The 115,343-nt window shown below is 41.5% G+C and carries 88 protein-coding genes and 1 tRNA gene (2 of these 89 running past the window's edge); 49 read left to right on the plus strand and 40 right to left on the minus strand.

Going from position 1 to position 115,343, the window contains the following annotated elements; translation table 11 throughout:
* Positions 1-1,375, plus strand: partial view of a preprotein translocase subunit SecA gene (gene secA / locus U0R10_RS10730; protein WP_377983969.1) — the 3' portion only. It extends 1,985 nt beyond the left edge of the window; the window shows 1,375 of its 3,360 coding nt (coding positions 1,986-3,360); the start codon falls outside the window, past its left edge; its stop codon occupies positions 1,373-1,375.
* Positions 1,376-1,505: 130 nt separating this feature from the next.
* Entirely contained in the window at positions 1,506-1,868 is a 363-nt protein-coding gene (locus U0R10_RS10735; protein WP_377983970.1) for a four helix bundle protein, read from the plus strand.
* Positions 1,869-1,976: 108 nt separating this feature from the next.
* Here the strand turns inward: U0R10_RS10735 and proB are convergent, their stop codons facing one another.
* Together proB and aat are read right to left on the minus strand one after the other, a co-directional pair.
* Entirely contained in the window at positions 1,977-3,005 is a 1,029-nt protein-coding gene (gene proB / locus U0R10_RS10740; protein WP_377983971.1) for a glutamate 5-kinase, read from the minus strand.
* A 58-nt stretch (positions 3,006-3,063) separates the two neighbouring features.
* Entirely contained in the window at positions 3,064-3,666 is a 603-nt protein-coding gene (aat, locus tag U0R10_RS10745; RefSeq protein ID WP_377983972.1) for a leucyl/phenylalanyl-tRNA--protein transferase, read from the minus strand.
* 223 nt (positions 3,667-3,889) lie between these two features.
* On the opposite strand from aat, the gene U0R10_RS10750 reads away from it, so the two are divergent.
* The 8 genes from U0R10_RS10750 (at position 3,890) to U0R10_RS10785 (ending at position 13,582) form a co-directional block, all read left to right on the plus strand.
* Positions 3,890-4,552: a GNAT family N-acetyltransferase gene (locus U0R10_RS10750; RefSeq protein ID WP_377983973.1), complete on the plus strand. Its 663-nt coding sequence runs from the start codon at positions 3,890-3,892 to the stop codon at positions 4,550-4,552.
* Between the two features lie 2 nt (positions 4,553-4,554).
* Entirely contained in the window at positions 4,555-5,751 is a 1,197-nt protein-coding gene (locus U0R10_RS10755; RefSeq protein WP_377983974.1) for an argininosuccinate synthase, read from the plus strand.
* Positions 5,751-6,701, plus strand: coding sequence for an N-acetyl-gamma-glutamyl-phosphate reductase (argC, locus tag U0R10_RS10760; protein WP_377983975.1), 951 nt, complete (start codon positions 5,751-5,753; stop codon positions 6,699-6,701). Before U0R10_RS10755 ends, argC begins: the two co-directional genes overlap by 1 nt.
* Positions 6,702-6,789: 88 nt before the next feature.
* On the plus strand, positions 6,790-7,914 hold the full coding sequence (locus U0R10_RS10765) for an aspartate aminotransferase family protein (protein WP_377983976.1): 1,125 nt from the start codon (positions 6,790-6,792) through the stop codon (positions 7,912-7,914).
* Between the two features lie 116 nt (positions 7,915-8,030).
* On the plus strand, positions 8,031-10,148 hold the full coding sequence (locus U0R10_RS10770; protein ID WP_377983977.1) for a peptidylprolyl isomerase: 2,118 nt from the start codon (positions 8,031-8,033) through the stop codon (positions 10,146-10,148).
* A 66-nt stretch (positions 10,149-10,214) separates the two neighbouring features.
* The gene (gene gldG, locus U0R10_RS10775) at positions 10,215-11,879 is read left to right on the plus strand and encodes a gliding motility-associated ABC transporter substrate-binding protein GldG (RefSeq protein ID WP_377983978.1); all 1,665 of its coding nucleotides are present in this window, start codon (positions 10,215-10,217) and stop codon (positions 11,877-11,879) included.
* A gap of 73 nt (positions 11,880-11,952) precedes the next feature.
* Positions 11,953-13,077 carry a DNA polymerase III subunit beta gene (gene dnaN, locus U0R10_RS10780; protein ID WP_377983979.1) on the plus strand — a complete coding sequence of 375 codons (1,125 nt, stop codon included), beginning with the start codon at positions 11,953-11,955 and terminating at the stop codon, positions 13,075-13,077.
* An 85-nt stretch (positions 13,078-13,162) separates the two neighbouring features.
* Entirely contained in the window at positions 13,163-13,582 is a 420-nt protein-coding gene (locus tag U0R10_RS10785; protein WP_377983980.1) for a thioredoxin family protein, read from the plus strand.
* A 95-nt stretch (positions 13,583-13,677) separates the two neighbouring features.
* On the opposite strand, the gene U0R10_RS10790 is transcribed toward U0R10_RS10785, so the two are convergent.
* Complete coding sequence (locus tag U0R10_RS10790) at positions 13,678-14,454, minus strand: TerC family protein (RefSeq protein ID WP_377983981.1); 777 nt, start codon at positions 14,452-14,454, stop codon at positions 13,678-13,680.
* 148 nt (positions 14,455-14,602) lie between these two features.
* On the opposite strand from U0R10_RS10790, the gene U0R10_RS10795 reads away from it, so the two are divergent.
* Positions 14,603-14,677 (plus strand) — tRNA-Val (locus tag U0R10_RS10795).
* 213 nt (positions 14,678-14,890) lie between these two features.
* Here the strand turns inward: U0R10_RS10795 and U0R10_RS10800 are convergent.
* Positions 14,891-15,268: a hypothetical protein gene (locus U0R10_RS10800; protein ID WP_377983982.1), complete on the minus strand. Its 378-nt coding sequence runs from the start codon at positions 15,266-15,268 to the stop codon at positions 14,891-14,893.
* A gap of 455 nt (positions 15,269-15,723) precedes the next feature.
* Here U0R10_RS10800 and U0R10_RS10805 point away from each other — a divergent pair, with 455 nt between their 5' ends.
* Positions 15,724-17,229, plus strand: a complete 1,506-nt coding sequence (locus tag U0R10_RS10805) for a M20/M25/M40 family metallo-hydrolase (RefSeq protein ID WP_377983983.1) — start codon at positions 15,724-15,726, stop codon at positions 17,227-17,229.
* Here the strand turns inward: U0R10_RS10805 and U0R10_RS10810 are convergent.
* The 4 genes from U0R10_RS10810 to U0R10_RS10825 all read right to left on the minus strand — a co-directional run bounded on the left by U0R10_RS10810 (position 17,226) and on the right by U0R10_RS10825 (position 24,252).
* Positions 17,226-18,479 (minus strand): DUF819 family protein, encoded by a 1,254-nt coding sequence (locus U0R10_RS10810; RefSeq protein WP_377983984.1) that lies wholly within the window; start codon positions 18,477-18,479, stop codon positions 17,226-17,228. The genes U0R10_RS10805 and U0R10_RS10810 overlap by 4 nt on opposite strands.
* 20 nt (positions 18,480-18,499) lie before the next feature.
* Positions 18,500-19,540, minus strand: coding sequence for a hypothetical protein (locus tag U0R10_RS10815; RefSeq protein ID WP_377983985.1), 1,041 nt, complete (start codon positions 19,538-19,540; stop codon positions 18,500-18,502).
* A 75-nt stretch (positions 19,541-19,615) separates the two neighbouring features.
* The gene (locus U0R10_RS10820) at positions 19,616-21,019 is read right to left on the minus strand and encodes a SusD/RagB family nutrient-binding outer membrane lipoprotein (protein ID WP_377983986.1); all 1,404 of its coding nucleotides are present in this window, start codon (positions 21,017-21,019) and stop codon (positions 19,616-19,618) included.
* A 17-nt stretch (positions 21,020-21,036) separates the two neighbouring features.
* On the minus strand, positions 21,037-24,252 hold the full coding sequence (locus U0R10_RS10825) for a SusC/RagA family TonB-linked outer membrane protein (RefSeq protein ID WP_377983987.1): 3,216 nt from the start codon (positions 24,250-24,252) through the stop codon (positions 21,037-21,039).
* 237 nt (positions 24,253-24,489) lie between these two features.
* Here U0R10_RS10825 and U0R10_RS10830 point away from each other — a divergent pair, with 237 nt between their 5' ends.
* Positions 24,490-25,770, plus strand: coding sequence for a M14 family metallopeptidase (locus U0R10_RS10830; RefSeq protein ID WP_377983988.1), 1,281 nt, complete (start codon positions 24,490-24,492; stop codon positions 25,768-25,770).
* Positions 25,771-25,808: 38 nt separating this feature from the next.
* Here U0R10_RS10830 and U0R10_RS10835 read toward each other — a convergent pair whose 3' ends face one another.
* A complete protein-coding gene (locus tag U0R10_RS10835) occupies positions 25,809-27,815 on the minus strand; it encodes a T9SS type A sorting domain-containing protein (protein WP_377983989.1) in 2,007 nt (668 codons plus the stop codon).
* A 251-nt stretch (positions 27,816-28,066) separates the two neighbouring features.
* The gene (locus U0R10_RS10840; RefSeq protein WP_377983990.1) at positions 28,067-28,663 is read right to left on the minus strand and encodes an SOUL family heme-binding protein; all 597 of its coding nucleotides are present in this window, start codon (positions 28,661-28,663) and stop codon (positions 28,067-28,069) included.
* A gap of 126 nt (positions 28,664-28,789) precedes the next feature.
* On the opposite strand from U0R10_RS10840, the gene U0R10_RS10845 reads away from it, so the two are divergent.
* Genes U0R10_RS10845 through U0R10_RS10860 form a run of 4 tightly spaced genes read left to right on the plus strand, consistent with a single transcriptional unit; the run spans position 28,790 to position 32,799 of the window.
* Entirely contained in the window at positions 28,790-29,569 is a 780-nt protein-coding gene (locus U0R10_RS10845) for a 3-keto-disaccharide hydrolase (protein WP_377983991.1), read from the plus strand.
* A gap of 4 nt (positions 29,570-29,573) precedes the next feature.
* Positions 29,574-30,584, plus strand: coding sequence for an FAD:protein FMN transferase (locus U0R10_RS10850; protein WP_377983992.1), 1,011 nt, complete (start codon positions 29,574-29,576; stop codon positions 30,582-30,584).
* Entirely contained in the window at positions 30,562-31,437 is an 876-nt protein-coding gene (locus tag U0R10_RS10855) for a formylglycine-generating enzyme family protein (protein ID WP_377983993.1), read from the plus strand. The genes U0R10_RS10850 and U0R10_RS10855 overlap by 23 nt, the downstream gene beginning before the upstream one ends.
* Before the next feature lie 21 nt (positions 31,438-31,458).
* Positions 31,459-32,799, plus strand: coding sequence for a Gfo/Idh/MocA family protein (locus U0R10_RS10860; protein WP_377983994.1), 1,341 nt, complete (start codon positions 31,459-31,461; stop codon positions 32,797-32,799).
* A 48-nt stretch (positions 32,800-32,847) separates the two neighbouring features.
* Here the strand turns inward: U0R10_RS10860 and U0R10_RS10865 are convergent, their stop codons facing one another.
* Genes U0R10_RS10865 through U0R10_RS10875 form a run of 3 tightly spaced genes read right to left on the minus strand, consistent with a single transcriptional unit; the run spans position 32,848 to position 37,259 of the window.
* Positions 32,848-33,561, minus strand: coding sequence for an alpha/beta hydrolase (locus U0R10_RS10865; RefSeq protein WP_377983995.1), 714 nt, complete (start codon positions 33,559-33,561; stop codon positions 32,848-32,850).
* Entirely contained in the window at positions 33,561-34,868 is a 1,308-nt protein-coding gene (locus U0R10_RS10870; RefSeq protein ID WP_377983996.1) for a flavin-containing monooxygenase, read from the minus strand. The genes U0R10_RS10865 and U0R10_RS10870 overlap by 1 nt, the downstream gene beginning before the upstream one ends.
* Positions 34,869-34,880: 12 nt before the next feature.
* A complete protein-coding gene (locus tag U0R10_RS10875) occupies positions 34,881-37,259 on the minus strand; it encodes a zinc-dependent metalloprotease (RefSeq protein ID WP_377983997.1) in 2,379 nt (792 codons plus the stop codon).
* A 350-nt stretch (positions 37,260-37,609) separates the two neighbouring features.
* On the opposite strand from U0R10_RS10875, the gene U0R10_RS10880 reads away from it, so the two are divergent.
* The 8 genes from U0R10_RS10880 (at position 37,610) to U0R10_RS10915 (ending at position 48,435) form a co-directional block, all read left to right on the plus strand.
* Entirely contained in the window at positions 37,610-38,263 is a 654-nt protein-coding gene (locus U0R10_RS10880) for a glycosyltransferase family 2 protein (protein WP_377983998.1), read from the plus strand.
* On the plus strand, positions 38,263-39,015 hold the full coding sequence (locus tag U0R10_RS10885; RefSeq protein WP_377983999.1) for a hypothetical protein: 753 nt from the start codon (positions 38,263-38,265) through the stop codon (positions 39,013-39,015). Before U0R10_RS10880 ends, U0R10_RS10885 begins: the two co-directional genes overlap by 1 nt.
* 55 nt (positions 39,016-39,070) lie before the next feature.
* A complete protein-coding gene (locus tag U0R10_RS10890) occupies positions 39,071-39,973 on the plus strand; it encodes a histone deacetylase family protein (protein WP_377984000.1) in 903 nt (300 codons plus the stop codon).
* A gap of 83 nt (positions 39,974-40,056) precedes the next feature.
* Positions 40,057-41,373 carry a hypothetical protein gene (locus U0R10_RS10895; protein ID WP_377984001.1) on the plus strand — a complete coding sequence of 439 codons (1,317 nt, stop codon included), beginning with the start codon at positions 40,057-40,059 and terminating at the stop codon, positions 41,371-41,373.
* A 62-nt stretch (positions 41,374-41,435) separates the two neighbouring features.
* Entirely contained in the window at positions 41,436-43,652 is a 2,217-nt protein-coding gene (locus U0R10_RS10900; RefSeq protein ID WP_377984002.1) for a ligand-binding sensor domain-containing protein, read from the plus strand.
* A 148-nt stretch (positions 43,653-43,800) separates the two neighbouring features.
* Positions 43,801-45,627, plus strand: coding sequence for a DUF1800 family protein (locus U0R10_RS10905; protein WP_377984003.1), 1,827 nt, complete (start codon positions 43,801-43,803; stop codon positions 45,625-45,627).
* Positions 45,628-47,715 (plus strand): DUF1501 domain-containing protein, encoded by a 2,088-nt coding sequence (locus U0R10_RS10910; protein ID WP_377984004.1) that lies wholly within the window; start codon positions 45,628-45,630, stop codon positions 47,713-47,715.
* Between the two features lie 3 nt (positions 47,716-47,718).
* Positions 47,719-48,435 carry a hypothetical protein gene (locus U0R10_RS10915; RefSeq protein ID WP_377984005.1) on the plus strand — a complete coding sequence of 239 codons (717 nt, stop codon included), beginning with the start codon at positions 47,719-47,721 and terminating at the stop codon, positions 48,433-48,435.
* Between the two features lie 17 nt (positions 48,436-48,452).
* Here the strand turns inward: U0R10_RS10915 and U0R10_RS10920 are convergent, their stop codons facing one another.
* Complete coding sequence (locus U0R10_RS10920) at positions 48,453-49,004, minus strand: hypothetical protein (protein WP_377984006.1); 552 nt, start codon at positions 49,002-49,004, stop codon at positions 48,453-48,455.
* A 4-nt stretch (positions 49,005-49,008) separates the two neighbouring features.
* Positions 49,009-51,654 carry a M14 family metallopeptidase gene (locus tag U0R10_RS10925; protein ID WP_377984007.1) on the minus strand — a complete coding sequence of 882 codons (2,646 nt, stop codon included), beginning with the start codon at positions 51,652-51,654 and terminating at the stop codon, positions 49,009-49,011.
* Positions 51,655-51,811: 157 nt separating this feature from the next.
* Here U0R10_RS10925 and rhuM point away from each other — a divergent pair, with 157 nt between their 5' ends.
* Positions 51,812-52,786, plus strand: a complete 975-nt coding sequence (gene rhuM, locus U0R10_RS10930; RefSeq protein ID WP_377984008.1) for a RhuM family protein — start codon at positions 51,812-51,814, stop codon at positions 52,784-52,786.
* Between the two features lies 1 nt (position 52,787).
* Here rhuM and U0R10_RS10935 read toward each other — a convergent pair whose 3' ends face one another.
* A complete protein-coding gene (locus tag U0R10_RS10935; RefSeq protein ID WP_377984009.1) occupies positions 52,788-53,687 on the minus strand; it encodes a PIG-L family deacetylase in 900 nt (299 codons plus the stop codon).
* 111 nt (positions 53,688-53,798) lie between these two features.
* Here U0R10_RS10935 and U0R10_RS10940 point away from each other — a divergent pair, with 111 nt between their 5' ends.
* From U0R10_RS10940 to U0R10_RS10955, 4 genes are all read left to right on the plus strand, one after another.
* Positions 53,799-54,809, plus strand: coding sequence for an endo-1,4-beta-xylanase (locus U0R10_RS10940; RefSeq protein ID WP_377984010.1), 1,011 nt, complete (start codon positions 53,799-53,801; stop codon positions 54,807-54,809).
* A complete protein-coding gene (locus U0R10_RS10945; RefSeq protein WP_377984011.1) occupies positions 54,809-55,006 on the plus strand; it encodes a hypothetical protein in 198 nt (65 codons plus the stop codon). Before U0R10_RS10940 ends, U0R10_RS10945 begins: the two co-directional genes overlap by 1 nt.
* Complete coding sequence (locus U0R10_RS10950; RefSeq protein WP_377984012.1) at positions 55,003-56,505, plus strand: glycoside hydrolase; 1,503 nt, start codon at positions 55,003-55,005, stop codon at positions 56,503-56,505. Before U0R10_RS10945 ends, U0R10_RS10950 begins: the two co-directional genes overlap by 4 nt.
* A gap of 90 nt (positions 56,506-56,595) precedes the next feature.
* A complete protein-coding gene (locus tag U0R10_RS10955; protein ID WP_377984013.1) occupies positions 56,596-57,861 on the plus strand; it encodes a prolyl oligopeptidase family serine peptidase in 1,266 nt (421 codons plus the stop codon).
* A gap of 31 nt (positions 57,862-57,892) precedes the next feature.
* Here the strand turns inward: U0R10_RS10955 and U0R10_RS10960 are convergent, their stop codons facing one another.
* From U0R10_RS10960 to U0R10_RS10970, 3 genes are all read right to left on the minus strand, one after another.
* Positions 57,893-59,119, minus strand: a complete 1,227-nt coding sequence (locus U0R10_RS10960; RefSeq protein WP_377984014.1) for an aminotransferase class V-fold PLP-dependent enzyme — start codon at positions 59,117-59,119, stop codon at positions 57,893-57,895.
* A 30-nt stretch (positions 59,120-59,149) separates the two neighbouring features.
* Positions 59,150-61,117: a T9SS type A sorting domain-containing protein gene (locus U0R10_RS10965; RefSeq protein WP_377984015.1), complete on the minus strand. Its 1,968-nt coding sequence runs from the start codon at positions 61,115-61,117 to the stop codon at positions 59,150-59,152.
* A gap of 358 nt (positions 61,118-61,475) precedes the next feature.
* On the minus strand, positions 61,476-65,078 hold the full coding sequence (locus U0R10_RS10970; RefSeq protein WP_377984016.1) for an FG-GAP-like repeat-containing protein: 3,603 nt from the start codon (positions 65,076-65,078) through the stop codon (positions 61,476-61,478).
* Between the two features lie 185 nt (positions 65,079-65,263).
* On the opposite strand from U0R10_RS10970, the gene U0R10_RS10975 reads away from it, so the two are divergent.
* Positions 65,264-65,530 (plus strand): heavy-metal-associated domain-containing protein, encoded by a 267-nt coding sequence (locus U0R10_RS10975; RefSeq protein ID WP_377984017.1) that lies wholly within the window; start codon positions 65,264-65,266, stop codon positions 65,528-65,530.
* A gap of 232 nt (positions 65,531-65,762) precedes the next feature.
* On the plus strand, positions 65,763-67,271 hold the full coding sequence (locus U0R10_RS10980) for a carboxylesterase/lipase family protein (protein ID WP_377984018.1): 1,509 nt from the start codon (positions 65,763-65,765) through the stop codon (positions 67,269-67,271).
* Here U0R10_RS10980 and U0R10_RS10985 read toward each other — a convergent pair.
* From U0R10_RS10985 to U0R10_RS10995, 3 genes are read right to left on the minus strand one after another with little or no spacing between them, the layout of a single operon-like run.
* Positions 67,264-67,974 (minus strand): hypothetical protein, encoded by a 711-nt coding sequence (locus U0R10_RS10985; protein ID WP_377984019.1) that lies wholly within the window; start codon positions 67,972-67,974, stop codon positions 67,264-67,266. The genes U0R10_RS10980 and U0R10_RS10985 overlap by 8 nt on opposite strands.
* Positions 67,971-70,058, minus strand: a complete 2,088-nt coding sequence (locus tag U0R10_RS10990; RefSeq protein WP_377984020.1) for a DUF1501 domain-containing protein — start codon at positions 70,056-70,058, stop codon at positions 67,971-67,973. Before U0R10_RS10990 ends, U0R10_RS10985 begins: the two co-directional genes overlap by 4 nt.
* Before the next feature lie 6 nt (positions 70,059-70,064).
* The gene (locus tag U0R10_RS10995; protein WP_377984021.1) at positions 70,065-71,846 is read right to left on the minus strand and encodes a DUF1800 domain-containing protein; all 1,782 of its coding nucleotides are present in this window, start codon (positions 71,844-71,846) and stop codon (positions 70,065-70,067) included.
* 16 nt (positions 71,847-71,862) lie between these two features.
* On the opposite strand from U0R10_RS10995, the gene U0R10_RS11000 reads away from it, so the two are divergent.
* Both U0R10_RS11000 and U0R10_RS11005 read left to right on the plus strand, forming a co-directional pair.
* Positions 71,863-72,384: a Rieske 2Fe-2S domain-containing protein gene (locus U0R10_RS11000; protein ID WP_377984022.1), complete on the plus strand. Its 522-nt coding sequence runs from the start codon at positions 71,863-71,865 to the stop codon at positions 72,382-72,384.
* Between the two features lie 4 nt (positions 72,385-72,388).
* On the plus strand, positions 72,389-73,609 hold the full coding sequence (locus U0R10_RS11005; RefSeq protein ID WP_377984023.1) for a BaiN/RdsA family NAD(P)/FAD-dependent oxidoreductase: 1,221 nt from the start codon (positions 72,389-72,391) through the stop codon (positions 73,607-73,609).
* On the opposite strand, the gene U0R10_RS11010 is transcribed toward U0R10_RS11005, so the two are convergent.
* From U0R10_RS11010 to serC, 3 genes are read right to left on the minus strand one after another with little or no spacing between them, the layout of a single operon-like run.
* Complete coding sequence (locus U0R10_RS11010) at positions 73,601-73,993, minus strand: DUF3237 domain-containing protein (RefSeq protein ID WP_377984025.1); 393 nt, start codon at positions 73,991-73,993, stop codon at positions 73,601-73,603. The two genes, U0R10_RS11005 and U0R10_RS11010, sit on opposite strands and share 9 nt — an antisense overlap.
* A complete protein-coding gene (locus U0R10_RS11015) occupies positions 73,993-75,234 on the minus strand; it encodes a flavin-dependent oxidoreductase (protein WP_377984026.1) in 1,242 nt (413 codons plus the stop codon). The genes U0R10_RS11010 and U0R10_RS11015 overlap by 1 nt, the downstream gene beginning before the upstream one ends.
* An 8-nt stretch (positions 75,235-75,242) precedes the next feature.
* Entirely contained in the window at positions 75,243-76,304 is a 1,062-nt protein-coding gene (gene serC / locus U0R10_RS11020) for a 3-phosphoserine/phosphohydroxythreonine transaminase (protein ID WP_377984027.1), read from the minus strand.
* A gap of 115 nt (positions 76,305-76,419) precedes the next feature.
* Between serC and U0R10_RS11025 the strand changes: the two genes are divergently transcribed.
* Positions 76,420-77,316, plus strand: coding sequence for a hypothetical protein (locus U0R10_RS11025; RefSeq protein WP_377984028.1), 897 nt, complete (start codon positions 76,420-76,422; stop codon positions 77,314-77,316).
* 5 nt (positions 77,317-77,321) lie between these two features.
* Positions 77,322-79,526, plus strand: a complete 2,205-nt coding sequence (locus U0R10_RS11030) for an Lcl C-terminal domain-containing protein (protein WP_377984029.1) — start codon at positions 77,322-77,324, stop codon at positions 79,524-79,526.
* Between the two features lie 291 nt (positions 79,527-79,817).
* On the opposite strand, the gene U0R10_RS11035 is transcribed toward U0R10_RS11030, so the two are convergent.
* The 3 genes from U0R10_RS11035 to U0R10_RS11045 all read right to left on the minus strand — a co-directional run bounded on the left by U0R10_RS11035 (position 79,818) and on the right by U0R10_RS11045 (position 84,102).
* Positions 79,818-81,407: a carboxylesterase/lipase family protein gene (locus U0R10_RS11035; RefSeq protein WP_377984030.1), complete on the minus strand. Its 1,590-nt coding sequence runs from the start codon at positions 81,405-81,407 to the stop codon at positions 79,818-79,820.
* A 4-nt stretch (positions 81,408-81,411) separates the two neighbouring features.
* On the minus strand, positions 81,412-83,043 hold the full coding sequence (locus tag U0R10_RS11040; RefSeq protein WP_377984031.1) for a carboxylesterase/lipase family protein: 1,632 nt from the start codon (positions 83,041-83,043) through the stop codon (positions 81,412-81,414).
* Positions 83,044-83,130: 87 nt separating this feature from the next.
* Positions 83,131-84,102 carry a Kelch repeat-containing protein gene (locus U0R10_RS11045; protein WP_377984032.1) on the minus strand — a complete coding sequence of 324 codons (972 nt, stop codon included), beginning with the start codon at positions 84,100-84,102 and terminating at the stop codon, positions 83,131-83,133.
* A gap of 98 nt (positions 84,103-84,200) precedes the next feature.
* On the opposite strand from U0R10_RS11045, the gene U0R10_RS11050 reads away from it, so the two are divergent.
* The 5 genes from U0R10_RS11050 (at position 84,201) to U0R10_RS11070 (ending at position 88,709) form a co-directional block, all read left to right on the plus strand.
* A complete protein-coding gene (locus U0R10_RS11050; RefSeq protein ID WP_377984033.1) occupies positions 84,201-85,589 on the plus strand; it encodes a PQQ-dependent sugar dehydrogenase in 1,389 nt (462 codons plus the stop codon).
* A gap of 176 nt (positions 85,590-85,765) precedes the next feature.
* Positions 85,766-86,194: a Rieske 2Fe-2S domain-containing protein gene (locus U0R10_RS11055; RefSeq protein WP_377984034.1), complete on the plus strand. Its 429-nt coding sequence runs from the start codon at positions 85,766-85,768 to the stop codon at positions 86,192-86,194.
* The gene (locus U0R10_RS11060; protein WP_377984035.1) at positions 86,187-87,107 is read left to right on the plus strand and encodes a DUF5777 family beta-barrel protein; all 921 of its coding nucleotides are present in this window, start codon (positions 86,187-86,189) and stop codon (positions 87,105-87,107) included. The genes U0R10_RS11055 and U0R10_RS11060 overlap by 8 nt, the downstream gene beginning before the upstream one ends.
* A complete protein-coding gene (locus U0R10_RS11065; protein WP_377984036.1) occupies positions 87,107-87,643 on the plus strand; it encodes a YceI family protein in 537 nt (178 codons plus the stop codon). Before U0R10_RS11060 ends, U0R10_RS11065 begins: the two co-directional genes overlap by 1 nt.
* A gap of 1 nt (position 87,644) precedes the next feature.
* Positions 87,645-88,709: a hypothetical protein gene (locus U0R10_RS11070; protein WP_377984037.1), complete on the plus strand. Its 1,065-nt coding sequence runs from the start codon at positions 87,645-87,647 to the stop codon at positions 88,707-88,709.
* A 103-nt stretch (positions 88,710-88,812) separates the two neighbouring features.
* Here U0R10_RS11070 and U0R10_RS11075 read toward each other — a convergent pair whose 3' ends face one another.
* Positions 88,813-89,196 (minus strand): Dabb family protein, encoded by a 384-nt coding sequence (locus U0R10_RS11075; protein WP_377984038.1) that lies wholly within the window; start codon positions 89,194-89,196, stop codon positions 88,813-88,815.
* 50 nt (positions 89,197-89,246) lie between these two features.
* On the opposite strand from U0R10_RS11075, the gene U0R10_RS11080 reads away from it, so the two are divergent.
* Complete coding sequence (locus U0R10_RS11080) at positions 89,247-89,789, plus strand: acyl-CoA thioesterase (protein ID WP_377984039.1); 543 nt, start codon at positions 89,247-89,249, stop codon at positions 89,787-89,789.
* Between the two features lie 43 nt (positions 89,790-89,832).
* Positions 89,833-91,230 carry a Gfo/Idh/MocA family oxidoreductase gene (locus tag U0R10_RS11085; RefSeq protein WP_377984040.1) on the plus strand — a complete coding sequence of 466 codons (1,398 nt, stop codon included), beginning with the start codon at positions 89,833-89,835 and terminating at the stop codon, positions 91,228-91,230.
* Here the strand turns inward: U0R10_RS11085 and U0R10_RS11090 are convergent.
* Together U0R10_RS11090 and U0R10_RS11095 are read right to left on the minus strand one after the other, a co-directional pair.
* The gene (locus U0R10_RS11090) at positions 91,227-92,378 is read right to left on the minus strand and encodes a L,D-transpeptidase family protein (protein ID WP_377984041.1); all 1,152 of its coding nucleotides are present in this window, start codon (positions 92,376-92,378) and stop codon (positions 91,227-91,229) included. The two genes, U0R10_RS11085 and U0R10_RS11090, sit on opposite strands and share 4 nt — an antisense overlap.
* A 31-nt stretch (positions 92,379-92,409) precedes the next feature.
* Complete coding sequence (locus U0R10_RS11095; protein ID WP_377984042.1) at positions 92,410-93,258, minus strand: helix-turn-helix domain-containing protein; 849 nt, start codon at positions 93,256-93,258, stop codon at positions 92,410-92,412.
* Between the two features lie 125 nt (positions 93,259-93,383).
* On the opposite strand from U0R10_RS11095, the gene U0R10_RS11100 reads away from it, so the two are divergent.
* From U0R10_RS11100 to U0R10_RS11120, 5 genes are all read left to right on the plus strand, one after another.
* A complete protein-coding gene (locus U0R10_RS11100; RefSeq protein ID WP_377984043.1) occupies positions 93,384-94,334 on the plus strand; it encodes a phytanoyl-CoA dioxygenase family protein in 951 nt (316 codons plus the stop codon).
* Positions 94,335-94,608: 274 nt separating this feature from the next.
* Positions 94,609-95,676, plus strand: a complete 1,068-nt coding sequence (locus U0R10_RS11105; protein ID WP_377984044.1) for a helix-turn-helix domain-containing protein — start codon at positions 94,609-94,611, stop codon at positions 95,674-95,676.
* Between the two features lie 252 nt (positions 95,677-95,928).
* Positions 95,929-96,840, plus strand: a complete 912-nt coding sequence (locus U0R10_RS11110) for a nuclear transport factor 2-like protein (RefSeq protein ID WP_377984045.1) — start codon at positions 95,929-95,931, stop codon at positions 96,838-96,840.
* 55 nt (positions 96,841-96,895) lie between these two features.
* The gene (locus U0R10_RS11115; RefSeq protein ID WP_377984046.1) at positions 96,896-97,687 is read left to right on the plus strand and encodes a hypothetical protein; all 792 of its coding nucleotides are present in this window, start codon (positions 96,896-96,898) and stop codon (positions 97,685-97,687) included.
* 202 nt (positions 97,688-97,889) lie between these two features.
* Entirely contained in the window at positions 97,890-99,065 is a 1,176-nt protein-coding gene (locus U0R10_RS11120) for an MFS transporter (protein ID WP_377984047.1), read from the plus strand.
* Here U0R10_RS11120 and U0R10_RS11125 read toward each other — a convergent pair.
* From U0R10_RS11125 to U0R10_RS11135, 3 genes are read right to left on the minus strand one after another with little or no spacing between them, the layout of a single operon-like run.
* Complete coding sequence (locus tag U0R10_RS11125; RefSeq protein ID WP_377984048.1) at positions 99,062-100,552, minus strand: Gfo/Idh/MocA family protein; 1,491 nt, start codon at positions 100,550-100,552, stop codon at positions 99,062-99,064. The two genes, U0R10_RS11120 and U0R10_RS11125, sit on opposite strands and share 4 nt — an antisense overlap.
* Positions 100,549-101,199: a 3-keto-disaccharide hydrolase gene (locus U0R10_RS11130; protein WP_377984049.1), complete on the minus strand. Its 651-nt coding sequence runs from the start codon at positions 101,197-101,199 to the stop codon at positions 100,549-100,551. Before U0R10_RS11130 ends, U0R10_RS11125 begins: the two co-directional genes overlap by 4 nt.
* 12 nt (positions 101,200-101,211) lie before the next feature.
* Complete coding sequence (locus U0R10_RS11135) at positions 101,212-102,078, minus strand: PIG-L deacetylase family protein (RefSeq protein ID WP_377984050.1); 867 nt, start codon at positions 102,076-102,078, stop codon at positions 101,212-101,214.
* Positions 102,079-102,182: 104 nt separating this feature from the next.
* Here U0R10_RS11135 and U0R10_RS11140 point away from each other — a divergent pair, with 104 nt between their 5' ends.
* The gene (locus U0R10_RS11140) at positions 102,183-104,369 is read left to right on the plus strand and encodes a B12-binding domain-containing radical SAM protein (RefSeq protein WP_377984051.1); all 2,187 of its coding nucleotides are present in this window, start codon (positions 102,183-102,185) and stop codon (positions 104,367-104,369) included.
* A 638-nt stretch (positions 104,370-105,007) separates the two neighbouring features.
* Here U0R10_RS11140 and U0R10_RS11145 read toward each other — a convergent pair.
* The 6 genes from U0R10_RS11145 to U0R10_RS11170 all read right to left on the minus strand — a co-directional run.
* Entirely contained in the window at positions 105,008-106,465 is a 1,458-nt protein-coding gene (locus U0R10_RS11145) for a glycoside hydrolase family 32 protein (RefSeq protein ID WP_377984052.1), read from the minus strand.
* A 100-nt stretch (positions 106,466-106,565) separates the two neighbouring features.
* Entirely contained in the window at positions 106,566-108,272 is a 1,707-nt protein-coding gene (locus U0R10_RS11150) for a RagB/SusD family nutrient uptake outer membrane protein (RefSeq protein WP_377984054.1), read from the minus strand.
* A 60-nt stretch (positions 108,273-108,332) separates the two neighbouring features.
* Positions 108,333-111,470, minus strand: coding sequence for a SusC/RagA family TonB-linked outer membrane protein (locus U0R10_RS11155; RefSeq protein ID WP_377984055.1), 3,138 nt, complete (start codon positions 111,468-111,470; stop codon positions 108,333-108,335).
* Positions 111,471-111,496: 26 nt separating this feature from the next.
* A complete protein-coding gene (locus U0R10_RS11160) occupies positions 111,497-112,417 on the minus strand; it encodes a carbohydrate kinase family protein (protein ID WP_377984056.1) in 921 nt (306 codons plus the stop codon).
* A 4-nt stretch (positions 112,418-112,421) separates the two neighbouring features.
* Positions 112,422-113,738, minus strand: a complete 1,317-nt coding sequence (locus U0R10_RS11165) for a sugar porter family MFS transporter (protein ID WP_252624079.1) — start codon at positions 113,736-113,738, stop codon at positions 112,422-112,424.
* Positions 113,739-113,929: 191 nt separating this feature from the next.
* A protein-coding gene (locus U0R10_RS11170; RefSeq protein ID WP_377984057.1) for a substrate-binding domain-containing protein crosses the window boundary here: on the minus strand, positions 113,930-115,343 show its 3' portion. It continues 1,292 nt past the right edge of the window; only the last 1,414 of its 2,706 coding nucleotides appear in the window; its start codon lies off the right edge, out of view; it ends in the stop codon at positions 113,930-113,932.

Below are 115,343 nucleotides of genomic sequence, written 5' to 3' on the forward strand. Positions count from 1 at the left end.
AAATGCCAAACAGCATGCACGCGAGGCGGATATTGTTGCCGAAGCGGGACAATCGGGTAAAGTAACTATTGCCACCAACATGGCAGGTCGTGGAACGGATATTAAGTTAAGTCCGGAATCGAAGGCTGCGGGTGGTCTAGCGATTATTGGTACGGAGCGTCATGAGTCACGTCGTGTCGATCGCCAGTTGCGTGGTCGTGCGGGACGCCAAGGAGATGTGGGGTCGTCACAATTCTTTGTGTCGTTGGAAGATAATTTAATGCGTTTGTTTGGTTCGGATCGTATAGCGAAAGTGATGGATCGTTTGGGAATGGAAGAGGGAGAAGTGATCCAGCACTCGATGATTACGTCGTCGATTGAGCGTGCGCAGAAAAAAGTGGAGGAGAATAACTTTGGTATTCGTAAGCGTTTATTGGAATACGATGACGTGATGAATTACCAACGAAATGCGATTTACAAGCGTCGTCAAAATGCCCTTTTGGGTGAGCGATTATCCTTAGATATTGTCAATATCTTATTTGATGTCTGCCAAGATTTATCAGCGAATTACACCAACTATGCTGAATTAGAATTGAAGGTAATTGAGATTTTGGGTATGGAGCCACCGTTTACGGCAGAGGAATTTGATCGTTTAGCACCTGATCGCAAGACGGAACAATTGTTCTTGGCGGCTGAGCAACATTATAAATCGAAGAATGAGGTCATCGCAAATCAGGTGATTCAAGTGGCGGAGGAAGCCAAACGTCAGGGATACTCAGGTATTCAGGTACCGATTTCAAATGGCCAAATGGTCACAGGAATTGTAGTTGATGCAGACAAAACAATTGTCACCCAAGGAAAAGAAGTAATCACCGAGATGGAGAAATTCATCACGTTGACCTTAATCGACCAAGAGTGGAAAGAGCATTTACGTGAGATGGACGACTTAAAGCAGTCGGTGCAAAATGCTGTTTTCGAGCAAAAGGATCCATTATTGATCTACAAATTTGAGGCGGTGAATTTATTCCAGCGTTTTGTGGCGCGGGTGAATATGGACACGATCAGCTTTGTGGTGAAGGCGGAGATTCCGGAGGTGCAGTCGACAAATCAATCTGCGGCAAAAGCACCGAAAGAAAAGGCGCCTAAATTGCAGATGAGCAAGGATGAGGCTTTATCGTCACTATTGGGAGGCTTAGCTGGCGCACAAGAAGATCCAGGATATTACGATCCATCCGAAGCGACTCAAGAGCGTGTGGCACCGCGTCAGGCGATCAAAATCGCAGACCGCAACCAGCGTGTGACGGTTCAATACGTCGATGGTAGCATCAAAGAAAATGTGAAATATAAGGCTGTGGAGGCGGATGTGGAGAGCGGCAAGGCAGTTGTGATAAGTTAAGAGGTGAGAAGTAAGAGGTAAGAAGTGAGAGGTAAGAGGTTATCGAGTAAATGATATTAATTCCAATTATCAATTTTTGATGTTTAGTTTCGGATTTATGTGACTATGCTTGTGACATAAATCCGAAAAAATGAAATCAGAAAGCATCATAACTTCCAAATCATTTCAATTTGCGCTCAAAATTGTTCGAGCAAATCAACGAATTATAAAATCCAATAAAGATAATGTGCTGAGTAAGCAATTATTTAGATCTGGAACATCAATTGGTGCCAATATTGTCGAAAGTGGTGGCGCATACTCAAGAAAAGACTTTGAATTTAAATTATCAATTGCCTATAAAGAGGCTCGCGAAACAGCCTATTGGCTAAAACTCATAGAGGCGAATATGTTATTAGAAAAAGAAGAACTCAAAGAATTGCATGAAGGAGTTGAGGAACTTCAGAAGTTAATCGGGTCAGCAATAATCACACTCAGGAAAAATTCAGTAAAATAAAAGTTCACCACACACCTAATACCTCTTACCTCTCACTTCTTACCTCTCACTTCTTACCTCTCACTTCTCACCTCTCACTTCTCACCTCTCACTTCTCACCTCTCACCTCTAATAAAGGACTATATCATCCGCATGCGCAACTTCCATTCCTTGGTTAGCTTGTTGCAATTCTACCTTTGAATATCTGGCACGGGCAACGGCGATTGGATTTCTGCTGGCATCTAATATTTCGATCACCTCACCTTTATCGAATTCGCCGAGGTATTCGATGACACCCACCGACAATAAGCTTTTACGATTTTGGATGGCATTCGTGGCGCCTTTGTCTAAGACTACTTTGCCGGCGATGAGACTGCCGGAGGCTAACCATTTTTGGCGAGCCGAAAGCGAAGCCTCCTCTGCCTCGAAAACAGTGCCTATTTCTTCATGGAGGGCATCTACGATTCCTTGACCCTGATCAAGTCCGAAAATCACGACCTTAATTCCCATCCGATTAGCTAAGCGCGTAAAGGTCAATTTAGAAATCATCCCACCCAAACCAGTACTCGATGTATCCGAATTTACTACATGTAAAATATCAGCATCAATGCGTTCCACATGACGAATAATCTGACCTTGTGCATCTAGTAAACCACCCACCGAAGTAGATATCAATAACTTCTCTGCCCCAAATCCAGTCGCAATCAATGTCGCTAATTCATCATTGTCTGAGAACTTCAACTCCACATTACTCACGACATCATTCTCATTGGCAATGGGAATCACACCGCTTTGCCATAATTCTTGATAGGTTTCCTTCAGCTGCAAAAACGATTCACGTTGCGAAAAATGGTGACGCTCACATAAACTTTGGGCAATGGAAATACCATACTGATGGAAATAATGGCTGTATTTGGCAATCAAAATAGGATTACCTATGGCCGCGGCAGCCTTGCGTTCAGATAGCGTGCCTTTGTAATTTCGAAGTGCGGATTTACCCGCGGCAACCGCACCAGATGAAACCAAAACAATCGAATACTGCGCATGTAAGGTTGCCACCTGCGCAGCAATTTTCGCCAATGTTTGCTCATCCACTTCCCCATTGGCATGGGTAATGGAAGAAGAACCGAACTTGATAACGAGAATTGGCTTTGACATCAGGTAAATTATGAATGTGCAATTTAGGCCTTTCGGCTGAAATTAGGGCTATATAAAGTTAAAAAACAAAATTACAAGATCGATTGATCGCCTTGGCTAAGCGCTTTTCATAAGCAGTGCGCGAAATCTCAATGGCCCCATAACGCTTCACATTATCATTCATAAATTGAGAATCCAACAACTCAAAATTGTTTTTCCGTAAAAGCTCAATCAAATAATGAAAACAAACTTTAGAGGCATTCGAGGCACGCGTAAACATCGATTCACCAAAAAACGCAGCGCCAATATGTACGCCATATAAACCGCCAACTAACTCCCCTTCCACATACGCCTCCACCGAATGCGCAAATCCCATGCGGTGTAATTCCGTATACACATCAATAAGCTCCGTTGAAATCCAAGTCTCCGGTTCATAAGGCCGAGGTTCTGCACAAAACTCCATCACCCGACGGAATTGTTGGTCCACCTTAATCTCAAAAATACCTTTATTTAGAATTGGCTTTAACGATCTACTGGGCTGATATGTATCAATTGGAATAATCGCCCGAGGGTCAGGACGATACCAATTAATCTCCCCCGTTTCTGCATCTGCCATCGGAAAAACACCAGAGGCATATGCGTAGATCAACTGATCTGTGCTCAAGGAATTCGTATTTTCCATGAAATAATTGCGGGTTTATTGGGAATTACCCGTCGAATTAGTGAAATTTGGCCCTTATTGGCAACAAATTAGCGGCTTTATCCGCTGTTTAGCAAGCACATGAAGATAAATAATTCAATGAAATACGTCATTACCTCCGTCCGACGACGAAGGTTCATTTTCAGGGTTTGATACCCTGTACTGCATTTACGTACACATTTTTTTATTTTTCTGATTATCATTCATGAATTCATACACTGTTCAAGTCGCTAGTCAATCTCATTTTGACTTAGCGGAATCCATCTGCCACGAAATGGCAGAATCTGCCAAAGCCAGAGGCACAGGTATCGCCAAAAGAACTCCAGAATACCTTCGAGAGAAGATGTCCGAAGGAAAAGCAATCATCGCTACCGATGATGAAACCGGTGAGTTTGTGGGCTTTTGCTATGTTGAAACGTGGCAACACGGAAAGTTCGTGGCCAACTCAGGCTTAATTGTCAGACCGAGTCATCGCCAATTTGGCGTGGCGAAAGCTGTCAAAGAAAAAGCGTTTCAATTATCGCGCGAACGCTTTCCCGACGCAAAAATCATTGGTATCACGACTTCACTCGCTGTGATGAAAATCAATAGTGATTTGGGCTATGAGCCAACCACCTTTTCCGAATTACCTGTTGATGATAATTTCTGGAAAGGTTGTCAATCCTGCGTGAATTACGATATTTTGACGCGAACAGAACGAAAAATCTGCTTATGTACCGGCATGATTTTTGATCCAAACCAAGCTGCGGTGAAAGTTGAAAAAGATGAAAAGTGGATATTCTTGAAGAATATTGCCGACTTCATGCAGCTGAAAAAAATGAAAGAAAAATTATTAATGCCTTTCCATTCGAAAGGAAAAACGAAGTAAATATGAGCAAGCCGAAAGTAATTTTAGCCTTTAGTGGTGGATTAGATACCTCTTTTTGTGTCAAGTATCTAACAGAAGAGCGTGGCATGGAAGTGCACTCGGCGCTGGTAGACACCGGCGGGTTTTCTCCTGAAGAATTAAAAACGATTGAAGAAAAAGCCTATTCTTTAGGTGTGACCTCCCATGTGACATTGGATGTGGTTGAATCCTATTACCAAGATTGCATCAAATATTTAGTGTTTGGTAACGTACTCAAAAACAACACATATCCACTTTCTGTTTCTGCAGAACGTGTTTTTCAAGCAACAGCTGTCGCAAAATATGCGGCAAAAATAGGCGCGAAAGCGATTGCCCACGGCAGTACGGGTGCCGGAAATGATCAAGTCCGTTTCGACGTTGTCTTTCGTATCCTAGCTCCTGAATGCGAAGTAATCACGCCAATCCGTGACATGCAATTATCACGCGAAGCGGAAATCGAATACTTGAAATCAAAAGGCGTCGTTCAAGAATGGCATAAGTCCACGTACTCCATCAACAAAGGTCTTTGGGGGACGTCGGTAGGTGGAAAAGAAACCTTGACTTCGGATGGTTATTTACCGGAAGAAGCTTGGCCAACGCAGTTGACCGAAACTAAGCCAACAAAAATCTCATTACAATTTGAATATGGCCAATTAGTGGGCATTGACGGAAATACCTTCCCAAGTACAGTAGATGCGATTCGTGAATTGACTACTCGCGCGGGTGCTTATGCGATCGGTCGGGACATTCACGTGGGCGATACGATTATTGGGATCAAAGGCCGGGTGGGTTTTGAGGCCCCTGCCCCATTGATCATCATCAAGGCACACCATTTATTGGAGAAACATGTGTTGACCAAACATCAATTATACTGGAAGCAGAACATTGGTGATATGTATGGAACCTTGTTGCACGAAGGCCAATTCTTGGAGCCCGTAATGCGTAATTTTGAAACATTCCTGGCTGATACCCAAGATAATGTGACGGGAACGGTACATGTGGTGTTGTCGCCATATCAATTCCAGGTAACGGGAATTGAGTCTAAATTTGACTTAATGTCATCCGCATTTGGTGCGTATGGCGAAATGAATAAAGCCTGGACGGGCGATGATGTACGTGGATTCTCGAAAATTGTTTCGAACCAAACCATGATCCACCGGAAAGTTAACGAATCAAACTAATGGCAAAGATCGGAATCGTAGGTGCTGCAGGTTACACAGGAGGTGAATTACTCCGCATTTTGGTGAACCACCCGGATGTAGTTTTGGCGTGTATTATGTCAAATTCGCAGGCTGGAAAATTGGTTTCAGATGTGCACACCGACTTACTGGGCTCGACGCATGCGCGATTCTGTGATCAGCTATGTCCTGTGGATGTATTGTTTTTATGTTCTGGACATGGGGAATCGAAGAAATTCTTAGCGGCCAACGAGGTTCCTTGGCATACCAAAATCATAGATTTAAGCACAGATTTCCGAGATGAATCCGAAGGTTTTGTCTACGGGCTGCCAGAGTTTCAAAAGGAAAAAATCCGTACGGCCAACAAGATCGCCAATCCGGGTTGCTTTGCCACATCGATCGAATTAGCCTTGTTGCCATTAGCCACCGCGGGATTGATCAAATCAGCCGTGCATGTTTCGGCGATTACAGGTTCCACGGGTGCAGGACAGGCATTATCGCCCACGAGTCATTTCTCCTGGAGAAATAACAATGTTAGCATCTATAAAGCCTTCACACATCAGCATTTAACAGAAATAGGCATGGTTTTGGGGTCCGAGTACCCTGCGCCAAAGGTCAATTTCATTCCATATCGCGGTAATTTTACGCGGGGCATCATGGCGAATGTGTACACGGATTATTCAGGTACGCAGGAAGAGGCCATGGAATTATTTGAAAACTACTACCGCGATTCACCCTTTGTTTTTGTCAGCTCCCAAGCGGTGGATGTCAAGCAAGTGGTCAATACGAACAAATGCTTTTTGCACCTAGAAGTTCACGAAGGCCAAATTTTAATAAGCTCCGTGATCGATAACCTGTTAAAAGGCGCCTCAGGTCAAGCCGTTCAAAACATGAACCTAATGCTCGGCTGGGACGAATCGGCGGGGTTGAGACTTAAAGCAGCAAACTTTTAGAGAGGTAAGAAGTAAGAAGTAAGAAGTAAGAGGTGACTACTGATTACTGATTACTGACTACTGATTACTGACTACTGACAACTGACTTATGAAACTATTCGACGTATACCCACTCTACCCGATCGAACTTGTGAAAGCACAAGGAAGCACGGTATGGGCCAAAGATGGGCAGGAATATCTAGATTTATATGGAGGTCATGCCGTGATTTCCATCGGGCATTCGCACCCACATTATGTGGCCAAGATGACCGAGCAACTACATAACATTGGTTTTTATTCGAACTCCATCATCATTTCGGGGCAGGAAGAATTAGCCGAAAAATTAGGTCGCGTTTCAGGCTATCCAAGCTACCAATTATTCTTAACGAATTCCGGTGCTGAATCTAATGAGAACGCCTTAAAATTAGCCTCATTTCATACAGGACGCAAAAAAGTAGTTGCATTTACCAAAGCATTTCACGGCAGAACGGCGGGAGCGGTGGCAGTCACCGACAACCCAAGCATCGTCGCTCCGATCAATGACACGTCGCATGTAAGCTTCCACCCATTCAATCAATTGGAAGGTTTGGAACAGGTCATTACCGAAGAAACGGCAGCGGTAATTGTTGAAGGAATTCAAGGCGTAGGTGGAATTCAAGTAGCCTCTACCCCATTTTTGCAAGCGTTACGAACACGTTGTGATGAAACGGGCGCTCAATTAATTTTAGATTCCGTACAATGTGGTTACGGACGTTCTGGTAAATTCTTTTCACATCAATTTGCCGATATTCATCCGGATATGATGACTACTGCCAAAGGTATGGGAAATGGTTTTCCGATCGGTGGCGTATTAATCGCGCCACATATTCAAGCAAGCTATGGCTTATTGGGGACGACTTTTGGTGGAAATCACTTAGCCTGTACGGCAGCGAATGCCGTATTAGATATCATTCAGGAAGAAAAATTAATGGAAAACGCCACCAAACAAGGGGATTACCTGATGAGGGAATTGGCAGGAATTTCGGGAATAAAAGAAGTACGTGGTCGCGGTTTGATGATCGGGATTGAGCTTGAATCACCCGTAGGACCCGTGCGCGATGCTTTATTGAACACCCATCACATATTTTGCGGTTATGCCGGAAAACATACCTTGCGGCTATTGCCAAGTTTAGGGATGGATCAAGCGATCGCGGATCGTTTCCTAGAAAGTTTGACAAAGACGTTGAAGGCATAGATTAGTTTAGTTCCGACTTGCTTTTTGAATAGAAATGTGATTATTTTGCGTTTCTTTTGTTCAAGAGAAAATCGAAAAACAGAGCGAGAGATTAAATCAATTATTTATTCATACCAATGGCATTAATTACAAAAATTAGAGAGAAATCAGGGATTGCAGCAGCGGCTATCGCGATCAGTTTAGTGTTGTTTCTCATAGGAAGTGATATTTTCCAAGGAAAATCATCCTTATTCGGTGGCAGCTCACAGGAGGTTGGCAATATTGCTGGAGAAAGTATTCTCATTCAAGATTTCCAAAAGAAAGTAGAAGAAGCTACGGCTAATTACACAGCACAAACAGGAAAAGGTCCATCCGAGCAAGAAGCAACGATGATTCGTGACCAAGTTTGGAACCAATACGTATTGGATATCGCCTACAAAAAAGAATTTGATGCCTTAGGATTAAAGGTTTCTGAAGAAGAATTGATTGATATGGTGCAAGGGAATTACATTCACCCGTCTGTGCGCCAACAATTCACTAATCCGCAAACAGGACAGTTTGACAAGACATTCGTGATTCAATTCTTGAAGAATTTGAAGACGATGCCGGTTCAGCAACAACAAGCATGGGCTAATTTTGAGAAATCAATTTCGCAAGATCGTATCCGTACGAAGTATGAAAACTTGATGCGTTTGTCTAACTACGTGACACAAGCAGATGCGGCGAAAGAATACCAAGCGCAAACTGCGAAGTTTAGTGCACGTTTCGTATACGTTCCTTTCTTCTCCGTTTCAGATTCAACGGTTAAAGTAACGGATGCACAATTAGAAGATTATTTAGCGAAGCATAAGGATCAGTACAAAGGAACCAATACGCGTTCTATTCAATACGCAACTTTCCCAGTGATTCCTACGAAGCAAGACACGGCTGAGTTCTACAATCAAATTAAGAAATTAGCCAAAGACTTAGCTGTAGCACCGAATGACTCCGCATTTGCGATGTTGAATTCAGATGTGCGCACACCTTACCTATTGCCTTATGCTGAAATTCCAGCAGCGGTTAAGACTCAATTAGCTACGTTCCAAGTGGGTGGTATCTACGGACCATTTAAAGAAGGTTTAACGTACTCGATCTACAAGTATGGTGGCGTGAAGAAAGATTCATTGTTCACGATGCGTGCAAGTCATATTTTGATTGCACCGGCCAACAAGTCTGATTCGGCGAAGGCGCAAGCTAGACAACGTGCTGAGGCTGTTTTAGCGCAAGTTAAGGGTGGCGGAAGTTTTGAGACATTGGCTCAAATGAATGGCATGGATGGCACAGCACAAAATGGAGGAGACCTAGGTTATTTCAAAAATAATGGATCTATGGTTAAATCATTTGAGAAAGCCTTGTTTGGATTTAATGGTACAGGTTTGATGCCAGGTGTTATTGAAACAGATTACGGTTTCCATGTGGTGAAAGTGACGGATGCCAAAACAAATACAAGCTATAAATTGGCAGCCATCAACAAAACAATCGCTCCATCACAAGCTACGTTAGACAAAGTATTCACGCAAGCAGATGCTTTCGCGAATGCAAACGGAACACAAGGTGCTTTCGAAGTAGCAATGAAGAAAGATAAGAACATCATCATGATGCGTGCCGATCGTTTATTAGAAAATGCCTCTGCAGTAAATAACTTAAGCAATGCGCGCGAAATTGTTCGTTGGGCATTTGACGAAAACACAGCCGTAGGTGATGGTTCAAAGAAAGTGTTTGAACAAGAAAATCAATACATCGTGGCTTACTTAACTGGCAAAACAGATAAAGACAATGTCACAATAAACGACTTCCGTGAGGAGTTGACTGCAATGGTTCGTAACCAATTGAAAGGTGAGCAAATTTCAGCGAAACTTTCAGGCATTAAAGGTTCATTGGAGCAAATCGCTCAGAAATATGGTGCAGGTGCTTTGGTAGAAACTGTACAAGATTTAACTTTATCATCGGGCATGTTAAACACAGCTGGTCCAGACGCGATTGCTTTAGGACGTATCGCTGGTTTGAGAAACGGAAAGCGTAGTGCGGTGTTTGTTGGTGACAATGGAGTTTTCATCGCTGAGAAAACAGGTTCAGTGGTAGCTCCTTCATTAGCGGATTACTCAATTTACAAGAACCAAATTCAATCAATGAATTTGCAACGTACTTCATTCTACATCAATGAAGCGATTAAAGAAAATGCAAAAATTGAAGACAAGCGATACAAATTCTATTAATAGTTCGTTGTAAGAAATAAGGAAAAGCATTCTGCAAGGAATGCTTTTCTTGTTTGAAAGCTAAACATGAAAAGAAACCGTTGGATCTTATGGCTTGGATTGGGAATCGCCCTTCTCGTGGCGAGTCCTTTACTACGTTTTCGCTGGGACATCAGTGAGGACAAAAAGTTCACCCTAAGCGAATCCACACGAACAACGCTGGAGGCTTTGGATGCACCGATTCGCATTGAGGTGTATTTAGGCGGCGATGGACTACCAGGTGGCTTTAAGCGACTCGAAAAAGCTACCTTAAGTATCTTGTCTGATATTAAAAGCCAAAGCCCGCAAACCATTGACATCGAGCAAGTAGATATGTATGCCGCCTATCCAGATGAGAAGGATCGGGAGCGCAAGATATTCCAGTTGGATTCATTGGGATTACCGCCCACGAATATTGTCAATAAGCAAGATGGGAAGCAAGTACAGCAATTGGCCTTTCCGGGTTTAGTGATTACGAAAGGGGAAAGATCAGTGGGGGTATTGTTGCTGAAAGGGGACCAACTAGCCAATTCGCAAGAGGTATTGAATCAGTCCATTGAGGGATTGGAGTATGAGATTATGCAGGGGATTCAAAGCTTGGCGGAAACGGAACGCAAGAAGATTGGGTTCTTGATGGATTACAATCATGTACCGGCCGTGAAGCAGTTGAGTCTGATTGCGGCTTTACGTAAACGTTACGATTTATATCCGGTTGACTTGGGCGCTTCGGCGACATTGGATGGCTTGGATGCGATTTGTTTGATTCAGCCAGACCGAGTTTTCAGTCCATCGGATCAGTATAAGATAGACCAATTTTTGGTCAAAGGAGGAAAGGGAATTTTCTTTATGGAGGGTGTCCGGACGGATACCATTGCGAATCAAGGTTTGGTGAGTACAGCCGTAGATGTGGGCTTACAGGCAATGTTGTATCGCTATGGATTACGTTTAAATAGTAATTGGGTGAAAGATGCACAGCTGTCAGGAGCGATTCCCTTGGCAGTAGGCAATTATGGAAATAAGCCAAGCATCGAGTTAATGCCTTGGCCAGCATTTCCTTTATTGCGTGGAAATCAGGCTTCGTTGATTACCAAGAATTTGGATGCGGTGTACGGTCGGTTTGTATCGAGTATTGATACTGTGGCGGGTGCGATGCATTTAAAAAAGACCCCTTTATTGCAGACGAGTACCTATACGCAAGTCCAACAGGCCCCAGCGACATTGCCATTTTCATCTACCGGAAAGGATTTTGATCCGGCTAAATATAAAGCGGGCGTTCAGGTGGTATCCTATTTAATAGAAGGTCGGTTTAGCTCGATATTCCAAAATAGACCGCTGCCAAACGACAGTTTGCAACAAAAATTTATTGGCCAATCCGACCAAGCAGGTGGCTTAATTCTAGTAGCTGATGGGGACATCGCGCTGAATGATATTGACCCGGAAACGAAGGGGCCCATGGCCTTGGGTTTTGACCCATTTTCGAAGCATACCTTTGCGAATGTGGATTTTATTTTAAATGGATTTCAGTACTTACTGGACGACCAAAAAGCATTATTGGCGCGCAGCAAAAATATCCGTCTACGTCCGCTCGATAAGGGCAAAATTCAGGAAGAAAAGGGTTTTTGGCAGGGCTTAAATATGCTATTACCTATTTTGTTTGGTGGCTTGTTTAGTTTGGCGGTGGTGCTCTATCGCCGGAATAAATACAATCGCTAAAGGGCTTGGCTTTGTAGCTTAATTCTTTTAACTTCGAGGTTTGAAAACGTACGTCATAAATTAACGATAAGCAATGAAATTTCTAGTCGCCTCCAATGTATTATTGAAGCAGATTTCCGCCATTAATGGGGTTGTCGCAAGTAATCCAATCATCCCTATTTTGGAGAACATTTTAGTAGAATTAGAGGGTAATTCCTTGAAGCTAACGGCTTCTGACTTACAGACGGTCATGACGACGACGTTGGACGTGGAGGGATTCGAGAATGGATCGATTGCGTTACCAGCACGTTTATTGTTGGAGACCTTGCGTAGCTTACCGGATCAGCCGGTTACGATTGGCGCGGACCAAGGAACATTTGGAGCGGAGATTTCGACTCAAAATGGTCGGTTTAAATTAAGTGGTGAGAATCCAATTGATTTCCCACGTATCCCAGAGGTTGCTAAAAACCAATCAATTTCATTATCTGCTTTGACGTTGGGCGAAGCGATTGCTAATACCTTACTAGCTGTTTCAAATGATGATATGCGACCGGCGATGACGGGTGTGTTGATTCAAATGATGGGTGATCACACGAATTTTGTGGCGACGGACGGACATCGTTTGGTACGTTACCGTAGAACGGATATTCGTCCAGAGGCGCAAAGCAGCTTAATTTTACCTAAGAAAGCGTTGTCCTTATTGAAGTCGACATTGCCTACGGCGGACACGCAAGTAACGGTTGAATTTAGTTCTTCGAATGCCTTCTTTAGCTTTGATAGTTTCCAGTTGATTTGTCGGATTATCGATGAGCGTTTCCCAGAATATGAGAATGCGATTCCGAAAGAGAACAATGAGATTGTGACGATTAATCGCTTAGAATTCTTGAGTTCGGTGAAGCGTATTTCGATTTACTCGAATAAGACGACGCACCAAATTCGCTTGAAGTTAACAGCAAATAGCTTGACATTATCAGCAGAGGATTTAGATTACTCGAATGAGGCTAATGAATCTTTAGCCTGCGAATATGCTGGCAAGGACATGGAGATTGGCTTCAATGCCAAATTGATCTCTGAGTTACTCGGCAATTTATCGTCAAAATTTGTAGATATTAAATTAAGTGAGCCAAACAAAGCAGGCTTAATTATCCCGTCTGACCAGGATGAGCACGAAGATGTGTTGTTGCTGGTGATGCCAGTCATGTTAAATTCATATAACTAGAGGTAAGAAGTAAGAGGTGAGAGTATTCTCAGTTCTAACATCATACCTCTTACTTCTTAGTTCTTACTTCTTAATTCATTGTGTTATGAAAAAACTATTAAGCATCCTATTCCTTTCCATTTTAACTCTCCCTGCAATAGCGGCAGAGGGTGATGGAGTTAATTTCTTTGAGGGAACATTTCGCCAGGCGAAAGAGAAGGCAAAGAAGGAAAACAAATTAATCATGTTGGACGCCTACACGACCTGGTGTGGCCCGTGTAAAGTATTGAAGAACAAAGTATTCCCTAATAAAGAGTTGGGCGATTACATCAATGCGAATTTCGTGTCGATTGGTGTCGACATGGAGGCTGGTGAAGGTCCGGCCTTAGCCAATATGTATCCGATTGAAGGCTACCCAACAATCTTGTTTATGGATGCCACAGGCAAGGTAAAAAAGAAGGTATTGGGTTTACCACAGGGTGGCGCTAAGGAGTTGTTGGGCGTAGCGAAAGCAGTAAAGAAGTAAGAGGTAAGAACTAAGAGGTAAGAGATATTGAGAGCCTGGGAAATTTTCCTGGGCTTTTTTATTTAAAAAAACATCTACCTCTCACTTCTTACTTCTTACCTCTTTAACTCTACTGGCTTCGACCTTTTCCGCATCTGAATATTGATAAACTCAACGAACAAGGAGAATGCGATTGAGAAGTACAGATAGCCTTTAGGTATTTGACCAATGCTGTTGCCTAGAATGATTAATTCAGAACCATGGCTCGCTTCTGCGATCAGCATAAAACCAATCATTATTAGGAATGAAAGGCCGAGCACTTGTAAGGAAGGGTGATCGTTTACAAAGCGGCCAACGGGACCTGAGAAGGCCATCATAATGACTGCCGATACCACGACGGCAATAATCATGACCATCATGTTGTCGGATAGGCCAATGGCTGTCAAGATGGAATCGATTGAAAATACGAGATTGATCAGTGCGATTTGGGTGACAACTTTGGCAATACTATTCACCGCTTTACCGGTCGCGCCTAGGTGCTCCTCCTCCCCTTCCAGTTTCATAAAAATTTCATTCGTGGCTTTGTAAAGCAGAAATAGGCCACCAATAAACAAGATAATTCCTTGTCCCGTAGGTGCTGCTTTGAAATAGGTCGTATCAATGTGCATGAATGGTTTTTGCAGCGAAATCAAGATAGAGATCCCAAAAAGCAAGATCACCCGAAAGACCATAGCGAGTAATAAACCGATATTACGGGCTTGAGCTTGACTTTCTTTGGGTAGTCGGGAAGCCGTAATCGAAATGAAAATGATATTATCAATCCCCAAAACGATTTCCAAAAAAGTTAATGTCAGTAAACTGACCAGATTATCTAAACTAAATAGTGATTCCATGTACATTTTTTTTCTGGCGTAAAGATGGTGTGTTTCAGGCAGATAATCAAAAAACAGGCCTCAGAGATAAAAAAAATGAAGTATTTTCAAGCGCCAACTTGCATAAAAAAAATAAAAGACAGATATTTGCAAACCAATTCAACGAAATGGTCCTATAGCTCAGCTGGTTCAGAGCACCTGCCTTACAAGCAGGGGGTCCTAGGTTCGAATCCTAGTGGGACCACTTAAACCACCTCAAACGAGGTGGTTTTTTTTATTTTATGGCAGGAGTAGCAGAGTGGGTAGCACGACAGGGGATTTCGATAGAAATGCGAGTTTGTTTAAATCCCAAATATCCATTTTGCATATTAATATTTCAACAAATCAATTGTAAATAAAAAATAAAGCCCAACAAATTTACTGGGCTTCTTAATTTTATGGTTACTTGAGCAAGTAACTAGTCCTCATAAAATTTACGATATAATTGGCCTGAAATAAAAACAGCGTTAATGCCTTTGTTTTTTTCTGCCCACGCTTTGAATTTTGGATGTTCATGTATCGCTTTGTATTCAGCTTCTGAATTCCAATGACCAATGGTACAATGACGAAACGTTTTTGTGGTATCTGAAGCAGCCAATTTAAGATGGCTATAATAATTTTTAGGATAGCCAATCTCAACCATAATTGCATTGATTTCTTTCAAAGTTGCTTTATAGGTTTGCTCAGCTGAAGCATTTTTAACATCGTAAAAATGAACAGAATTGATAGCGTTTTGAGCTGAGGCAGTCCGGCCAATAGCCAAGCCAAGCACTACTAAAAAAAGGATTTTTTTCATGATATTAAATTTGGTTTAGAATTTATGTAAGAACAAACATAAGTATCTTTTTGAATTTAAAAATAAATTTTTATATTTTATTTACAAAGTCAAACTTACATCAAACAGTGATTCATTTTATTCAAAGCAGCAAACAAGAGCGCACAAGAAACTAATTTAAACCCGCTCAAATCATATTGAATAAGTCAACTAAATTGGAATAGTTTTAACTTGGTAAGATCCTGATAAGATTAAAATTTGATTGTAGCCGCATCGACTCGGTTAGTGGGACCACTTAAACCATCTCAAACGAGGTGGTTTTTTTAATTTATGGCAGGAGTAGCAGAGTGGGTAGCACGAGAAGGGTATTTCGAAAAGGAAAGCCAGCCAGCATATTGAATATTTAAGTCTCAAAATAACTATGCTATTTGCTTGATTCTGCCTATTTTCACTCTCCCATTTTACATAAAATCTTCATGCAGATGAGAATTCTTTTTGCCCTTCTTTTGGTTACCTCTTTGTCCGTATATGGCCAAAAATTCACCAAGCTCGAAATAAATGAAATTGAACAGTCAGAGATTAAAGGCTCGCTTTTGACATTCAGAGAATTCCTCCAAATGCCCAACGATGGGAATTATCCCCAACAAATTGAAACCAATCTGAAATGGTGTGAAAAAACATTTCAAAATTTAGGGTTTAAAACCACGCAGCTAGTTTCGTCGAAAATACCTCATTTATATGCTGAATACATAACCGACCCCAAAAAGCCCAATGTGTTATTTTATCTACAAATTGACGGACAACCCGTAGATAAATCCGCTTGGAATCAACCTAATCCTTTTGAGCCGGTAATCAAAAACCAAAAAGGAGAAGAAGTTTCGTGGCAAGAGATTGAGACCAAAATAGATCCTGAATGGAAAATAGTTGCTCGGTCAACATCCGACTCAAAAGGTCCTGCCATGTGTTTAATTTCTGCACTAAACGCGCTACGAAAAAGAAATATAGCTCCTGCTTATAATGTCAAAGTGATCATGGATTTTCAAGAGGAGTTAAGCTCCCCGACTATCGCTGATTTAGTCAAAAAGAATCGCGCACTTTTGGCGGCCGACCGCTTAGTCATAATGGATGGAACACGACACATATCCGATATTCCCACGATCATGTTTGGTGCTAGAGGTATTGCAACGCTGACTTTAACGGTATATGGTGCCAAAGAAAATTTGCACAGCGGCCAATATGGTAACTACGCCCCCAATCCAGCCTTAAAATTAGCCAAGCTGTTAGCTGGCATGAAAGACGATGATGGTCGGGTAACGATTCCAGGATTTTATGATGGGGTCACGATTACAGCGGCCGACAAAAAATCATTTGCTGAAATCCCTGAAAATATGGCGGAAATAAATGCGGAAATTGGCATTGCAGAAGCCGAAAAAGTGGGAGAAAGTTATCAAGAAGCCATGCAGTACCCCAGCTTAAATATCCGTGGCTTACAAGCATCCAACGTAGGAAAACTAGTCACCACGACGATTCCAAGTATGGCCATCGCTGAATTAGATTTACGGTTGGTTCCCGAAACACCCGGTTCGAGACAAATCGGTTTAATCAAAAACTACTTGACACAACAAGGTGTAACGCTAATTGATAGTTTACCTACGGACCAACAAAGAGCCCAATTCAAAACCTTGGCAACGTTGAAACAAAAAGAAGGATCACTACCCTTTAGAACTCCCATGGATTCTGAAATCGGCCTATGGTTATCCAAAGCAACAGAAAGAGCTGTGGGCAAATTTCTAAAGGTGCGTGCCACAGGTGGTTCGCAACCTATGGCTTCTTTCATCGAAACTTTAAACGTGCCAGCGGTATCACTTAGAATTCCTAATCCGTATAATAACATACATGCTGCCAACGAGAACATTAAAATCAAAAACTACGAGGAAGGAATGAAGATGTGTATTGCGCTCTTAACGCAGCAAGCAGATTAGACATCCACCAAGCGCATCAACCAGGCTGAAATAATCCCAGCATACGTACCAATGACATGGCTCAAAACTGCTAATAAAACTCCTACAGGCGCTAAGGAGGGGTGAAAAGCAGCAGCTACAGCGGGTGCAGTCGCCACTCCACCGATATTGGCTTGGCTCCCTACGGCGACAAAAAAGAAAGGGGCTTTGATCATTTTGGCAGCCACAATCATAGAAATAATATGTATCAGCATCCAGATTACCGCTACTGCCAGTAATCCAACGTTGGCACCGATATTAAATAAATCTAGACGCATCCCAATAGTCATAATTAAGAAATAAATAAAGAGCGTAGCAAAATCTGTGCTCCCTAGCTTTTCCATTTTTCGAACGCGGGTAAACGATAAAAGGATACCGATCGTTGTTGACAAAAGTATCAGCCATAAAAATTGGGATGAAAAAGGCTCTAAACCATGCGAAATAAGCCAGTCGCGATGTGGTGCAAACATTTTTGATATTAAGCCACTACAGGCATGTGCAACAGCCGTACCACCAAATCCTATGCCCAATATAAATGTCAGATCTTTTAAGTCGGCAGGTTTATCTTTCGTTTCCTTAAATTTCAAGATATTTTTTTTGACATCCTCAATCAACGTTGCATCTGCCCCGAGCCAGGCGTCAATTTTATGGGTGATTCCTGCGCCATAAAACAAGAGCGCTGTCCATACATTTGCCACTAAGGCATCGATGACCAAAATGATCACAAATAGCTCCTCTGAGCATCCATAAATCTCTTTTAATGCCAATTGGCTACTACTTCCACCGATCCACGAACCCGTGATAGTAACCAATCCTTTCCAATACCCCGCTTCCTGAGCTGCGACATGAAAACTATCAGAAAAGAACGAGACAATATATAAGGCGATAGGGCCACCAATAACGATACCGATTGAACCCGTAAAAAATATGAGTAGTGCTTTATTACCTAAACCAAAAATTGCTTTCAGATTTGCTGTCGATAATAATAAAATCAAGGAGGCAGGAAGTAAGTAAGCCGTCGCAAAACGATATAAACCAGATGCTTCACCACTAATAACATGGTAACTATTCAGAAAACCAGGAATCAAATAACAAAACAATAAGGGAGGAACTACCCCATATAATTTTTTCCAAAAACCATGATTGGAATCAGCACTATAAAAAATTCCAGCTAATAGAATTAAAAATAGTCCTGCGATAATGGCATCGTTCTCGATTTGGAAAAAATTCATTTAATCAAATTTAAATTAAACTACATACCAAAAATATGCCAACGAGCCTCCTTCGAATTAACCATTTTATCTCCGTCATGAGCTACATCTGGTACAACGGCAATTTGGTATATTTTCTTTTTTGGGGAATACAGTTGGACGTAATCATAAAAATATTGCCCCCGCTCTAAACGAAAACGCCCTTGCATATTACCCTCGCATGTCTTATCTAAACTACTATCGTTCATATTGACATCTTTCTCCCCCAGAATAAATCGAATATCTCGATTCAGAAATTGTTTCTTGATGGTTTCAACACCCACTAGGGAAGCATACGGATTTAGCTTATCCATGCCTCGGGGATAATCATTGAAACCAGGACAACCACTAGTATCGGGCTTGATAAACGTTAAACCAGTTTCCGTTTTTACAGGTCTTCGGTCATCTAAGTACATGTACGTAGAAGGATTCATCACGATAAAATTAAACTTGTATTTCGAAGCAATCGAAGGCATGGGCGTCATGCCCACGTAGCGGGAAACAAATTGTCCTCCGGCCGAATGACCAATGATGGTAATTTTTTTCAGACTCGGAAAAAGCTTTTTATTACATGCCCGGGAAATCAACGAATCCACTAAACTAAAGCTGCTGAATGCCTCTGCCATCTTACGTTTTTCACTTGATACCGATTCATCGCCTATGCGCCAATTATTCTTTACCCAAAACAAATGCGTGGCATCATGTTTATGATCTTCTAAATCTTTCTCCGAATTAAATTGAGGAGAAATAAATAAAGTCTCTTCTTTCTTATTGGCTGCATTGACCGCTTTTTCACCCCACTCATAATAGTCAAGTCCATTTCTCCTGGCACCGTGAATGTAGATCACCAGTTGCTTGATTTGATCATTTTTCACTGCGATTGGATGATTACTGGCGTAGCGAAACGAATAGATTTTATCGTTCTTTTTGAAAGAAAAGACATTGGGACAAGCTCTTTCGATTGCTGCTGGCTTTTCATCCTGGGCATTTCCGAACATTGGAATAAAAAGACTGAGGACCAGTAAGTGAAGAAGTGATTTCATGGTTTTAGGAGGCTAAACAAAACCCTCCAAGTAAAGTGCTTGGAGGGTTTTAATATAATTCAATTAAAATATGGACTATTTATTTACTTCTGTAACACTAAATATACCAGCATCTTTAGGCGCATTTTGATTCGCACTTAACTCTGATTGTGCTACAATAAAGCGTTGTGGATATTGCTTGATCGTCGCTGAATTAAATGGAGGTAACACAGCGATATCTTTTTCTTTTGAGCCTAATCTTCTCAAGTCATCAAAAGCCATTGAACTTGTAAAGCCAGAAACATATCTTTCTTCGATAATTTCACGAAGTAAAGCTCTATCGGTAGGGATTCCATCTAGGTTTTCCATGCCACCTTTTTCAAAGTCGGCTAATACATACGCATCATATTTTAATGCATCTGCTGCGTTCAATTTAATAAACGCTCTACCACCAGCTAAATAAGCTCTTAGCTTGTTCAATTGAACAATTCCTTCAGCTGTTTTTCCAGCTCTAACCGCGGTTTCAGCCAAGATTAATAAGTTCTCTTCAAGACCAACTAGTGTCATAGGTGTATTAATAGCGGCGATACCTTTATTGTTGGTTGCTGACGCTCCGTCAAATCGGTAATAGCTCAATCGCGCATTTTCCTGAGTTTTTGCGTTGTTTCGTCCCTTTCCTAATAAATTATCAAGATGAGATCCCGTAAAACCCCAATAGCCACCACGCTGATTAATCATTTTGTAGTTCAGATTTTGACTTCCATTTCCAATAGCTGGAGGAGTGAAAACCAAAGCGTCTGTCGTCACTAACACACCCAATAAAGCTTCTTGATACGCCTTATCATATTCACGTGTGTACATGTACAAACGCGCTTTTAAGGTACGTGCTACTTTAATCCATTTTTGGGTATTTCCGGCGAACATTAAATCTTCTGGAATGGCGGTATTAGGAGCTGCACCCAGATCAGTTATTGCTTCATCTAGCAAAAGTTGCAGCTGAGCAAAAACAAATTTTTGGTTATCAAATTTAGGGTCAGCAACTTCTTCTTTCGCTACTTCGGTATAAGGAATATCGCCAAATAAGCTAGCCATGGTTCCTAAGGTATTAGCTTCCAAAACCTTTGTAATCCCCGAGTATTGTTTTGCTTTCGGGCTTGTGGCGGTTTGTTGTCTCAACATACGCGCTTGTTTCACAACACCTTGATAAGCATTCTGCCAGACATTGTTACTTTCCTCAGCAGAGATGTTGTATTCGGCTAAACTTTTATACAATAAAATCAATCCTCTTGTATGACCAGCCCACATCCCACTAATACGTGTTTGGTGGCCAGCCTGAACTGAAATATTGGCAAGTTCAATTCCTTTTAATAATAAAACTCCCGCTTCAAAGGAATCTGAGGAAATTTCATTTGGATTGTCGTTGATTCCCTCAACAACTTTCTCACACCCTACACTAAATACTAACAATAGTGATAGCGCTGCATATTTTATATTTTTCATCGTTTCTAATTAAGATATTAAAAATTAAACTTCGCAGAAAATACCCACGAACGTGTACTTGGATTCGTGAAGTATTCAATACCAAATCCATTGTCAACACCGGATTGATTTACTTCAGGGTCAATTCCTTTAACCTTCGTCCAGATAAATAGATTTCTTCCTGAAACAGATAAATCTACCGAGTCAAATTTGGTTGCTTTTTTAAACTTCGCACCGCCGAAGTTATACCCCATTGAAACCTCACGTAGACGCGTCCAGCTACCATCTGTGATCGAGAATTCGTTAATGGCTGAACCACCTAGACCACCACCAAGTGAATTGTACCAGCCTTCATCTAATAAAACATCTCCCCCACCATAATTAAAAATGTTACCACGAATAGTTGTTCCGGCTGGGAAAACTCTTCCTGCAGAGTTCTTTAGATCTTTTGTCAACGTAACTTCATTGCCCGTGTCAGCATAGGTTCCGAATGCGTTTAGGACAAAGCGTGAACGTTCTGCAAAATCACCACCTTGGAATGTCTCAAACAATACATTGAAATTCAATTTCTTGTAGAATCCTTTCAGTCCTAAACCACCTCTCCAATCTGGATTTGGATTACCAATAATGCCTTGCTGAGGAGCTAGTCTTGGGAAACCATTAGCATCTAATGCCAAACTACCGTCATCATTTCTAAGTGCTTTACTTGAGAATAAAATACCTAATGGCTGTCCAACGATTGCATTAGAAGTGATGGATTGGTCTGTTAGGGCAACTCGTTGAACACCAGCTAAGTCTAAAACTTTATTTCTGTTATTGTTCCAGTTTCCATACAATTCTAAACCATAATTAGCTTGAGCGATAATCTTGTATCCTAAATCAACCTCCAAACCTCTGTTTTCCATTCTACCGGCATTGGAATATCTAGATAAAAATCCAGATGAAGGGGATAAGTTAACCGCAAGCAAGATGTCTTTAATTTCATTTTTATAGTACGTTAAACCTAAGCTTAAACGGTCTTTAAAGAAGCGCAAATCTGTACCTAACTCCATTTCCGTTTTGATTTCTGGTCTTAGTACATTATTACCTTGATCATCATTTAGACGGAAACCACCTCCAAATTCATTGATATCAAGTGCGTCATCATAGGTACCATAGGTGAAATTTTCATAGGTCGTGCCAAACTTATAGGCCGTAGGCTGTACCCCCACTTGTCCATAAGACATTCTCACTTTACCAAAAGAAAGCACTTTGTTTGTCATATTAGGCAATTGTGAAAACTGCCAAGCTAAATCCATGGAAGGGTAAAAATACCCCCCTTTGATTGTTGATGCAGCTTCTTGCGTTCCAGAAACGCTAAAGAATACTTGCTTGTAAAGATCAAACGCCAAAATAGAGTACAATCTATTTGATCGAATGTGGTTTGTACTATTTTCAACCTCAAAAGGAGCAACACTATTAGTGAATGATTGTATCCGACTATTCACCAAAAAGTTTTGCGACCTTACATACAAGTAATTTCTAGTTCGATCATTAATATTATAGCCGACCGTAGCATTCAATCCAATTTTTCCCGGAACCAAATCAGGAAAGTCTGCACGGGCGATGGCGTCTAAATTGATTTCAGAAACAATAAAGTTCTCATTGTCTAATCTTCCATTGTTAAAACTAGTAGAACCAACTGGAGCGAAGTAAACACGCTTGTCTACATAGGTATCGATACCACCACGTAAGTCGATGTTAAGCCAACTGACCGGGTTGATGTTCAAGTTGGTATTCGCATTAAAACGATTTACGACCGAAGTGGCCTCTTGCTCGTTAATGGTCCATAATGGATTGTTGAAAAATGGATTGATATTGTTACCTAAATACCTTCTATAACTCCGATGTCTTCCTTCCGTCGGAACACCTGTACTTGAAAAATAAGTACCTATGTAAGCCGTTTGATCAAAATCTGCTGGTTGACGAAGAAGGCCTAAATATAGACCCGCCGAATTTGAGTTTTGTTGAATTCGATTACTGTTAGTCCGAATGTAGTTTGCTTTAGTCGTTAAGTTAACGTTATTGTTAAAGAAGGTCTGATTATTAAATCGCATGGTAAATCGATCGTAATCACTGTTTTTGATGATACCCTCTTGTCCCAAATAACCTAAACTAAAAAAGTTTGTTGTTTTTCCACTACCACCCGTAATACTCAGGTTATGCTCTAAGAATGAGCCCTTTTGAAAAACTTGGTCAAAGTTTTTATCCGCAAAGATATCTTTTGAGTTTTTAGTGATGATTGGATAATACTTTTGACCATCATTACCTAAGAAATATTCACCGGTCGTATTAAATACATCTGGGCCACCTGATCTTGAGGATATTTTATCTCCCCATGAATTCGTGGCTGTTGGATTAAACCTTCCACCCGTACCTTGACCAAACGTGGTCTGAAGGGGATGTTTTCTGTTTATTTCATCCATTGAATAGGTAGCCGAATAACTAACCTTCATTTTTTGATTTAATTTACCTTGCTTGGTCGTAATCACCAAAACACCATTGGCTGCTCTTGAACCCCACAAAGCAGCTGCCGAAGCACCCTTCAAAATCTGAGTAGATTCGATATCTTCTGGGTTCAAATCATTCAAACGGGATTGTTGGGAAACTCCCCCAGATCTTGTACTTCCTGAACCATATAAGTTGTCATTGGATAACGGAACACCATCTACAATCACTAAAGGCTGTGAAGAACCACCAATGGTATTTGCTCCACGAATCTGGATATTTGTTCCTGCTCCCGGGTCTCCATTGGCACGTGCAATTTTAACACCCGATGCCTTACCTGCAAGACTATTTAAAATATTGGCTTCACCACTTGACCGAATTGCTTCTGCAGAAACACTGGAGGAAGTAGAACCCGTCCGATCTCTCTTGGTCTTAAATCCTAGCGCGTTGACTACAACTTCTTGTAGATTAACGGCGTCTTCTTGTAAGATTACATTGATAAATGCCTGGGTTCCGATGGCTATAACTTTAGGAGTATACCCAACAGAACTAACGTTTAGGTCTTTGGCATTTTCTGGAACCGTAAGGGAAAAATTCCCATTTGAATCAGTAGAAGTACCTACATTAGTTCCACGAACTAAGATGGAAACTCCTGGAAGTCCCTCTTGGCTTTTGTCATCTTTTACTTGGCCTTTAATTGTTTTTTGGGCGAATCCCGCGAATGTACTAAACAATAAAAGAAGTAAAATTGGTAGTTTTAAATTCATGCGTGTTTTAGGGTTTGATTTAAGTAAATTAAAAACTTTTATAAAAGTCAAACATAAAACTTATATTGCTTTATTAAAACTATTTATTGCTTTATTATCATTTTCAATTGTATAATTATTTATTAGAATGAGATGAATTTAGACTTATTTTGGTTGAAAAATCCATTAAATAAGTGTTTTTGAAACTATAAAAAATTGCCAGCTGAAACTTTACTTCATCCTAGACGCTAACTCAAAATGAATAAACTATTTACTGCTCTCCTATTTTTCTTAACTTTTTCAGGATTTTCACAGAATACCAAACCCAAATTTGAGGGACAATCAGCCTCTAGTACTGGAAAAGTAGACACACGTAACCATGCGATTATTCCACAGTGGCGTGGCCAACAAACCTTAGGGAACATTTCATTTGATAATGATTTTGCCGGAGCGAGACTCAACGGAATCACGCAAGATAATGATACGCTGTATACGGCAATCATTGCCGCCGAAAATTACCCTATCAATCCGAGTCCCTGGTACGCGTTTAAAGTAACAAGTAAGAACCCTAAGACTATTTGGATTCACCTAACCTATTTAAATGCCAAACATCGCTATTTCCCAAAGATCAGTCGGGATGGTAAAACGTGGCAAGTAGTTGATTCAACCGATTGTATCTTAGTCAAAGATCCACAAGCAAAAAATCAAAATTTCCAAGACAATGCGCTGTCGGAGTCTGCCTATGTGCGCGTTCGTGCAGATAGCAAAACCACTTGGGTAGCTGCGCAAGAACTGATGACTTCGTCGATTGTAAATGATTGGTCGAAAGGTATACTGAAAAACAAATTTGTATCCAGTGAAATCATTGGCCAATCACCTCAAAATAGACCATTTCAATGCTTACGTATTGGTGAAGATCAGTCGGACTCAAAGATTATGATTGTGATCGGGCGTTTGCATCCGCCTGAGGTTACGGGTCAATTTGCTTTGCAGGCATTTGTAGAGTCACTTTGTGTGGATTCTGAAACTGCGAAAAAATTCAGAAAAGAATATACCGTCTATGTGGTCCCTATGATGAACCCAGATGGAGTAGATAATGGACATTGGCGACATAACACCGGGGGAATTGACCTCAATCGGGATTGGGAGGACTTTAATCAACCCGAGACTCAAATTGTGCGTGATTTTCTACGCAAAAAACTCACTGGAACGCAGCGTAAACTCTATTTTGGGATTGATTTTCATTCCACTTGGGATGATATATTTTATACGAATATAACGGAAAAGCCCACCCACATGGACGGACTAATTAGCCGTTGGTTCGAGTCGCTAGAAAAAGCAATTCCAGATTATAAAGTAAATGCCAGAGGAAGTAAACCTACCTCTGGGGTAATTTCTAAAGCATTTTTTAATCGGGAGTTTAACGCTGAAGCATTGGTATATGAAGTTGGCGATAACACTTCACGGGAATTTACATCCTTAAAATCGAAGACGGCAGCCGAAAGTTTGATGCGACTTTCTTTGGAGTATTTGAAGTAAAAAATGATTATTTAAACTATTTCAGCCTGAAAAACCCCTTACTGCTTACTGACTTTCACGGATTGGGTATGCGTTTCACTTGAATCTAAAATCTGAAGTAAATAGGTTCCTACAGGTAACGCCTGAACATCAAGTATACAATCTTCTACCAAGTTTTCCCTTTGTAGATAAGGAATGCCATTCAGATTAAAAAGTTTAATTTTTGCATTGGGCAAAAAATTAGATGGGATCTTAACCTGTAGTTTATCATGCACAGGATTTGGATAAACTAGGGGCAAAAATGCTTCTTCCACTTGATTTCCAGTAATTAGTATAGACACGGAGGTAGACAATTTACTTTTACACCCTTGTGAATTAAATGCCATTACAGTGTAAATTCCTGAAGATGTAGCTTTAATTAAGGCTGTCTTTTGGTCAGCTATTGCCTTCCCATTCAAAAACCATGTATAACTAGTGCCATTATTCGCTGAAAGCTCTATAAAATTCTTGATCTCAATAATAGGCGTACTCGGATTAGGAATAGTGGGACAATCATCCACATGATCCATCAGTCCATCTTTATCCGTATCTTTTTGACTATCCGCACACCCATTTGTGTCCACTTTACTACCTACAGGAGTGTTCAAACATAAATCTAAATGATCTAAAACACCATCCACGTCTCGATCAAAATGTGGCGAAGACACAACAAAAATCGAAGTGGAATACACGCTATCCTTGTCTGACTTAATTTTTAGTCGGACAAATTTCTTATCAAAATCATCTGTGATGACCTCCTTTTTATTTTGACCAAATTTCCGGTAGGTAATACGATCATTACTCTGCTCCCACGTATAGACGAGGTTCTTATTTAGATATTCTGCAGAATTAGAAGCCGCATATTCCACTTGTAAATTTTGAGGTAATCGTTGCAAAGGACTCACCTTAATAAATGGTGTTGCCATTCGAGTAGGCACTGTAGTTAAGGTAATGGGTTTACTTTGGCTAGTTCTATTTCCTTGTTGGTCATATACCGAAACTTGATAGTTATTCGTCGCATTTTCCGACAAATATGGTGTTAAAAAAGAGCCAACCACCGTTCGCCCATTCAACACGCGCTCCTCAACAAAATCACCGTTTAATTGCAAGTGAATTGAACTTAACGGATTGGCATTTGAAATTTTATAATCGATTTTCATCATGCCACCTTGTAATTGAAGACTCGAAATTTCAACCGGAGAAATTGACTGATTTAGCGCTTGATTAAAAAAATGACTTCTGTTTATAATCAGCGCATCTGCATATGAAAGACGTGTATAGTTTTGCTCATAGGTATTTGGATAAAAATTACCCCGAATTCCTCTCAAGCCATTCCCCATCATATTTCCATAAAAATTTTCATCATTTCTAAAATCATGAGGCAATCCAAAGGCATGCCCTAATTCATGTGCCAATGCTCCCAAATAAGATGATGTAACCGAACTAAACGTAGTTCCTTCAAACCATGCAAAGGATTTATCTTTGACCAATGGCAATGGGCCCAAATCCGCATTCAATTGACCTGCATATGCCTGATTAGAAGTAAAATTAGATTCACTAAATAAGGCTAAAGCATTTGATCCAATCATCGCAACGCCACCCCCATCTCCCGATCCAAAACCACCACCCAAAGCAGTCCCACCACTGATAGACCCATCTTGACCCATCACATGACACTCCGTAATAACCACCCACGTTTCTCCTCGCTTCCAGATACCGATACCAAGTTTAGAGGCTTCAGTCAATGACCTACCCCACATATCTGACCAGAAATAGGTATCATCAAAAGTTTGTGATTTCACAGTGTGTACTATAGGAGCTCCCTTCGCATCAAGTTCCAAGGTAAAAGTCTTTTTTCCAAAGCCATTTAATTCCATTTGATCCTGATAGAACTTTTGAATTTGCTTCATCGCATACTGCATATTAGCGACTGCATAAGGTTTGGCCACTCGATTTTTTGGGATCAAATAAGCCAATCTGACAACGGGCTTTGTATTCGCATGTTGATTTGTGGATTGACTAGCCACTTCTGAAAGTTGACTTGAACCAACCTCCATTTGACAATTCTCACCCAAAAGCTTAGACTGAGCAAAAGATATTTGTGAAAAAAGTAACCCCAAAAAAATATACAAAATCCTGCAAGCCATGCGTATCTAAATTAAAAGCACGCATCCAAAGGAAGGGCTATGAGTTGCCCCGAAATTAAGAATAAATCAATTTGATTAAAAACTTATCTAATGCAAATTAAGCCACATGGATAGCATGGCAAATGACAAACTTACTCCTTCCATTCAATGGGAATCACCACCTCATTCTTCCTTCCCCAAAACTGAAAAGGAGCATTATAGCCTAAAAACGAATATTCTCCAGCGACCTTAATGCCTTTTTTTTGAATCAATGCCAGTAACTCATCCCGCTTTTCGGTAATTTTTTCATCATCCGCATAGCCACCAAAACGAATGACTGCCACATATTGTGGGCTAGACTTGACAATATGTACGCCCGAATCTTTTGGCTTAGGCAAATCTGACGATGTGTATTTTTCAGGCATCACAAAACTCATCGTCGACCCCTGATTTCCAATCTCCATACGCACCGGCGAAGTCATAGCAATACTCTTACCCTGATCATTTCCACCAAATATGTAACCGGCTAATTTGCGGAAACCACTGCTGGCCACCGACTTGTAATTGGTACCCTGACTGTAAATTTTAGCAAACGTAGCTGCAGGATAAAAACGAATTTCAAATTTAGCCTCCTTGCGCACGAGCCTATATTTCTGATTTTCGGTTTTTAAATTACTGCTCACCAACTGATATGATTGGATCATTAGGAATATAAAACCAATGCTCGCGATGATGTAAAAAGCTTTCATGTCAAGGAATGTTTAGTTCGTACTGACCTTAAACTGAATAACTTACAAAATAGTTTCCCGATCTCTCGAAACAATAATTTTATTTTTACCTGCAATTGCCTTACTTTAAAACAATAAACCTCCCCTATGAAACGATTTCTACTCATTGCGCTGTCTTGCATGGCTTTTTCAGCCCAAGCCAAACCAAAAAAGGAAAAATGGATTCAATTATTTAACGGAAAAAACCTAACTAATTGGACCGTAAAAATCCACCACCATGAGGTGGGCGATAATTTTGGAAACACATTTCGCGCAGAAGACGGCATGATCAAAGTTCGCTACGATCAATATGACCAATTCAACGAGCGATACGGCCACCTGTACTTCAACAAACCTTTTTCTCACTATAAACTTCGATTGCAATATCGCTTCACAGGCGTTTGGCGAAAAGATGCACCTGACTATACAGAGAAAAATTCCGGGGTCATGTTCCACTCCCAAGATCCCAATACCATGCCCAAAGAACAAGATTGGCCTATTTCCGTCGAAATGCAATTCTTAGGAATTTTAGCAGATGGCAAACCAAGACCCACGGGCAACATGTGCTCACCTGGTACCGACGTAGTTTTTCAAGGGAAAATCGACCCGAGACATTGCATCAACTCCACTTCCAAAACATTTGAAAACGAACAATGGATCACCGCTGAGTTAATCGTTCGCGGAGACTCGCTGGTTACCCACATGATAAACGGTGAAACGGTTTTGGAATACACGCAGCCACAAATAGGCGGCGGTGTCGCTAATCGCTACATTCCTGCCCTGAAAATCGACGGAAAATTATTGAAAAGTGGTTTCATTGCCCTGCAAAGCGAAGGTCAAGAAATTGATTTCCGTCACATTGAGCTCCTAGATTTATCGAAAGAATAGACTGATGGTTAAACATATCCTAGGACTACTATTTCTTTTTTTCATTACCGATGCACATGCGCAGTTTCATAAATACACCTACGAAACCCAGCGCATGGGCTCCCCTTTCCAAATAACTATTTCGTGTGCAGACTCAACCGGAATTTCCAAAGCAGTTAAACGCGCATTTCAATTGGCCTCCCAACTGGAAGGAATACTCAGCGATTATCAGCCAAACTCCGAACTTAGCCAAGTAAATCGCTTGGCAGGAACCGGTAAATTCTTTCCCATCCATGAAGCTTTTCGAGCCATTTTAAACGAATCGCTCATCGCCAAAAATCTTAGCCATGGCGCATTAAATGTATTTGCAGGGAAACAGGTGAGTTTGTGGCGACAAGCACGCAGGAATCAAGAAATGCCGGGTGAGGTGGCATTAGTCCAACTAGCCAAAAAGATACAAGGGACGTGTTTGGAATTTTCAAGCGACTCTACTGCGGTTAGGTTGCTGGATTCCGCGTGCCAACTAGACCTTGGATCCTTAGGAAAGGGATTCGTGGCACAACGTGTGTTAGAACAATTAAAACAATCCGGCTTTCCCTACGCCCTCGTGGATGCAGGCGGAAAAATCGTCATGACCAGTCAAGGCCCCTCCGGTTTGGCGTGGGAAGTGGGCATCGAACTGCCCGCATCTAACGCCCTATTACCGAAAACCATTGCCCTTAAAAATGAGTCCATTGCCACCAGCGGCAAAACGTATCAAACTTTACGCTTAGCAGGAAAACAATTTTCACATGTAATCGATCCCAGAACCGGAATGGCCTTAACGCATGCTCGATCCGCGACAGCCATCGCGGTGGACGGGACGCTGGCCGACTGGCTTGCCACCGCCGCCACGGTAATGACCTTGCAAGAAATTGAAAAATTAGTAGTAAAATTGGCAAATGTTCGCCTCCTCATTTTTGAAAATGAATCTGGCGAACCCAAAATCCTATTCAACTATAATCTATTACCCCATGAGGCAGCTGGTCTTCATTAGTTTACTGTTTTCCCATGGGATTATTGCGCAGGGATTGAAATCGTACCAACAAGCCATTCCTCAGACCCATGTTTCTTTTGACATGGTCGCCATTCCCTCAGGAAGCCTACCCGTAACGTCATCAAAAAAAGTACAAATACCGGATTTTTGGATGGCTAAAACGGAGTTAACCTACGATGTATACCAATTATTTTTCGAGGAATCCCGAGACCCAGAACCCAAGCCACCCAAAGACGGCCCTGATGCCATCACTAGACCTAGTCCTCCTTACATAGATTTCACCTTGGGGATGGGAAAAGTAGGCGGATATCCAGCCAATTCCATGCAACAATACGCGGCAATCATGTTTTGCAAATGGTTATACGCTAAAACAGGCATTTTCTATCGCCTACCTACCGAGCAGGAATGGGAATACGCCTGCCGGGCAGGAGCCCAAATACCCAGCGAAAAACTTGGAGACTACGCCTGGTTTCAGGAAAATTCAGGAGACAAATACCATCAAGTGGGCCTAAAGAAACCAAACGCCTGGGGTCTTCACGACATGCTCGGGAATGTATCTGAATGGGTACTGGACCAGTATGATGACGCAAATTACCCCGGCAAAGAGAGCCCCGTTTTTATTGACAAATATGGGGATGCCGTTGTCCGAGGAGGAAATTACCAAGATCCAGCTAATCGGGTTAGTGCAACCCATCGCATTCCGGCTGATCCCATTTGGAACCGACGGGACCCTCAAATTCCGAAAAGTATATGGTGGAATGCAGATGCTCCCTTTGTGGGGTTTCGGATTATGCGTCCCGCAAAACAACCCTCTGCAAAAGAAATTAACTCATTTTTTGAAAAATACTTATAAACTAAACCTCAAATAAAACGAATGAAAAATACAAGACGAGATTTTGTGAAGCAAACCGGCCTAACAGCGAGTGGATTGATTTTAGCTCCTTGGGCATCGAATGCTTTTTCAGGCCAAAGTTTAGTGAATGACACCCTTAAGGTTGCCTTGATTGGCTGTGGAGGACGTGGTACAGGTGCCATTACACAAGCATTGAGCACGAAAGAAAATATTCAATTAGTCGCGATGGCGGATGTTTTTCGTGATCGCCTAGATGATTGCTATGGTAATTTGATGAAATCACGTGAAAAGGACGCCTCTGCCAAAGCCATACCTATCCGACAAAAAGTAGATGTACCCGAGGATAGAAAATTTGTGGGATTCGATGGCTATAAACGCGCCATGGAATTAGCCGATGTCGTGATTTTAACAACGCCTCCGGGTTTCCGTCCCTTGCATTTCGAAGAGGCGGTTGCGCAAGGCAAACAAATTTTCATGGAGAAACCCGTGGCAACTGATCCCGCAGGTATCCAGCGCGTATTAACCGCTGCCAAAATTGCCAAGCAAAAGAAATTAAATGTCGTTGTAGGCTTGCAGCGTCACTATCAAAATTCCTACCGCGAAATCATGAAGCGCATCCAAGATGGCCAAATTGGCGATGTGGTTTCTGCTTCTTGCTGGTGGAACAACGATGGCGTTTGGGTGAAACCGCGTAAAGAAGGACAAACTGAGATGGAATATCAATTGCGCAATTGGTATTACTTTAACTGGATTTGTGGGGATCACATCACAGAACAACACGTTCATAATATCGACGTGATTAATTGGGTGAAAAATGGCTATCCTGTTCGTGCACGCGGTACCGGTGGACGCGAGGTTCGGAAAGGAAAAGATTTCGGTGAAATTTTCGATCACCACATCGTAGAGTTTGAGTACGCAGACGGAACGATTTTAAATAGTCAGTGTCGGCATATTCCTGGTACCTGGGCTAAAGTGGATGAACACGTGGTTGGGACAAAAGGCAAAGTACATTTTGATGCGGCTAAGATCCTTGATCACAAAGGAAATGTTCAATATGCCTTTGATAAGAAAACGAAGGAAAACAATCCATACCAAACCGAACACGATGAACTTTGGGCGACCGTGGCCGCGGGAGATTATAAGTACGCGGATGCAGAAAATGGCGCTTATTCAACGATGACATCGATTTTAGGCCGTATGGCAACCTACTCCGGCCAAGTAATCGAATGGGATAAGGCCATTAATTCAGGCATCAACATTGCCCCATCGCGCTTTGCTTGGGATGCAGATATGCCTTCAAAACCGGATGCCAATGGCCTATACAGTGTCGCAGTTCCCGGAAAGACAAGCTATTTTAAGTAACATAAAACCCCACCTGATTCGAGGTGGGGTTTTTCATTAATTGATTTACTAAGAATTTTCAAGCCACCGATGGATCAAAGCGGCATGTTGATGGGCGTTGGGATCCAACATTAAATCGTGTGAACCTCCCTCGATCAATTCCAACGAAGTTCCATAGTATTCCGCGGTTTGCTTGAACTCATTTACCGAAATCAATGCATCTGCAGAACCACCCATCACGAGCGTCGGCAACTTTTTCTGGACGCGACCAATCGGCATCATTAATTGTAAATAAGCCCAAAAAGATTCGGCACACATCAAGTTTGCGTACTGTTCTGTCTTTTCATTCGAACCAAACATTAAACGCGGATACTTTCTGAATACCCCCAACAAATTTGCTTGAAACAAGAATTTAAATGCACCTGGGTTTTGAAACAACACGCGAAGGCTGGGCATAAGCACCCCGACTGGTGGAACAGAGGACATCAAAATAGCTTGTTTACATCTACCTCCTTTGGCCAAAAACCGTTGCAAGATCATCCCTCCCATGGAATGCCCCATGATGATGGGGTCTAGGGAAAGCTTGCCAACGACTTCTGAAAGTGCATGAACATAATCACTCATTGCATAATGAATCGCTTTTGTGCTCCCAGCTACCTCATGACCGGGAAGGTTTATCGCCACGCACGCATACCCTTGCTGCTCAAAATAAGGAACAAAATATTCCTCCCAGCACCAAGCACCATGACTCATCCCATGGACAAAAACGATGGTTTCTTTCATTAAGCGAGTGATTTACGCACGTAGTTTTGCGGCAAGTGTTTTTTCAACTGCTTTGTAAACAAATGAAAGTCCACCGTTATCGTGTGACGCGGTGTTTTGATTTGATTTAAATGTGGATGCGTCACTTCCCTTTGGCATAATTCAGCCATATTTTCAGGTCGCTTCCACGTTCCTGCAATGGCTCTAGCGGCAATCTTACTCTGCAATTCAGCAGCCGGCCAAATACAACCCAAAGGCTGGAACATGCCTACAAAAAACAAGTTCTCGTATTTCTCATGGAGCATTTTTAAATACAAGGGAACATCCCCTTCACTGTAATTCAAAAAGTCTTGTCGGAAAAATGGATGCGCCAAAATATACCCTGTACAAGCGATAATCGTATCAAATGCCTCCACAGATCCATCTTTAAAGTGTACTTGTTCTCCATCAAATCGCTCGATATCGCCCTTCGGAAAAACCTTACCATGACGTACTTTGTACAACAATTCTTCATTGATCGTGGGATGCGTTCCGGTAATCGCATGTTCCGGTTCAGGCAATCCGTAGTTCTTATTGGACCCCGAAAAAATCTTGACCGTTAATTCCGAAAAGAAAAACTTCAACTTGGTAGGTAAGAATGCCATGCGGGATGCGACTACGTCACTCGGCTTGCCAAAGAGGAATTTAGGAACGATGCGGTAGCCGCGGCGCCAACTGATCGTTGTTTTCGCACTCACCCGACTCGTCTCTACGGCCACATCGCACGCCGAGTTTCCTCCGCCAATAACCAAAATGCGCTGATCCTTAAATGGTGTTGCGTTTTTAAATTCATGGGAGTGCATCAGTTTCCCTGTAAAATTTCCTGGATAGTGCGGCATACGAGGTTTCCAATGATGGCCATTGCAAACCACTAAATGGGTGAATTCCTCCGTTTTTGATACGCCTTCGTGACTCGTTTGAACGATCCATTGATTCGACTCATCTAACACACATGATTCCACAAGCGTATTAAACTGAATGTGGGGGTACAAATTAAATTTTGCAGCGTAAGCCTGAAAATAACGGCGCAGTTGGTCATGCGAAGGATAATCCGGCAAACCCGCCTCGAAATCATCAAAGGTGAAATCCTCATATTGCGAAAGCGTTTTCGAGCTAATGATATGCGTCGTTTCAAAGACACTTGAATGACTCAGCTTTTCATTATAAATCCAGTTACCGCCCACATTCGTGTTGAAGTCGTAACAAACCACATCAAGCCCTTCGTCGCGTAAATTTTTCAACGCCGTGATGCCGGAAGGTCCGGCACCTATCACACATACTTTTTTCATCGTTTTATAGGTTTAATCCAAACAGTCCATCCCGATCGGGGCGCCGTCGGGAATGTTCGGTGTTTGCATCGGTTTCCAATCGCTTGGGTTTGCTTTAAATTGATCAATCGTTTGAACCATGTATTTGGCCATCGTACTAGGATTCTTACCATAAAAGGCACGAATTTTTTGTACCGTTTCCTGCACCTCCGCTGCGGCAAGAGGCGAAATCGATGGTGCGTTTAATACATTTAATAAAGCTGAAAGCACCTTGAAATTAATCGTTTCCTGGGTCGCTTGCAGGTAGGAATCCGCATGCGATTTGAAAATCGTTGCTTGCGTTAGCGACTGTAAGGTTTCTGCGACGCCTAATTGTTTCGCGTCCACGGCCTTGTTACCGGCCAATCGCGATAGTCGATCAGGGTGTAATAGAAAATCTAATGTGAAGTCGGCCGCCGCCTCTACCCCACCGAACGGATCAAACGTGATACCAGTTTTCCCCTTAAACGATTCCCGCGTCCGGTCATAATTGAACGCGCGGGGCGGAAACAAAGCAAGTTTATCTTTGGGGATGGCCAAGGTTTGAGCGTCCAATGTTGTGTTCAGCGTACGAAGTGCGTCGATCTGCAAGGCAAGTGGAGCTGGTGACATTACGAGTTCCTTACCTCCACGAACGGCATAATTATATTCCGAACCACCTATGATCTTGGACACGGCTTCCGTCTGATAGCGATGCAAGAAATACAGGGGAACAAATACATCTTCCAAATGTGAATAGGTTTCATTGGGACGAATGTTATTCACGGAGAAATTGGCAATTGCTTTTTGGCGAACAGTCAAAATGTTTTTCAATTCATCTACAATGGTCGTGCCATTATCCCACAGGTGCGCATAGATGTGGGCTCCACCCGGGTTACGCGCATCCGAATCAGTAATGAACCGAAGTCCTTTTTCATAGGCTTGATCAAGAACCTGATTAAGTTCCGTTTGCGTCTTGTGCGCTCCATAAGCATAATCGACAGATACCTTATCCCAGTCCCCAATTTTGGTGTCGTAGGCATGGCTGAAGTCCATCTGTTTTCCCTTGAATTCAACTTGTGGATGCGGGTAATCCATGACACTGGTATTCGCACGCGCACTTGCCGCATAATTATGGGCAAATCCAAGCGTATGGCCTATTTCATGCGCCGCTAATTGTCGGATTCGTGCCAAAGCCATCGCAAGCATTGGCCCATTATGGGAACCGTCAACCGCAAAAGGTGCATTCATGAGTGCTTGGGCAATTAAGAAGTCTTGGCGAATGCGTAAACTACCTAGGCTTACGTGACCTTTCAAAATTTCACCCGTTCGCGGATCTGCGATGCTGGCGCCGTAGGACCAACCGCGGGTGGAACGATGCACCCACTGGATAACATGGTAACGGACATCCAACGGATCCGCATCTTCAGGCAATAATTTGACTTGAAATGCATCCTTGTAACCTATCGCTTCAAACGCTTGATTCCACCAGCGACCTCCTTCCATCAAGGCAGAGCGAATGGGTTCCGGGGTTCCGTTATCTAAATAATAAATGATTGGTTTTACCGCCTCAGAAACCGCTGCGCTTGGATCCTTCTTTTCTAAGCGATGTCGGGTAATCCATTTCTTTTCAATGACTTCCTGAACGGGAGAGGCATAATCCTGAAAAGTAATGGCATTTGCCCCTGATCGCGGGTCAAATAAACGTGGCTGATATTTGCTATCAGGCAATTCAATAAATGAATGATGTTCCACAACCGTCACATAGTCCGCATTGGGAGCGACCGAGCGAATCTCTGCACCAGTTCCATTACCTGCAAAAGTGAGGCGTGCTTCAAACTCTGAATTTTTTGGGAAAGATTTTGTTCGTTCTAAGGCCAATGAACTTTTGGATTTATCCAAACTATAAGTTCCTTGTTTGGCTTGTGAAAGGCGTTTCAAAACACCGTGCACATCCTGCAGAAGGAAATCCGTAAAATCGATGAAATAGGATCCATTGGATGCATGTTCGATTTTGAATCCAAACAGCACCGACTTCGCAAAGGCTTGTTGGACCGAAAGCTTCTCCAGCGCATTCGTCGTATTTGCCCGATAACGGGTATTGGGTTGAACGAGGAAAAGTTTATTCCCTTGTTTCTCGAAATAGACTACTTGTTCGTTGCCCAATTGGCCACGATCCAAACCCAAATCGTTATTCCCCACCCCCTGCGCAAGTGAGTAGGCATACAAAAACTCCTCGTTGAGTTTATTGACCTCGAGGTAAATCTTGTCATTTGAGTCGTCGTAATAGAAATTGAAATAGCCGGAATAGGCTTTCATCAACTTGAGTTTGTCGGCAATTTGCGCTTGGACTCCTAAACTACATAGGAGAAAAAGTAGGATAATTTTTTTCATAGTATGTGATAAACAGGTAGGTGTCGTAACGCCAAAATATGCGAGCGTCCGACTCATATTTACGGGTCACAAATTGGTAATATATTTGACAAAATCCAACCGATTAATTCACGGGTGAACGGATATGTGCGAACAAAAATGAATTTGCATTAATCACACGCATTACGTTGCAAAGTTTTTTCCATGATATTGCCGATTTTTTGGTCTTCATTTTAATCAATAAACGAAAGCTACCTGACGCTTAAATAATTCATACTTCATTGGGATGAACCTAGCCATTAGATTAGTTTTATACAGATTATCCAGCTAAGTTTGCACCGTTTAATTCCGCCTAAAATCGCTTCTAATTCATGTCTATTCCGGTAAAAATCTCCGTGTTAATGTCGTTGTATAACACGGATTTTGAAGTTAGCCAACGCGCCATTAGGTCCGTTTTAAATCAAGATTTTCAAGAATTCGAATTGATTATCATCGATGATGGCAGTTTAGCGAATGATCGCGATTCCTTATTACGTTTAGTGGAAGCGCATGAAGACAAAATTGTCTACATACGTCATCGCAATCAGGGGCAGGCCGATTCGATTAATCGAGGCGTGTTAAATAGTAAAGGGGATTTCATCACCATCCTAGATAGCGATGATGAATATAAACCCAATCACTTGAGTGCATGTCTACGCGAAATGCATGACGTCGATTTGATTTGTTCGACTACCGAAACCATCGTTGACTCGCCAGAAGACTATTATGTACCCGATAAAAACGATTTGTCCAAGCATATCCATTTAGATGAAGTGATATTATTTGGGACACTATTTGGTCGGAAGCATGTATTTAATGCCATCGATTTTGAGGGTGGATTTGCGGCAGATTCCCATTTTTATGAGAAGGCATTAGCGCAATTTCCTACTAAAAAAGTGGCGCTTAAGACGTATATATACTACCGAAATAATCCCAATAGCACCTGCTCCACGGTTAAGAAAGAGAATTTAATGCTGAATATTTAATGGCAGGCAACCCAACAGATTTTCTACTGATGGCTTGTCACATCACGGGAGTTTACGATGTAAATCGAAATACTACCTTAGAACCTGATGACTACCGTTTAGTCCAAGAATGGGCAGAATCCGTTGCAGCTGCCAAAATCAAGGGAGTCATTTTTCATAATAATTTGAGTCCAAAGACCTGCGAAACCTATACCAATGCGTATGTTTCGTTTGTTGGCATTGACTACAATCCCACATTCAACCCGAATGTTTTCCGGTATTTTGTCTACCGTGACTACCTAGAAAAACATGCGCTAGAAACGCGCGGGGTCTTTGTTACGGATGTCTCGGATGTTGTCCTCGTGAATAACCCATTTGAAGATCAAAGATTTATCAATCAACCCAGCGCCATTTTTTGTGGCGATGAAGATAAACCGCTCCATAATGAATGGATGCGCGATCATGCCGCACATTTACGGGAACAAATAGCTGAATATGCAGCCTACGAAAATCGTTTTGGGCAGGACACTTTGCTCAATTGCGGCATTATGGGTGGGCATACTTCCGTCTTTATGGGCTTCCTAGAAAAATTATGTGCGTTGCATGAACGGTATAATGCCAACAATAAAACAGCTTATACCGGCGATATGGGTGCATTTAATTACTTGGCTCGGACCCAATATACGGATCAAATAATTTCGGGTCCACCGGTAAATACCGTATTTAAGTTATACGAAACGGAGCGAACGGATTGCTGGTTTCGCCATAAGTAATCGAACCTTCCCAGGATTATTTAGTTACTATTGCGAATATCCATCCTTTACTCACATGATTAAGATTGCGTTCGATTCGATTTATGCCCATGAATTGCCAGAAAATCATCGCTTTCCTATGTTGAAATATGAGCTGATTCCGGGCCAACTAATCCATGAGGGGACCTGCAGTCGGGATCAATTTTTTTCACCTACTCGGTGTTCAAAACAGCACGTTTTACTGACTCATTCAGAAGAATATGTGAATAAACTACTAAATCAGGCCCTCAGTCCAGCTGAAATCAGACGTATCGGTTTTCCTCAATCCCCCGAATTAGTCAATCGCGAACTTATTATCACACAAGGTACAATTGATGCCTGTGGATTTGCCTTCGAAAATGGCATTTCGTTAAATGTAGCAGGTGGTACACACCATGCATTTGCAGATCGAGGAGAAGGATTTTGTCTACTCAACGACATGGCCATCGCGGCCAATTACCTGCTGTCGACGAAACAAAGCAAAAAAATATTAATCATTGACCTAGATGTACATCAAGGAAATGGTACCGCAAGTTTGATGCAACAGGAGCCGAGAGTCTTCACATTTAGTATGCATGGTGGGTCCAATTACCCCTTTCATAAAGAGCAATCGGATTTGGATATTCCCTTAGCGGATGGAACAGATGGGCCAACCTATTTAGCGATTTTAAGCGATGTACTACCCAAACTTTTCAAGGAAGTCCAACCTGATTTTGTATTTTATTTGTCGGGCGTAGATATTCTAGCAACCGACAAATTAGGCAAATTAGCCGTGAGTCTAGAAGATTGTAAAATGCGGGATCAGCTTGTATTCCAACAAGCCAAATCGCACGGAATTCCGGTCGTAGTAGCTTTAGGAGGCGGCTATTCGCCCGATATCAAAGTGATCGTTGACGCACATTGCAATACCTTCCGTCTTGCCATGGATATTTTTGGTTAATTGGGTTTAGAAATTTTCTACTTAATTTAGTTTGTAAACTAGCTAGCTTACACCTAGTTATCCTCAACCTATTTTATAACCCCATGATACGACTATCTAGTTTTTCAGGAATGATTCATGCCACCTTCAAAGGTCTAATGCTAATTTTCTTTTTAACTGGAACGCTGGAAGCACAAAACCTCCGTGTGGGGGCAGCGGTCAGAGTTATAACACCAAACCCCTTATTGCCTGTCTCCGGCGGTATAGGAATTCCACATCCTGTAACTGAAAAACGAGGGGATTTATTTGCTCGAGCCATGGTATTTGAACAAGGCACGGAACGTTTTGCCATCGTAAATGTCGATAACTTAGGCTGGACCTCTGTGCTAGGAAATCGTTCACGCGCACGCATCAAAGGCATTCGACCTGAAAATGTTTTGATTGGCGCTACGCATACACACAGTGCGCCGGATGCCTATGGATTTCCAGATGCATCGGGAAAAAGCTATGCAGATTTGGCGTATTTAAATTGGTGTGTTGACCAAATCGCTGAAGCTGTAAATGAGGCGTCGGCCAACTTACAACCTGCTACATTGAAAGTTGCCATGGGCGAAGCGCAAGGTAAAATTGCCTATAATTATTATGCCCCAGCGCTATATGATCCACGTTGTGGAATCATTCAGGCGCTGGCAAGCTCGGGTCCTCGAGCAGGAAAGCCTATTGCAACGTTGGTCAATTATGCTGTGCATCCCGAAGTTTTGGGTAACTCTAGAGGTATTTTAAGCCCAGACTTGATCGGACCGATGTATCAAAAAATCGAGTCAACCATTGGCGGGGTCGCCTTATTTATGAATGGTGCACAGGGAGGTATGGTCACGGCAGATACGCGTTTAACCTATGTAAAAGAAGGCGAACAACAGAAAGAGGCGAACACCTGGGAGGAATGTATTCGAATCGGTGAACTTTTAGCGGTGGAAGCGATGCGCATCGTTGACAAGGCTCCTGTCCTAAAAAATCCAACAATCTATTGTACCTCTAGAAAATTGGAATTTCCCATTGATTCCGAAATCATGCGTTATATCCTGCAAAAATCACCTTTGAAATATGAGGTGACTAAGGAGAATTTCGTAACGACTCAATTGAATCTGTTGAATATTGGACCTGCACAAATTTTAACTGTTCCCGGAGAGGCCTTACCCAATGTGGGCTATTATGTCAAACGAAATATGCACACCAAAATGCCTTTCCTTTTTGGCTTAACAAATGACGCCTTTGGATACATGCTCGCTAAAGTCGACTTTAATTCTTTCAAACGCTATGATTATATCACGCAAACGTCTCTGGGAGAAATGACCGCAGAAATTTACATGGAACAAGCGATTAAACTAGTTAAAGAGAGTCCTAAACCGCAGGACCAGTAGTTTATCAATTGACGTTTACATCACATTCAATCAAGCACATACGTGGTAAAATATCCAGTGAGATGAAAAAAATAATGAGCCTTCTTTTAGTGGTTATCAGCACCTATTGTTTGGGTCAAAAAAATGCAGGCCAACCTGTCTATGTCGATAAACCATTCAACCAAGATTATAGTATTAAATATTATAATCAAGATAAATCACCTCTCAAGTCAGCCTTTGCTGACCGCAATGGGGCCATCAAAATTTTGAGTTCGACGGGATTAATGCTACCCCACGATGGTGCCTTTTTATATCCGGGAAGCTTAAGGCCGGACCAACGAAACCGTACAAGTAGCCACAAAAAAATACAAAGCATAACGGTATATAAAAATCAATTTGTTTTCATGGACGACAAGGCAATTTTTAGTCACGCTTGGGCCGGCACACTGTATGCCAAACATGAGCTGGCAAATGCCAATATCCTCGCCGGAGGAACCGACTTCACCTTTTTAATCAGTGATGGATCGGAATTACATTTGGTCAATAAATCCAAGACAGTATTCAAAACGCGAATAGCCAACGATACCATTCTGTCCATTCGGCATGAACCAAAGGGTGGTTATTTTTGGGTGTTAACGAATCAAGGCTTGTATCGATTTAATCCGGCATTAGGGCAGTTGGCACCATGGATTTCCGGAACGAATTTCACTGCGTTTGACGTACATGCTTCTTTAGGGATTATTGGCACAACGGATGGTTACTTCTCCGTTGATTTAGTGAGCAAAAAACAAGGGGTACTCCAACAGAAAATACCGGTAAAAGCAATAACGGCGGTAAAAATCATTGCGGATAAAGTTTGGTTTGGTTCGACAAATGGTGCGTTTGCCTTACGCAAGGATGGCAAATTCGATTATTATCAAGGAGAGCGATGGCTTCCAGGCAACCACATTGATGCCATCGCTGAAGGTCCTAAAAATTCCGTTTTGATAGTTACCAATGGAGGTTTAGGTCAAATTTGTTTTAAGTCGATGACCTTGCATGAGAAGGCTTTATACTATGAGGCACAAGTTCGGGAGAGACATATCCGACATGGATTTAATGCCTGGTTGAGCGGAATGGATCATGGAAATATTTCTACTGGGTATTTGTCAGATTCAGACAATGATGGTTTATGGACCTCCATGTATTTGGGCGGGGAGATTTTTCGGTATGCTGTGACGAAGGAGCCAGCGGCATTAGAAAACGTGCGCGAAGCGTTTGAGTCGATGGAAAGACTCTATACCGTTAATCCTGTTCCGGGGTTCCCGGCACGTTCATATGAAAGACGCGGATTTATCGAAAAGTTATCAGATCCAGAACGCTGGCAGCATTCACCTGAACCTGAGTGGGATTGGAAATCGACGACCTCCTCGGATGAGGTAATTGGCCATATTTTTGCATTTGGTGCCTTAGCAGAATTGGTACAGGTACCTGATTTACAAAAACGGGCTATCGTCTTGATTGACACCGTGATGTCGCATATTGTTAAAAATGATATGTATCTCATCGACTATGATGGAAAGCCAACGTTGTGGGGAAAATGGAATCCGAAATATGTAAATGGTTTTTCGATTCACATTGGAGATCGCAAGCTCAATTCATCGAATATCATCGCCATGTTACAAACTGCGTATCGGTTCACAAAAAAGCCCATGTACAAGCAGAAGGCATTTGAGCTGATGGCAAAATATGGTTACTATGAAAACTTAATGCGGCCTATGAGTCAAATTGGCCAGGCTCCTACCGATGCGGATCCATTTGCCAAAAACCTTTCGGACGGCTGGAATCATTCCGATGACGAGATGTATTTCGTGGGCTATTGGGGTTTATACCGGTATGCATTTAATGATACCTTGCGGGCAAGTTTCAAGAAATCCATCCTGGATCATTGGGAAATGGAACGACCTGAAAAGGAAGGAGCATGGAATATTTTCACAGCACTTACAGGGGCGAAAGCATTTGATTTGAATGAGGCAGCTTGGTATTTGCGTGAACATCCACTTGATATGGTAGATTGGTCAATTCAAAATAGCCACCGAAATGATATCGAAAAATTAGCCCCCAATTTCAGAAATCAAATGACCAAAGAAGTGCTACCCCCTGATGAAAGACCGATTCAACGCCACAATGCGAATATGTTTACGCTGGACTATACCCGTAGCAACGGGACTTCTGAACATAGTGCAGGTGACATTTGGTTGTTGCCCTATTGGCTTGGACGCTATTTACAGGTGATTAGTGCGCCGGTAGGTGGGAAATAGTTAATGAATTGAATCTACATTACCTTGTTGGCTAAAACACTTGAAGTCCAAAAAATTACTTAAATTCAAATTTATTCTAGAGAATTGGCCATCCTCTTTGTAGAATTAGCTCTTGATTATAGGCTGAAACCGATTCTTGATTATGGATATGAATTCAACTTTAAATAAAAATCCTGCAAAGCTTCCTAGTGCATACGATGCATTTTTGAAAGATAATTTTGATTTAAAACCCCTATTAGAATCTCGAAATAAAACGGTTGATGTTAAAAAAACATTAGCCAAATACACGGGGGAATTTGGGTATAAACAGAAAAGGCATTTACTCAATAGAGTATTGGTAGGCTATGCAGAACGCCACATGAAAGATCTGGATGGATTGAGTTTAGATCAGGCCATTGATTTAATTTTCAAGAAACCAGATTTCGGAGAGCCTGTCAACAATTACTACCATGATTTTCCGCCAGAAGCTTACAAGAAAAAATACTTAGTAGATGATGTAAAGCCTGGGGAACCTTTCATCAGTAAACCTTATTCGAAACAAGAAAGAGAAGGATTTGTCCCTGAATTCGCTGGAGCGGAAAGATTGGGGGCGATTGATTCATGGGTTTATACCAGTATTTATAATCAACCTACCTCTGTAGGATGGAGGCTCTTTTTGTTTTTTCATACACTCGTGCCATTTAAAGATGATGGGGGAAGACAAAAATCTACCTATTATAGCATGAAATTAACGTTTGATGCGGCATGGAGAAGTTATAAAGATTACATAATCGATGTTACGCTTTCTGAACGAATGCTTGAATTGCTGAATCTGAGATACAGCAAAAAAGAAGCTCCAGACGAAAATTTTGCACGTGAAATTCAAGAATTATTCACGGTAGGTAAAAGGCCTTTTTCCAAATTCACTGAATCTGATGTGAAAGCAGCCGCCAGATTATTTGTTGGCTGGGATTCAATGTATTGGGAAAATATAGTTGGCGAAGGTTATGTAACGAAAAACAACTACAATGAATTTAACCATGACACGGGGGACAAACAATTCTCCAAATTCTATGGGAACCGCTTGATTAAGGGTAAAACCGGCCAAGATGGAGGGTTGATTGAAATGAAGGAGTTCTTCGACATGGTATTCCAAACAGAAGAGGTCGCCATTCACCTATGCAGAAGATTAGTACAATTCTTTGTCTACCCGGTTATCAATGTTTACGTAGACGAGAATATCATCAAACCCATGGCCGAGGTTTTGAGGAAGAGTAATTATTCGTTGGCAGAGGCATTAAAAGTATTATTAAAAAGTGAATATTTCTTTGCAGAGGAATTTTACAATTCCATGATTAAATCACCGATGGAATTTTCCATGGGGATGTACAAGGAATTTGAAATATTAAAAGGACATGTAGGCTATGATAAATTCAACACATTTTTTGACGAGGACAAAAAGCAGTTTGATTCCAAATATTTGGATCCAATTTACCTAGCATACCGTATTTTTTCACAAGTAAAATTTCATTCCATTGGCAGGCAAGGATATTCGATTGGAAATCCGCCAAGTGTTTCCGGCTGGCAAGCGTACTACCAAGAACCAGTCTATGACTTGATTTGGATTAATTCTGATTCCATTAAAAGACGTAAAGAATTAGGCGAGGCAATTGCCAAAAATGGACTCGATTTCTTTGATCGACCTAAAGTACGTTTTGACGTGAACTTACTTCTCAAGAAAATCAAAGACCCAAGCAATATCAATTCATTCATTCGGGAATTGGCTTTTCTTATTTTAGGTGTAGAAATCAATGAAAAAGCATTTTTGCGAATTAAAAAATCCATTTTGGGGGACAACTTTCCAGATTACTACTGGTCAGATGCTGTTAATTCATTTCAAAAAAACCCAAATAAAGACAACTTCAACGTTTTATATATACGAGTTGGACAGATATTATCTCAAATATTTGACTTAAATGAAATTCATGTTTTTTAGATGAAAAGAAGAGACTTTATACATAATTTTTCTCATGCACTAGCTGCCAGTACGATGATGCCTCATTTATCGTATCTGGACGCATCTAAGAAATATTCTCTACTTGAAAATACGGTAGAACCTGGCAAAATATTAATTGTATTGCGTTTCGATGGGGGTAATGATGGACTCAACATGATTACGCCGATGGACCAATATGCTAACCTGAATAAGGTCCGCCCCCATGTGATCATACCCGAAAAGAAATTAATTCAACTTGGGAAAAACGATTTAGCCTTTCATCCGGAATTTAAGGATATGAAAATTCTTTTTGATGAAAAAAGAATGAAAATTATTCAGAATGTTGGTTATGCGAGTCCAGACTTGTCACATTTTAGGTCCTCCGATATTTGGCAATCGGCATCCGATTTTAATGAGTTTGTTTCATCAGGTTGGTTAGGTAGATTAGCCGAACATGAGCACCCAAATTTCCCAACCGCCTATCCCAATAATAAATTCCCTGACCCTTTGGCGATTGAATTAGGTTATTCGAATTCATTATTGCTAACTGGCAAAACCACTTTTCCAGGATTTATAGCCGGAGACCCTCAAAATATCAATGAAATTCTGAATGAATTTGACACAAACTACCCAAGTACCTACGCAGGCGATAAACTAAATTACATTCAGACCATTGCCAAACAGTCAAACTTATACAGCACTGTTGTTAAAAAGGCTTATTTAAAAGGAAATCACTCGGTCAAATTCCCGGATACTGAACTTGGAGGTCAGTTTTATCAAATGAGTCGGTTAATCCGCGGAGGATTAAACACCCGAGTATATCATGCAATTCTAGGAGGATTTGATACGCATGATTCGCAAGTACTTCAAGATGATCATACACAAGGCAACCATGCGAAACTCCTCAAAACGGTAAATGATGGCATTATTGCCTTAATGAAATGCTTAGATGAAACAGGGGATTCTGACCGAATTATGTTGGTCACATTCTCCGAGTTTGGTAGAAGAATTGTTTCTAGGTCAACGAATGGGACAGATCATGGAACGGCCTTCCCGATGATGATTTTTGGCAACAACTTAAATGCGAATGTATTAGGCAAAAACCCTAAGATAGATCCTAAAATCACGTGGGAAGATAATTTAGAAGCTGAATTTGACTTTAGACAAATTTATGCCTCCGTCATTGAGCAATGGCTAGGGGGAAATGATGCGACCTTGAAAAATGTATTAACCAAGAGTTATACCCAAGTAGGCCTGACCAAAGCATATGCAGATGACGACATGGATGGGATATTGGATCGGGATGACAAATGCTTAAATACGCCTATCGGTGCGATGGTTGACACCAATGGCTGTGAAGTTTTTTCCTTAGCTCCAGATGCTATTTCAGTTATAGCAAGCTCAACTTCATGTATAGGTCAAAAAAATGGCGCGATCACCATTAGTACTTCCAACAAGAATTTCGACTATACCTTATCGATTGGTGAAACCAGTGCAGGGGTGTTAACCAAGGCAAACAATTATACGCAAAAAATTGAAAATCTGGCCGTTGGAACATATTCCATCACCATTCGAGTAGAAGGTAAGCCTTCCTACGAGCGAAAATATGAAGTTAAAATAAGTGAACCTCAAGCGCTCAATGCGGTCACTTCAGTAGATTCCGTGACAGCAAGTTTGAATCTGAACCTGAAAGGGGCTGAAACGTATTTCATCAATTTGAATGGGATTTCAACGGAAACGGACAATTCAAAAATCAACTTGCCCTTACAAAAAGGGCTCAATACGCTACGAATTACGACCACGAAAGAATGCCAGGGGGCTTACAATCAAGAAATATTTTTGTCGGAAGAGACTAATATCTTCCCGAATCCAACACCAGGTCCAGCCAAAATTTTCATTCCTGGTAACGACTTTGTTGTGGACATCAGTATCCATTCGATGCATGGCACAAGCGCCATGCAAACAAGGCATAATATACCGATGAACCGATTAGTTGATGTAGACCTGAGCGATTTGAGCGCAGGAATGTATTTAGTTAAAATGAGTGGCAATACGGTCAGAACAACGTGTAAATTGATAAAATATTAATAGATGAGAAACCTTATTTACCTTGTATGGATTGGTTTATTTGTCTTAGGATGCTCTAAAGAGGATTCGGCAGATCCTATGCCTGTAACACCTCCTCCGATTTTAGAAATTGGAGAAATGAATTTAGAAATTCCTGAAAACAACAAAGATTGTGAAACTGGCACTATCACACAGGATAAGGCTGAAGTGGAATTTAAATGGAAAGCCGCTCCGAATGCAACTAAGTATGAACTTCAAGTGACCGATATCCAAGAAGCCAAAGCGACCAAATTCCCAGATATCGTAGGTACTAAAAAAACGATCTCATTATCTCGTGGAAAATCGTATTCCTGGACGATAACGGCAGCTAATACGGGCACCAAAACGGTTACATCTGCTCAATGGAAATTCTATTTATCCGGAGAAGGTAAAGCCAATCGAGCTCCCAATGCAGCAAAAGCAATCTCACCTGTTCCGGGTTCTACGATAAGTGCGAATGCTGCTGGCAACGTTAAATTTGACTGGTTGGCTCAGGACCCCGACTCGGATGTTCTCAGTTACACCATCCGCATCGACACACTATCAGCAAGTACTCAAAAGTATGCAGGCAATTCATTTGACACCAAGAATCCATTTTACGAAGTGAAGTTACAGCCCGGCAAAATTTACTACTGGTCGGTGGTTGTAAAAGACCAATCCATCGCTGTCAAATCAGATGTATTCACGTTTAAGCTCAAATAAATTTCGGCAAGCGCATTTTATTTGCGTGCCTGCTGAAACTTCTTAATCTTCATGGATTGTTTGTAAACGATGTAATAAGTAGGATCAAACCGGTATTGACTAACGGCAAGAATGGGTAAGGTGGCTCGATCAATGGAGTCTCGAACCAATTGTTGTTTTTCATGACTCATCCAAAAGGACCAATAATGAGGATTTAGCTTGTTGCCATACACCTTCTCATAAACTGAAGGCCAAACTTTCAATCTATTATTTATTGAAATCAAGCGTTTTAAATTTTCAGCAATAACTGAAGAGTCTTTGGGTAACACAAAGGAATGCTCAAACAACTCGCGTTCTAAAAACAGTTTATTTCTTTTTTCTACAGAAGAAACCTTAACCAAATCATACATTTTCACATAGCCTAATTCACTCGAAATACGACTATTTCGCTCTTCGACGACCCGCTTATATTCCTTTTTGCTAAGTCCCTCAGGTAGCTTAGTATATTCCTGAACAATATATGCAGGCAACGTACAAGAGGCTAAGGACCAGGCCAATACAAAACAAACAAGGTAACTTCTCAATCGCATTGACCTATTTATTTTCAAATAGCTGATTAAACACCATCTTAAATGTATGATGCGTTTGTGCTCTGAACGTAACCTCAGGACCGTAGACGAATAAGTTACCTTTGCCCACTTTCGCTTGAAAAGCAGCAATGCCATCCTTTAAATACGTCTGACCAAAAGCCCATCCGCTTCGCAAGGTTTTATCTGATGCATACCACGCCAATGGAATTAGATTACCATGCGCAATCGCCTCTGCGGATAAATGAAACACCGGACTTGCACTGAAATAAACATCTGCTTTTGGCGTCATACCCCAGTTGGCCTCCACCCCTTCATCCACCGCAACTTGCATCACACTACCCGGGATATAAAATTTCTCACCCGGCAAATCTCGTTCTTTACCGTTAACCACCTCCACTAAGGCATTTTTAACTGGCAAATTCAAGTGGTAAGCTAGGTTCGCACTTGAACCAATCGTGATGATATCTCCCCCCGCTTCTAAGAAAGCACGCAACGATGGAATCGATTTTGCTGCGGTAATTTTACCCAATGTTTCTTGGAATTCAGCAGGAATATCAGCCTCTAAAGGTTCTCTACTCATATACTCATTCGGTGCTTCTGCCTTCACACTTGGAATAGCTCTGCTAACAAAAATGATTGCATCAAATTTAGACTTCAAATTACCTTTATCGATTTCTTTGGCAAAGACCAATTTGAAATCGAAATGATGTTGCTCTAAAATCCAGCGCAACCAACCAGATGGCATCGAACCACCATATACGTCCCAAAGACCAATGCGCTTAGCGCCTACTTTTTTCGAATCTTGTTTAGGAAGACTTGCCAAAGGCGTAATCTTCACTGTGGCCTTCGATAGGATCGATGATGCAGCTGCATTGTGTGTAACATAAAATGCGTCTTTGGTTTTGGTCACTTCAACGCCCGCTTTCAATAAGTCATTCAACAACGTAAATGAGGCATTATCTGAGGTAGGGAATGCATAGAAATTAGCCGCTTCAAACGAAGGTGTGCTTATTTGCAGTTGGCCATACGGAATCGTTTCCAACGGTGCTTGCAAGTCGGTCAATATCCGATCAAACTGAATGCCAATGGTAAAGGCAGGTGTCCAACCCGCCGAATCGTACGGACGTACCGGAGGACCACCAGGATATTGGAAATCATTCGGGTGATCTTGTGGCTCAAACATGTCGATCACGTGCGGTCGAAAAGCTTGATTGGTTTGAACAACAAACGATCCTTGCGGATATTTCTTTCCGTTGAATTCAAATGCTTTTGTTGCTTTTTCAACCCGAATTCCACTTTTCAATAAAATATTTACAAAAGCAAAACGGGTGGTCGATTGATCAGCCGTGATGATGTATGCACGGGCATCACGTGTTTCCGGATTTTTATACACGACACTAAATAAACTGTCGCTTTTCGACCTAAGATTGGTTCCTGCTATGCTGGTCAATTTCTCCACTTTATTCGGTGAAAGGGTCCAATAATCTTTGGATCCAAGCTCAATGGATTTACGACCCATTTTGTAGATATTCATCAATACCTCTTCGCGGTAGCGTGTTGCATAATTCAGCACTGCATAGTTTAGCGAAAGTGAATAGTCGATGGAATTTTTGAAAAACCATTTACGGGGTGTAATCGGGAAGGGAGTTGCCGAATTAGGAATTAATCGATTCGGAACTAAAGGAATGGTTTTGGGCGTTGGATCGCCAATGATCTCGGTCAACAGGCCAATGATATTATGGTAATAGGCGGTTGTACGTAAACCTCCATTCCACCAGGTCGAGTAAACAGAACCTGACTTCATCGTATAACCTGGTTTATCTTCCGCATTTAAACGCGAACTCATCGCAGCTCCTAAGGCATCGATTCCAGTTACTAATAATGGATCGTAGACATAGTTAAACGGATCGCGGTATGGAGGCCCGGCAACTACAGTTCCTTCTGGACCTGTTTGGTGGTGATTATAAAGAATCTGAGGCATCCACTCGATGTATTGTTGGCGCGACATGTTTGCCGACTCGCTCATATTCATCATGTAGAAATCTCGATTATTATCATGCCCGATATACTTTTCGTACAGTCTAGGCAAGAATTCCGTAGATCTTTTCAGCGTATCTTCTTTGCGCATGTACCAATCGGACACCAACTCCTGTCCATCTGGATTCGCGTGCACAAAAAGGATGATGGTATTTTCTAAGATACGCTTCGTTTCCTCATCGGTGCGCGTAGTAAACTGGTAAATGGATTCGATCCATTGGTGTATGCCCACGGTCTCTGTGGCGTGTAAGCCTCCATCGATCCAAACAACGGCTTTACCTTCTTTGGCTAGGGCCTTCGCTTCGGATTCAGAAAGGCCTTCCGCACGTGCGAGGCGTTGGGAAATAGCTTTGTATTTGGCTAAGTTCTTGATGTTTTTGGGATCGGAAACGATGACCATGTACTGGTTTCTTCCTTCTTCAGTCTTCCCGATGGATTGCAATTTTACCCGGGGCGAGGCTTTCGCTACTTTTTGCAAGTAGGCTTCGGTTTGGGTGAAGGTGGCTAGATGGTAATTATCACCGATCGAAAAACCAAAATGAGATTTGGGACTGGGCACTTGGCCAAAAATGATGTGGGATACGAATAGAAATAGTAAAGCTGTTTTTTTCATAGCGTTGATGCAGGTAAGCGCTAAAGATAAAAAAAATGCGTTAAAAACCTGACCGGAAATCTAGAATTCGAATGATCAAGTAGTTGATAATCTGGTTTTCAAAAAGGTTTTTTCATACCAGCAAGAACACGATTTCGTTTTGCCAGAAAAAAGCAAAATGGAAAATCAAATAGAAATATTCGAAAGTAAGGATGGCGTCAAATTAAGTGTAGTAGTTCATAATGATTCTGTTTGGCTAAGTCAAGAACAGCTGTCAATTCTATTTGATCGAGATCAATCCGTAATTTCAAGACACATTAATAATGTCTTCCATGAGGGTGAATTAAATCAATTTAGCAATATGCAAAAAATGCATATTGCTAAATCCGACAAACCAATTTCAAAATTTAGTCTTGATGTCATCATATCCGTAGGATATCGAGTCAAATCAAATCGTGGTACTCAATTCCGCCAATGGGCCACGCAACGCCTTAAAGAGTATTTGATTGAAGGCTTTGCGCTAAATGAGAAACGCCTCAATCAGAAAAACAAAGAAATCGAAGTACTGCACGATGGCATTCGCATACTAAGTAGGGCGATTGAGGAGAAGCTACATGCTTCTGAAGGTTTTGATTGGCTCCATCAATTTAATCAAGGATTACAGTTGCTCGATGACTATGATCACGAGGCACTAGATTCACATGGAATTCATACCGTAACGCCCTCCTATCCTAGCCTATCTGAATATCAAGAGCTTATCAAAGTGATGTGCGCCGAATTCAATTCAAAGGTTTTCGGAAAGGTAAAAGATGGTGGATTTGATAGCGCCATAAATCAAATAAAACAAGGTTGGGGACAAACCGACTTTTATCCTTCCATTGAAGAAAAAGCAGCGATGCTTCTCTACCTCATTGTGAAAAACCATGCATTTGTCGATGGGAACAAACGCATCGCTGCCGCTAGCTTCTTGTTATTTCTAGATAAAAACAAGTTACTTTTCAATGCGGCTAATAAACCTCTGATTAGCAATGATGCATTAGCGGGATTAACACTCTTTGTCGCATCAAGTAATCCCGATGAAATGTTGACAGTCAAAAAACTGGTCATGAGTGTCCTGAATAGAAATGCGCCAATTCTATCCTTATCTACCTAGTTTAATGTCCAGGTGCCGCAAACCCACTTTTCGCTAACGCATCAAATAATTTCTGAACTTTCGCTAAACCCTTCGGATCATTGATATCATAGTAGCGATATACCTCCAAATCAGTTTTATGAATACCATTTTCTTGAATCGCTCCCTGTGATTTGTACTCGCCAATAACCCAGTCGGCAACAATCTTATAACTCACTTTATCATTCTCCTTAAACCGAAATGCCCGATTCAGCGTAACGGTAGGTGTATTGGGATTGATTCTTGTTTCGGGATAGCCTTCCAATTGGGTGAATTCGGTGGGCTTACTCGTTGCCGACATAGGACTTCCGGCGATAATGATAGGTTTGTTTGGACCTTTGAAACGTTGCACCGCGCGCAATGCCATTAGCACCGAAGTCTTATGGTGGCCATGCTGCCCCGCATGCGGCAACATAGTGATGATGAAATCATAATCGCGATCGGCCAACAGCCGATCCATTCGCCGTTCCACATAGGCAATGTCCCAATTTTTACCCGAGATATATGGCTTTACATCCAAGGTATACCAGTCATCCGGTTGCTCCATAAAATAGATATTGCGCACACCCATAATTTTACCAGCATTCAAAATTTCTTGTTTACGCAACATAGGTAAATGCGTACGAGCCACAACAGAGTCCGTCAAATCCAAATTATAGTACATGGCTCCCAATTGCGAATCCGCAAATCCACCTCCGCCATCCGTCATGACAGCCATATCCACAATACCCTTTAACTCATGGGTAATCTTGAACATGGTGACCGAAAAGCCAGTCTCATCATCGGGATGCGCAGTGACTACAAGAACTTTAGGAGATTGAGCGTGTAATGATGCGGAAATCAAACAGGCTAACAGAGCAAGGATTGGAAAAGTTTTTTTCATAGGTTTATTAGCTAAGCTTTAGCGAGTTAACAGAAAAAAAAGACAATAACAAGCCGATAGTCCAATCATGAGATTTGACAATATTAACTATCTTGCAGAAACCTCTTGGATATGAAAACACTAATTTTTTGCCTACTCATCGGCTTGACCCATATTTCTTACGGACAAGCACCTTACCTCAAAGACCGATATAATTTCCCCATCGGCGCATCCATGAACCCCCGATTATTGGCAGAAAATAACGCCTATCGAAACGTGGCAATCACTGAATTTACGAGCGTAACGGCAGAAAATCACATGAAAATGATGCTAGTTCACCCCGAAGCCGATCGCTTCGATTTTAGTAAAGGGGATGAAATTGTCGCTTTTGCCAAAAACCACCAAAAACGCATTCATGGACATACGCTGGTTTGGCATAATCAAGTTCCCAAATGGATGAATGAATTTTCAGGCGATACCCAAGCCTGGGAAGCAATGCTAAAAAATCACATCCAAACCGTTGCCAAACACTATAAAGGCCAAGTGGCTGGCTGGGACGTTGTCAATGAATCATTCTTGGATGATGGGAGTTTACGGCCAACGGTCTGGTCAAAAAACATCCCCGATTACATCGCCAAAAGTTTCCAATGGGCCCATGAAGCCGATCCCAACGCCATCTTATTTTACAACGACTATGGCCAAGACGGTAAGCCTAAAAAAATGCAAGCCATATTGAATCTAGTCAAAGACCTACAAGCCCGAAATATCCCTATCCATGGACTTGGTCTACAAATGCACATCAATATTAACTCCAAAAATGAAGAACTTGTTGATGTGATTAATCAATCCGCAAAGACGGGGCTGACCATCCATTTTTCTGAATTAGACATCGCCGTGAATCCAAAAAATGATTCCACATTTGTCTACCATGAAACGGCAAAAAAGGCCCAACAAGAAAAATTTGAGCTTGTTTTCAAGGCCTATCAAGAGTTGCCTAAACACCAGCAATACGGCATTACGTTCTGGAATGTTAGCGATCGTGACTCCTGGTTACGTGGATACTTTAAAAGACCCAAAGAGTATCCACTTTTGTTTGACGATACCTACACTAGAAAGCCAATCTATTCCAAATTATTAAACTGATGAAAAATAAATCTACGACCCGCTGGGTCCTTCAAGCCACCAGCGGACTACTCCTCACCGGAAGCGGACTTTCCCTCGCCATTGATGCTGGAATGACTAAAATGCAAGGCGGAGAATGGTTCTGGTACGGAACCGGCGCATTAATTGTCTTCCAAGCAGGCCTATGTTTAGTCATCGATTCGACCCGATTTAAATGAAAAAATACGCTTGGATCGGTTTGGTTTTGATTTGTTTACATGCACAGGGCCAACAAATTACCTTCGATACTCACAAGACGTATCAGACAATGCACAGCTTCGGCGCGTCGGACTGTTGGTCCATGGCCATGATCGGGAAATACTATCCCGAAAGCAAAAAAAAGCAAATTGCCGAATGGCTGTTTAGTCTGGAAACAGATACCTCAGGTACCCCCAAAGGAATCGGACTTTCGCTCTGGCGATTCAATATCGGAGCAGGAAGTTTTGAACAAGGACAAGCCAGTAAAATCTCAAACGAATGGCGACGCTCCGAAAGTTTTCTAACTGGCAACACGTATGATTGGGAGAAACAAAAAGGCCAACAATATTTCTTGGACGCTGCAAAGAAAAACGGTGTTCCGTATACGTTGGGATTTTTGAATTCATCTCCCGTTCAAATGACTCAAAATGGATTAGCCATCGGGAGTGGAAAATTAGCTGAGTGGAACTTTAATAAAGAGAAAATAGATGCGTGGACCGATTTCATCACGAACGTTTCAAGCCATTTTCAATTCACCTACCTAAGCCCATTCAATGAACCCCAGTGGGATTGGGGACCTGGAAAGTCGGGCGAGGCTTCGCAAGAAGGGACTCCTATCAACAATCAGGATTTGGCGTGGGCGACCCGTAAACTTGCCCAGAAATTCCAACAAACAAATACCAAAACTAAGATTGTGATTTCGGAGGCGGGCCAATTGAATTACTTGGTGGATACCAAGAGCAATCGACCTGGTCAGGATGGCCAAATAGATGATTTTTTCAGCGCAAATTCCCTGAACAATCTTGGGAATGAACCTACCGTGGAAAAGGTCATCGCTGGGCATAGTTACTTTACCACATCGCCCACAAGTAGACGTGTCGCACTCCGACAGGCCGTTGGCAAAAAAGCACAAGAAGCACAAATCGATTACTGGCAATCTGAATTTTGCATTCTAGGAGATAACGCAGGTGAAATAAAAGGCAACGGAGTGGATTTAGGCATAAAAACAGCGCTCTATGTCGCCAAAGTCATCCATGCAGATATTCATGATGCGAACGCAACATCCTGGAGCTGGTGGCTAGCCGTCAGCGCGAATGACTTTAAAGATGGATTGATTTATACGTTTAATGGATCTAATAAAGGTGAAAATGACGCCAATAAGTATGACGCTGACCTGTATGATTCAAAGACTTTGTGGGCCATGGGTAATTATTCCAGATTTGTAAGACCCGGAATGAAACGTATTGAAGCTAGCATTACTCAACCCGATTGCCTGATCACCGGATTTACGGATCAAAAATCAAATGTATTTGTGCTGGTTAATTCAGGGAACGCATTTGAAATGAATTGGCCGAGCCAACATGTAATCAAAACCTACACCACGGCAGAAAATGAGAATTTGACTTTTCAATCTGTTCGCAATGGAAAAGTTCAAGTTCCTGCTTTCTCCGTCATGACCTTGGTGATGGAGGCGAATTAATAAAAGAACCTCGTATATCTATTCAAAACTAGGGATAGGAATTTTAGATATTTTACGTTTATTTGTTGGCAACCAACCAAACCTATCCCCATGAAAAAATCATTACTCTTGAGCTTCATGCTCTTTTTTTGCCTAAGTGTCCTAGCTAAGCCCACCGGCACCTATTCCTATGTTGTCGAAGGATTCGACTGGGGCGCGGGTGTTAATAAAGTAATCATTCATTTGGCTGACACCACTTCGAAAGTATCGGCATCCGAATATCAGGTTTTTGCCAGTCGGAAATCAGCCGCAGGCCCTATTGCTGATCTTCAAAATACCCGGGACATTGTTACCGCTTATGTCTCCGACGAACAAGGGAATCGCGTAAAAACAGGGAAAAACATCACGCTTGTATTAGCGGTGAGCCCAACTGCTCCGATCACTTCTCCTATTCAATACCTGCGCAGTAAAGGTAATGTCTGGGTCGATTATGCGATGACGGTGATGCATACGAAAAGCCAACAGATTTGGGATACACCTGAGCGCAAAATCATGCCTTTGGTCGATCAATTTGACTTGACAGGAAAGTTTACATTTAATGATAAATTAACCATGTCGTACGCGTCCTATGCACCAAAAACAACTAAAGAGAAGTCGCCACTGGTGATTTGGTTGCATGGTGGCGGTGAGGGCGGCACCGATCCAACGATCCCTTTACTGGGCAACAAGGCAGCTAATTATGCGTCTGAAGGAATTCAAGCGATATTTGATGGGGCCTATGTTTTATCTCCACAATGCCCGGGCGCTTGGATGCACAATGAAAAGGGCGTTGGCACCCAAGGAAAAGACAACGATATCTATAACGAAGGATTAATGGCCTTGATTAAGGATTATGTCAAAGCCAATCCGAAAATTGACGCCAACCGCATTTATGTAGGCGGTTGTTCAAATGGTGGGTATATGGCCTTGAAATTGATTTTGTTGTACCCGGATTATTTTGCGGCGGGATACATCAGTGCGTTGGCATATCGTTCTGAATATATTGCTGACGCGGATATTCAGAAAATCAAGCAAGTACCTATGTGGTTCGTGCACTCCAAAGACGACATGACGACCATTCCCAAGCTGACCGTTGAACCCGTTTTCGATCGCTTGCGTGCGGTGGGTGCGAAGAATGTCCACTTTACCTATTATGATCATGTGAATGACATCACGAATTTTTATGGTGGTAAAGGCTTCCAATACAATGGCCACTGGTCGTGGGTATATTTACATGAGAACTTACCACGAACTGATTTAGATGGCTCAGCAGTTCGCGTCAACGGGAAACCTGTGACGATTATGGAATGGCTGGCAGCCCAGAAAAAAGGTAAATAAAATAGAAGGCAGCTCGCGAGGGCTGCCTTTTTTAGGCTAGTTCCTTTAATGCACGAACTAATTGATCTAAATCCTGGGTGCTTGTAAAAACATTGGGCGTAATCCTGCAACCATGAACACCGTTTCCATCGATGGCTACGGTGTAGATCTTATACTTTTCCAAAAGGGTCTTCGCTAACTCGGCTGGTTTCAGTTGGCTTACTCCCACATTTGCAATCGCACCATGGCGCTTAGAATCCGCAGGCGTATTTACCTGAATTCCGGGTATGCCGCGTACTTGACTGGTCCAATATTGCTGTAAATAACGAAGGCGTGCTTCCTTTCGAGCTGGGCCTAATTGGCGATAAAAATGTACCGCGTCTTGAATCGCCAAATGGGTGTGAACAGGATTTGTCCCGAGGTGATTTAAACGTTCGATACCTTTGGCAGCAGCCTCATTTTCCGCAAAAACAGGCCATATTTTGGATACATGTTCAGGTTTGACATATAGCATCCCCACACCAAGTGGCACAGCTAACCATTTGTGCAAACTGGCGCCATAGTAATCACATTGTAAATCGGGCAGATTAAACTCGAAATGCGCCACAGCATGGGCGCCGTCGACCATCACCTCTACCCCTTTCGCATGAGCCATATCGCAAATTTTACGAATGGGAAGGATTTGTCCCGTCACATTGACCATGTGGCAGACCATCAATAGTTTCGTTTTTTCGGTGATTGCATCTGCGTAAACCTGGACAATTTCCGCATCATTTTTCGGATGTATGGGGACAGATACTTTTTTTAAGATCACACCATGCCTCCGCGCAACTTGGTCAAACATATCCTGCATAGCGCCATAATCCTGAATGGCAAAAACTGCTTCATCCCCTGCTTTCCAAGGATATCCGCCAATAATCATATCCAGGGATTCGGTCGTATTCCGCGTTAAGATCAGGTCATCGGGAGAACAGTTTACTATATCGGCAACGAGTTTACTCATTGCCTTGCGGTCGTCAAACTGCTTGGTGCGCATGTAATATGCCCCATGGTAGTTTACTTCGCGAATATGTTGGAGATGTTTTTCAAGTATTTCCTCAGGTAGGATATTGTAATATCCACTTTCCAGATTGATGTAATCAGGTTTAATGCGATAGGCTTTCCGAACTTGTGCCCAAAATTCCTCATCTTCCGCAGTGGCCGGTTGGCGCAATAGCTCAGCCAACGATGGCATGAGGCTTAAACCAAGGGATGATTTGAGGAATTGGCGTTTGTTCATTCGATGTTTCGAAAATATAATATCAGAAAATCACTCTTTACTTACCTTAATAACTTGGTTCTCTTGATTCGATTTTGAACTTAATAAAAACAGATAATTACCCTTTGGCAAGAAGGACAAATCAACTAATTCATTTTGAATTACATTTGGTTTATGACCCACCTGAGACCCAACCATATTGTAAATTTTTAGATCCGCCGCAATGCCTAGGGTTGATTTAAAATTCAATTTGACAACTTGGGTAAATGGATTTGGGATTACGATTGAGCCTGCCTCTTCTTTTGCGATAGACGTAATTAACCCTAATATAGAACCAGAAAAACCTGAAATACATCCATTTGAATCAATTGCGCGAACAGAATAATTTCCTATATCAGTGGCTTTAATTTTTTGAGTTGTTTCTCCAGGAATCAGTGTATTGTTAACATACCATTGATTTTTTGCAGCAAATGAAGAAATCAATGTATTCCCTTCACGAGAGATCGTTGGCGTTTCAGGCGAAAGCAATTGAGTTAGACTTAGCGTATCAGAGGAAATCTCACATCCTAAACTATCCTTCTTGATGACAAATAGTTTTCCGCCAACCTTAATTGATTTTGTCACCTCTGAACCTGAAATCAATTTTTCTCCTGCAAACCACTTAAATGAATCCCCCTTTTGACTATTTGTGATCAATGCTTTAGTTGAATCTCCGGAACAAAACCTTAATACAGGAACACTTAGCTGAGGCTTTATGGGATTGCAAAAAGTAATGGTTGCCTCATATAAATTAAATCCATTGGAAGGGAAAACATTACACGTTGATTTATTACAATTTTGCTCGAAACCATAAAATTTCAATTTCCCATTTACTAAAAACCCTTTAATATATGAAGGTTTTGGCCCCACGTTAAACCCATTTGTTTGACTAGCCTTATTCATCAATAAGTCTTGATCGAATTGGGTGAATTTACCTCCAGAATTAAGCCAAATCGCATATTTTAGATTTAGATAATTTTCTTTATTCGGTCCTGGCAAGCCTTTCACACTTGTTCCGTTACCCGCATGTAGAATGATATCAACCCACCCATTCCCATCCACATCACCTACCTCAAACTCCCGGAATTGAACCAGATCAGCCTGACCAACAATTGATTGTCCTGGACTTAAATTACCGTCTTTATCATTCCACCAAATCTGTACAATTCCAGCTGGCTTTCCATTTTCCAGTTGGCCTTCTGTCGCAACTGCCAAATCAAGAAAACCATCTTTATTAAAGTCTTGTGCAATAATAGATGTAGCCCCTTGGTATTTATTCGAAAAAACACCCAATTCTTTTGCTGTCTTTACAAATTGATATTTATTGATTTTTGGATTGTACGCAAAAATGGCTAAACTGTATCGCTCACTATCAGCATTAAATCCATAATCCGCCTTGATTAGTTCTGGCCGCGAATCTCCCATAAGATCTGCCATAATAATCGCACCAGCACCATGTAGTCCTGGCCAAGCTCTATCATCTGCAATTATATCTTGATTTTCAGTAAAACTACCATCCTTGTTTTGGGTGTAGGGGATAAAGTTTTCAACTCCCCAATAAAAATTCTTATTTCCATTTCTCATGGATAAAGTTCCCATATGCATCCCAACGACATCAACTAGACCGTCATTATTCATATCGCCAGTGGCCACCGAATGAAAAAATGCTTTGTCAGTGGAGATCTTTTTCTTCACAATTTTGCCTTGCTTTGTTTGTACAACAACTATTTCTCCTAATGGCCATGGTTGGATACTTTCGGTTCCAGTATTCGAGTAAGCAAATGTCCCCATCTTATCCATAAATGAATAGTTTCGGGCGCCATCCATGAGCACATCTGAATTAAATCCTTCAAATACCCAATTACCTTGTTTATTTATGAAATGCATACTAGGACTTGGCTTATCATTCCCTGGAATCGTAACCATATGTTCACTTCCATCCACAGTATAAATAACTGATTGAGTGGAAGTGTTTCCCATTTGCAATTGAGTTGAATCCAACAGACCGACTGGAACTTGAGATGACAGATTAAAATTAAATGTCTTCAATGAGACAACTGCTTTTGTACCTTGTCCGACGAGAAGATTTGGCAAAAACATGACAATCAAAAAAAAACATTTTCTCTTTATAAACATTTAAACACGAGTTTGAATAAATTAATTAATGAAATTTGCCTACGACTATGTTTGATTAGCAGGAAAATGAAATTATCACCAAAAGTACTTGTTGATAAAAATTCAACAAATGATAAAATACTTCATCTCTATACCTTAGTAGTTCTAACAATTTACCGCTAAATAAAAAAGCACACTAAAAAATTTATTAAACGGTAAAGAACTATGGATTAACTTTAACAAGTTTCACACTTTTTGAAACACCCGAAACTTTTTCATCTATGCGCATAAAATAAGTACCAGGAGCCAAATTGCCCAAATCAACCCATTCTCCATCGTTCACTTGCCCTTTCGACCATACCTCTTGACCCATAACATTGATCACTGAAGCTTGCACCGAAGGTCCCCAATCCTTAGGAAATGATACTTGAACTTGGTGAACAAATGGATTAGGGGCCACTGAAAACGGGGTATCATCCTCCGTAATAGCTAATACAATCTCACAACCATTGGCATCCACCTTCGCACCAGCCACGGTATTAGGGCATTTATCCAACACATTTTTTACCCCATCATTATCATCGTCCGGCCGCTTATCGAGCGCCTTATCTTTAATAATTAACATATAGTTCTCGCTCCCTTTAACGGCAGGATCCAAATCCAATTTAATGGAGGGCTGAATAACTTCTATGATTCCATCACCATCTAGATCCACATAATCATAGGCATAACGCCCGAGGTTATTGGCTAAAGGACCATAATTTTTCTCCGCCATGGTAAACAAGGAAATGTAGTTCGGTTTAGTTTTATATTCAAATTTCTTTGTGCCCGAATTAAACGCGAAATACTGAAAATCAGCTGTTCCATTCCACAAATATTTAGGCTCCAACGTGTTCACATAAGGAACCAAATCCAGATTCCCATCAGCATCTAAATCGATGAAATACATCCCACTTTCATTGGTAAACCACTTGCCTAAATTCCGTTGATCAGGAATGAACTTGGACGTCGTATTGCTTAAAACACCTTTGGTATTCGTATAAATTATTACTTGATTGTGAGGTTCAATAAGCGCTAATTTCGCAGGCTGAAAATCTAAATTCCCCAAACCTGAGTACTGATTTGTCAAGTAACAGATGTATTCTGGATTCCCATCCCCATCCAAATCCTGTTTCTTGAATGCACGCAAACTTTGATTCCCAGGGTTAATCGGATTATCCGCTGCATAGACCAATTCAAGCAATTTCGGATTATTGAAATCAAATCTACCCTGACCTAAATTCGTAAATTGAAACATGTAATTCGGCTTCGTGTCGAGCTTTTTACCTAGGCCAACAATATCTAAGAGACCATCTTGATTAAAATCATCCACAATCAATCGGCCCTCAGAAAGGAAATAGTTGGTCGGGTATTTTTTCAACGTAAAGTTCCCTTTACCATCGTTCAACATAATTGAAAAAGTATAGCCATTTGACGACTGGGCCATATTAACTAAATCTACATCACCATCTTGGTCTAAATCACCTGAACCAATTGAGTGAATCGATTCAAATATATTACTTGGATCCTTCGCGCGTTCGGCAGAAATATCGATTTTGTTGACCTCATCAATCAAATAGCTTTGATCTTTGAATGAATAATATCGGTTCAACTTAAATTCAGATTTGCTGTAATCAACCCCAACCCGATGATTATGATTTTTATCTAGCCAAAATTGCAAGTTCTTGTAATTTTCAGGACCCGGATTCTCTCCATGATAATGCTCTCCACCTGGAAATATTTCTAGTTTACCATCCTTGTTGACATCAACGAGCTCATAGTTTTGAATCGCATGAAAGATCGAATAATCTAAATAATTCGGATTGCGATAGACTTCAAAACTCAAATTCCCTTTGTTTTTAAAATAAATAGGAGCGGAAGTATGCCCCATTTCTATGGGAGTATCTATTCCTTGAATAAACGTACTTGAGTGAATTATGTCCATTTTTCCATCCTGATTATAATCAATAGGAATGGTTCCTCGATCAAAAGGTGGATGAAAATCCGCTAATCCGTTCACCATCCGACCGGTCTCATTTTCGAATGCAAATGGATTTTTGATGGCATAAATATCAACCGTCTCTGTACTTTTTAGCTTGATTGGATTTACGAGATAGGAGTTTATCACATCACAAACATCTCCTATTCCGTCTTTGTCGGCATCCACCTGATCCGGATTATAAGACTTGGGACAATTATCTAGCTCATCTGCTATCCCATCCTTATCCACATCTGAAATAACAATTTTCTTAACGATTGTCAAACTATCCCCATGCGTTCGAACAAACTCCACCCGGCCGTCATTATCTAAATCAACGAGATCAAAACTATTTTTTTGGAACATGCCTTGATAGATTCCATTAGTAAAGAATGAGTTGAAGCCATTTAGATTTTTGAATTTAAACTTACTTTGGGATGGGTCCCATTCAAAATAGTTGATGTCATCTTTGGCATTCCAACTTACCGACGTATGCTGCGTGGTATATGGATACAAATCAAGAAAACCATCTTGGTTGATATCCTCAAATTGCATCCCACTGTGGTTAAAATAAATTTTATCAAAGCCACCTAAATCACCAATATATTGCGAGCTGACATTGCTAAGTGCATTTCCCCGATGTGTATATACATAAATCCGATTAAATGGTTCATAAGTTGCACGCTTAATGGGGTCATTGATGATATCATTCCCAATGGTGGCATACATGTTCGTACTGTAAATGATAATTTCCTGATTACCATCATTATTCAAGTCGGCGATTTTAAACGACCTCAAACATTGACTTAAATTGTTGGGCGATGTGATAGTCTCGATGACAATCGGATTAGAAAAATCAAAAACACCCTTTCCTTTATTTGGGTAAAATACGACATCACTCTTCTTGCCGGTTTCTGTTCGATCCCCTATGGCTATAATATCTAAATTTCCATCGCGATTAACATCAAAGCTGATCATTCGACCTTCATTTAAAAAATAAAGTGAAGGCTGTCTGGTCAACTTGAAATTGCCTTTACCATCATTTTGAAGATAATTCATCACGTTGCCCTGACAGTGGGTCGTAGCCATGGTCACATAATCCACATCGCCATCGTTGTCAAAATCCCCAGACCCAATCGATTGGATGGAGTTAAACTGACCTTCACATTCTGTGTTCACAGACGAAATATCAATTTTACCCACTTGATCTTTCATCAAGCCATTTTCATCAAAGGAATAATAACGGTTTAACTTAAATTGATATTTACTGTAATCACGGGATTCGACATGATTAGCATTCGTTGCCAGCCATTGAATGGACTTTTGCTCCATGCCGGGAATAATATTTTCCAAATGATAATGCTCTCCTCCTAATAAAATATCCTGCTTCTTATCTCCATTTACATCTTCAACGATATAGTTTTGAAGCGCGTGAAAAATGGAATAATCTTTAAAATTGGGGTTGACGTAACTCTTAAATTTAAAATTACCTTGATTGATGTAATATAAGGGTAATGACATGTGCCCCAATCCAATCTCCTCCCCGTTTGCAATCGGCCCATAACTGGCGATTAAATCTTGTAACCCATCTTGATTGATATCGAGTGCAACCAAACCACGATCAAACGGCACCGGCAATGCATTTTTTGAAAAACCAAATTCTTTGAAGGGAACGGGTAGTCGGTAGACTTCATATCCATTTTTCGTTAGAATCTTTTTGGCACTCAAATCCAAAACCTTTGGCATGGTGTTTTGGCCAAATAAACTAACAGTCAAGAAAAATAATAAACAGCTAAAAAAGAAGCGCATAGTTTAGATTAGAATTATTCAAACTAAATATACGAAAACCAGTAGGTGAGCTCCAAAAAAAATATGTTATTCGCGTTCGTAAACATATATTTTATGGCAATAATCAGTTGGCATTCCCCAAGTACGTGATGTTAATCACGATTCATTCCCCGCCCTCCCACTACCTTGCAGAAAAAACAAGTAACATGAAAAAGCTCGAATTATTCGTTGAAAACATTAAATGTGGAGGGTGCATGACGAGCATCAAAAAAGGAATTCTCGAATTAGCGGGAGTCACGCATGTAGACATTGCGTTAGAAGATGAAAAAATTACGATTGAAGGAGATCACTTAAACCGGGCTACAATCGCTAAGAAATTAGATGGTATGGGCTATCCGGAAAAAGGCAACAATACATTGTTCAAAGAAGCCAAATCGTATGTGAGTTGTGCGATAGGCAAAGTGAGTGCTTAAAAGAAAGCAGGCCATCTATTGATAGCCTGCTTTCTTTTTTTCTCTTTTTTCTTCTTTTTTCTCCTTTGGAGTCTTCGCGGGTTCCTTCTTCTCCGCCTTCTTGGAATTCATGCCTTTAGCCATGGTGTTGGGGTTTAGGCCAACAAGTACGGAAAATATTCCGAGAATCCCCCTAAATCTAGCTTGCCAAACCTAGAATTTCTTGTATACTTACAGCAGAAACCTCGCACCTATGAAATATATTTTTACCTGCCTCGTCCTTGCATTAACCTATACAAGCATCGCCCAAAGTCCCATCGTTCAGACCAAATCTGGACGCATAGCCGGCCTCTCCAATCCCGAAACAAAAATCAATAAATTTCTAGGGATTCCCTTTGCCAAAACACCTATCGGCGACTTACGCTGGAAAGCACCCCAAGCTCCCGAAGCCTGGACCGGCATCCGCGACACCAAATCATTTAGCGCAAGCCCATTCCAAAATAAACCAGCTCCTTTCATGTATTGGTCTTCCGAATTTCTCATTCCCGAAGCACCCATCAGCGAAGATTGTCTCTACCTAAATGTTTGGGCTCCCCAAAATACCAAACAAAAAAAAGCCGTGCTCGTCTATTTTTATGGAGGCGGATTTAGATCCGGAGGTAGCGCATGCCCCATCTACGACGGCGAAGCCACCGCACAAAAAGATGTCATTTTCGTCAGTATCAATTACCGTGTGGGCGTGTTCGGCTTCCTCGCTCATCCCGAACTCAGCGCCGAAGCTCCCTATAAATCCTCCGGAAATTACGCCCTACTCGACATGATCGCCGGCCTTCAATGGATCCAAGCAAACATCGAAGCATTCGGAGGAGATCCCCAAAAGGTCACCATTGCCGGACAATCCGCCGGGGCCTTTGCCGTCAATTTCCTTTGCGCATCTCCCTTAGCCAAAGGACTTTTTAAAGGTGCCATTGCTGAAAGTGGAGGAAGTATTTTGCCAAGTCCGATTCGACCGGCAATTACGCGCCAACAAGCCGAAGAATTAGGCACTAAATTCGCAACTGACCTGCATGTAACTTCACTGGCCGAACTACGCAAACTTCCAGATGAAACGATACAAAAAGCCGCAGGAGGTCTCAGTGCACCTTATACAGATGGGTATGTTATGCCAATTTCTATCCGAGATACCTACCTGCAAGGAAAACAAAATGACGTAGCCCTCCTCATGGGATGGAATCAAGACGATAAATTAATGGGAAAACCAGCGGCTTTAGATGTCTATAAAGGCCAACTCTCTTCGCGGTATAAATTAAAAGCAGATGAAGTCGAAGCGGCATATCCAGTAACCAAGCAAGGAGATATTAACCGAGATGAAAGCTTTGGTGTTCAAGTTCATTCATGGGCCAAACTGCAAAATAAATCAGGGAAGGCTCCCGTCTTTATGTATAACTTCAACCGAGCAGTACCCGGTTACGATGCCTCCACTACATTTGGTGCATTTCACACGGGCGAGGTGCCTTACGCGTATGGAAACCTAGCTAAAGTCAACCGTCCTTGGGAAGAAACCGACCGAAAATTAAGTAATCAAATGCTTTCCTATTTCACCAATTTTACAAAAACCAACAACCCCAATGGGGCAAGTTTGCCGAATTGGCCACGATTTGAGAATGAAGGCCAACAAACGCAATTGCTTGATATTCAGGTAGAATCGAAGGAATTACCTGCTAGAAAATCACTCGAACTTCTCGAAAGTCTACTTAATTAACCCGAAACCCATACACGGCCGAGTAACTCGTAGAAGTAGCATCAGAGGTTTTAACCATCCAAAAATACGTGCCCCCCGACTTCACCGGAATCGTTAATGTCTCCGATTTAGTCTTTTGCGCAGCAACCTCGCGATTCCTAACTTTGGCGATGTCCGTGTCAACAAATACCTCATACGATAACAACGAATTTCCCGTGTCAGGATCTGATCCCGACCAAGTCAATTTCAACTGTCCCGACGCCGCAGAGACTTGTTGGCCCGAGGCCGGAAACGTCAAACTTGCCGGAAATGGCGCATAAGAAACCTCACCCGCACCCGTCAAATAAAATTTCCATTTAGCCGAACTTGCGGTCATCGCCGTCTTCACCGATTTAGAAACGATCTGCCACTCATACGGCAATCCCGTCGCCAACGTAACCGTAGCTGGGCTCGTTGGAAAACTTTTAGTCTCCGTCGTATTGGTCTTTAAATTCGTAATCTTTAAGTCATAACTCGTAGCCCCCGCTGCAGGAACCCACGTAAACTGAACTTCATCCGCACGCGTGTTCCCTCCCACCAAACAAACGGAATTGTTCGTTGGCTTACTCAACTCCGCCACCTCCGGTGCCTTTTCAGGTACGGCTGGCACAACTTCTACCTCCTTCTTAGCGCTGCAAGACATCAAATAAATCCCAACCAAAATCAATGCGATATACTGCCTCATAGTTTCATCAATTTAACTTGTTGTTGCACCGTTTGACCTGTTACTTCCAACAGATAAGTTCCCGTCACATACGAACTCAAATCTAACGAGACCATTCGCATGGCATCCACCACATGTAGCGCACGCGCAAACATTTTTCCTTGTAAATCATATAGTCCAATCTCCACTTCGCGATCTCGCCCTGCCACATAAACGGTCATCGGACCCATCGTCGGATTCGGGAAACACTGAACCTGTTCTGAACGGAATATCTCCCGACTAAACTCACCCTGACAGCCTTGCGATGTCCACACACGGACTTGATTTTTCCCGGTGACTAAATCTGTCGACCACGTTCCCGCTTTCACTTCAAACTTCGTGTCATTCACCTGAATGAAATAGGCATCCGCCCCCTGTAAATCCAGTTTCAAGGTTTGATTATCTGGACTTAAACTTGCTTGTACGGCCAACGGATCTGGCTGTTTTACCTGAACATCAAACAACTGCACATAGTCCTTTTGCCCCTCAATCGTGATGGAAATCGTATAGGTTCCGATCACCAAATTATCCAAGACTTGCTTCGCACCTGCCACAGCCTTGAGTGTTTTGGCATACGATGAAGGCCCTTTAATATCAACCAAATAGGTATATTTCAAATCTTTAAACGTCATTTGAAGCGCGCCATTGGTGGTGCCTGGACAGGTCGTGGCTGTCAACTGTATCGAATAATTGTCCGTTGGCATTTTAAACACCGGACAACCATTAATATCGACCATCGTCCCGAGCGGCGTATTCGCACATTGATCAAATAAATCGGGAACGCCATCCGAATCTGAATCCGCAAACGTATCCTTAATCAATTGAATCTTCTCGAACTCACGATACAAAATCTGTTTATTCATGGATGCTGGCGACCCCATCCATTGATTCAATAAAGACGAATAAGCTTGTCGGTAATCATATAACACTGGCAAATCTTCATTCATTTTATAATTCGTCGGTATCACAGGATTCTTACCAATCACACCACCTTTCACGGCATTACCGAAAACAAACATCGGCGCAACAGTTCCATGATCCGTTCCCGAACTACCATTCGAATGAATCGTTCTGCCAAATTCCGACAACGTTACGCCTACAACCCGATCGCCCAAATTCTGCGCATCCAAGTTTTTCATAAACGTGACAATCGAATCATTCAACTGCTTCAATAAAACCGCATGCTGACCCTTCGTAAAATCTTGCGTATCCACTTGCTGGCCATGCGTATCAAAACCGCCCAAGCGCAACATGTACACCCGCGTATTCAAGCCTCCCGAAATGAGGCGGTGAATAATCTTAAACTGATTCCCTAAATCATTTTCCTCAAACGGATGAGGCGTCGTACCCGCCCGATAAGCTGCTTGAACCACAGCTCCATATTCTTGGGACTGTCGGCCTATCAATTGTAAATATGCCAATCTTGACCCCTGCAACGTCTCCGGATAGGTGTTGACAAATGGATTCATCAACTTGTAAAAGTTATCTGGGTTGTTGTAGATTAGACTGGTAAATGAATTTTGGCCTTGAAAAAGTAAGCTAGATTGCCAGCTGATTTCAATGGACAAAGGATGTGGGAAATTTGCATTGGGATATGCCTTGGGGTAATTGGGGTGTTGCGATTCAATGTATCGCGCCATCCAGCCGGAAGACACATTGATGTCCGCATCAGAGCCCGACATCCAAATATCGGAGGAGCGGAAATGGGAATAATTCGGTTTGGCGTAGCCAACGGACTGAATGATTGCTAATCGCTTTTCGTCAATTAAATTATTCAAGCCTCCCATCGCTGGGTGTAAACCCGCAGCAGTCCCTTTAATCGGAATGATTTTTGACTCAGGTATAATCACACCGGGGCGGACCTTTTTCAAACTTTCATATTGGTCCATCGGGATGACTGTATTTAAACCATCATTTCCTCCGTCTAACCTAATGATAATCAATATCTTACCTTCTGCCACGGTATTTTGCAGCAACTCATTTTGTTCAAACAAGTCCATTCCCGGAATGAAGGCTGGCATTGCTGCCAAATGAGCCATATTATGTATAAAATTACGTCTATTCATGGCTCGTTAATGTAAATGTGTTTCACCCAATTGGAAAATTAAGCCCATCGCCTGCGCTAACCGATTCTGGATAACTTGTCGGTTATCCGCCGTGGGATTACCCACAAACGTATACCAAGCGCCCGTCCAATAATTCGGATTCGTATTCCCCTGCAGGACCCGATCTTTTATATTTGCCCGTGTAGCTGAATTAATTGGGATATTGATCAGTCGGTCAATCAACTGATCCACCAAGGCATCTAAATTCTCAGGCGTATTAAACTTGCGGACATATTCCGCTAAATCTACACGAACAAGCATACCCGTTTTGGTGACATTATTGTAATACACCCAATTCCCCCAATTGAACATGGAATCGGTATGCTGGGCGCGCTTAACGATTGTTTCTGAATTAATCCAAAACAAATCAAAGGCAGGAGTTTGGTAATATGCCGGCCAACCAGCCACATTGGGCGGATCACCCATATTCATCCCCAAATTATTCATTTGATTATGAATCCCATTGTAGCGTTTATAATCATAATAAATCGCATCCTCACCCATGACAACAGGTACGAATTTGTTGTCCAATAAAGGCATATCAAATTCTTTGGCCAAGCCGATAACAAAGTCGGCAGGCGACTTAATTATCGAATTATAATGAATCGAATCAAAAAAATGTTCACTGGAAAGCAGCGTACGTAACACCGGTAAAATCTCAAACTTATTATCTCTGAAAACTTTAGCTAAGGGTGTGATGATTAAATCTTCCGTCGACGGTTCAATCATGGGGTTGACGAAGAAACTGTAAATGCGCCGACACATATATTTGGCAACTTCATCCGTCGTAAAAATCATATCGATCGCCTCGCGCAATTCACCATCTGCACGATCAGGATTATTAGCTCCTGAAATCTTACGGTTACCATAAAATTCTGAAAACTGCTTATCGCCAATATCGTGATTCCAGTATCCATTGGTCACTTCGGTCCGACCTTCCGTTTTCATGGTTTTATCCCAGTCGAAATTCCAGCCTGTCAACAAGCGCGCCATTTCAGCCACATCTTTTTCGGTAAACTTGGAGTTGGGACCTTTCCCTACCGTAAATAACTCTTGCAGCTCACGCGCATAATTTTCATCGGGTGAAAATTTATTATTTTGATTGCCATTCAAATAAACGAGCATCGAAGGATCCAACGTAATGTGGTAAATCAGATCCTTAAAATTTCCTAAAGAAGATTTAAACAGCGTATCCACATACTGAAATGCATTCTTTACGGGACCCCCATTTTGCAGCGACGCAACTAATAAATTGTGGTAAAACAAGAACATACGCCAATGAATCGAAGTCTTTTGATTCACAAACTGCTTCGAAAGCCATGCTTTTAATGATTGCGTACGACTACCATTCAACGTACCATTATCCTTCACATATTCAGGCGCCGTTACCCAAACTGCACCTTTGGGAACATCAGCCTTCACGACATCCGCATTATCTAAAACGTCTAAATAGTAATCATTGATGGGTAAAGAAAATGGCTTTTCAGGGTTTAGCAATAAATCAATGCTTTGTTTAAGTGAAAAGTCTTTGATCTCTTGGTAACTCTTGTAACTAAAGCCAATCAGCGCTCGATTGAGCAAATGCATTTTTTGTGCTTTACCAAATTCCCCGGTATATAGACTAAGCCCTTTTTTAGAGGTGTATACACGATCCTTTCGAATACCTACGGTCTCCAAGCGAATGTTTTCCTTGGTAAATAAATCCACTAGGTTAGGTGTGTTAACCTTAGGTATTTTTTCGTCTGCCATCTATATTTTCCTAAATATGTTGTTTCTTGCGACCATGAAACGTAGAAACTTCATTCAACATCTTTGTCCTGCGCTCACGATTACACAAATCGCTTTACTAAGTAGTAGCTGCCAAACAGAGGAAGAACCTATGCTTCCTGCTACGACGGAGGAGGAAAAAGAATTCAAACGAATTTCGGCTTTATTTAACGCAGACGGCTTTTTGATAGAAGGCAAAACCGTTTTCGTTAATTTGGCACACAAAAACTTCGTTAAGTTAGGAGATATTTCAGGTTTTAGCAACGTCATCGAAGCCGGAATCCTGCTATTGAAAACAGATGCGAATACCATCAAAGCCTTCGACAACTGCTGTCCGCATCAAGGCGCACGCGGTTCTTGGGTTTTAGCTAATGGTCGTTTCAAATGCGAGAACCATGGAAATTCGTATAATACCACGGAAGTCAATCTAGTCGGTTGCGATTCAAACAGTATCACGGGCGGACTCGTACGTTATCCCGTTACGCTGTATAAAACTTATTTAAAGGTCGTTAAGTCCTAAGGGTATGCTCACAATTGCCATCATCGGTGGGGGTGCCGCCGGATTTTTCGCCGCTTTATCAGCCAAACAACATTTCCCCGACGCACGGGTTTGCGTATACGAAAAAACGTCTAAGTTTCTGGGTAAGGTGAAAATTTCTGGTGGCGGACGGTGCAACGTAACCAACGCAACCTTCAACAAGCGTATCCTTTCCGAAAATTACCCACGTGGTGAAAAATTCTTACGAAAAGCTTTCGAGCAATTTGATGCCAAAGACACGGTGGACTGGTTTGAGTCGCGTGACGTTGCACTGAAAACATATCCGGATCAATGTATTTTCCCACTTTCCAATGACTCGCAATCCATCATCGATTGCTTTTGGTACGAAGCCCGCAAACTAGGCGTCGAACTTTTTACTAGCCAAGGGGTGGACGCTATAAAACGCACCAAAAACAGCTTCCAACTGCATTTTAAGGATTCTGAATTGGAAGTTGACCGCGTGATTGTGACCGTCGGAGGCCAACCGAAATTTTCGGGACTCCAATGGCTCGCGGATATCGGCCATCAAATCGTTTCGCCTGTCCCATCGCTTTTTACATTCAATATGCCGCAAGATCCCATTCGGGAATTGATGGGTATCGTCGTTGAAAAAGCTGTGGTCCGCATCGAAGGCCAAAAGCTAATCGGCCGCGGTCCATTACTCATCACCCATTGGGGAATGAGCGGTCCAGCCATATTACAGTTGTCGGCCTGGGGCGCACGCATCCTTGCCGAAAAAGAATACCATTGTTCAATTCTTGTCAACTGGCTTGAGGATGAAAAAGAGGAAGGGCTTCGCGCGCAAATCAAACAGATTAGTAGGGACCATGGATCCAAAATGATGAGTAATCATAATCCGTTCCCGATGCCCAATCGGCTTTGGGTATTTTTACTTGCGAAAAACGAAATCGACCCTTCGGGCCGTTGGCACGACCTAGCCGGAAAAAGCCTAAATAAACTCGTGAATACCTTGATCAATGACCGTTATGAAGTCAAAGGGAAAACGACCTTTAAAGAGGAATTCGTGACGGCTGGCGGAGTGGATTTGGCTGAAATCCATGTGAATACGATGGAAAGTACAATTTGCCCAGGTTTGTTTTTTGCCGGTGAAGTGATGGACATCGATGGCATAACCGGCGGCTTTAATTTTCAATCGGCCTGGACAACGGGATTTATTGCGGGCAAAAACGTGGGGAATTTAGCTTAATCGGTAAAATTCGTGACTCACCACGTCACCTTCTTTTTTGCCGGTAGCTATATAAATTGATTCAGTTAGCCAGGAGTTTCTAGCATCTTGCACCTCAAACGTGGCAACAGTGCGCATATACGTTCCCAAGCGCATTCCCTTATTTTGCAAGTAAATCAATGATCCTTCAGGAGTTTCTAGCGTATAACGTGTGTCAATTTCCACGCGACCATCGGCATGAATAACCTGCCAATCGCCACCGCCAGCTAGTACCTTGGCTTGAAAATTAGGACCTGAAAATTGGCCACCCACAACCTGCACAATCCGGCGTGTATCACCCACAGTTTGTACCTCACCTAATTGAATGGTAGCTTCGAAAACGGGAATAAGTTCAGGCGTCTGCATCAGTCTTTTGCATTTAATGTTTGTATATCAAAACCGGCCACTTGCTTATAGTGCGCCATAATTTCAGCTAATTCCTCATGTGGAATTTCGCCTTCCGCGAACCCATTCGGGAATCGTTCTTCCATTAAATCCATAATGAAATCGGGACCTTTTTGCCGATTTTGCAAGACAACTTTGGCTGTTGCTGGAACGCGTTCTGCATCGTAAACTTCTAACGCTTTGATCGGGTCTACCTCGTTTAACAAAGCTAATGCCAGCGCATCTGCATCTAAAATTGCTTGCGAAGCGCCATTAGAGCCGATCGGGTACATGGGATGTGCGGCGTCGCCCAACAAAGTTACCCGCCCAAAAGACCAACGAGGCAGTGGATCGCGGTCCGACATGGGAAATTCGAAAATTCCACCATGCGTTTGCGCAATCATATCGGGCACATTGATCCAGTCAAATTGCCAATTTTTATACAAGTCCACTAATTTCTCCTTACCTACTTGTCGGTTCCAATCCCGAACCGTCATCGAAGCTCCAGCTGCTTCTTTGACATTCGCGACCCAGTTGATGTGCTGATTCCCATCCGCATCTACCCCATTTCCAATCGGATAAATGACCATCTTTTGCCGCATCGAACCAATCATCGCCATGGTCGAACCCGTCAAATAGGCCGGCATCATGGCCGTTCCACGGTATAAAATATTACCTGAAAAGACGACAGGCCCCTCTTCTGGATAGAGTGTTTTGCGCACAAATGAATTAATCCCATCCGCCCCGATCAACAAATCACTCGTCTCTTCCGCCACCACTGCACCTGAATCTTTATCCGTAAAACGTGCGATTACCTGACCGTCTAACTCTTCAAAATAACTCAAATGACAATTACTACATACGTTTTCGGATCCCAACACGCGTATCGCTTCTTGCCAAAGCAGCATCTGAAACTTGCCTCGGTGAATGGAGAATTGTGGCCATTTATATCCTGCGTATCGACCGCGTGGTTCAGACCAAAACAATTGGCCTTGTTGGTTCGCATAAATCAACTCCTTCGTCTCCACGGCAATTGACTGGATTTTTTCCTGCAAACCTATGTTCGTCAACACACGAATCGCGTGTGGAAGTAAATTAATCCCAACCCCGAGTGGACTGACATCTTTAACAGATTCGAAAACTTTGACTTGAAATCCAGCTTGATGCAAACGAAGGGCAGTTACTAATCCACCGATTCCACCTCCCGCAATGGTAATTTTCATAGGGTTTATCATTTAAATGAATGCATCAAGTCGACGAGATATTGGACACTTTCCAGCGCAAGGCCGTTGTACATGGAGGCGCGGAAACCACCGACGGTCGGGAAACCTTTAATTCCTACAATCCCGTGCTGGGTTAGGTATGCCAAAAACGCTTCTTCTACCTCGGCATTTATCCCACGAAAACAGGCGTTCATGACCGAGCGATCTTCGACGTGAACATTCCCCGTGAACAAGGGGTGTCGGTCAATTTCTGCATATAAAAGGCTTGATTTTGCGCTACTTTGCGCCTGCATGGCGATAAGGCCACCTTGTGCTTTTATCCAGCGAAGCATCAATAAACTGACGTAAACGGGAAAAGTAGGAATGGTATGGTAAAGTGATTGCTCGCGGATATGCGTTTGATAGTTGTAGATAGTAGGTATTTCTCCCATCATCTTTTCCGAAATTCGATCCTTATTTAGGATCACACAAGTCACACCAGCGATACCAAAATTCTTTTGGGCAGAGGCAAAAATCACCCCAAATTTTTCCATCGGCAATGGCCGCGTTAGGAAGTCGGAGGTCATATCAGCAACTAACGGCACCGCAACGTCTGGATAGGTATGATATTGGGTACCATCTATTGTCTCGTTGGACACGACATGTAAATATTTTATGTCATTGGGTAATGTCCAATCCTTGGGAATATGGTCGTATGTTGACTTGGATGATGATGCAAGCACGTGTATTTGGCAAATTTCAGCGGCGGCATCTATGGCCCTTTGGGCCCAAAAACCGGTATCTACAAAAGCGACACGCTCATCCTTTGAAACCAAATTCATGGGCGCAATGGCCAGTTGGCCCGATGCCCCACCGGGCATCCACAATACTTCGAAACGGTCGTCTAGTTGGTATAATTCCTTCACTAGCGCCGTAGCTTCTTCGATGATAGCTAAAAATATAGGGGAACGATGGCTGATTTCAGCAACGGACAAACCGGTTTGATTATAATTGAGCAGACCTTGGGCAGCTTCTTGCAAAACAGATTCGGGCAGTGCCGCCGGTCCGGGGCTGAAGTTGTGTTGTTTCATTTAGCTAAAATTAAGACAGACAAACCGAAAAATAAAATTCCCTATCCACTTAATAAAAAAGTGGCGGAATTACACTTGAAATGGTTCATTTTGCAGAGTAAATTGATCGAATTCCATGGGATATTGCCAACTGAAGCATTTGATTATTGCGCTCCTTTTGTGCCAAATTTCATTTGGTCAAGAAGTATATCAAGGTGTTTTTAAGCGCTATAATGCTCTTGAACTAGGTGGCGGTTCCGCCAATTACATCGGCGATCTTGTTCCCTGGAAGGCATTTCCCACCATGGGCCCTAAAACAGCAGGTTTTAACGTCCGAGTAGGCTTGAATCGATACTATACGCAAAAATTTTCTGGAAAATTTAGCTATCAGCTATCCCAACTAAACGCTGATGACAATGAATATATCGCGAATGGAAAGTTTGGGGGTAATTTTATTCGAAACTTACATTTTCAAAATTACGTCCATGAGCTGAGTGCACAAGGCGCCTATCATTTCCAGAGAACTCGAAGTAATGTATTAAAAAGGCAGCGTATACGCACCCAAGTACATGTTGGTTTGAGCTTGATTTTCCATACACCTTTCGCTAGGCCCATGGTTTCATTAGCCTCGAATACTCCCCAACAAAAAAAATGGCAAAATCTAGCCGCTGTAAATACAGAAGGAAAAGATTATTCCCGATTTATTGTGGCCATACCATTAGGTTTTAGCCTACAAACAAAACTGAGTGACCAATTTGACCTAGGCCTAACCTCAACGGTTCATTTTACATTTTCAGATTATCTAGATGATGCATCTGATAATCGAAGTAACATGTCCATTTCGCCTAAGAGTGATTTTTTTGATCGGAGTTTGGAGCCTTTTGGTGCAAATACCTTGCGCAATCGAATACCTATTTTACCTAACGAAAATAGCTCATTCACGAATAAAGGAAATGACCTTTTTATCAGTACGCAAATCCAACTTATTTACCACATCAGACAAGGAAATACATTTAACCAATTGAATAACTAGCAGCTATGAAAAAACTAGGGTTATGGATGTTGGTGATCATGTTATCAATCTCAGGTTGCAAGGAGGAGATTTACAAATTTCCTATTCAGGTGCTTACGCAGGATGCAAAAAAAATAAAAGCCACCTCCGTTCAAGCTGAGGCCATTTTTATCAATCCAAGTGAGGAATCCATCACCGAAAAAGGATTCTATTATGCCAAAAATGATACTGCATCTCGGATTTTAGAGAATAAGGTTATTGTTGCTGATACTGGATTTTCCAAGACACTCATGTCCTTACAAGCCAATACCGAATACTCCTATTTTGCGTTTGCCAAAACGGCGTCAAATGATGTACACGGACCTGTAAAACGATTTAAAACCTTAGCTTTTCAAGCACCTACTTTAACCACCTCGGACGTCAAAAACATACTGATTACTACGTGTTTGGCCGGTGGAAACATTTCCTATGATGGGGGCAAACCGGTCGTTGACCGTGGCGTTTGTTTGAGTTTATCCGCCAACCCAACCATCCAAGATATACGCATTCAGATTGGTCAAGGGGAAGGAGATTATGGAATTGTCATTACGAAGTTAAAACCGTTTACAACCTATTTTATTCGCGCGTATGCCATCAATGAAATTGGCATTTCCTATGGAAACGAACTCAGCTTTAAAACGCAGGACTATCAGCCAGTTACCTTGCGTACCTTGGATCCGGAAGCAGTCCAAATTTTTGAAGCAACATTAGGTGGCGAAACCCAAGATGCAGGTGGAGGAGAAATAATCCAACGGGGCATTTGCTTGAGCAGAACACCCAACCCAACAATCGAGGACACCCGATTTACGTCGAGCACGAATGGGTTAGGGATGTATAAAATCTTGGTGAGGTCGTTGGTCGAAAACACAAAATACCATGTGCGCGCCTTTGCCCAAAATGAAAAAGGATATGCCTACGGTGAGGACAAAATATTCCAAACACAAGATATTCGTTTGCCCAAAATAGAAACTACAAGTGTGTCAAATGAAACATTTTCAAGTGCCAATATAAGCGGAAAGCTTTTGGATGATGGTGGTGTTCCCATTATTGAACAAGGATTTTGTTACAGCAAACAACCTAATCCGGATATCAATGATGCAATAGCCCTATCGCCCAATTTGAACCTCTTTCTCAAAAATTTGGAAGATGGAACGACTTATTATATCAGAGCATTTGCAAAAAACAGAAAGGGAATTGGGTACGGTGAGACCATTTCATTTAAGACCATTGGCTATACATTTGCTGAGGTATTTACGCATGAAATCACGACCTATTCAACCAATTCAGCCGAGGTAAATGGAAAGGTAATTTCGGAGGGAAACACTTCTGTAACGGAACGCGGAATCTGTTGGGGCACGAATCGCAACCCAACAATCGAAAATACGAAAATTGCTGTCGGCAGCGGTCCAGGCTCTTTTGGCTATACGTTTCGAAATTTAGTGGAGGGTCAAGTTTACTACGCGCGGGCTTATGCCATCAATCAAAAAGGGGTAGCTTATGGGGAGGAGCGAAGTGTCCGAATTCGAGTAACACCTCCTCCGGTTGTTTCTACTCCAGGTGCGGGTGGTGGTTCTTCAAGTACGCCACCAAGTTCGGGCGGAGGTAGTAGTGGAAGTTCAGGTGGTTCAACCAGTACGCCGCCGAGTCAAACCATATTGAAAATTGGCGACTCACATCAAGGCGGAATTATTTCATACATTTTACGACCTGGAGATCGAGGCTATGATCCACTCATTCAGCATGGAATTATTGCAGCGCCATTTGATCAGGCGACGAGATTAAATAATAGCCAAGAAAATTGGGTGATTTGGGGATGTTACGGGCTGCGTATTAATGGCGCTAATGGGGTTAATATTTTTGACGGTTTACAAAATACGTTGGATATTGTAGCAAATTGTGCCGAACAAAATATTGCAGCGCGTTTATGTTATGATCTGGTTTTAAATGGATATGACGATTGGTATTTACCTAGTAGATCTGAGTTATACACATTATATGAAAACAAGGCCTTAATTGGCGGATTTATAGATGGAAGTGAAATGTTCCCTTCCTATTATTGGAGTTCAACTCAAGACAATAGTACCGGTATTTCCAATGCATTTGGTATGAACTTTTCTGGAATTTACGGCGGTATTTCAGGCGGAAATTCAAAAAGAGATCCTGCTAGTGTTCGTGCAATTAGACAATTCTAAAACAAAAACCCTCCCCGAAAATCAGGGAGGGTTTACTTAATCCTAGTTCTAATTTATTGTCTTATATCAAAGATCTCATTGAGATCGAAATATGCGTATTAGGCCAATTTAAAGAGTACAAAGAAATAGGAGTTTAGCTACTTTTCAAAATTCATGGGTATCGATGCCACTAAAAATCCGATAACCAAAGGTACGCAATTGAAATTCATTACCATTAAATAAACGAATTATTGCGTAAGGCAAAAAAAATCCCAAACCGAAGTTTGGGATTTAAACTGACTGTAATAATAATTACAAAGCAAATAGGTCTTTATCCAATTGCGGCTTCACCACACAGGTATTGTCCAAGTGCATCGTCGCTGTATTCGTCGCATTGTACGTTGGCCATGCAGGCAATCCCTTGTGATTTGGATTGCCCACTTTGGCAAAATTAATCCACGCCTGGCTCATTTTATCTGCCAACACATACGCGTCCTTGCCGCCACCAGTCATCTCTTCGCAACGCGCGATGTTGTTAAAACAGAACGGTAATTCGCCACAGTGGATTGCTTTGTACTTGCCATCTGCCACGGGTGATTGCCAGGTGAATAAGTACATGTACACGGGTGCTCCGCCGATGGCCGACTTAACATTTGCTTGCTCCACGGCGCCTGGACGGAACATACGGTCCACATCCAATAAATCAGATGGGCGGGTGTTATTCGGATATGCTTTCTTCACGGCTGCTTTGTAAGCCTCCGCTTTGGCTCCATAGGTTTTTTGAATAACCGCCTCCACCTCGGCAGCCGTTGCATTAGCCATCGCCATATTCGCAAATGGCGCAAATTCATTTTTCACAGTTCCAATCAGTAAAGGAATATCTTTCGATAGGTCTAGTGCCTCTTTGGACGACATCTGATAAGGTAATACATCTCCATCTAGGCTTGGGCCCCAACTTAAACCAAATCCACCAACCGGCTTACCGGCTGCTTTTAATTGCGCCGCCACAACCTGTAAAGCTTTTTTACCTGCATTCGCTAACACCGGAAATGGAATCTTTTGTAAACTATCTGCCTGATTCGGCGCTAAGTTTAAAGCCTTCATCACCTCAGCCGTAATCGCCTGCGTCGTAGACTTACTTAACATCTCCGAACGGAATGCACCACTTTGATTAATTGCCTTGTGAAATAAACCCTTCGCAGATGGCATGGCCATCAAGGTATTCACTTTGGCCCCACCACCCGACTGGCCAAAAATCGTCACATTAGACGGATCACCCCCAAATGCTTCGATGTTGTTTTTCACCCACTCCAAAGCCGCCTTCATATCCAGCACAGAGTTGTTGGCCGAATATTTATACTTTTCGCCATAGGCCGACAAATCCAAATACCCCAAGATATTCAACCGGTGATTGATCGAAACGACAACTACATCACCTTTTTTAGCCAAATTTTCTCCGTCATACGAAGGTAATTCTTGAGAAGATCCTGATGTAAATCCACCTCCGTGTATCCAAAACATCACCGGACGCTTCTTGCCATCCTTGATGCCTGGCGTCCACACATTCACACGCATACAATCTTCATTCGTAAATCCCCAGGAGTGATTAAACACAAATTCAGATTCATCTTGCACATTGGTCGTTGGGTCCAATAACGGAGCTACCGGTCCATAAGTGTACGAACTACGCACATTTGACCAAGGTTTTGGTTTATGCGGCGCTTCAAAACGAGCGGCCTCCGCATATGGAATTCCTTTATAGGTGTAAATACCTCCGTGAACATATCCACGTACAGAACCTGATTCAGTAGGAACGACACCTACATTAGAACCCGTGGTGATTTGGGCTTGTGCGATCCATCCCGAAAACAGGATGCCGCAGGCTAAAACAATTCTTTTCATCTATTTAGTTTTTATAATAACGATCTAAAAATTCATACCGCGCATCATTCGCAGCAGGTACGGATTTGGATTCGACATCCAATACCATCACAGCCGGGTTTTTATCCTGTGCCTGCGCAACTGGCCAGTTAGGCAAATCCTTTCCATTCGGATTACCTGATTTGATGAAGTTTGCAAAATAGGCAAACATCGTATTGGAAACTTGATAATCTTCCTGTGTCCACGCGTATTCTTTAATCAACCTCAAATTCCCCATGCAATATTCAATTTCGCATGCATGTGGCGCGCCGATCGCCGGACGCGGCTTCGGTGCATTGGGGTCTGCCTTAACGGTTCCACCAGCTAAAGCGGAAGAACGTGTATTGTCAACCAAAGGCGGGCGTAGTTTTGAAAACATATACCGGTAAACCGCTTGCGAAGAATTCTTACGATGTAAGTCAAACCACTTCCATGTACTATAGGAGATAAAACGATCCGAAGCTAAGGCCGTTGCAGAATACTCAACTTCTTGCTCTGTCTTGCCTGGATATAAAGCCATGATAGCGTCTACTTCCGTTGGAAATGCCGCTTTTACTTTCTCTAAATAATTTTCAGGCGTATAGGGTCTCCCTTGCATGAAAGCTAATCCTGACATTTCAGCTGAATTCCAACCAAGTAGCAAGGGAACTTGCGCTTGCTCTTTGGCATTGAAAATAGCTGGTATTGATTTGGGATAAAAATAGCCATCAATAACCGCTGTATTGTAATTTTTACGCGTTTCTGATTGAATCTCAAACAACTCGCGGGTAGTCAATTTACGTAAATCAGCTAAAGACTTTGCATTTGCTTTTACCGCAAATTCAACACCTTCTTTTTCTGCTTGCGCCAACGGCACTGGATACAAGGTTGGGTTAATCCCTGCCCCACTTTCACCAATCGCCCCCGCAATTACATCGCGAGCTAACGGAGAGGACATTTGGGCACTAACTGATACAGATCCAGCAGACTCTCCCGCAATCGTGATCTTCTTCGGATCTCCACCAAAAGCAGCCACATTACGCTTCACCCATTGTAACGCAAAAGCTTGATCCATCAAACCATAATTTCCAGAACCTTTATAGCTCGTTTCTTTGCTTAACTCTGGGTGTGCAAAAAATCCGAAGACACCCAAGCGGTAGTTTACCGTAATCACGACAATTCCTTGTTTGGACATCGCCTCTCCATCATAACGCGGCTCGGAAGCATCCCCTGCAAAAAATCCACCTCCATAGAAATAGACTAAAACAGGTAAATTTTGGGTATTTCGTTTCGCAGGTGTCCATACATTTAAGTACAAACAATCCTCACTTAATCCCTGAGAACGGGAATTCATATCACCGAAAACGATGGCTTGAATCGGTCTTGCTGAAAATTGCTTCGTTTCTTTGACACCTGTCCAAGCTGAAATAGCTTGAGGTGCTTTCCAACGTAAATCACCAACAGGTGGTTTCGCAAAGGGTATACCAAAATAAGTTTGAATGCCCGACTGCGTACTATAATAACCCTCGATTTTTCCAGATTCGATTTGGGTTTGAACAGCCATTTTGTTGTCACTTTGCGCATGAGCAGCAAACGCAAAAATGCCCAATAGGCAAGTGAGATGCCAGATTTTTTTCATTCGTTTGATAGGTTTTTCTATTGTAATAATATGATACAATAATACAAAAATAATGCCAACTAGCAACGAGGCCCTGTAGGGACTTGCTTAATTAAGCTGTAAACATTCGATGGAATTCAATTCAGGGCCTCCTCCCCGATTGGCGCTACCGTTGGCCACATACAATTTGCCCTTATAATTCACCACTCCGGTGCCATGTCGGCCTTGATTCAGTGACGGAAATTTCACCCAATCACCCGACCGAACATCCAGCGCTTCAACTTCCGCATGGGCACTTGTTTGGGCCGTACTTTCGCCCAGCATGACGATTAAATAAGGGAAATGGCCAACTGAAGCACTTCCGGCACGCTGCGTAGGTAATGGATTAGCCAATGTCATCCAGCTGCCTTTTTTAAAATCATATACATCTACTTCCCCAATCGTCTCGTTCAGAACCTTCCCAATGGAGGCATGCGAAGTACGCCCACCGGCTACATATAATTTATCTCCTACTAGGGTAGCTTGGAAGTGATCGCGCGCACGTGGAGCATCGGGCAATTTTTCCCATTGATTGGTTTTCGGATCAAATACATCAAACCATTTGACATGTCCGTCCCAATGTCCATCTTGAATTCCCGACACAAAGTATAATTTATCTTTCCGAACAACTACGCCGGCAGAACCACGTAATCTGTCAGCCGGTATCGCCGCACCTTCCCGCCAAACTTTGGTCCGAGGATTAAAGATCCACATGTTGCTCAAAGGCTTTTCATGCGGATAATTTCCAGTCATCGCACCGATCACATAAATTTCATGTTGAAATGAAACGGCTTGAAAATGATGAAATTCAAAAGGCGCATCAGCCACAAATTCCCAGCGATTTTGTTTCGGATAATAGGCATCCACTGGTCGCTTTCCTCGCCCACCTAGCGCATAAAATACTCCATCGCAATTGACAAATGTACTTTCATGACGCTTAGCGCCACTTGTTTGAACTTCTACGGCGCTCCACGACCCAGCGGGAATTTGACCAAAGAGACTAAATGAGCTAACGAAAACGAAAATCAAAGCTAATTTCATAGGTATAGGTTTTTTCTAAAAGTAACGATTGCCCGTTTAAATCAGGATTTTAAAACTGCTAAATTTTCCTTAGATTCGTAGCTTTAACAATAGGTATTATGCAAAAGAAATTAATTGGACTAAGTGTATTACTCGTTGGCTCTTTGAGCGTCATGTCCTTACGTACGCAACCTGTCGAAGAGGCTCCCGCAGAAAAAACATACACGCAATACTGTGCATCTTGTCACGGTGAAAAGGTAGAAGCGTTCGTTGACCGTCAATGGAAACATGGTAATTCAAAAGCTCAAATTCTCGCTAGTATTACGAATGGGTACCCCGAGTTAGGCATGCCTACTTGGAAAGAGACGATTTCGGCGAAAGAAATTGAAAAATTAGCTGATTTAATCGTTGAGAATTTGGCTGGAGTTGAGCAATACAAATTTGCCAATAAGCCTACATCGAATGTGTTTCAGTCAGAAGGTATGCGCGTGGAATTGGATACGATTGCCACCGGATTTGATAGCCCTTGGGGTTTTGCTCAACTACCAAATCTTGAGTATTTAATTTCGGATCGTTCAGGAAAACTATATTTAGTAGATCAAAAGAAAAATAAAACGCTTGTTGCTGGAACGCCTCAAGTTATGTCCAAAGGTCAAGGTGGATTATTAGATGTTGTTTTACATCCACAATATGCATCGAACGGATGGGTCTACATGTCCTATTCCAAATTCAAAACTGATGGTGGAAAAACCTTAACTTCAACGGCAATCGTCCGTGGAAAAATTAAGAATAATGCGTGGGTGGAATCTCAAGAGATTTTTGAAGCCTTGCCTTATACACAGACATTCCACCATTTTGGATCTCGTTTGGCATTCGATAAAAAGGGAATGTTGTTTTTCAGTGTGGGAGAACGCGGAATGGAAAAAGTATTCCCGCAAGCATTAGATAATGACAATGGTAAAATTCACCGGATGTATGATGATGGTCGTATTCCTGCGGATAACCCATTTGCAAAATCGGCGCATCCAAGTGTTTATTCATACGGTCAGCGTAATCCGCAGGGATTGACATTGAATCCAACAACCGGTGCGATTTGGGAAACAGAACACGGTCCGCGTGGTGGAGATGAAATTAATATCATTCAGGCAGGCAAAAATTACGGTTGGCCTACCATCACCTATGGCATCAACTATGATGGCAAACCAATTTCGGCTATTTCTAAAAAAGAAGGTATGGAGCAACCCATCTCTTACTGGATTCCATCCATTGCACCTTCAGGATTAACCTTTGTTGATAGTGATAAATATCCAGCTTGGAAGGGCAATTTGATGGTTGGCTCTCTACGTTTTAACTACTTGAACCGATGTGTAATTAAGAACAATAAAGTTGTTAAGCAGGAAAAGGTTCTTGTGAATCTTGGTAGAATGCGTAATGTCAAAATGGGTGTTGATGGTTATTTATATGTAGCTACGGAAAACCCAGGGATGGTATTTAGGGTTCGACCATAAGTCTTTACAGAATTAAACGAAAGCGCTGCCGCGAGTCTGAGGATTTCGGCAGCGTTTTTTTTCAACTATGATAGGGCAAACAAAAATTAAGTGGTTTATACTGATGATAATCAGGAATATAGAAAAACAAATGCGTTAAAAATCGGTTAAATTGCGAACATATTAACCAATCATAGATGTCTACTAAAATACAACGCCACGAATTCTTGAGATCTTTGGGATTTAAAGGAGCTTCTTTACTTGCTGTTTATTGCGGTGCCGCCAGCTTAAGCTCATGTCAAAACGAATCTGTAGGTCCTGCATCAGCCATTGACTTTACCCTTGATTTATCAAATGCAGCCTATTCGGCATTAAATACCGTAGGTAAATATGTGATTTACAATCAGGTCGTTGTCGCGCGGGTATCTGCGACAAGCTTTGCCGCGGTGACGCAAATTTGCTCGCATGAAGGCCGAGCGCAAGTTGTTTACAATGGCACTAACTTTTATTGCTCAGCACATGGCGCGACATTTAGTACGACGGGTACGGCATTATCGGTGACCAACAAAGCTATAGCTTCTTATAAAACGGCTCTTTCGGGCACAACTTTACGTGTATATGCATAGGTTACTACTATTATGTGGACTGCTGAGTTCGTTTCAACTAGCCGCGCAAGATGACTTGTTGGCCATGCTCGAGAAAGAAGATGCTAAAAAGCCAACTTACACCTTGGCAACATTTAAAGCTTCCCGGTTGATCAATGGACAATCAGTCGAAACAATCGCTAAGCAGCATGTGAATTTTTGGATCTCACATCGGTTTGGGGCGATTAATTCTGGATTTATAGATAATTTTTTTGGTCTGGATGAGGCGCGTATTCGTTTGGGATTGGAATATGCCATTACGGATAATTTACTGGTGGGTGCTGGTCGGTCTACCATTGAAAAAACGTATGATACCTATGCGAAATACAAGGTGCTCCGACAATCAAATAAGATTCCGGTGACGGTGACGGCTTTTGGTAGTGTAGCTAGCAATACGATGAAAACGGGATATACGATGGAATCAGGAACGGTGATGCGATTTTACAATAATCTGCAACGTCAAAGCTACCTCGGCCAGGTATTGATAGCCCGAAAGTTTTCGGATAAGTTATCCTTACAAGTGATGCCCACGATTTTACACAATAATTTAGCGGAGAGTGTATATATGGAAAATACGCAGGCGGCGATGGGATTTGGAGGACGCTATAAACTGAACAATCGCTTGAGTGTGTCAGCCGAATATTATTATAATCTCGTGGAGAAGGATGAATATGAAGAATCGGCAGGTCAAAAATACCCGTATCATAATTCATTGGCCATTGGCTTTGACATTGAAACGGGTGGTCACGTATTTCAATTGCATGTGAGTAATTCGCGTGGGATGATTGAGAAACATTTTATAGGTCAAACGATAGGCTCCTGGGAAAATGGGGACATATTTTATGGCTTCAATATTGCCCGAACGTTTAGTTTCGAACCAAAAATCAAGAAATAATGAAATACCTGATCACGCTCTTTTTCATTTGCCTAGTTTGGACGGCAAATGCCCAATTATTCACTACGCAGACAGGTGAAATTTCGTTTTTCTCAAAAACTCCGATGGAGGATATTGACGCGGTAAATAAGCAAGTGGGGAGTATCATTAATGCAGCGACGAATGAAGTGGCTGTTCAGATGCGCGTGACTAATTTTATCTTTCCGAATAAGTTGATGCAAGAGCATTTCAACGAAAATTATTTGGAGACGGACAAATACCCCAATGCAACATTTAAAGGTAAAATTAAGGAGTCCATTGATTTAAAAGTCGCTGGAACTTATGCGGTCACGGCGGCGGGTACGGCAACTATCCATGGGGTTTCTCGACCAGTCGAACTTAAGGGGACCTTGGTTTCAACAGGTAAAACGGTAGCATTAACGTGCCTATTTGATATACATTTGGATGAATACAAGATTGATATTCCTAAAATCGTCTTTAAGAAAATAGCTGAGGTCATCAAAGTAAAGGGGAACATCACGTACACCCTACGCTAAGATGAAACACCTGCTTCTTTTGGTTGTTGCATTGTGCTTTTGGGCATGCTTACAAGACAAAAATTTGCCTGTCCAGCCTTCGGGAGGCGGAGTTGTTATTGACACAACCATCAACGAAATTCCTGGCACAAATGCATCGTGTGATACGATGCTTATTTCCTTTGACAAATCGGTTTGGCCAATCTTGCAGGCCAATTGCATCGCATGTCACTCGGCAAACATTGCCAGTGGGGGCGTGGATCTTTCCAGCTATGCCAAAATCACCCCGTATGTGAAGAACGGAAAACTTTATGGTTCCATAACGCATGCGTCGGGGTACAAACCGATGCCTTCGGCAACAATGAAGTTAAACGTATGTGATATTACGATCATCCGAAAATGGATTCGGGGGTCATCGCCATCAGGAAGTATTTTAGTTGACCTAAATCCGATGAATCCAATTGACCCTGTGATTAACATCCCTGCAGTACAGCCACCATCATTGGTGACGTGTAGCCCGGATACCGTTTATTTTAAACAAAAAATTCTACCCTTACTCGTGTCTAATTGCGCGATGAGTGGATGTCATGATGCCATTTCTAAAAAAGATGGCGTCATTCTGACGGATTATACGAACATCATGCGTGAGGTGAGGGTCAGTAACCCTGTTAGCAGTGATTTATACAGGTCTTTAATCGCCACGGGAGAGGATCGCATGCCTCCTGCGGGATCATTGCCAGCGGATCAAATTAATTCTGTGTTAACTTGGATTAAGCAAGGGGCTAAAAATAATTCGTGTGATGCTTCTGCTACGAATTGTGTGACGACTAATATTAGCTTCAAAGCTACGGTCCTACCGATTTTAAAGACTAATTGCATCGGATGTCATAGTGGTACGAAGCCGTCGGGAAATATTGATTTGGCAACCTATACACAGGTACAAAAATATGCGGTCAATGGTAAACTTTATGGATCAATTGCACATCAAACTGGCTTCATACCAATGCCCTCTGCAACTAGTACCTTAAGTACCTGCGAGGTCAGTCAAATCAAGTCCTGGATTAATGCAGGATCGATCAATAATTAAGGGTAATACGTTGTACTACTATAGTCAAATCTAAGCTTAGCGCTTTACACCGAAGACAACTATTCATGCTGCCGGGGTCTACGACCCCAGCAGCGTTTATCCGTTATACGTCTACGGAATCATATACGATAACTTTTTGCCATAAGTGACTGTAGTTTTTGACAAAATCGACGTGGATGGGATGGTCTTGGTAAATTTTTTGTCCAGCTTCATCTTGAAAATACATGAGCTCGGAAACGTCCCAAGATGTGTCAACGACCTCTCTTTTTTCCGTAGAGGCTAGTACGCCAATATGCATTTTTTGTATACTTGGAATACCTGAGAGAGACTTTAATCCTTTAATTAGTTGGGCGCGATCAGCAGCGTTACCCGGATTTTTCAACCAAAAAAATACGTGGTGTAATAATTTAGGTTCAGCAGATGTGTTTTGAGAAGGCAAAGCAACCCCGATCAGCGGAGTAGCAGCCAAAAATGTTCTTCGTTTCATAGGTTCATTTATTTGATTTAAAGTTAGGCAAAAATTGAATAGATTTGGGGATGCAATATAAAGAAGTCAGCGATTCAGAAACAACCTATACCGAACTAATGATCCCTTCGTATGCCAATTTTGGTGGCAAGGTCCATGGGGGAATCATTTTATCACTACTTGACAAAGTAGCTTATATCTGTGCTTCGAAGCATAGTCATCAGTATTGTGTGACGGTAGCGGTGGAAGGTGTCGAATTCAAAAGTCCAGTTGAAGTGGGTGATCTAGTAGAGATTAAAGCATCGGTCAATTATGTGGGTCGGACAACCATGATTGTGGGCATGCGGGTGGAATGTTTCAAGCCCCAAAATGGCATTGTACGCCATACGAATTCATGTTACTTCACCATGGCTGCTAAAGATGATTTGGGGAATTTAGTGGAAGTTCCCGGACTCATTTTATCAAATGACACCGAATTAAGGCGATTTTGTGAAGGCAAGTTCATTCGAAAAATATCACAGGAAAAGCGTGAGATTCTTAAATCAAATTTGACAAATATTACACGGAAGGAAATGGAGGCGGATTGTAAAGAAGAAAGGTGTCAAATTAAGTAAATCAGTTCCATCTACGTCTTTAATACTCAAACACCCCAAACCTATGACAAATCAAAACAATTCCCGCCGGGATTTTCTAAAAAATTCCGCACTCATCACAGCTGCAGCTGCATTCCCCAATATTTTACACGGTAGACATGCCGGCGAGAAAGTTAAACTTGCTTGTATCGGTATCGGTAATCAAGGTGGATCTGATGTAATGTCTTTATTCAACACAGGACTGGCTGAGATTGTCGCACTTTGTGACGTGGATATGGGTGCTCCACAAACACTAAAAGTATTAGAGAAATTTCCAAACGTTCCGCGTTTTCAAGATTTCCGCAAGATGTTTGACCAAATGGGCAATCAGATAGAAGCGGTGGCGATCGGTGTTCCAGATCACTCTCATTTCCCGATTACTATGATGGCTCTTGGATTAGGGAAACACGTTTTCGTTGAAAAACCGATGGCGCGTACCTTCCAGGAAATAGAACTTATGATGGCTGCGGCTAAAAAGCATCCTAAATTAGTTACCCAAATGGGTAACCAGGGTCACTCAGAAGCTAATTTCTTCCAATTTAAAGCATGGAAAGAGGCTGGTATCATCAAAGATGTCACCTCTATGACCGCCCACATGAATTCACCACGCAGATGGCATGGTTGGGATCCAAACATAAAAAACTTCCCTCCTGCGGAACCAATTCCATCTACTTTAGACTGGGATATTTGGCAAGGGGTCGCGCAAACACATGATTATCAAAAGGATTTTGTTAATGGCCAATGGCGCTGCTGGTTCGATTATGGTCTAGGTGCCTTAGGGGATTGGGGTGCACATATTATGGATACCGCACATGAATTTTTAGAATTGGGATTACCTACCGAGATTAATATGCTTCGTGCCGACGGCCACAATGCATTTTTCTATCCGATGTCATCCACTATCCAATTCAAATTCCCGAAACGGAAGGACATGCCCGCCATGGATATTACTTGGTATGACGGCTTAAATAACCTACCTGCAGTTCCTCAAAACTATGGGACAACTGAATTAGATCCGAATATTCCGCCAGCTAGTAATGGTAAAATCCAACCTGCTAAATTGAATCCAGGAAAGATTATTTATGGTAAAGATTTGACTTTCAAAGGTGGGTCACATGGCTCTACGCTCTCCATAATCGGCGATGCGGCGAAAGACATCAAGTTACCAGAGGTAATGAAAAGTCCATCCAACCATTATGCTAATTTCCTTAAAGGGTGCATGGGGCAAGAACAAACTCGTTCTCGTTTTGAAATCGCAGGACCATTGAGTCAAGTGTTTGCATTAGGGGTGTTGGCCCAACGGTTAAATGCGCATTTGGCCTTCGATCGCAACACAAAACAAATCACGAATAACGCTTTGGCAAACAAATTACTTGCCGGTCCTGAGCCAAGAAAAGGCTGGGAGCAATATTATAAAATCTAATTTCGTCCGTAAATATTCGGATAAAATTTGATTTGGCCGTTGGCATCAAAATCAACCAAACTATACCAAATCACCAGTGGAATAGATCGGTTGATTTTGATGTATCTCGGCGTCAAATCTGAATATGCTGCGTTAACATCTAAGGTGTCCACCGCCTTGGAATGGGGCTTGAGCAAAAACCGTCCCAAATCAATTGGCCGCTCCACACGAATACAACTGTGGCTATAAAAACGCTTCTCCTTTTTAAATAATTTTTTCTCAGACGTGTCATGTAGGTACATCCGAAATGGATTGTCAAACTGAAACTTCATGATCCCTAAGGTATTCCATTTGCCCGAACGCTGACGCATTTCATAAGGGAAATAATTAGCGTTTAAGCGTGACCAAGGCACCTTTTCAGGCGCAACCTTTCTCCCCTTCGTATCAAATATTTCTAAATGACTCGCATAAAAATACCGTATATTTTTACGAATCTCCGGGACTAATTCCTCCACACTAATACTTCGTGGTACATGCCAATAGGGTGTAATAATCAGGTTTTTCAAGGGACTAATTAACGTTTTAGATGGCCTTGAAGCTTTACCCAAAACTACCTTCATGTTCGTATATTCATTCTGACCATCAAACGTGCGTAATATGGTAGATGGAATGTTAACTAAAACAACGGATCGATTTTGGCGTAAGGTGCTGAGCCAACGGTATTCATTGATGGCTTTGATGAGTAAATCCTTTTTTTCATCCGAGATGTCCACTGAATCTCGAAGCATGGCCAACAATCGAACCACTTCGGGTGATCGATTAATTAGATGATTAGCTAATGATTTAAAATTTGATGTCAGATTAACATTCTTACGATCAATTTTTAAGCCTTGATAGCGTAAATTAGGTGTTCGATTCCCATCGCGTAAATCTTTAAAAAATGTTTGTGCCAGTGTATGGACAACTAATGAGTCAATGGGCTTTTGGCCTGTTATCATCGAATCCAATGCGCCACGATTGTAATCGGCCATACGCAAGGCTAGCGATGGGGCAGAACGAATCAAGCTATCTAGGGTGAGCAACTCAGCCAGGGACATCGTCTTTTTTTGACCTAGACTCGAAAAACCTATGACCAGGCATAAAACGAAAAAACCTAAAAACTTCCTCATAGGGGCGAATGTAGCCATTATTTAAGGAAATTTAGTTTCCACTTGTCTGTTTCTTGAAAGTTGACGGCGACACCCCAACCCGCTTCTTAAACAATCGGGTAAAGTAGGGCAAATTCTCAAATCCAGCCTCATAACATGTCTCACTAACATGACGCCCTTGGATAAGTAATTTTTTGGCATAATTGACCCTATATTGATTTACAAAGTCAGTATAGGTCAAATGCGTTGCCTGTTTAAAATATCGGCAAAAGGCAGGAACCGACAAACTTACATGTGCTGCAATGAGATGCGTATTGATTGGCTCTAAAAAATGAGCCTCTACATATTGGTACACCTGATGTATGCGCGCTTGCTTTTTCAAAACCAATGCATTCGCAACGGGTCGCGCACCCAATTCCAAGTATTCCGAACTCGCGGCTAAATCCTGAAAGATGCGCATCAATTCCACGAACTGACTAAATCGGTCCAAATGATGAAGCTTTTTTAACCTGGCTCCTGCTATTCGCTTCGTCTCACCCGTAAATGCCAAACCTTGTTTTGCCCGATCAATAAGTTCTACAACCTGACTTAATTCTGGAATTCGTGCCAAACCTTGTTCAAAATAATCCGCCGGAAACTGAATCACCACAGTCTCCACCGTCGCTTTTACTCCGTAATCAAAATTCAAATGTGGAATGTACGAACCAATCAGAGCCAGATCACATCCTTCATAGGTATCTAAATGATCGCCAATGTGGCGAATACCCTTTGCTGCTTCCACGTAAACCAACTCAATCTCCGGATGAAAATGCCAATAAAACACCTCGTTTAAATTCGGTGTCTGCAAAAATCGAAACGAACTATCCGCATCAGGACGGATGGACTCCAAAGCTATTTTCATACCTAAATTTACCAATTTAATGTATATGTCAAATTAAATTATCAATACAGGTCAAAAATTGGCGAATACAAAGAAATTCACGGATCGATAAATAGTCGAAATTTGATTCAACAAAAACAAACTGCATGGAAACGAAAATCCCCAATAATGCTCATTATGAAATTCCTGGAAACCCGTCTACCGCAAAAAGTAGCGCGCTCAAACTGAATGATCGAAGTAACGGTCAGGCACTTCGCGTATTAAGCGAGGAAGATTGGGCGTTTTGGATAACGAATGGCTACGTAGTTATCAAACAGGCAGTTCCGCGCGAACAAGCGTTAAAAACTGCCGATTTTTTATGGGAATTTGAGGAAAAGGATCCACATGATCCAGCTACCTGGTACACTGCCCCACGTGCAGAAATGAAAATGAAAGAGTTAGCAGGTACGGGCATGGTAGAATGCTACAATAACCAATTGTTATGGGATAATCGATCGCAGCAACGCGTATATGACGCCTTTGTTGATATTTGGGGAACAGAAAAATTGTGGGTCACCATTGACCGAGCAAATCTGAACTTTCCAATCCGACCAGGCCATGAATACAAAGCCTTTATTCATTGGGATTATGACCCAGAAACAAAACCAGTTAATGTACAAGGGGTACTCGCTTTAGCGGACCAACTCGACGAAAACATGGGAGGATTTCAGTGCATCCCTGAGTTATTTCGCACTTACGATACTTGGAAATTAACCCAACCCGAAGACCGCGACCGCTTCAAACCAGATATTACCGGTTTTACACCCACCAAAGTCAAGTTGGCAGCCGGCGATTTGTTAATCTTCAACAGCACGCAGCCACATGGTATTCGCGCAAACAATAGCGACAAAGTTCGCTGTGCCCAATATATTTCCATGATGCCAGCTGAAGAGGACAATGCTTCACTGAAAGATTGGCGCATCAATTCTTGGAAAGACCGCATTGCACCTGAAGGGTATGCGTTTCCGGGTGACCCTAGGAAATGGGAACAAACAAAATACACCACTGCGGAACTAAATGAACTAGGCAGAAAAATTCTAGGTCTCGATGCTTATTAAAACATTTTTGACCTGATATCAAGTTCTTGATTTTCAGTTTAGTAGGGGATCAAAATCCCCCTTTTCCCCCTACCTTTGGCAAACCTTGGAGGATTGCCAAAGGTAAGAAGATTAGAAATTTTCCTATATTGTAAGCAAATAGCTTCATTGTTTGGAAATACTTGCCCCTGTTTTTGGGATTTTTACATCGTTTATTCTCTTGTACTATTTAAGTTCATTGAATAAATCGAATATTTTTTTAGCCTTATTCTTCCTATGTTGCAACCTCATAGTGATGGTCTATTTCGGCCTACACTATTCGAAAAATGAATTTTGGGAAGGTTTCTGTTTTGTCCATTTCCTCCCCTTATCTTTTCTCCTCGGACCTAGTCTATTCTTTTACGTCAAAAATACCGTATCCGAACACAAAGGTTTTGAGAAAACCGACTTATTCCATTTACTCCCAGCAGTGTTTGTTGGCATCGCCACGCTCCCTTTCACTACCTTGCCCTTTGACATAAAAACTAAAATGGCGCATGAAATCGTCAATATTACGGAAGATTATAATCTAAATTTCTATTGGGTTACATTCGAACAAATACTCTACGGCCGATCGATCCATGTGGTACTATATGCGCTCATTTCAGTTACTTACTTCTTTTGGAACAAACAGCACCTAATCAAAAAATATGGCTTAACGCCAACTAATCATTTAGTAATTCAACGTTGGTTTTTTACACTTATATCGCTCCAAGTCTTAATCGCAGTGACTAGTTTAGGGCACATGGTTACTTTATACGTTGAGCCTTTTTATATTTTGGGTATATCCAACGAAGAAATATTTAGTGAATCTCACTTTTTTAGAATTTGCGGAGGAGGTTTTTTTATTCAAAATTTCTTCTTGTTTTTGTTTCCCAATATTCTGTATGGCAACGTATCTTATTCTGTCGAATTGAGCAATGCTAGTACATTAGAGAAATTGAAATCTACATTTGCTAAACCAATACAAATAAACGAACATGCTTTCGAGCAGGTAATTAAACCATACCTAGCAAATTATCCATTTATCCACAAAGATTTTACGCTTTCACAAATGTCGTTTGACTTGAAAATTTCAGAGCGAAATTTATCAGCCTATTTCAATAATGACTTGCAAAAAACTTTTGGTGAATGGAAAAACGATTTGCGCATCGCCTATGTCGTAGATCTTATTGAGGCGGGACAGGCAAATAAATTTACCATAGAAGCATTGGCAACCAATGCGGGCTTTATGTCCAGATCGAAATTCATTGACGCATTTAAACGTCGGCACGGTCTCACCCCCTCTGCATTCATTAAATCAAAAAAGCCCCAGACCAACTAGTCAGGAGCTTTTCGTATTACCTACTTCATCAAAAATCTTATTGGTTTACATCTAATCTACAATACTAGATTGCAGTAGCTTGACTTCCCATTGTATATTTCAAAATTACACCGATGGGAGGCTTTTTATGCTAATGTGCAGTTCCCATTTGTTCCCTTTTGCAGGAAAAGGAACAAATGGAAAGTCGTAACGCTACCGCTCAACTAACTAAATCCCGTTCTTGCCCAACAATTAATTCAACCAAAAAAAATTATGAAAAAAATCGTACTACTTAGCGCAATTATTGCGTCTGCATTTATGGCAAATGCTCAAACAGCTGGAAAAATTTTCGTTGGCGATAACCAAGGAAAACCCATGCAATTAGGATCTGACAAAAGCATGAACACCGTATTAGAAGCGACCAAAGCTTATAATGCCGTTGATCACGATGCTGAGGTGGCCTTGTGGTCAGATGAATTTGTGAAAACAGGTGGAGAAAAACATAAAAAAAGCATGGCAACGTTGAAATCGGTCACCAACAAGCCGATGGCCATGTTACCCATCAAAATTCAAGGCTCAAGTGATGAAATTGTGATGGTACAGTCCACAGAAGAGCGTGTTTTCAAGAATGGTTCGAAACAAAACTTGAATTTATTTGAGTTGTTTTTCATTGACAAAGCTGGCAAAATTTCAAATATGCAGCAATACGTTAATATTCCTGCAACAAATGAATATGGTAAAACATCAGGAGGAAAATACATCTCAAGCAAACCCGGTTCTGAAGCAGATGGAAGTTCTTTACAGTTCTCAAACCGTGGTGAAATCGCTGCAATCGAAAATTTAGCGAAGGCATGGAACGCGATGGATGTAAAAGCTTTTGCTGACATCATTGCAGATGAAGTAAGTATTGAAGCTTATAACGGAACTAAATCTAAATTAACAAAAGCAATGCTTCCTGCGGAGTTCGCTCAATACAAATCTTTGGATTGGAAACCAGGCTTAATTCTTCCTTTTAAATTGACAAATACAGACCCTGCGTCTGGCATTTTGGTATACTCATCAGAGAAGCGTGTCTTGAAAGACGGTACTGTTTGGGATAAAGATTTAGTGGAATTATTTGGCTTCAACTTAGCAGGCAAAATTGATTCGATTACCCAATTTGCAAGAGAAAAAACAAAAAAATAATTTGATCTAGTCCGTGTGCATTTCGCATGCGGACTATTTTTTAAACCCCAATACCATGAAAAAACTTACCTTATTATTCCTTGCAATATTTGCAATTTCAACGAGCACATTCGCACAAAACAAAACGATTTATATCAACATCGCTTATCATAAATTAAAGCCGGGCCACACCATCGATGAGGCAATGGCCATCGAAAAGCGCTGGAAAATCATTCAAGAAAAACGCAAATCAGCAGGATTAATTACAGGCTGGGCCGCTTATAAGATTTTAAATCAATACAAATCAGAGTCAGTTGATTATGATTACGTTTCTATGAATGCTTCATACGACTTAAATAAAATCACCCAATATCCCATGGATATGTTTAATGCCTTAGTTAAGGAAGATCCTAGTATGTATACCATTCTAGAAGAAACAGATAAAGTTCAATCTGTTATGCGTAATGTAATAACAAAAGCAATTGAGTACACAGGTAGCTCGAATGATTTGAATTCTGTTGTTTTAATGGAAACCATGAAAACGACAACGTCTAACTACTTCGCTTACATTGATTTCGAAAAGCAAGTTAAATCAATTCATAGTGATCGTATTAAGGCAGGGAATATTCAAGAATGGGCGTTTTGGCAACATTTAGCACCGATGTCGGACGATGGAAAAGGCCAATTTACAACGGTAACCTTCTTTAAAGATTTGTCTAAACTAGATGAAGATTCAAGCCCATCATACATCAATGGTGCGAAGAAATATATGAATTTGACCACGGATCAATACCTCAAAAAGGCTGATTCATTGCGTAAAATTGAACAAGCTGTCTTGTTACAATATGCAGTAGGAACGTTTAACTAGTTCTCAAACTTGATAAAAATATAATTCCCCCTAACCTTTGGCAATCCTTAAAGGTTTGCCAAAGGTACAGGTTCGGAATTTGAAAAATTGAAAATTGAAACGAAATCCAAGAAGCTGGACAAAAAAATCAGTTTTTACATTCCCACTAAATCCTCAAAACACTACCTTTGGCAAACCTTGGAGGATTGCCAAAGGTAAGTAAATGAAAAAAAGCCCATATCTCGTCTTTATCATCTTAGTGACATTTTTTGTCATCTCGTTCATTTCGAACATTATGGGGCCCATCATCCCTGAACTGATTAAGTCATTCCATCTGAGCTTAACCCTAGTATCACTCCTCCCCTTTGCCTTTTTTATCGCATACGGTGTAACCTCTATTCCAGCGGGTATTTTACTAGAAACTTACCGAGAGAAAAAAGTGATGTTGATGGCTTTTGGACTCGCAACATTAGGTTCTTTATTAATCGTTTTATCCCCTCATTACCTAACCGCTCTTCTGTCCTTGTTCCTCATCGGCAGTGGAATGGCCATGTTACAAGTAGTCATAAACCCTTTATTGCGAACTGCAGGAGGCGAGGAAAACTATGCCAATTACTCGGTTTGGGCCCAGTTAATTTTTGGCTTTGCCTCCTTTTTAAGTCCCATGGTGTATCAATATTTCATCGGCATCCACCTTCCTTGGCTCAGTTTGTACATCCTATTCATTGGGATTTCCGCAGTAATGATGTTGGTTACCCTGAGCACTAAATTCCCGACAGTTGAATTAGCCCAAGATGAAAAACCCGGTGCCATCGCCATCCACCTCGAACTCTTCAAAAACAAACAAGTGATCCTGTATTTCATCGCAATGCTATGTTACGTAGGCACTGAACAAGGTATTGCCACCTGGATTTCGCAATTTCTACAAACCTATCACGGCTTAAATCCACAGACTGACGGAGCCGATACCATCGCCTATTATTGGGGACTTATGACCGCCGGAGGCATCTTGGGAATTGTATTACTAAAATTATTGGATAGCCGAATCGTGTTAATTTCATTTACATCGTTGGCCATCATCGCACTCGCCTTCGCGTTATTTGGGAACGCAAAATCTGCGTTAATCGCCTTCCCGTTAATTGGATTTTTTGCTTCTGTTATGTACCCCATCATCTTTTCCCTAGCGCTCAATTCAGTCACTGAACACCATGGCTCCTTTGCAGGCATCATCGTTACCGGAATCGTAGGTGGAGCTATTTTCCCCTTCATAGTCGGTGGAATCGGGGATATTTTTGGCCTAAAAACAGGCATGAGTATCCTTTTTCTGAGTATGGCCTACATCATGAGCATTGGGTTTTGGGCCAAACCGCTGGTGGCCAACAAACGTATATTTGACTAAAGGACCAAATCCCCCCAACCTGATCGATACGTTCTTCGCACAAACTGATTGGCAGGTTCGTAATTCGTGACACGCATATTCGCACCGTCCCATTTTAAAGCTTTGTACCGACCGCTATACGCATAACCCTCCATCGCGCCATAAACGGGATCTATACGTTTGACCTTTTCGCGGATATTGAAACTTCGCAACAAGAGATTACCTAACAAAACCGTTTCCGTTAACGGTCCTCCATAACCCTCAAAAGGAGAACTCACTTCCATATTGCCATAACCTGCAATACTGGCATCGATCCACTGCCACCAGTGACCATCCATGCCACCCTTAACTCGGGCATATTTTTGCGGAATGTGACTCGCCGCTTCTTGTAATTCCTTTGAAAATAAACGTGGATGCGAACCACCCCAGCCACAAGCAATCACACCTTTCGATCCCACAAATAAGGTCGAACCCTCAAAATCATTCTCCCCAGGATAATCTCCCAAGGCATCATTCATATTCACCTCAGGTGCCAAAGCCTGTAAACGCTCCGGCGTGATACCCCCATCCATCCAATACAAATCCAAATCCTTGCCATTATTCATCGTAAACCGATATTTCAAGGAACTCGAAATAGGCCCACTCTCCGGGAAAGCAGACTCTTTAAATACGCCACTGTAGGTCGTAGAAGCACTTCCCGACACCTCATGCGGATAACCTAAATTCAATAACTTAAACGGCGGGCCCATGATGTGGCAACCCATATCGCCTAACGCACCTGTACCAAACTCCCACCAACCCCGCCAATTGAAGGGCACGAGGTTTTCGATGTAATTGGTTTTGGGAGCAGTACCCAACCATAAATCCCAATTCAATTCCTTCGGAATCCGACTAGGTGTTTTCGGCCACGAAATTCCCTGTGGCCACACGGGACGATCGGTCCAACAATAGACTTTGGAAATCTCGCCAATTAAATCTGCCTCAATCCATTCACGCATGGTTTGCATCCCTTCACAGGAAGCGCCTTGATCCCCCATTTGGGTAACGACTTTGTATTTTGAGGCAGCCTGAGTGATAATCCGAGCTTCATGAATGTCATGCGTCAACGGTTTTTGTAAGTACAAATGTTTTTTCATTTGCATAGCACGCAGACCTACCAAAGCATGATTATGATCCGGAATTGCTACGGTCACCGCATCAAAATGCTTGCCTTCTTTGTCAAACAACTCCCGCCAATCTTCGTAAAATTTAGCCTTCGGAAATTGCTTACGCTTCGGAGCCGCTTGTCGCTGATCCACGTCGCATAGAAAACCGATGGTCGAATTATTATTAGGTGTCTTCGCTAAATGTTGGATGTCATTATCCCCCTCGCCTCCACAACCAATCGCCGCAATGACCAATTTGTCACTGGGTGCCACAAAACCTTTCCCACCTAAGACATGGCGAGGCACAATAAAAAATCCAGCCGAGGCCAAAGTACTCTTCTTGATAAATTCGGAACGCTTCATTTTTTTAGGGGTCTAACGGATACTTCTTTGAAATAAACGACATCCTCATCGCCATGATTTTGCAAGCCAAAATACCCGGAATTCGGTCGGCGACCCGGATACGGTTCAAAATCGAATTTTCGAGGAGGAACAGGTTCTCCTTCTCGGTAGTCGGTCACGAGCTGATCATTTAGGTAGACAATCGTCCTAGGCCCATCCAAGGTAATCAACAGCGTATTCCATTCCGGACCTGGTTTTCCAGGTTTGCTTTTCGGCTTTGTAAAGGCATACAGTGTACCGCTAATGTGATATTCGTCTTCGCCTGAAGTTTCCGGATGATTATCAATTTGCACTTCGTAGCCATAAAAGACAGGCATCCATTCCTCTTTGGGTTCAGCCGGAACGCGAATAAATACGCCTGAATTACTATTGAAATTTTGCATTTTGTATACGACGCGGATTTGGCAATTGCCTAATTTTCCGCCCGTCCAATACAAAAGACCCATGCCACCTTTGCTGGCCAACAATCCATTTTCAACGAAGCGGGAGCCTCCTCCAACATGTTGCCAACCGGTTAAATCTTTTCCATTGAAAAGGGGTTTCCACGCTTGGCTAAAAAGCGAAATATGAACAAGTAATAGCGCACAAAGGAGATAGATTTTTTTCATAATTAACATATCTTAATCTGCCTTCAACATGGGGAATAAATTACGAATGTCTGCCTCCGTTGGCTGCGTACCATATTCGCATATTTCAAAAGCTTCAGCATAAAGAACCTTAGTTGCACGCGCGGACCCGTACCATTTTACTAGGCTCTTTTGAACTTCAGGATTAGGCTTCGCCACCCGTTTTTGCAATAACCACTCTTTGTATTTGGAAGGATCCTTAGGTACTTCGGACTCATAATTTCCAATCCAAGGCAACCACTCATAAAACTGCGATTGGTGGGCATCGAGGCCGGCTAATTTTTTAGCAATCACAGGTGTAATGTCCACCGCTATGTCGGGCTGAAAAGGATTTGGTTTCTTGAAATTATCTTGGAAATAAAGAAAAACTGGATTTTTACGAAGGGGCTCTACATCGGGAGCGACGTTTGGCACACCTACCATAAAGGCTGCGTCTTGAACTAAAACACCGGTATAACGATGATCAGGGTGGTAGTCATTTGACCGAGGAGCAATCACCACATCTGCCTTCCACTCCCGAATCTTTCGAATAATTTGTAAGCGAATCTCCAGGGTAGGTAATAATTCACCGTCATGATTATCTAGTACATCGTAGGAAACGCCTAAACGCTTCGCTACTTCCTGGGTTTCTGCAATGCGGCGCTTAGCAAGCATCCCGCCACCTTGTGATTGATGTCCAGCATCACCATTTGTGACAGAGAGAAATTTGACTTGGTGTCCCATTTCAACGAATAGCGCCGCAGTTCCACCGCCTTTGATGTCACAATCATCTGGGTGAGCACCAATAAAAATAATACGCAAAGGCTTCGATTGAGCAACAAACGTACATGCGAATAACAGTAAAAGTAAAATCTTTTTCATAGGTAGAGGTTAAGGACAGCAAGTTAGTGGTTTTGCTGAATTTGCAAAACTGCCCTTAAGGGGGGACTTTTCTTTTAGCCGCTTTTGAAGTACTTTTGACGTCCATGAGCACAAAAAATCCGAAAGTATTTTTTATCACCCCACCATTTACCCAGTTAAATACGCCTTACCCAGCAACGGCTTATTTAAAAGGGTTTTTGAATACGAAAGGATTGGCGTCTGGTCAGGCCGACTTAGGTTTGGAGGTTATCCTACAACTTTTTTCAAAAACAGGACTCCAACAATTATTTGAATACATTGAAGGCTCAGGACAAAAACTAAATGCCAATGGGGCGCGTATGCTCCGACTCAAAAAGTCCTACCTGCGAACCATCGACCCGGTTATCTCCTTTTTGCACGACAAAAATCCAACAATGGCGCACGTCATTGCTGAACAGAATTACCTACCTGAGGCATCCCGTTTTCAGCAAATAACGGATTTAGAATGGGCCTTTGGCAGTATGGGAACACGGGATAAAGCGCGGCATTTGGCAACACTTTACCTAGAAGATATTTCAGATTTAATCATCGAAGCCGTTGATCCACATTTTGGTTTCAGCCGCTATGCTGAAAGACTAGGTAGGTCAGCTTCCACATTTCATGAATTACACCAAGCACTTGATGCGCCACTTACATATATCGATGACTTATTGGTCGCACATTTAGAGGCCAAAATCGAACAAGAAAAACCCGATCTAGTCGCCATAACGGCACCATTTCCTGGTAATTTATACAGTGCATTGCGCTGTGGACAATGGATTAAAAAACACCATCCACACATCAAAGTAGCTTTTGGTGGTGGATATGCAAATACTGAATTGCGCTCCTTACAAGAACCTCGCGTTTTTGAATTTGTCGACTTCATCACGTTGGATGATGGAGAAACGCCTTTGATGAATCTTTTGGAGCATCTACAAGGCAATCGAGCATTGAAAGATTTGAAACGAACTTTTTGCTGCATCGATGGAACCGTCACCTACCTGAATGGATCGAAGGATTCTGACGTGAAGCAAAAAGATGTAGGCACCCCAGATTACACGGGTTTACCATTAGAAAACTATTTATCGGTGATCGAAATTGCCAATCCGATGCACCGTTTGTGGAGTGATGGCCGATGGAATAAATTGACCTTAGCACATGGCTGTTATTGGGGGAAATGTACCTTTTGTGACATCTCATTATCCTATATCAAAGACTACGAATTCACCTCGGCACCCATGTTAGTTGACCGAATTGAGGACATGATTGCCCAAACAGGCAACAACGGTTTTCATTTTGTAGATGAAGCTGCACCGCCGGCATTGATGCGTGATGTGGCATTGGAAATTATCCGAAGGGATTTGACGGTTGTTTGGTGGACAAATATTCGATTTGAGAAGAGTTTTACGAAGGATTTATGCCAACTCCTGGTGAGGTCAGGCTGCATTGCCGTTTCGGGTGGATTGGAAGTTGCCTCTGACCGATTGTTGACATTAATCGACAAAGGTGTTACGGTCGAACAAGTTGCCCAGGTAGCTGATCATTTTACACAAGCAGGCATATTAGTGCATGCTTATTTGATGTATGGCTTTCCAACACAAACTGCACAAGAAACGGTTGATTCGCTGGAAGTGGTTCGTCAATTCATTGAAAATGGGGTGATGCACTCTGGTTTTTGGCATCAGTTTGCCTTAACGGCGCATAGTCCGGTGGGCCTAAATCCGGACGCATATCACATAAAAATACTAAACCCTGAACCAGGTAGCTTTGCTAATAATGATTTGGAACATGCGGATCCTACGGGAACGGATCATGCCCAATTTAGTGAGGGGTTAAAAAAATCGTTGTTTAATTACATGCATGGCATTGGATTAGACATGCCGCTGCAGGAATGGTTCGATTTTAAGATACCCCGTACACAGATTCCTAAGAACTACGTTGCTCGTATTTTAGCGCCAAAACCAGAAGAATTACCCAAACCCAATGCTAAAATTTGTTGGCTCGGACCCATCCCTTCCTTGGAAAAACGCTCTAGAGATAAGTACATATTGCAAATGAGTTTGGGACGGGACGAAGAGGAATTAATTGTTCCTGAGCAATTGGGCATGTGGCTTGTTGACATATTAGCGCGCATCTCACTTGGACCTTCCAAAACATGGACATTTGAGGAATTCCAAAAAGAGTTCAACCCATCAGGCTTGGGAGATTTTAGAAATTTTTGGGAGGGAGAAATCGTAGAGGAATTGCGCGAAATGGGATTGCTAGTGATATAGCAATAAATAAAAAAGCCTCAGATTTATCTAAAGCTTTTACCAAGTTGGCGGTCCGGACGGTGGGAACGAAACAAATCTGACTGAACTCAAATCGGACAAAAACGTCAAAATATAATGGTATAGGTATTATATTGGTTAATCTAATTGTATCAAATCAGTTCGTTCTGCTTCGGTTTTAGCACCACCCTCACCTACTTTTTGGAATCTCCAGATTTATGAATATGAGGTTTAAATGTTGGGTGCTTGGGTTTGCTTTTTGGTTATATCCCACGTCTTTCATTCGGGGTACCATCAATTTTATTTAGCTTAGGACCAAGTTTAATTGCAGCAAATGTTTCCATAATTAAATGCCATAAAATAATAAAATGATCACAAAAATTTCACAACCCATTTAAAATAAATGATAGTTCCAGTAGTCTCAAAAGTGCTGGACCAACCCTTTATATAAATAATGATAAAGGAATCGTTTTCACCATTTCAAAACAACCTCCAGTTTCTTTTTCCGTGGCACGAGCTGGGAATATTACTTCCCAAATATTCTTTTTTATTACTTTTCAATCGAAAACTAATAATTCAGATATTTGAGAACAATTAATGAATAATGAAACCAAATGGAATAAATTAAACTTGGTGCTTTATTAATCTTTTAACAAAGAAAGGATTATTTTGCCTCCATTTTTTTGGGGGAAAACCAAATCAGTCAATACGACTTTACCTTCATTGGCGAATACTTCTACAATTGAATTATCTACAAAAATATCTAGTTTCAGGACACCATTTTGGGGAACCACCTGCATACTTTCTATACTTGAGAAATTTTTGTTAAAGTCAATTTTTCCAGACTTGGTTCTGTCAAAAAACAATTTTTGAGTCATTGCATTATAAGTTAGCACACATTTCTCTTCCTCATTTTTTAGCAATTCCATTGCAAAACCATTGGAATTTCCTAAGTCAATAACTAAGCCTAGTTTGTAGGAATTATTTTTCATTTCCCAAGTTTTCGGTTTTGTCAATTCACTCGCTTTCAGTATTAACTCTTTGGAGTGGATACGATTGGAATAGATTGGCTTTTGAACTAAACGAAATTGCCCATTTTCTTTGACCAAAGATAATTTTCGTGGCATCGAAAACATCCCTCTCCTGCCTTCTGAAGGAATATCTCCTGCATAGCTCCAGTTGCTACCCCAGCCAATAATGATCGGATTTTTGTCTTTTGCAGGAAGGTTTTGAAAGGGGATTGCCGCATAAAAATCTTTCCCTCGATCCAATCTTAAAACCCCTTCTTGTTTGTCTGGCACAAATGATTTTCCATCAAATTCCCCTACGAAATATTGCATCCCAGTAAATTCTGTGGCCTCCGCTGCGCTCGAAATCAGCATTACCCATTTTGAATTATCTGAATTTTCGACAGGAACCTTAAATAGAGATGGACATTCCCAAATCTTTGCTACATCACCCATTTTGCCAAACTCACTCAATAATGTCCACTCTTTCAGATTTGTAGATTCGTAGATCTGCACCATAAATTCCAGTGGTTTTGCAACAATCATTTTCCACTTTCCTTCCTGCATGAACACATTGGGGTCTCTGAAATCCTTCAAACCGATAGCTAAGACAGGGTTCTTGTCATAGAATTTCCATGTTCTTCCTTTGTCAGAACTATAAGCCAAACTTTGACTCTGTGCCATACCTTCTCCATTTTTATTTAAGTGAGAAGTATATATGGCCACCATACCTTTGGTAAAACCTTTCTCAAAAAAGCCCGACGTATTTAGACTATCCACAACGGCCGCTCCAGAAAATACCATGTTAGTTGAACCATCCGCGTTCATCGTTTCAGGTATGGCAAGCGGTAGTTCTTCCCAAGTTTTAAGGTTTTTGCTCACAGCATGCCCCCAACTCATGTGCCCCCATTTATCTCCCGCTGGATTATACTGATAAAAAAGATGGTACTCTCCATCCAAATAGACTAATCCATTGGGGTCGTTCACCCAATTTTTTTCCGGAGTGTAATGGTAAGCGGGACGGTAAGTAGCAGAAGGGATACATGCATTTAGCAGGCATATAACAGCCAAAAAAGTGACTAATTTTTGCATTGATTTTGAGTTTATGATGAATGAATTAAAAAAAATGGTAGTAGTAAAAAACTACTACCATTCGAACCATTTTTAACCATTAATAAAATTGATAGGTATTTTAGAAGCCTGGATTTTGCTTATACAATCCATTCGTGAAAGTGATTTCCGCTTGTGGAATTGGTAGATATTCATCCCGTCCAGCTGTAAATTTCGCTGTCGCTAAATAGGGTCTTCTAACTTTCTCTTTTGAAATGTACCCATTCAGCGTTTGTTCAGCAATACCCCAACGTACTAAGTCAAAAAAACGTGAGCCTTCTGTAGCAAATTCAATTCTACGCTCCCACATTAAAGCTTTCCAAGCAAAATTCTGTGTCCAGACTGTAGATGAATAAGGCTTTACATTATACTTGGAAGCAAATGTTCCGTCTGCTTTTTTTAGTCTTCCCGTACTTGCCGCTGCTCTATTTCTGATTTGATTAATGATGTCTAAAGCTTTCTCTTGTTGTCCTAATTGAATGTAAGCTTCGGCCTGCATTAACAAGACATCATCGAAGCGTAGAATATCATAATTTTTTGCAGTTCCCATAAATGGTCCAAGTTTGAAATATGAACCACTAGAGGCCAATTGTTGAAAACGCATGGTATGAAAATTTCCATATACACCTGCATCACGTACCCAACTATTGCTGAAAGGTTTTGAATTATCATATTTATATGGGTGTCCATCGATTCCAACGGTGTGGTCAAGGCGCGGATCAACGGTTTGATTATTCAGATTTGCATTGCTGTCATTAAATGTTTCAAAATTGGGCCAACCGTCAATATCAGTGGTATGTGCATTAACTAAGTTTTGACTTGCTGCATGAAATCCACAACACCCATATTGTGGAGCTCCGTGAGGATAATTCAAGCCATCTTCGTAGCTCATACGTCCTGCCGTCGTTCCATCATTCACAGTAAATTGGATAGCAAAGATGGATTCTGGACCATTCTCCGTTTCCGGCAAGAAATTATCTGCAATGTCCGAGCTTAATCTATATTTCCCGGAAGAAATAACTGCTTGTGTAAGGGAAACAACCTCTTGCAATTTTGTTTTATTGATATTTACAACTTTATGAGTTGCATCTTGCTCATAAGCCTGGTACAAACGTACCTTGGCTAAATAAGCCTGAGCTGCTACCTTATTTGCACGAGCTACCTCTTGTTGTGTAGTTGGTAAATTATCAATAGCAAATTGAAAATCAGCCGCAATTTTATTCCAAGATTCATCATTACTTAGCGTATTAGAAACTTTTAGAATCTCTTCATCAGAAATAGTTTCATCGAAAATAGGAATGTTTTTGTACAATCTTTTCATAACAAAGTAGCTATGACCTCTTAAAAAACGCAATTCAGCTAAACGTATTTTTTTAGATGGATATTTGGCTTCATCCAGCGTATTTACGGCACGAAGGGCGACATTACATCTAGAAATTGACTTGAAAAGGTTTTGCCATGAACGAGTTACAAAGGCACCAAGCGTAGGAGTAGTCAGATTATAGTGTTCTAAGGCATCTATTTCTCCAACGTCACCCGTACCACCCCCACCTTTGTAGGCATCGTCAGAACGAACACTTCCGTATACCCAGTCACTATAGATGGGTCCAATCATATCACCATTTCCAATGGCCGCATAAGCAGATGTCACCAAACCATCAATGGCCGCTGGAGAGGTCAAATCAGATGAAGACAATACACCTGTGGGTGTATAATTTAGTTCATCCTGGCAGGAGCCGAATAAAAATAGGCTCGAAACGATTATAGTTGAAACTATTATGTTTTTCATTTTTTTAAAAATTTAAGTTTTATTACCCCCTTGGAGGTCATTCATTAATTCGATTTAGGATTAAAAAGATGCGTTAATTCCGAAAGTGAAGGTTTTTGGAATCGGCACAGGGTCAAGGTCAATACGCTCTGGATCTGGGCTCAAGTAATTCTTGCTTTTTAACCAAAATAAGTTTTCAGCCATTCCATAAAAACGAATTCTTGAAAATACAGATTTAGGAGTGAGGTTATAACCTACTTGTATGTTTCGCATTTTGAAATACGAAGTATTGACGATGAAATAGTCAGACGTACGACCTTCTCCATTGTTATCCTTCAATGTTAGAGCAGGCACATTGGTATTTGTGTTTTGGGGTGTCCATGCGTTAAATACACCGGGACCAACATTTTCTCTACTTCTCATTAAATTATTGAAAACAGTATACACATCAAAACCTTCTCTACCCGCTACACCTGAACCGAAAATAGAGGCATCGAATTTTTTATAGATCAAATCTAATCGTAATCCATATTCAAGTGCTGGTAATGTGGTACCAATCCAAGTTCTGTCCAAATCATCAATTCTATTATCTCCGTTAATATCCACATATCGAATTCTTCCTGGACCAGCACCTATTTGTTTAGGAGCCGCATCTACTTCAGCTTGCGATTGGAAAAGTCCATTGGTCTTGTAACCGAAAATATCAAATTGTGAATGTCCAATAATGGTATTTACCAAGTTCCCTGCATAAGCTGGACGTACATTTTCTGGCAATTCGGTAATTTCATCTCTGAAACGTGCAAAGTTTGAAACAAGATTGAATTTCAAATCATTTCCCACTGATCCACGGTATCCTAATACAAATTCCCAGCCTTTATTTGATTTTGATGCACCATTAACTGCTTTTGATTGTCCCTCACCAAGCGTTGCCGCTACTGGTGGCGTAATCAAAATGCCGGAAGTATTACGCGTGAAATAATCAAATGATCCGAAAATTTTATTGTTCAAAATAGCATAATCTAAACCTACGTTAATTTCATCTGTAGTTTCCCACTTTAATCCCGAATTGGCCGCTTGTGTTTGAACGAATCCTGAAGGCAATGTCCCGGTATTAGCTCCAGACAAAGAATAAGCTGTACCGATGTTCATGTATTGTTCCCAAAAACCACCAACTAATTGAGCCTGAGTTGTTCCGTATCTTGTATCAAATAGACCAAAACGAGCTAAATCACCAATTTGTTGATTACCTACGCGACCTACGCCGACTCTTGCCTTGAGTTCAGAGAAAATTTTATTACTCTTCATAAAATTCTCTTGGTCAATTCTCCAACCTAAAGAGGCTGCAGGGAAAATTCCATATTGATTATCTGAACCAAAACGAGATGAACCATCACGACGAACGGTAACAGCAGCTAAATATTTATCTGAAAAATTATAATCAACACGAGCAAATTGAGAGAATAAACGACTTCCTGTAGAACCTCCTGAAACAGTGGTGTTTCCTGTTCCAGCATTTAGCGTAAAATAATCCTCTGATTGAAGAGCAAATCCTTCTTTCTTCGTGAATTGAAAATCCAAATCTGTTTTGATATATTCAGTACCAACTAAGAATTTGAACTGATTTTTCGCATTCAAATCCCAATCATAACGCAATGTATTTGACCAAGTTGTACTGATGTAATGATTTTGGTCAAAAGCTAAGCTGTTTGTCGTGCGGTTAAAAGCGCCTTCCGAAAATGTAGGCGTTATCACCTTATTTAAGTATGTCGCGTTATCAACGCCCAAATTCGATTTGAAAAAGAGGTTTTTGATCGGTTGAATTTCTACGAAAATGTTTCCAAACGAACTCAAACGATTTGCATTGTTCCATTTCGCAAGTTCTTGCATGTGCAAAGGGTTATTTCTATCCGAATATCCACCACCTGATGCACCCGCATATGTTTTGCCGTCTTTCTGAAAAACAGGAATTGTAGGGACAAGGGTAGCAGCTAAAAAAGTAGTTGAAGCACCTCCCAAATCTCTTGCAGTAAGTGTTTCATTCGAATTTGCAATGCGTAAATTAACACCAAACTTCAATTTGTCATTGTATGCTCGTGTCATAGCGTTGATGCTTCCGCTCAAACGGTCGTAGTTCGTAAATCGCAACATCCCCGTATTTTTCAATTGCCCAATATTGATTTCTAACGAAGAATTTTTATTTCCATAAGATGCCGTGAAATCATTTTGTGTCACGATACCTGTTTTGTACATGACATCTTGCCAATTGGTATCACCTACTGGTGTATTGGCGTCTCCACCTACGAAAGGTTTAAGGGTAACGCCATTTAATTTTGGACTTTGGAAATTATTATTCCAGTCAAAGGAATAGATATCACCATAACCAGCAGCAGGGTCTTGCCCATCATTGACAGAGGCTTGCCACAAGGCTTTACCTCTATCCAAAGAGTTCAACATATTAAAACGCATGGATTTTTCTGATTGCGCAGAAATACTGCTATTGAATTGAAATTCAATTTTTCCATCTGAATTAGCTCCATTTCTTGTGGTGACGATAATAACCCCATTCGAGGCTCTTGCACCATAAATAGATGCAGCAGAGGCATCTTTCAAGACTTGAACTGATTCAATATTTGACGGATTCATGTTTTGGAAAACTTCAGGACGAGTCGTTGGAATTCCGTCAATGATATACAATGGGTCGTTATTCCCCAAAGTATTAGATCCACGAATTAAAATTCGGGAGTTACTACCATTAGGGGAACCATCTTTTTCAATGTACAAACCAGGTACACGCCCCTGCAAAGATTGCATCGGGTTACCTGAGCTGATATTTTTGATGGGTTTCAAATCAACAACCACCACTGACCCAGTCAAGTCTTGTTTTCTTTGAGACGTGTAACCTACTACTACTACTTCGCTCAATTCTTTTCCATAAGCTAAGGTAATTTGTACATCGCTGACTCCTTTAATGGATACGTCCTGTTTTTCATACCCACTAAAACTTACTTGAATAGTAGAAGCACTTTCAGAAACTGAAACTGAAAACTTGCCATTTACATCGGTGATTGCACCAATTTTTGTACCAGTCACTAGTACACTTGCACCGATAAGAGGCACATTATTGTCGCCTCCTCGGACCGTGCCAGTCACCTGGCGTTGGGCATAAGCCGCTTGTAATGTTAAAAACATCACAAAAAAAGATAATAAGGTTTTTTTCATAATTTGAATTATTTTAATTGTATGTATTAAACTTTACTAAAAGGAACTCGTACTGAATGATTATTTATTAAAAGCTGAATTTGTTCTTTGGAAATTAGAGGAGAAGCTCCATGGTGAGTGGCCACACATGCTCCCACTGCACATGCTTCAATCAAGGCATTTTCTAGGGCGACATTTTTTAAGAAATTTGAGATAAAGGAGGCTAAAAAAGAATCACCGCTGCCAATTGTATCCACTACATCAACCACAAATCCCGGACTATGGAAAAACTCCTTTTGATGTAAAAGCATTGCTCCATCTTCACCCTGTGTTACACAAATCGTATCGATGTTAAATAATTCGGACAAATGATTTAGGTTTTCTTGAATTGTCCCTTTGGTAAAAAACCAGCCTGATATTTCATCTAATTCAATGTGATTAAGTTTCAGGAAATCTGTTTTTTTCAGTAAAAACGTGATAGTTTCTTTGTTGTAATAAGGTGGGCGTAAATTAATGTCCAACACTTTAAATTTTGCTACCTCCAAGAGTATTTTAAGTGTATTAAAGGTTTCCTCTGACCTGGCTGAAAGACTTCCAAAGACGAAACAATCAGAATGTTTAACTGCTTCCAATGCATCAATTTCTACTCCGATATAATCCCAAGCTACGGGTTTGACAATTTTGTAGCTAACATTATTTTTATCTTCAATATTCACTTTCACAACACCAGTTAGGTGCGTTTTCCCGTGTTGGATAAATTGAGTTGATAGCCCATTATCTTTTATAAATCTGAGCAATTCATTCCCTAAATCATCTGTGCCTACTCTACTAATGATTACAGCATTATTACCCATATTTTTCAATTGAATAGCAACATTCATGGGGGCTCCACCAGGCATTTTTCCTGTAGGAAGCATATCCCAAAGCATTTCGCCAAAGCAAATGATCTTGTATTTATGAATCTGCATATTTCTAGTGCGTAATTATTATGTTATCCATGTTTTCAAGTGATTTTCCTTTAGTTTCAGGCATGAGTTTCCATACAAAAAGCAATTGTAAAACCATCATAGAAGCAAAAAAGGCAAAGACGATCCCACCCCCAAAGGTTTCAGCAAAATAAGGGAAGGTAAAAGTGATGAAACTCGCCATTAGCCAATGTGTAAAACTGCCTAAGGCTTGTCCATTAGCTCGGACTTCATTAGGAAATATTTCCGATATAAACACCCAAATAACTGCTCCTTGAGAGAAACCAAAGAAAGAGATATACGCGAAAAGATAAAAAGGAACATTTAAACTCATTTGTTGGCTAAATAATGCCTGAGAAACCAAAATAAGTGTAAGAATAAGTCCGACGGAGCCTACCTTCATTAAGGTTCGACGTCCAAAATGATCAATCATCGAAATACCTAACAATGTAGAAATGAGGTTCATTAGCCCAATTCCCGCCGAAGACAATAAAGCTGAATCTTTACCAATACCTCCCATTTCAAAAATGCGGGGAGCGAAATATATAATTGCATTGATACCAGAAACTTGGTTAAATACCGCAAATAATACTGCTAACAAGATTGGCCGACTATAGGCTTTTTGGAACAAAACTACTTTCTCTGTAATGGTATTTTTCTGGATTGAGACGATGATCTGCTCAGCAGCATCTTTGTCAATAGAATGAAGAATAGTTCGTGCGGTGGAAACATCTCCTCTTTGAAGAATCAACCAGCGTGGGCTTTCAGGAATTAACATAACCGTAATGGTAAAAATAAGCGAAGGGAAGGCTTGTACTCCTAACATCCAACGCCACTCATTTTCACCTATACCAGATAAAAAGTAATTTGACAGGTAGGCCATTAAAATCCCTAAAACGATATTGAACTGAAACATCGCTACCAAACGTCCGCGCTTGTGAGCTGGAGCGATTTCGGATATATACAAGGGAGCAACGACCGATGAAACACCAACTCCTAGACCGCCCATAAATCTGAATATTAAAAATACCGACCAATCGAAAGCATAAGCGGTACCTAAAGAAGAAAGCAAATAAAGAATGCCGATAATGAAAAGCGATTTTTTTCTGCCAAATTTATCGGCAAGAATACCCCCAATTAGAGAGCCTACAACAGTACCAATTAAAGCAATAGAAACGGTTACTCCGTGTTCTAAGGAATTGAGTTCCCAAAGTTTTTGAAGTGTTTGTTCAACACCAGAAATTACGGCCGTATCGAAGCCAAAAAGAAAACCACCCAAAGAAGCCGAGAGCGACCAGAAAAATATTTTAATATTTTGATTCATTACAAACTTATTACGTTTTAATGAATCAAAATTAGAGCAATCCTGTAGGGCAGGATATTAGAATTCTTTCAAATACTTACATTTCTGTAACAATTTGTAAGTGCTTTATTGTCAATACTTTATATTATATTTAAACAGAAATTAATTTCATAGTACAAGGATTGTAACACGAAATACCAAAATTGATACATTTAACTATTCCGCCAATCACTTGGCGTCTTATCTGTCTTCTGTTTGAAGAAGGTCGTAAAATAACTTGGCGTACTGAAGCCTAACTCGTAAGCAATCTCAGAAATGTTTTTTTCATGATCATTTAGGAGATTCTTTGCTTTTCGCAATTTATAATCAGCAATGTAATCCGCCACATTTCGGTTTGTCAAGGCTGATATTTTTCTAAATAACTGAACTCTGGACATTCCTAACTCTTGACTTAATTTCTCGACTGATAGTGAACTGTCTTGAATATTTTTTTCGATTAATGCTTCAAATTCTATTAAAAATCTTCTTTCTCCCTTCTGAACTTGATTGGGATGGATAACTTCAGTTGAGAATCTGCGTCTCATACGTTCCCGATTTTCAACCAAACCTTTCAATTTTTCCTCTAATAATTGTTGGTTGAACGGTTTTAAAATATAATCATCAGCCCCAGCTTTTGTCCCTTCAATTTGACTTTCAATTTGACTTTTAGCAGTTAATAAAATTACTGGAATATGAGAGGTTCTGAAATCAGATTTTACCCTTTGCGTCAAAGCGAAGCCATCCATACCGGGCAACATCACATCACAAATAATCATGTCAGGAATACAGGTTAAAATTTCTTGCCAGCCATCTTCTGCGTTATCGGTAGCCACTACTGTATAGCTTTTCTCTAATTTTTGGGTTAAAAATTGGTTTAAATCATGATTATCTTCAATCACGATTAGCGTATTCTCAAACGCAGGTTTTGTACTGATTTTTTCCAAGGGAGCACTATCCTCCTCAAATTCAATATTATTTTTAGAAGAAACTAGTACAGGATTATCTAACAAAAGGTGCTTTACCTCCATGATAGGAAGTACAATTCTGAAGGTGGTCCCTTTGCCTTTTTCTGAATTTATCGTGATTTCTCCCTTGTGCAAGGCAACAAACTCTTGTGAAAGAGCCAAGCCTAAACCCGTTCCTAAAGAAATATTTTTATTTCCTCTGTAAAATAAATCAAAAGCATTAGCTTTTTCTTCGGGGGTCATACCGATCCCATTATCGGCAATGTTTATTTCAATTTTATCTATATTTTTTAAAATTGACACATGAATAAAGCCCCCATCTGGGGTGTATTTAAAAGCATTAGAAATGAGATTGAATAAGACCTTATCTAATTTTTCAGGATCAAAACCGAATTGAATCTCTTTAAAAGGACTAATAAATTGAAGATCGATCTGTTTTTGTTTTGCCTTTAAATTAAAATCTTGTACTATTTCTTTGATGAAAGCAACTAAATCATTTTGCCCAATTTCTAATTCCATTTTCCCAGCATCCAACTTTCTCATCTCTAAAAATTGATCAACGAGACGTAATAGGCGATAAGCATTTTTATTGATCAATTTTAGAGTTAATTGTATTTCCTTT

This window comes from Aquirufa avitistagni (assembly GCF_042715545.1).
Classification (GTDB): Bacteria; Bacteroidota; Bacteroidia; order Cytophagales; family Spirosomataceae; genus Aquirufa; species Aquirufa avitistagni.

Excerpts from the sequence above, each read along its gene's own strand:
- argC (WP_377983975.1), top strand. The coding sequence starts at position 5,751 with ATGGCAAAGATCGGAATCGTAGGTGCTGCAGGTTACACAGGAGGTGAA.
- U0R10_RS11095 (WP_377984042.1), bottom strand. The coding sequence starts at position 93,258 with ATGAAAATAGCTTTGGAGTCCATCCGTCCTGATGCGGATAGTTCGTTT.
- U0R10_RS11075 (WP_377984038.1), bottom strand. The coding sequence starts at position 89,196 with ATGAAACGAAGAACATTTTTGGCTGCTACTCCGCTGATCGGGGTTGCT.
- U0R10_RS11090 (WP_377984041.1), bottom strand. The coding sequence starts at position 92,378 with ATGAGGAAGTTTTTAGGTTTTTTCGTTTTATGCCTGGTCATAGGTTTT.
- U0R10_RS11005 (WP_377984023.1), top strand. The coding sequence starts at position 72,389 with ATGCTCACAATTGCCATCATCGGTGGGGGTGCCGCCGGATTTTTCGCC.
- U0R10_RS11160 (WP_377984056.1), bottom strand. The coding sequence starts at position 112,417 with ATGCAGATTCATAAATACAAGATCATTTGCTTTGGCGAAATGCTTTGG.
- U0R10_RS11010 (WP_377984025.1), bottom strand. The coding sequence starts at position 73,993 with ATGCAGACGCCTGAACTTATTCCCGTTTTCGAAGCTACCATTCAATTA.
- U0R10_RS11045 (WP_377984032.1), bottom strand. The coding sequence starts at position 84,102 with ATGAAATTAGCTTTGATTTTCGTTTTCGTTAGCTCATTTAGTCTCTTT.
- U0R10_RS10960 (WP_377984014.1), bottom strand. The coding sequence starts at position 59,119 with ATGAACAAACGCCAATTCCTCAAATCATCCCTTGGTTTAAGCCTCATG.
- rhuM (WP_377984008.1), top strand. The coding sequence starts at position 51,812 with ATGGAAAATCAAATAGAAATATTCGAAAGTAAGGATGGCGTCAAATTA.
- U0R10_RS10970 (WP_377984016.1), bottom strand. The coding sequence starts at position 65,078 with ATGCGCTTCTTTTTTAGCTGTTTATTATTTTTCTTGACTGTTAGTTTA.
- U0R10_RS11035 (WP_377984030.1), bottom strand. The coding sequence starts at position 81,407 with ATGAAAAGAATTGTTTTAGCCTGCGGCATCCTGTTTTCGGGATGGATC.
- U0R10_RS10975 (WP_377984017.1), top strand. The coding sequence starts at position 65,264 with ATGAAAAAGCTCGAATTATTCGTTGAAAACATTAAATGTGGAGGGTGC.
- U0R10_RS10945 (WP_377984011.1), top strand. The coding sequence starts at position 54,809 with ATGAAAAATAAATCTACGACCCGCTGGGTCCTTCAAGCCACCAGCGGA.
- U0R10_RS10935 (WP_377984009.1), bottom strand. The coding sequence starts at position 53,687 with ATGAAAAAAACTTTTCCAATCCTTGCTCTGTTAGCCTGTTTGATTTCC.
- U0R10_RS10965 (WP_377984015.1), bottom strand. The coding sequence starts at position 61,117 with ATGGGAAACACTTCCACTCAATCAGTTATTTATACTGTGGATGGAAGT.
- gldG (WP_377983978.1), top strand. The coding sequence starts at position 10,215 with ATGAAAAGAAACCGTTGGATCTTATGGCTTGGATTGGGAATCGCCCTT.
- U0R10_RS11115 (WP_377984046.1), top strand. The coding sequence starts at position 96,896 with ATGAAAAAACTTACCTTATTATTCCTTGCAATATTTGCAATTTCAACG.
- U0R10_RS11040 (WP_377984031.1), bottom strand. The coding sequence starts at position 83,043 with ATGAAAAAAATCTGGCATCTCACTTGCCTATTGGGCATTTTTGCGTTT.
- U0R10_RS10840 (WP_377983990.1), bottom strand. The coding sequence starts at position 28,663 with ATGAAAGCTTTTTACATCATCGCGAGCATTGGTTTTATATTCCTAATG.
- U0R10_RS10925 (WP_377984007.1), bottom strand. The coding sequence starts at position 51,654 with ATGAAAAAAACAGCTTTACTATTTCTATTCGTATCCCACATCATTTTT.
- U0R10_RS11100 (WP_377984043.1), top strand. The coding sequence starts at position 93,384 with ATGGAAACGAAAATCCCCAATAATGCTCATTATGAAATTCCTGGAAAC.
- U0R10_RS10820 (WP_377983986.1), bottom strand. The coding sequence starts at position 21,019 with ATGAAAAATATAAAATATGCAGCGCTATCACTATTGTTAGTATTTAGT.
- U0R10_RS10995 (WP_377984021.1), bottom strand. The coding sequence starts at position 71,846 with ATGGCAGACGAAAAAATACCTAAGGTTAACACACCTAACCTAGTGGAT.
- U0R10_RS11085 (WP_377984040.1), top strand. The coding sequence starts at position 89,833 with ATGACAAATCAAAACAATTCCCGCCGGGATTTTCTAAAAAATTCCGCA.
- U0R10_RS11165 (WP_252624079.1), bottom strand. The coding sequence starts at position 113,738 with ATGAATCAAAATATTAAAATATTTTTCTGGTCGCTCTCGGCTTCTTTG.
- U0R10_RS11025 (WP_377984028.1), top strand. The coding sequence starts at position 76,420 with ATGGGATATTGCCAACTGAAGCATTTGATTATTGCGCTCCTTTTGTGC.
- U0R10_RS10800 (WP_377983982.1), bottom strand. The coding sequence starts at position 15,268 with ATGAAAAAAATCCTTTTTTTAGTAGTGCTTGGCTTGGCTATTGGCCGG.
- U0R10_RS11030 (WP_377984029.1), top strand. The coding sequence starts at position 77,322 with ATGAAAAAACTAGGGTTATGGATGTTGGTGATCATGTTATCAATCTCA.
- U0R10_RS10905 (WP_377984003.1), top strand. The coding sequence starts at position 43,801 with ATGAATTCAACTTTAAATAAAAATCCTGCAAAGCTTCCTAGTGCATAC.
- U0R10_RS10900 (WP_377984002.1), top strand. The coding sequence starts at position 41,436 with ATGAAAAAAATAATGAGCCTTCTTTTAGTGGTTATCAGCACCTATTGT.
- U0R10_RS10885 (WP_377983999.1), top strand. The coding sequence starts at position 38,263 with ATGGCAGGCAACCCAACAGATTTTCTACTGATGGCTTGTCACATCACG.
- U0R10_RS11120 (WP_377984047.1), top strand. The coding sequence starts at position 97,890 with ATGAAAAAAAGCCCATATCTCGTCTTTATCATCTTAGTGACATTTTTT.
- U0R10_RS10765 (WP_377983976.1), top strand. The coding sequence starts at position 6,790 with ATGAAACTATTCGACGTATACCCACTCTACCCGATCGAACTTGTGAAA.
- U0R10_RS10890 (WP_377984000.1), top strand. The coding sequence starts at position 39,071 with ATGATTAAGATTGCGTTCGATTCGATTTATGCCCATGAATTGCCAGAA.
- U0R10_RS10750 (WP_377983973.1), top strand. The coding sequence starts at position 3,890 with ATGAATTCATACACTGTTCAAGTCGCTAGTCAATCTCATTTTGACTTA.
- U0R10_RS10870 (WP_377983996.1), bottom strand. The coding sequence starts at position 34,868 with ATGAAAAAAGTATGTGTGATAGGTGCCGGACCTTCCGGCATCACGGCG.
- U0R10_RS11110 (WP_377984045.1), top strand. The coding sequence starts at position 95,929 with ATGAAAAAAATCGTACTACTTAGCGCAATTATTGCGTCTGCATTTATG.
- U0R10_RS10755 (WP_377983974.1), top strand. The coding sequence starts at position 4,555 with ATGAGCAAGCCGAAAGTAATTTTAGCCTTTAGTGGTGGATTAGATACC.
- U0R10_RS10785 (WP_377983980.1), top strand. The coding sequence starts at position 13,163 with ATGAAAAAACTATTAAGCATCCTATTCCTTTCCATTTTAACTCTCCCT.
- U0R10_RS11000 (WP_377984022.1), top strand. The coding sequence starts at position 71,863 with ATGTTGTTTCTTGCGACCATGAAACGTAGAAACTTCATTCAACATCTT.
- U0R10_RS10875 (WP_377983997.1), bottom strand. The coding sequence starts at position 37,259 with ATGAAAAAAATTATCCTACTTTTTCTCCTATGTAGTTTAGGAGTCCAA.
- U0R10_RS10810 (WP_377983984.1), bottom strand. The coding sequence starts at position 18,479 with ATGAATTTTTTCCAAATCGAGAACGATGCCATTATCGCAGGACTATTT.
- U0R10_RS10830 (WP_377983988.1), top strand. The coding sequence starts at position 24,490 with ATGAATAAACTATTTACTGCTCTCCTATTTTTCTTAACTTTTTCAGGA.
- U0R10_RS11050 (WP_377984033.1), top strand. The coding sequence starts at position 84,201 with ATGCAAAAGAAATTAATTGGACTAAGTGTATTACTCGTTGGCTCTTTG.
- U0R10_RS10770 (WP_377983977.1), top strand. The coding sequence starts at position 8,031 with ATGGCATTAATTACAAAAATTAGAGAGAAATCAGGGATTGCAGCAGCG.
- U0R10_RS10805 (WP_377983983.1), top strand. The coding sequence starts at position 15,724 with ATGCAGATGAGAATTCTTTTTGCCCTTCTTTTGGTTACCTCTTTGTCC.
- U0R10_RS10990 (WP_377984020.1), bottom strand. The coding sequence starts at position 70,058 with ATGAATAGACGTAATTTTATACATAATATGGCTCATTTGGCAGCAATG.
- dnaN (WP_377983979.1), top strand. The coding sequence starts at position 11,953 with ATGAAATTTCTAGTCGCCTCCAATGTATTATTGAAGCAGATTTCCGCC.
- U0R10_RS10825 (WP_377983987.1), bottom strand. The coding sequence starts at position 24,252 with ATGAATTTAAAACTACCAATTTTACTTCTTTTATTGTTTAGTACATTC.
- U0R10_RS11145 (WP_377984052.1), bottom strand. The coding sequence starts at position 106,465 with ATGCAAAAATTAGTCACTTTTTTGGCTGTTATATGCCTGCTAAATGCA.
- U0R10_RS11070 (WP_377984037.1), top strand. The coding sequence starts at position 87,645 with ATGAAACACCTGCTTCTTTTGGTTGTTGCATTGTGCTTTTGGGCATGC.
- U0R10_RS11140 (WP_377984051.1), top strand. The coding sequence starts at position 102,183 with ATGAGCACAAAAAATCCGAAAGTATTTTTTATCACCCCACCATTTACC.
- U0R10_RS10955 (WP_377984013.1), top strand. The coding sequence starts at position 56,596 with ATGAAAAAATCATTACTCTTGAGCTTCATGCTCTTTTTTTGCCTAAGT.
- U0R10_RS10910 (WP_377984004.1), top strand. The coding sequence starts at position 45,628 with ATGAAAAGAAGAGACTTTATACATAATTTTTCTCATGCACTAGCTGCC.
- U0R10_RS10980 (WP_377984018.1), top strand. The coding sequence starts at position 65,763 with ATGAAATATATTTTTACCTGCCTCGTCCTTGCATTAACCTATACAAGC.
- proB (WP_377983971.1), bottom strand. The coding sequence starts at position 3,005 with ATGTCAAAGCCAATTCTCGTTATCAAGTTCGGTTCTTCTTCCATTACC.
- U0R10_RS11135 (WP_377984050.1), bottom strand. The coding sequence starts at position 102,078 with ATGAAAAAGATTTTACTTTTACTGTTATTCGCATGTACGTTTGTTGCT.
- U0R10_RS10845 (WP_377983991.1), top strand. The coding sequence starts at position 28,790 with ATGAAACGATTTCTACTCATTGCGCTGTCTTGCATGGCTTTTTCAGCC.
- U0R10_RS11060 (WP_377984035.1), top strand. The coding sequence starts at position 86,187 with ATGCATAGGTTACTACTATTATGTGGACTGCTGAGTTCGTTTCAACTA.
- U0R10_RS10915 (WP_377984005.1), top strand. The coding sequence starts at position 47,719 with ATGAGAAACCTTATTTACCTTGTATGGATTGGTTTATTTGTCTTAGGA.
- U0R10_RS11155 (WP_377984055.1), bottom strand. The coding sequence starts at position 111,470 with ATGAAAAAAACCTTATTATCTTTTTTTGTGATGTTTTTAACATTACAA.
- serC (WP_377984027.1), bottom strand. The coding sequence starts at position 76,304 with ATGAAACAACACAACTTCAGCCCCGGACCGGCGGCACTGCCCGAATCT.
- U0R10_RS10850 (WP_377983992.1), top strand. The coding sequence starts at position 29,574 with ATGGTTAAACATATCCTAGGACTACTATTTCTTTTTTTCATTACCGAT.
- U0R10_RS11015 (WP_377984026.1), bottom strand. The coding sequence starts at position 75,234 with ATGAAAATTACCATTGCGGGAGGTGGAATCGGTGGATTAGTAACTGCC.
- U0R10_RS11125 (WP_377984048.1), bottom strand. The coding sequence starts at position 100,552 with ATGAAGCGTTCCGAATTTATCAAGAAGAGTACTTTGGCCTCGGCTGGA.
- U0R10_RS11055 (WP_377984034.1), top strand. The coding sequence starts at position 85,766 with ATGTCTACTAAAATACAACGCCACGAATTCTTGAGATCTTTGGGATTT.
- U0R10_RS10860 (WP_377983994.1), top strand. The coding sequence starts at position 31,459 with ATGAAAAATACAAGACGAGATTTTGTGAAGCAAACCGGCCTAACAGCG.
- U0R10_RS10815 (WP_377983985.1), bottom strand. The coding sequence starts at position 19,540 with ATGAAATCACTTCTTCACTTACTGGTCCTCAGTCTTTTTATTCCAATG.
- U0R10_RS10735 (WP_377983970.1), top strand. The coding sequence starts at position 1,506 with ATGAAATCAGAAAGCATCATAACTTCCAAATCATTTCAATTTGCGCTC.
- U0R10_RS10940 (WP_377984010.1), top strand. The coding sequence starts at position 53,799 with ATGAAAACACTAATTTTTTGCCTACTCATCGGCTTGACCCATATTTCT.
- U0R10_RS10985 (WP_377984019.1), bottom strand. The coding sequence starts at position 67,974 with ATGAGGCAGTATATCGCATTGATTTTGGTTGGGATTTATTTGATGTCT.
- U0R10_RS10855 (WP_377983993.1), top strand. The coding sequence starts at position 30,562 with ATGAGGCAGCTGGTCTTCATTAGTTTACTGTTTTCCCATGGGATTATT.
- aat (WP_377983972.1), bottom strand. The coding sequence starts at position 3,666 with ATGGAAAATACGAATTCCTTGAGCACAGATCAGTTGATCTACGCATAT.
- U0R10_RS10790 (WP_377983981.1), bottom strand. The coding sequence starts at position 14,454 with ATGGAATCACTATTTAGTTTAGATAATCTGGTCAGTTTACTGACATTA.
- U0R10_RS11065 (WP_377984036.1), top strand. The coding sequence starts at position 87,107 with ATGAAATACCTGATCACGCTCTTTTTCATTTGCCTAGTTTGGACGGCA.
- U0R10_RS11130 (WP_377984049.1), bottom strand. The coding sequence starts at position 101,199 with ATGAAAAAAATCTATCTCCTTTGTGCGCTATTACTTGTTCATATTTCG.
- U0R10_RS10950 (WP_377984012.1), top strand. The coding sequence starts at position 55,003 with ATGAAAAAATACGCTTGGATCGGTTTGGTTTTGATTTGTTTACATGCA.
- U0R10_RS10865 (WP_377983995.1), bottom strand. The coding sequence starts at position 33,561 with ATGAAAGAAACCATCGTTTTTGTCCATGGGATGAGTCATGGTGCTTGG.
- U0R10_RS11150 (WP_377984054.1), bottom strand. The coding sequence starts at position 108,272 with ATGAAAAACATAATAGTTTCAACTATAATCGTTTCGAGCCTATTTTTA.
- U0R10_RS10880 (WP_377983998.1), top strand. The coding sequence starts at position 37,610 with ATGTCTATTCCGGTAAAAATCTCCGTGTTAATGTCGTTGTATAACACG.
- U0R10_RS11105 (WP_377984044.1), top strand. The coding sequence starts at position 94,609 with ATGGTCTATTTCGGCCTACACTATTCGAAAAATGAATTTTGGGAAGGT.
- U0R10_RS10895 (WP_377984001.1), top strand. The coding sequence starts at position 40,057 with ATGATACGACTATCTAGTTTTTCAGGAATGATTCATGCCACCTTCAAA.
- U0R10_RS11080 (WP_377984039.1), top strand. The coding sequence starts at position 89,247 with ATGCAATATAAAGAAGTCAGCGATTCAGAAACAACCTATACCGAACTA.
- U0R10_RS10920 (WP_377984006.1), bottom strand. The coding sequence starts at position 49,004 with ATGCGATTGAGAAGTTACCTTGTTTGTTTTGTATTGGCCTGGTCCTTA.